This window comes from Leucobacter sp. MMO-125 (assembly GCF_037148395.1).
In the GTDB taxonomy this organism is placed as follows: domain Bacteria; phylum Actinomycetota; class Actinomycetes; order Actinomycetales; family Microbacteriaceae; genus Leucobacter.
Window position 1 is genome coordinate 1 of sequence record NZ_JBBCTL010000001.1, and the last position, 114,207, is coordinate 114,207.

General features: G+C 66.8%; 107 protein-coding genes and 3 tRNA genes (1 of these 110 only partly in view). 91 read left to right on the forward strand and 19 right to left on the reverse strand.

The window, feature by feature from the left end; all coding sequences use genetic code 11:
* The first annotated feature begins 301 nt into the window (after positions 1–301).
* Genes WFI54_RS00005 through mnhG form a run of 6 tightly spaced genes read left to right on the forward strand, consistent with a single transcriptional unit; the run spans position 302 to position 6,673 of the window.
* Complete coding sequence (locus WFI54_RS00005; RefSeq protein ID WP_442918446.1) at positions 302–3,196, forward strand: Na+/H+ antiporter subunit A; 2,895 nt, start codon at positions 302–304, stop codon at positions 3,194–3,196.
* Entirely contained in the window at positions 3,193–3,762 is a 570-nt protein-coding gene (locus tag WFI54_RS00010) for a Na(+)/H(+) antiporter subunit C (protein WP_336650767.1), read from the forward strand. The genes WFI54_RS00005 and WFI54_RS00010 overlap by 4 nt, the downstream gene beginning before the upstream one ends.
* On the forward strand, positions 3,762–5,420 hold the full coding sequence (locus WFI54_RS00015; RefSeq protein ID WP_336651621.1) for a Na+/H+ antiporter subunit D: 1,659 nt from the start codon (positions 3,762–3,764) through the stop codon (positions 5,418–5,420). The genes WFI54_RS00010 and WFI54_RS00015 overlap by 1 nt, the downstream gene beginning before the upstream one ends.
* Positions 5,417–5,983, forward strand: coding sequence for a Na+/H+ antiporter subunit E (locus tag WFI54_RS00020; protein ID WP_336650768.1), 567 nt, complete (start codon positions 5,417–5,419; stop codon positions 5,981–5,983). Before WFI54_RS00015 ends, WFI54_RS00020 begins: the two co-directional genes overlap by 4 nt.
* Complete coding sequence (locus WFI54_RS00025) at positions 5,980–6,294, forward strand: monovalent cation/H+ antiporter complex subunit F (RefSeq protein ID WP_336650769.1); 315 nt, start codon at positions 5,980–5,982, stop codon at positions 6,292–6,294. Before WFI54_RS00020 ends, WFI54_RS00025 begins: the two co-directional genes overlap by 4 nt.
* Entirely contained in the window at positions 6,287–6,673 is a 387-nt protein-coding gene (gene mnhG / locus WFI54_RS00030) for a monovalent cation/H(+) antiporter subunit G (protein WP_336650770.1), read from the forward strand. The genes WFI54_RS00025 and mnhG overlap by 8 nt, the downstream gene beginning before the upstream one ends.
* Positions 6,674–6,736: 63 nt before the next feature.
* On the opposite strand, the gene aceB is transcribed toward mnhG, so the two are convergent.
* Entirely contained in the window at positions 6,737–8,386 is a 1,650-nt protein-coding gene (aceB, locus tag WFI54_RS00035) for a malate synthase A (RefSeq protein ID WP_336650771.1), read from the reverse strand.
* Positions 8,387–8,533: 147 nt separating this feature from the next.
* Between aceB and WFI54_RS00040 the strand changes: the two genes are divergently transcribed.
* The 4 genes from WFI54_RS00040 (at position 8,534) to WFI54_RS00055 (ending at position 12,100) form a co-directional block, all read left to right on the forward strand.
* Positions 8,534–10,066, forward strand: coding sequence for a helix-turn-helix domain-containing protein (locus WFI54_RS00040; RefSeq protein WP_336650772.1), 1,533 nt, complete (start codon positions 8,534–8,536; stop codon positions 10,064–10,066).
* 98 nt (positions 10,067–10,164) lie between these two features.
* Entirely contained in the window at positions 10,165–10,629 is a 465-nt protein-coding gene (locus tag WFI54_RS00045; protein WP_336650773.1) for an FHA domain-containing protein, read from the forward strand.
* 1 nt (position 10,630) lies between these two features.
* Positions 10,631–11,311: a transcriptional regulator FtsR gene (ftsR, locus tag WFI54_RS00050; RefSeq protein ID WP_336650774.1), complete on the forward strand. Its 681-nt coding sequence runs from the start codon at positions 10,631–10,633 to the stop codon at positions 11,309–11,311.
* A 156-nt stretch (positions 11,312–11,467) separates the two neighbouring features.
* Positions 11,468–12,100: a MerR family transcriptional regulator gene (locus WFI54_RS00055; protein WP_336650775.1), complete on the forward strand. Its 633-nt coding sequence runs from the start codon at positions 11,468–11,470 to the stop codon at positions 12,098–12,100.
* 71 nt (positions 12,101–12,171) lie between these two features.
* On the opposite strand, the gene WFI54_RS00060 is transcribed toward WFI54_RS00055, so the two are convergent.
* Positions 12,172–13,017 carry a ParA family protein gene (locus tag WFI54_RS00060; protein WP_336650776.1) on the reverse strand — a complete coding sequence of 282 codons (846 nt, stop codon included), beginning with the start codon at positions 13,015–13,017 and terminating at the stop codon, positions 12,172–12,174.
* Positions 13,018–13,217: 200 nt separating this feature from the next.
* Here WFI54_RS00060 and WFI54_RS00065 point away from each other — a divergent pair, with 200 nt between their 5' ends.
* Complete coding sequence (locus WFI54_RS00065; RefSeq protein ID WP_336650777.1) at positions 13,218–16,616, forward strand: pyruvate carboxylase; 3,399 nt, start codon at positions 13,218–13,220, stop codon at positions 16,614–16,616.
* Between the two features lie 132 nt (positions 16,617–16,748).
* Entirely contained in the window at positions 16,749–17,240 is a 492-nt protein-coding gene (gene def, locus WFI54_RS00070) for a peptide deformylase (RefSeq protein WP_336650778.1), read from the forward strand.
* A gap of 113 nt (positions 17,241–17,353) precedes the next feature.
* Here def and WFI54_RS00075 read toward each other — a convergent pair whose 3' ends face one another.
* Positions 17,354–19,204, reverse strand: coding sequence for an AMP-dependent synthetase/ligase (locus tag WFI54_RS00075; protein ID WP_336650779.1), 1,851 nt, complete (start codon positions 19,202–19,204; stop codon positions 17,354–17,356).
* Positions 19,205–19,320: 116 nt separating this feature from the next.
* Here WFI54_RS00075 and WFI54_RS00080 point away from each other — a divergent pair, with 116 nt between their 5' ends.
* Together WFI54_RS00080 and WFI54_RS00085 are read left to right on the forward strand one after the other, a co-directional pair.
* Entirely contained in the window at positions 19,321–19,992 is a 672-nt protein-coding gene (locus WFI54_RS00080; RefSeq protein ID WP_336650780.1) for a lysophospholipid acyltransferase family protein, read from the forward strand.
* A 95-nt stretch (positions 19,993–20,087) separates the two neighbouring features.
* Positions 20,088–21,449, forward strand: coding sequence for a class II 3-deoxy-7-phosphoheptulonate synthase (locus WFI54_RS00085; protein WP_336650781.1), 1,362 nt, complete (start codon positions 20,088–20,090; stop codon positions 21,447–21,449).
* A gap of 159 nt (positions 21,450–21,608) precedes the next feature.
* On the opposite strand, the gene pknB is transcribed toward WFI54_RS00085, so the two are convergent.
* Positions 21,609–23,462, reverse strand: coding sequence for a Stk1 family PASTA domain-containing Ser/Thr kinase (gene pknB, locus WFI54_RS00090; protein WP_442918939.1), 1,854 nt, complete (start codon positions 23,460–23,462; stop codon positions 21,609–21,611).
* Between the two features lie 178 nt (positions 23,463–23,640).
* Here pknB and WFI54_RS00095 point away from each other — a divergent pair, with 178 nt between their 5' ends.
* On the forward strand, positions 23,641–23,988 hold the full coding sequence (locus tag WFI54_RS00095) for an Rv2175c family DNA-binding protein (RefSeq protein ID WP_336650783.1): 348 nt from the start codon (positions 23,641–23,643) through the stop codon (positions 23,986–23,988).
* A 59-nt stretch (positions 23,989–24,047) separates the two neighbouring features.
* Here WFI54_RS00095 and WFI54_RS00100 read toward each other — a convergent pair whose 3' ends face one another.
* Positions 24,048–25,148 (reverse strand): polyprenyl synthetase family protein, encoded by a 1,101-nt coding sequence (locus WFI54_RS00100; RefSeq protein WP_336650784.1) that lies wholly within the window; start codon positions 25,146–25,148, stop codon positions 24,048–24,050.
* Positions 25,149–25,221: 73 nt separating this feature from the next.
* Between WFI54_RS00100 and WFI54_RS00105 the strand changes: the two genes are divergently transcribed.
* From WFI54_RS00105 to WFI54_RS00205, 21 genes are all read left to right on the forward strand, one after another.
* Positions 25,222–25,611, forward strand: a complete 390-nt coding sequence (locus tag WFI54_RS00105; RefSeq protein WP_336650785.1) for a DUF3040 domain-containing protein — start codon at positions 25,222–25,224, stop codon at positions 25,609–25,611.
* A gap of 369 nt (positions 25,612–25,980) precedes the next feature.
* Complete coding sequence (gene mraZ / locus WFI54_RS00110) at positions 25,981–26,412, forward strand: division/cell wall cluster transcriptional repressor MraZ (protein ID WP_336650786.1); 432 nt, start codon at positions 25,981–25,983, stop codon at positions 26,410–26,412.
* A gap of 12 nt (positions 26,413–26,424) precedes the next feature.
* A complete protein-coding gene (gene rsmH, locus WFI54_RS00115; protein ID WP_336650787.1) occupies positions 26,425–27,420 on the forward strand; it encodes a 16S rRNA (cytosine(1402)-N(4))-methyltransferase RsmH in 996 nt (331 codons plus the stop codon).
* Complete coding sequence (locus WFI54_RS00120; protein WP_336650788.1) at positions 27,417–28,043, forward strand: hypothetical protein; 627 nt, start codon at positions 27,417–27,419, stop codon at positions 28,041–28,043. The genes rsmH and WFI54_RS00120 overlap by 4 nt, the downstream gene beginning before the upstream one ends.
* A 39-nt stretch (positions 28,044–28,082) precedes the next feature.
* Entirely contained in the window at positions 28,083–29,882 is a 1,800-nt protein-coding gene (locus WFI54_RS00125) for a peptidoglycan D,D-transpeptidase FtsI family protein (protein WP_336650789.1), read from the forward strand.
* A 44-nt stretch (positions 29,883–29,926) separates the two neighbouring features.
* Positions 29,927–31,465, forward strand: a complete 1,539-nt coding sequence (locus WFI54_RS00130; protein ID WP_336650790.1) for a Mur ligase family protein — start codon at positions 29,927–29,929, stop codon at positions 31,463–31,465.
* Complete coding sequence (locus tag WFI54_RS00135) at positions 31,462–32,880, forward strand: UDP-N-acetylmuramoyl-tripeptide--D-alanyl-D-alanine ligase (protein WP_336650791.1); 1,419 nt, start codon at positions 31,462–31,464, stop codon at positions 32,878–32,880. The genes WFI54_RS00130 and WFI54_RS00135 overlap by 4 nt, the downstream gene beginning before the upstream one ends.
* Complete coding sequence (gene mraY / locus WFI54_RS00140; protein WP_336650792.1) at positions 32,877–33,962, forward strand: phospho-N-acetylmuramoyl-pentapeptide-transferase; 1,086 nt, start codon at positions 32,877–32,879, stop codon at positions 33,960–33,962. Before WFI54_RS00135 ends, mraY begins: the two co-directional genes overlap by 4 nt.
* A gap of 11 nt (positions 33,963–33,973) precedes the next feature.
* On the forward strand, positions 33,974–35,506 hold the full coding sequence (gene murD / locus WFI54_RS00145; protein ID WP_336651622.1) for a UDP-N-acetylmuramoyl-L-alanine--D-glutamate ligase: 1,533 nt from the start codon (positions 33,974–33,976) through the stop codon (positions 35,504–35,506).
* Entirely contained in the window at positions 35,503–36,738 is a 1,236-nt protein-coding gene (ftsW, locus tag WFI54_RS00150) for a putative lipid II flippase FtsW (RefSeq protein WP_442918442.1), read from the forward strand. Before murD ends, ftsW begins: the two co-directional genes overlap by 4 nt.
* Positions 36,735–37,811, forward strand: coding sequence for a UDP-N-acetylglucosamine--N-acetylmuramyl-(pentapeptide) pyrophosphoryl-undecaprenol N-acetylglucosamine transferase (locus tag WFI54_RS00155; RefSeq protein WP_336650794.1), 1,077 nt, complete (start codon positions 36,735–36,737; stop codon positions 37,809–37,811). The genes ftsW and WFI54_RS00155 overlap by 4 nt, the downstream gene beginning before the upstream one ends.
* Before the next feature lie 18 nt (positions 37,812–37,829).
* A complete protein-coding gene (locus tag WFI54_RS00160; protein ID WP_336650795.1) occupies positions 37,830–39,032 on the forward strand; it encodes an MFS transporter in 1,203 nt (400 codons plus the stop codon).
* Between the two features lie 120 nt (positions 39,033–39,152).
* Entirely contained in the window at positions 39,153–40,592 is a 1,440-nt protein-coding gene (gene murC, locus WFI54_RS00165; protein WP_336650796.1) for a UDP-N-acetylmuramate--L-alanine ligase, read from the forward strand.
* A gap of 31 nt (positions 40,593–40,623) precedes the next feature.
* On the forward strand, positions 40,624–41,811 hold the full coding sequence (locus tag WFI54_RS00170) for an FtsQ-type POTRA domain-containing protein (protein ID WP_336650797.1): 1,188 nt from the start codon (positions 40,624–40,626) through the stop codon (positions 41,809–41,811).
* 139 nt (positions 41,812–41,950) lie between these two features.
* Positions 41,951–43,195: a cell division protein FtsZ gene (gene ftsZ, locus WFI54_RS00175; protein WP_336650798.1), complete on the forward strand. Its 1,245-nt coding sequence runs from the start codon at positions 41,951–41,953 to the stop codon at positions 43,193–43,195.
* A gap of 5 nt (positions 43,196–43,200) precedes the next feature.
* Positions 43,201–43,908, forward strand: coding sequence for a YggS family pyridoxal phosphate-dependent enzyme (locus WFI54_RS00180; RefSeq protein WP_336650799.1), 708 nt, complete (start codon positions 43,201–43,203; stop codon positions 43,906–43,908).
* Between the two features lie 32 nt (positions 43,909–43,940).
* Complete coding sequence (locus WFI54_RS00185) at positions 43,941–44,444, forward strand: cell division protein SepF (RefSeq protein ID WP_336650800.1); 504 nt, start codon at positions 43,941–43,943, stop codon at positions 44,442–44,444.
* 3 nt (positions 44,445–44,447) lie between these two features.
* Complete coding sequence (locus WFI54_RS00190) at positions 44,448–44,741, forward strand: YggT family protein (protein ID WP_336650801.1); 294 nt, start codon at positions 44,448–44,450, stop codon at positions 44,739–44,741.
* A gap of 86 nt (positions 44,742–44,827) precedes the next feature.
* Positions 44,828–45,502 (forward strand): DivIVA domain-containing protein, encoded by a 675-nt coding sequence (locus WFI54_RS00195; RefSeq protein WP_336650802.1) that lies wholly within the window; start codon positions 44,828–44,830, stop codon positions 45,500–45,502.
* Positions 45,503–45,510: 8 nt separating this feature from the next.
* Positions 45,511–46,209 (forward strand): signal peptidase II, encoded by a 699-nt coding sequence (gene lspA / locus WFI54_RS00200; RefSeq protein ID WP_336650803.1) that lies wholly within the window; start codon positions 45,511–45,513, stop codon positions 46,207–46,209.
* Positions 46,196–47,113, forward strand: a complete 918-nt coding sequence (locus WFI54_RS00205; protein ID WP_336650804.1) for an RluA family pseudouridine synthase — start codon at positions 46,196–46,198, stop codon at positions 47,111–47,113. The genes lspA and WFI54_RS00205 overlap by 14 nt, the downstream gene beginning before the upstream one ends.
* Positions 47,114–47,155: 42 nt before the next feature.
* Here the strand turns inward: WFI54_RS00205 and WFI54_RS00210 are convergent, their stop codons facing one another.
* Positions 47,156–48,679, reverse strand: a complete 1,524-nt coding sequence (locus WFI54_RS00210; protein ID WP_336650805.1) for a glycosyltransferase family 2 protein — start codon at positions 48,677–48,679, stop codon at positions 47,156–47,158.
* 163 nt (positions 48,680–48,842) lie between these two features.
* Here WFI54_RS00210 and WFI54_RS00215 point away from each other — a divergent pair, with 163 nt between their 5' ends.
* The 4 genes from WFI54_RS00215 to msrA all read left to right on the forward strand — a co-directional run bounded on the left by WFI54_RS00215 (position 48,843) and on the right by msrA (position 54,915).
* The gene (locus tag WFI54_RS00215) at positions 48,843–49,892 is read left to right on the forward strand and encodes an acyltransferase (RefSeq protein ID WP_336650806.1); all 1,050 of its coding nucleotides are present in this window, start codon (positions 48,843–48,845) and stop codon (positions 49,890–49,892) included.
* Positions 49,893–50,009: 117 nt separating this feature from the next.
* Positions 50,010–53,519, forward strand: coding sequence for a DNA polymerase III subunit alpha (gene dnaE / locus WFI54_RS00220; RefSeq protein ID WP_442918465.1), 3,510 nt, complete (start codon positions 50,010–50,012; stop codon positions 53,517–53,519).
* A 23-nt stretch (positions 53,520–53,542) separates the two neighbouring features.
* Complete coding sequence (gene nadE / locus WFI54_RS00225; RefSeq protein ID WP_336650808.1) at positions 53,543–54,388, forward strand: ammonia-dependent NAD(+) synthetase; 846 nt, start codon at positions 53,543–53,545, stop codon at positions 54,386–54,388.
* Positions 54,388–54,915: a peptide-methionine (S)-S-oxide reductase MsrA gene (gene msrA / locus WFI54_RS00230; RefSeq protein WP_336650809.1), complete on the forward strand. Its 528-nt coding sequence runs from the start codon at positions 54,388–54,390 to the stop codon at positions 54,913–54,915. The genes nadE and msrA overlap by 1 nt, the downstream gene beginning before the upstream one ends.
* 32 nt (positions 54,916–54,947) lie before the next feature.
* Here the strand turns inward: msrA and ssb are convergent, their stop codons facing one another.
* Positions 54,948–55,514, reverse strand: coding sequence for a single-stranded DNA-binding protein (gene ssb, locus WFI54_RS00235; protein ID WP_336650810.1), 567 nt, complete (start codon positions 55,512–55,514; stop codon positions 54,948–54,950).
* Between the two features lie 254 nt (positions 55,515–55,768).
* Here ssb and WFI54_RS00240 point away from each other — a divergent pair, with 254 nt between their 5' ends.
* From WFI54_RS00240 to WFI54_RS00250, 3 genes are all read left to right on the forward strand, one after another.
* Positions 55,769–56,272, forward strand: coding sequence for a DUF6993 domain-containing protein (locus tag WFI54_RS00240; protein WP_336650811.1), 504 nt, complete (start codon positions 55,769–55,771; stop codon positions 56,270–56,272).
* A 97-nt stretch (positions 56,273–56,369) separates the two neighbouring features.
* Positions 56,370–58,052, forward strand: coding sequence for an energy-dependent translational throttle protein EttA (ettA, locus tag WFI54_RS00245; protein ID WP_336650812.1), 1,683 nt, complete (start codon positions 56,370–56,372; stop codon positions 58,050–58,052).
* Between the two features lie 86 nt (positions 58,053–58,138).
* Complete coding sequence (locus WFI54_RS00250; RefSeq protein ID WP_336650813.1) at positions 58,139–58,606, forward strand: acyl-CoA thioesterase; 468 nt, start codon at positions 58,139–58,141, stop codon at positions 58,604–58,606.
* A 140-nt stretch (positions 58,607–58,746) separates the two neighbouring features.
* Here the strand turns inward: WFI54_RS00250 and WFI54_RS00255 are convergent, their stop codons facing one another.
* The gene (locus WFI54_RS00255) at positions 58,747–59,616 is read right to left on the reverse strand and encodes an acyl-CoA thioesterase (RefSeq protein WP_336650814.1); all 870 of its coding nucleotides are present in this window, start codon (positions 59,614–59,616) and stop codon (positions 58,747–58,749) included.
* Positions 59,617–59,805: 189 nt separating this feature from the next.
* On the opposite strand from WFI54_RS00255, the gene WFI54_RS00260 reads away from it, so the two are divergent.
* The 22 genes from WFI54_RS00260 (at position 59,806) to WFI54_RS00365 (ending at position 80,473) form a co-directional block, all read left to right on the forward strand.
* Positions 59,806–60,453, forward strand: coding sequence for a hypothetical protein (locus WFI54_RS00260; protein WP_336650815.1), 648 nt, complete (start codon positions 59,806–59,808; stop codon positions 60,451–60,453).
* Between the two features lie 81 nt (positions 60,454–60,534).
* Positions 60,535–60,885, forward strand: a complete 351-nt coding sequence (gene rpoZ / locus WFI54_RS00265) for a DNA-directed RNA polymerase subunit omega (RefSeq protein ID WP_336650816.1) — start codon at positions 60,535–60,537, stop codon at positions 60,883–60,885.
* Positions 60,886–60,975: 90 nt separating this feature from the next.
* The gene (gene metK / locus WFI54_RS00270; protein WP_336650817.1) at positions 60,976–62,223 is read left to right on the forward strand and encodes a methionine adenosyltransferase; all 1,248 of its coding nucleotides are present in this window, start codon (positions 60,976–60,978) and stop codon (positions 62,221–62,223) included.
* A gap of 6 nt (positions 62,224–62,229) precedes the next feature.
* A complete protein-coding gene (locus tag WFI54_RS00275) occupies positions 62,230–64,290 on the forward strand; it encodes a hypothetical protein (RefSeq protein WP_336650818.1) in 2,061 nt (686 codons plus the stop codon).
* A gap of 99 nt (positions 64,291–64,389) precedes the next feature.
* Entirely contained in the window at positions 64,390–65,307 is a 918-nt protein-coding gene (locus tag WFI54_RS00280; protein ID WP_336650819.1) for a methionyl-tRNA formyltransferase, read from the forward strand.
* Positions 65,304–66,824, forward strand: coding sequence for a transcription antitermination factor NusB (locus WFI54_RS00285; RefSeq protein WP_336650820.1), 1,521 nt, complete (start codon positions 65,304–65,306; stop codon positions 66,822–66,824). The genes WFI54_RS00280 and WFI54_RS00285 overlap by 4 nt, the downstream gene beginning before the upstream one ends.
* 66 nt (positions 66,825–66,890) lie before the next feature.
* Positions 66,891–68,339 (forward strand): MFS transporter, encoded by a 1,449-nt coding sequence (locus WFI54_RS00290; protein WP_336650821.1) that lies wholly within the window; start codon positions 66,891–66,893, stop codon positions 68,337–68,339.
* A gap of 9 nt (positions 68,340–68,348) precedes the next feature.
* Positions 68,349–69,011: a ribulose-phosphate 3-epimerase gene (gene rpe, locus WFI54_RS00295; RefSeq protein WP_336650822.1), complete on the forward strand. Its 663-nt coding sequence runs from the start codon at positions 68,349–68,351 to the stop codon at positions 69,009–69,011.
* 42 nt (positions 69,012–69,053) lie between these two features.
* Entirely contained in the window at positions 69,054–69,317 is a 264-nt protein-coding gene (locus WFI54_RS00300) for a phosphoribosyl-ATP diphosphatase (RefSeq protein ID WP_336650823.1), read from the forward strand.
* 80 nt (positions 69,318–69,397) lie between these two features.
* Positions 69,398–70,240 carry an ATP phosphoribosyltransferase gene (gene hisG / locus WFI54_RS00305; protein WP_336650824.1) on the forward strand — a complete coding sequence of 281 codons (843 nt, stop codon included), beginning with the start codon at positions 69,398–69,400 and terminating at the stop codon, positions 70,238–70,240.
* 10 nt (positions 70,241–70,250) lie between these two features.
* On the forward strand, positions 70,251–71,012 hold the full coding sequence (hisF, locus tag WFI54_RS00310; protein WP_336650825.1) for an imidazole glycerol phosphate synthase subunit HisF: 762 nt from the start codon (positions 70,251–70,253) through the stop codon (positions 71,010–71,012).
* Between the two features lie 68 nt (positions 71,013–71,080).
* Positions 71,081–71,449, forward strand: a complete 369-nt coding sequence (gene hisI, locus WFI54_RS00315; protein WP_336650826.1) for a phosphoribosyl-AMP cyclohydrolase — start codon at positions 71,081–71,083, stop codon at positions 71,447–71,449.
* 77 nt (positions 71,450–71,526) lie between these two features.
* Positions 71,527–73,119, forward strand: coding sequence for an anthranilate synthase component I (locus tag WFI54_RS00320; protein WP_336650827.1), 1,593 nt, complete (start codon positions 71,527–71,529; stop codon positions 73,117–73,119).
* Positions 73,109–73,678, forward strand: coding sequence for a Trp biosynthesis-associated membrane protein (locus WFI54_RS00325; protein WP_336650828.1), 570 nt, complete (start codon positions 73,109–73,111; stop codon positions 73,676–73,678). The genes WFI54_RS00320 and WFI54_RS00325 overlap by 11 nt, the downstream gene beginning before the upstream one ends.
* Positions 73,679–73,850: 172 nt before the next feature.
* Positions 73,851–74,084: a DUF6704 family protein gene (locus tag WFI54_RS00330; protein ID WP_336650829.1), complete on the forward strand. Its 234-nt coding sequence runs from the start codon at positions 73,851–73,853 to the stop codon at positions 74,082–74,084.
* A 1-nt stretch (position 74,085) separates the two neighbouring features.
* A complete protein-coding gene (gene trpC, locus WFI54_RS00335) occupies positions 74,086–74,856 on the forward strand; it encodes an indole-3-glycerol phosphate synthase TrpC (protein ID WP_336650830.1) in 771 nt (256 codons plus the stop codon).
* 92 nt (positions 74,857–74,948) lie between these two features.
* The gene (trpB, locus tag WFI54_RS00340; protein WP_336650831.1) at positions 74,949–76,187 is read left to right on the forward strand and encodes a tryptophan synthase subunit beta; all 1,239 of its coding nucleotides are present in this window, start codon (positions 74,949–74,951) and stop codon (positions 76,185–76,187) included.
* Entirely contained in the window at positions 76,184–77,011 is an 828-nt protein-coding gene (gene trpA, locus WFI54_RS00345) for a tryptophan synthase subunit alpha (protein WP_336650832.1), read from the forward strand. Before trpB ends, trpA begins: the two co-directional genes overlap by 4 nt.
* 111 nt (positions 77,012–77,122) lie before the next feature.
* Entirely contained in the window at positions 77,123–78,121 is a 999-nt protein-coding gene (gene lgt, locus WFI54_RS00350; protein ID WP_336650833.1) for a prolipoprotein diacylglyceryl transferase, read from the forward strand.
* 33 nt (positions 78,122–78,154) lie between these two features.
* Positions 78,155–79,630, forward strand: coding sequence for a pyruvate kinase (pyk, locus tag WFI54_RS00355; RefSeq protein WP_336650834.1), 1,476 nt, complete (start codon positions 78,155–78,157; stop codon positions 79,628–79,630).
* Positions 79,631–79,709: 79 nt separating this feature from the next.
* Positions 79,710–79,791 (forward strand) — tRNA-Leu (locus tag WFI54_RS00360).
* A gap of 79 nt (positions 79,792–79,870) precedes the next feature.
* Positions 79,871–80,473 (forward strand): ANTAR domain-containing response regulator, encoded by a 603-nt coding sequence (locus WFI54_RS00365; protein WP_024355737.1) that lies wholly within the window; start codon positions 79,871–79,873, stop codon positions 80,471–80,473.
* A 65-nt stretch (positions 80,474–80,538) separates the two neighbouring features.
* Here WFI54_RS00365 and WFI54_RS00370 read toward each other — a convergent pair whose 3' ends face one another.
* Positions 80,539–80,940: a hotdog fold thioesterase gene (locus tag WFI54_RS00370; RefSeq protein ID WP_442918464.1), complete on the reverse strand. Its 402-nt coding sequence runs from the start codon at positions 80,938–80,940 to the stop codon at positions 80,539–80,541.
* A gap of 122 nt (positions 80,941–81,062) precedes the next feature.
* On the opposite strand from WFI54_RS00370, the gene polA reads away from it, so the two are divergent.
* From polA to rpsA, 3 genes are all read left to right on the forward strand, one after another.
* A complete protein-coding gene (polA, locus tag WFI54_RS00375) occupies positions 81,063–83,681 on the forward strand; it encodes a DNA polymerase I (protein WP_336651623.1) in 2,619 nt (872 codons plus the stop codon).
* A 162-nt stretch (positions 83,682–83,843) separates the two neighbouring features.
* On the forward strand, positions 83,844–84,896 hold the full coding sequence (locus WFI54_RS00380; protein WP_336650836.1) for a helix-turn-helix domain-containing protein: 1,053 nt from the start codon (positions 83,844–83,846) through the stop codon (positions 84,894–84,896).
* A 240-nt stretch (positions 84,897–85,136) separates the two neighbouring features.
* A complete protein-coding gene (gene rpsA, locus WFI54_RS00385; protein ID WP_024355741.1) occupies positions 85,137–86,582 on the forward strand; it encodes a 30S ribosomal protein S1 in 1,446 nt (481 codons plus the stop codon).
* Between the two features lie 106 nt (positions 86,583–86,688).
* Here the strand turns inward: rpsA and WFI54_RS00390 are convergent, their stop codons facing one another.
* The gene (locus WFI54_RS00390) at positions 86,689–87,306 is read right to left on the reverse strand and encodes a DUF4126 domain-containing protein (protein WP_336650837.1); all 618 of its coding nucleotides are present in this window, start codon (positions 87,304–87,306) and stop codon (positions 86,689–86,691) included.
* 50 nt (positions 87,307–87,356) lie between these two features.
* On the opposite strand from WFI54_RS00390, the gene coaE reads away from it, so the two are divergent.
* The gene (gene coaE, locus WFI54_RS00395; protein WP_336650838.1) at positions 87,357–87,962 is read left to right on the forward strand and encodes a dephospho-CoA kinase; all 606 of its coding nucleotides are present in this window, start codon (positions 87,357–87,359) and stop codon (positions 87,960–87,962) included.
* Between the two features lie 21 nt (positions 87,963–87,983).
* On the opposite strand, the gene WFI54_RS00400 is transcribed toward coaE, so the two are convergent.
* Complete coding sequence (locus WFI54_RS00400; RefSeq protein WP_336650839.1) at positions 87,984–88,592, reverse strand: vitamin K epoxide reductase family protein; 609 nt, start codon at positions 88,590–88,592, stop codon at positions 87,984–87,986.
* 272 nt (positions 88,593–88,864) lie between these two features.
* Between WFI54_RS00400 and WFI54_RS00405 the strand changes: the two genes are divergently transcribed.
* The 14 genes from WFI54_RS00405 (at position 88,865) to WFI54_RS00470 (ending at position 100,775) form a co-directional block, all read left to right on the forward strand.
* A complete protein-coding gene (locus tag WFI54_RS00405; RefSeq protein WP_336650840.1) occupies positions 88,865–91,294 on the forward strand; it encodes an Rne/Rng family ribonuclease in 2,430 nt (809 codons plus the stop codon).
* Positions 91,295–91,441: 147 nt separating this feature from the next.
* Entirely contained in the window at positions 91,442–91,750 is a 309-nt protein-coding gene (gene rplU, locus WFI54_RS00410; RefSeq protein WP_024355746.1) for a 50S ribosomal protein L21, read from the forward strand.
* Positions 91,751–91,782: 32 nt separating this feature from the next.
* On the forward strand, positions 91,783–92,037 hold the full coding sequence (gene rpmA, locus WFI54_RS00415) for a 50S ribosomal protein L27 (RefSeq protein WP_017884564.1): 255 nt from the start codon (positions 91,783–91,785) through the stop codon (positions 92,035–92,037).
* 160 nt (positions 92,038–92,197) lie between these two features.
* Positions 92,198–93,703: a GTPase ObgE gene (gene obgE, locus WFI54_RS00420; RefSeq protein WP_336650841.1), complete on the forward strand. Its 1,506-nt coding sequence runs from the start codon at positions 92,198–92,200 to the stop codon at positions 93,701–93,703.
* Positions 93,700–94,506, forward strand: a complete 807-nt coding sequence (proB, locus tag WFI54_RS00425) for a glutamate 5-kinase (RefSeq protein WP_336650842.1) — start codon at positions 93,700–93,702, stop codon at positions 94,504–94,506. Before obgE ends, proB begins: the two co-directional genes overlap by 4 nt.
* A gap of 5 nt (positions 94,507–94,511) precedes the next feature.
* Positions 94,512–95,765 (forward strand): glutamate-5-semialdehyde dehydrogenase, encoded by a 1,254-nt coding sequence (locus WFI54_RS00430; RefSeq protein WP_336650843.1) that lies wholly within the window; start codon positions 94,512–94,514, stop codon positions 95,763–95,765.
* Positions 95,766–95,822: 57 nt separating this feature from the next.
* Positions 95,823–96,035 (forward strand): hypothetical protein, encoded by a 213-nt coding sequence (locus WFI54_RS00435; protein WP_336650844.1) that lies wholly within the window; start codon positions 95,823–95,825, stop codon positions 96,033–96,035.
* Between the two features lie 13 nt (positions 96,036–96,048).
* Positions 96,049–96,651, forward strand: a complete 603-nt coding sequence (gene nadD / locus WFI54_RS00440; protein ID WP_336650845.1) for a nicotinate-nucleotide adenylyltransferase — start codon at positions 96,049–96,051, stop codon at positions 96,649–96,651.
* Positions 96,644–98,245, forward strand: coding sequence for a hypothetical protein (locus WFI54_RS00445; protein ID WP_336650846.1), 1,602 nt, complete (start codon positions 96,644–96,646; stop codon positions 98,243–98,245). Before nadD ends, WFI54_RS00445 begins: the two co-directional genes overlap by 8 nt.
* A gap of 65 nt (positions 98,246–98,310) precedes the next feature.
* The gene (gene rsfS / locus WFI54_RS00450; RefSeq protein WP_336650847.1) at positions 98,311–98,700 is read left to right on the forward strand and encodes a ribosome silencing factor; all 390 of its coding nucleotides are present in this window, start codon (positions 98,311–98,313) and stop codon (positions 98,698–98,700) included.
* 106 nt (positions 98,701–98,806) lie between these two features.
* Positions 98,807–98,882, forward strand: a tRNA-Ala gene (locus WFI54_RS00455).
* A gap of 180 nt (positions 98,883–99,062) precedes the next feature.
* Positions 99,063–99,740 (forward strand): cyclase family protein, encoded by a 678-nt coding sequence (locus tag WFI54_RS00460; RefSeq protein WP_336650848.1) that lies wholly within the window; start codon positions 99,063–99,065, stop codon positions 99,738–99,740.
* Positions 99,741–99,948: 208 nt separating this feature from the next.
* Positions 99,949–100,413 carry a fluoride efflux transporter FluC gene (locus WFI54_RS00465; protein ID WP_336650849.1) on the forward strand — a complete coding sequence of 155 codons (465 nt, stop codon included), beginning with the start codon at positions 99,949–99,951 and terminating at the stop codon, positions 100,411–100,413.
* Positions 100,410–100,775: a fluoride efflux transporter FluC gene (locus WFI54_RS00470; RefSeq protein WP_336650850.1), complete on the forward strand. Its 366-nt coding sequence runs from the start codon at positions 100,410–100,412 to the stop codon at positions 100,773–100,775. The genes WFI54_RS00465 and WFI54_RS00470 overlap by 4 nt, the downstream gene beginning before the upstream one ends.
* Positions 100,776–100,923: 148 nt before the next feature.
* Here the strand turns inward: WFI54_RS00470 and pdxY are convergent, their stop codons facing one another.
* Positions 100,924–101,793, reverse strand: a complete 870-nt coding sequence (pdxY, locus tag WFI54_RS00475; protein WP_336650851.1) for a pyridoxal kinase PdxY — start codon at positions 101,791–101,793, stop codon at positions 100,924–100,926.
* 104 nt (positions 101,794–101,897) lie between these two features.
* Positions 101,898–103,244 carry an FAD-binding oxidoreductase gene (locus WFI54_RS00480; protein WP_336650852.1) on the reverse strand — a complete coding sequence of 449 codons (1,347 nt, stop codon included), beginning with the start codon at positions 103,242–103,244 and terminating at the stop codon, positions 101,898–101,900.
* A gap of 186 nt (positions 103,245–103,430) precedes the next feature.
* Here WFI54_RS00480 and gluQRS point away from each other — a divergent pair, with 186 nt between their 5' ends.
* Positions 103,431–104,375 (forward strand): tRNA glutamyl-Q(34) synthetase GluQRS, encoded by a 945-nt coding sequence (gluQRS, locus tag WFI54_RS00485; protein ID WP_336651624.1) that lies wholly within the window; start codon positions 103,431–103,433, stop codon positions 104,373–104,375.
* Positions 104,376–104,383: 8 nt separating this feature from the next.
* On the opposite strand, the gene WFI54_RS00490 is transcribed toward gluQRS, so the two are convergent.
* Both WFI54_RS00490 and WFI54_RS00495 read right to left on the reverse strand, forming a co-directional pair.
* The gene (locus WFI54_RS00490) at positions 104,384–104,725 is read right to left on the reverse strand and encodes a spore germination protein GerW family protein (protein WP_336650853.1); all 342 of its coding nucleotides are present in this window, start codon (positions 104,723–104,725) and stop codon (positions 104,384–104,386) included.
* 50 nt (positions 104,726–104,775) lie between these two features.
* Positions 104,776–105,609, reverse strand: a complete 834-nt coding sequence (locus WFI54_RS00495; protein WP_336650854.1) for an SGNH/GDSL hydrolase family protein — start codon at positions 105,607–105,609, stop codon at positions 104,776–104,778.
* A gap of 71 nt (positions 105,610–105,680) precedes the next feature.
* Between WFI54_RS00495 and WFI54_RS00500 the strand changes: the two genes are divergently transcribed.
* The 4 genes from WFI54_RS00500 (at position 105,681) to WFI54_RS00515 (ending at position 108,989) form a co-directional block, all read left to right on the forward strand.
* Positions 105,681–107,489 (forward strand): DEAD/DEAH box helicase, encoded by a 1,809-nt coding sequence (locus tag WFI54_RS00500; RefSeq protein WP_336650855.1) that lies wholly within the window; start codon positions 105,681–105,683, stop codon positions 107,487–107,489.
* 51 nt (positions 107,490–107,540) lie between these two features.
* The gene (gene ybaK, locus WFI54_RS00505) at positions 107,541–108,035 is read left to right on the forward strand and encodes a Cys-tRNA(Pro) deacylase (protein ID WP_336650856.1); all 495 of its coding nucleotides are present in this window, start codon (positions 107,541–107,543) and stop codon (positions 108,033–108,035) included.
* A 217-nt stretch (positions 108,036–108,252) separates the two neighbouring features.
* Positions 108,253–108,338: transfer RNA gene (locus WFI54_RS00510), tRNA-Leu, on the forward strand.
* Between the two features lie 132 nt (positions 108,339–108,470).
* Positions 108,471–108,989, forward strand: a complete 519-nt coding sequence (locus tag WFI54_RS00515) for a hypothetical protein (RefSeq protein WP_336650857.1) — start codon at positions 108,471–108,473, stop codon at positions 108,987–108,989.
* Positions 108,990–108,998: 9 nt separating this feature from the next.
* On the opposite strand, the gene WFI54_RS00520 is transcribed toward WFI54_RS00515, so the two are convergent.
* Positions 108,999–109,313: a DUF7882 family protein gene (locus WFI54_RS00520; RefSeq protein ID WP_336650858.1), complete on the reverse strand. Its 315-nt coding sequence runs from the start codon at positions 109,311–109,313 to the stop codon at positions 108,999–109,001.
* A gap of 252 nt (positions 109,314–109,565) precedes the next feature.
* On the opposite strand from WFI54_RS00520, the gene WFI54_RS00525 reads away from it, so the two are divergent.
* Both WFI54_RS00525 and WFI54_RS00530 read left to right on the forward strand, forming a co-directional pair.
* On the forward strand, positions 109,566–110,243 hold the full coding sequence (locus tag WFI54_RS00525; protein ID WP_336650859.1) for a helix-turn-helix transcriptional regulator: 678 nt from the start codon (positions 109,566–109,568) through the stop codon (positions 110,241–110,243).
* Positions 110,244–110,436: 193 nt separating this feature from the next.
* Positions 110,437–110,823 carry an SHOCT domain-containing protein gene (locus WFI54_RS00530; protein ID WP_336650860.1) on the forward strand — a complete coding sequence of 129 codons (387 nt, stop codon included), beginning with the start codon at positions 110,437–110,439 and terminating at the stop codon, positions 110,821–110,823.
* Positions 110,824–110,899: 76 nt separating this feature from the next.
* Here WFI54_RS00530 and WFI54_RS00535 read toward each other — a convergent pair whose 3' ends face one another.
* Genes WFI54_RS00535 through WFI54_RS00545 form a run of 3 tightly spaced genes read right to left on the reverse strand, consistent with a single transcriptional unit; the run spans position 110,900 to position 113,507 of the window.
* Positions 110,900–111,772, reverse strand: a complete 873-nt coding sequence (locus tag WFI54_RS00535; RefSeq protein ID WP_336650861.1) for a metal ABC transporter permease — start codon at positions 111,770–111,772, stop codon at positions 110,900–110,902.
* On the reverse strand, positions 111,769–112,560 hold the full coding sequence (locus WFI54_RS00540) for a metal ABC transporter ATP-binding protein (protein ID WP_336650862.1): 792 nt from the start codon (positions 112,558–112,560) through the stop codon (positions 111,769–111,771). The genes WFI54_RS00535 and WFI54_RS00540 overlap by 4 nt, the downstream gene beginning before the upstream one ends.
* Positions 112,557–113,507, reverse strand: coding sequence for a metal ABC transporter substrate-binding protein (locus WFI54_RS00545; protein ID WP_336650863.1), 951 nt, complete (start codon positions 113,505–113,507; stop codon positions 112,557–112,559). The genes WFI54_RS00540 and WFI54_RS00545 overlap by 4 nt, the downstream gene beginning before the upstream one ends.
* A 247-nt stretch (positions 113,508–113,754) precedes the next feature.
* On the opposite strand from WFI54_RS00545, the gene WFI54_RS00550 reads away from it, so the two are divergent.
* Positions 113,755–114,207, forward strand: the start of a protein-coding gene (locus WFI54_RS00550) for a BCCT family transporter (protein ID WP_336650864.1). It continues 1,509 nt past the right edge of the window; 453 of the gene's 1,962 nt are visible here — the first part of the coding sequence; its start codon is at positions 113,755–113,757; its stop codon lies beyond the right edge, outside the window.

Sequence of the window (114,207 nt, forward strand, 5' to 3'; positions counted from 1 at the left end):
CGAGGGGGACCTCGTGGGAGAGTAGGACACCGCCGGACACCTTTTACAGAGGGTCGTACCGTGAACACCACAGAAGGTGCTCACCGTGCGACCCTCTACCCATTTAAAGACAGGAGAGCCCTGATGAACTTGCCGGAAACGGCGAGTTCATCAGGGCTTTTCTTGTTTGTGCACCCGGTGTAGGTCGCCTGGCAGCCGTATGCGAGGGTGGTGCCCGGCACTGCTTCCACCCAGTTCCGGGCGTTCGCGTCCGGTAGAATAGGTACACAAGACGACCGAACACGATGGAAGCGGGCCGCCTATGGGAGCGATGTCGAGCATACTGCTCCTCCTCGCTCTCAGCGCCCTCGTTACACACCCGCTCGTTCGTCGTTTCGGGCGACGCATCTTCGTGGGCCTTTCCTTACTGGTCGCCGGCGTCTTCGTGGCGCTGCTGCTGATCGCACAGCCCGTCTTCGCAGGCGGTGCAATCGTCGAGACGATCGAGTGGGTGCCGCAGCTCGATTTGAGCGTGACACTGCGGCTTGACGCGGTATCCGCCCTCTTCGCGCTGCTCGTCACCGGTGCCGGCGCGCTCGTGCTGCTCTATTGTGCAAGCTACTTCGAAGACGGCGAGCAAGGGCTCGCGCGCTTCGCCGCGGTCTTCATGGGCTTCGCCACCTCGATGCTCGGCCTCGTGCTCGCCGACGACATCTACCTCCTTTTCATCTTCTGGGAGGGCACCACAGTGTTCTCCTTCCTGCTGATCGGCCATGTGACCCGCCTGCGTACCGCGAACTCCGCGGCCCTGCAGGCCCTCATGGTGACCACTCTTGGCGGGCTCGCCATGCTTGTCGGCTTTGTGCTGCTCGCCCAGCAGGCGGGCACGTCGCTGCTCTCCGAGATCGTGGCCGATCCGCCACAGGGGCCCGTGGCCACAACCGCGGTGTATCTGCTGCTTGCCGGCGCACTTTCGAAGTCAGCGATCTTCCCATTCCACTTCTGGCTCCCCGGTGCCATGGCTGCACCCACCCCCGTCAGCGCGTACCTGCACGCCGCCGCGATGGTGAAAGCAGGTATCTACCTGATCGCCAGGATCGGCCCGGGGTTCAGCGATGTGCCTGGCTATCACGAAACCCTCGTGATTCTCGGCGCGATCACGATGCTCAACGGCGGTATTCGCGCGCTCAAGCAGTTCGACATCAAGCTCATTGTCGCCCACGGCACCGTCAGCCAGCTCGGGCTGCTCGTGATGGTGTTCGGCATCGGTGATCCGCGCACCTCTTACGCAGGCTTCGCACTGCTCTTCGCTCACGCCGTCGCCAAGGCGCCGCTCTTCCTCGCAGTGGGCATCATCGACCACTCTACGGGCACGCGCGATCTGCGAAAGCTCTGCGGGCTGGGCCGTCGCCTGCCGATCCTCACGGCCATCACCGTTGTCGCCGCCGCCTCGATGGCGGGCGTGCCACCATTCATCGGATTCGTGGCGAAAGAGTCGGCGTTCGCAGAACTGCTGAGCATCGGTGCCGCAGAGCCGCTGGCGATGTTCGCATTCGGAGTCGCCGCCGTTGGCAGCGTGCTCACGGTGGCCTACATGGGGCGCTTCCTGTGGGGAGCCTTCGCCGACAAAGCCGGTACCCGTGAATGCACCATCGTGCACCGCCCGGCCGGGGAACTCTTCATCGCCCCCGCGATCTTCGCACTGCTGTCCCTCGCGGGCGGGCTGCTCGCGCCCCTCATTGATCCGCTGCTGCTGGCGATGGTGCCGCACACCGCAGCTGACGCACCCGAGCACCTGGCGCTGTGGCACGGCTTCACCACTCCGCTCGCAGTCTCGGCTGCGGTGCTGCTGCTCGGCGGGGTGCTCGCGGCGCTGCTCTCGCGCACTCGTGCGGTGATCCCGGCGCTACCCGAGCGGTTCTCTGCATCGCACGCCTACTGGGTCATGACGCACTGGCTCGACACACTTGCGCTGCGCCTCACCTCGCTCACCCAGCGCGGATCGCTGCCGTTCTACCTCGCAGTGATTCTCATCGTGCTCGTCGGCGCCCTGGGCGGCACGCTGCTCGTCACAGGGGAGTGGCCGGCTGAAATCGAACTGATGAGCTCGCCAGTGCAGCTGCCCATCGCCGTCATCATGAGCGTGGCCGCGATCTTCTCGCTGCGGGCCCGCACCCGCTTCCAATCGGTGGTGCTGGTGGGCGTCACGGGCTACGGCATGGCCGCAATCTTCGCCATGCACGGCGCCCCCGACCTCGCCCTCACCCAGGCGCTCGTCGAAACCGTCACCCTCATCGCCTTCGTGCTGGTGATCCGACGCCTCCCGCAGCGCATGGGCGCGGCGGCCAGCCGTCGCGTGCGCTGGGCGCGCGTCGCCATCGGTGTCTCCGTCGGTCTCGTGCTCGGCGCGGTCGCCGTGGTGGCGCTCGGCTCCCGCATCGACGACCCCATCTCGCTGCAGATCCCCGAGCTCGCTGCCGCGGGCGGCCACGGCTACAACGCGGTGAACGTGATGCTCGTCGACATTCGCGGCTGGGACACCATGGGGGAGCTCTCTGTGATCCTCGCCGCGGCAACCGGTGTCGCGTCGCTTGTGTTCCTGCGCACCCGCGCAGATCTCAGGCCCAAGCTGACCCGTCGTGCAGCGCGCTCCGAGGTGCGCGCTCACCTCATGCACGTCGCGGATCCGGATCACCCGGCGCAGCGGGTGTCCTGGCTGCTTGCGGGCCGTCATCTCGACCCAGCTCACCGTTCGATTCTGCTCGAGGTGGTGGTGCGACTTCTTTTCCACGGACTCATCATCCTGTCGATCTACCTGCTGCTCACCGGGCACAACACCCCCGGTGGCGGTTTCGCAGGCGGGCTCGTGGCAGGCCTCGCACTAGTCGCCCGTTACCTCGCCGGCGGCCGCTACGAACTCGGTGCGACCGTGCCGCTCGACGCCGGCCGGATTCTCGGCACCGGTCTCGCTCTCGCCGTGTCCATGGCGATCCTGCCGATGTTCTTCGGCCAGTCAGCGCTCGCCTCCGCGTGGATCGACGTCGACCTTGGACCCTTCGGCGTGCTGCCGCTGGTGACATCGACACTTTTCGACATCGGCGTCTACCTCGTAGTGTTCGGCCTGATTCTCGACGTGCTGCGCAGCCTCGGCGCCGAGATCGACGAGCACGAAGAAGCAGAGACCGCCGCCTTCGAAGAGGAGGTGAGCCGCTGGTGACCATGCCACTCGTGCTCGTCGCCGTGATGGTGGTGCTCTACGCCTGCGGCGTCTACTTGATGCTCGACCGCACCCTCACCAGGCTGCTGCTCGGCTTCCTGCTCGTGGGAAACGCGACCAATCTCCTCATTTTCTTGATGTCTGGATCCTTCGGGGCTGCTCCCATCGGCGGCGGGCCGGCCGAGGGAATGAGCGATCCGCTGCCGCAGGCGTTCATTCTCACCGCGATCGTGATCACCTTCGGGGTGAGCGCCTTCCTACTTGCCCTGATCTACCGCTCCTGGCGCCTCGCCCAGGACATGGACGACAGAGTGCAAGACGACGAGGCCGACCTCGAACTCGCGACCACCGAGGCGCTCACCACCGACGAGGTCACCGACGAAGATCTCGCCGAGGCCCCGGAGTTTTCAGACGATGACGACGACGAATCGCCGCAGCAGGACCCGGATCCGCACCCTGCTGCGCATGATGCGCCGCCCGCCGCCCGCGACGCAGCAGACGCCGCCCCGCATCACGACACGAAGTCACGCAGCAGCGCTGCCGCACGAGAGGGGGAGACGCAATGATGACAGTGCTCGTACCCCTCGTGGTGCTCGTGCCGCTGGCGAGCGCAGCCTTCGCGCTTGCGGTGCCCGGCCACCGCAAGCTGCAGCAGGGCATCACCCTGTTCTCCCTGACGGCCGTGCTCGCGCTGAGCGGCACGCTAATGTGGCTCGTCGATGCGCACGGCACCCTGGTGATGGAGGTGGGCGGCTGGGCCGCGCCCTTCGGCATCGCGCTCGTGGTCGACCGTGTCTCGGCTCTCATGCTTGTTGTCTCCTCCGTGGTGCTGCTCGGGGTGTTCGTGTTCTCCATCGGCCAGGGCCTCGCCGACGGCGACGAAGACACCCCGGTCTCGATTTACTACCCCACGTACCTCGTGCTGGGGGCGGGCGTGTTCAACGCCTTCATCGCGGGCGACCTCTTCAACCTCTACGTCGGCTTTGAAATTCTGCTCGTCTCGAGCTACGTGCTCATCACCCTTGGCGGCACCGCGCAGCGCATTCGGGCAGGCGTCACCTACGTCATCGTGTCGCTCGTTTCCTCAGTTCTGTTTCTCGCCACCATCGGTCTGATCTACGGCGCAACCGGCACCGTGAACATGGCGCAGCTGACGGTGCGTATCGCCGAACTGCCGAGCGAAGTGCAGCTGCTGCTCAACCTGGCGCTGCTCATCGCATTCGGGATCAAGGCCGCCGTGTTCCCGCTCTCCTTCTGGCTTCCCGACTCCTACCCCACGGCACCGGCGCCGGTCACTGCAGTGTTCGCAGGCCTGCTGACGAAAGTGGGCGTCTACGCGATCATCCGCAGCCAGACACTGCTCTTTCCGCAGTCGAGCGTTGACACGCTGCTCATGGTGGTCGCCGGCCTCACGCTGATCGTGGGAATCCTCGGCGCCGTATCGCAGCTCGACATCAAACGCTTGCTGTCATTCACGCTCATCAGCCACATCGGCTACATGATCTTCGGCATCGGCATGGCGAACGCCGCGGGCTTCGCGGCGACGATCTACTACATCGCCCACCACATCATCGTGCAGACCACACTCTTCCTCGCAGTGGGACTGATCGAACGCCAGGGCGGCACGACCTCCCTCGCAGGTCTCGGTGGACTGCTGCGCGCAGCTCCCGTGATCGCCGTGCTGTTCTTCATTCCGATGCTGAACCTCGGCGGCATTCCGCCGTTCTCCGGCTTCATCGGCAAGCTCGGTCTCTTCACGGTCGCAGCAGAACTCGCCACACCGGAGGCGTACTGGTTGATCGGCATCGGTGCGCTCGTATCGCTGCTCACGCTGTATGCGCTGGCGCGGGCATGGGTGCTCGCCTTTTGGCGACCTAAGAAGCGCGCCGAGGCCGAGGCACGAAGCCTCAAATCTCCGACCACCGAAACGCTCATACTGCGCGAGCGTGAGGAGGCGCTGCTGGAGCGCTTGCAGGATGCGCCCGGGGCGACTCCGAATCAGGAGAAGAAAGAGATCCCGCGTCTCATGTTCGCGGCCACCGCTGGCATGGTGGCTGTGAGCATCGCCCTCACCATTTTCGCTGGCCCGCTCTATGCCTACGCCGCGAGGGCCGGGCAAGACATGGCGGCCCCGGGCGAGATGGTGCAGCTCGTGCTCGGCGACACCCCGGGCAGTCTCGGCGGCGGCAGCGGAGACACCCGGCCTGGGGAGGACACGCGATGAGCGACACCGGATTCTCGGCCCCGCGCGCGGCACGGCGCGCTGAGTGGGGTGTGCGCCTGCACGAACTGCCCCTGCTGGTGGGGCTCGTGCTCCTGTGGACGATGCTGTGGCACGAGATCTCATTGCTGTCGGTGGTGAGCGGGATTGTGGTCGCCATCGTGGTGATGCGCGTGTTCTATCTGCCGCCCGTCGAGCTCGCGGGGCGCTTCAATGCCTGGTACGCACTGCGTTACCTGGGCTACTTCCTCTGGCACCTCGCGCTCGCATCGTGGCAGGTGGCGTGGCTCGCGGTGCGGCCAGGGCCGCCACCGCCGTGCTCGGTCATCGCGGTGCGACTGCGCACTCGATCCGATTTCATTCTCACGATGGTGGGGCTTACGACCTCGCTCATTCCGGGCTCGCTCGTCGCTGAGGTGGATCGCTTCGAGTCGATCCTCTATCTCCATGTGCTGAACACGCCGACGCAGAAGGAGATCACCGCGATGCGCCGCGAAGCCCGCCGTATCGAGCGCCTGCTCGTGATGACCCTCGGGTCGCGGGAAGAGATGAGGGAGTTGCGATGAGTGCCGCGATGCAGCTCCTCACCTTCCTCGCGGGGGCCGGGCTCACCTTTACCGCGCTTGCCGCAATCGTGCGTATTGTGCGCGGTCCCACGATCCTCGACCGCATGGTCGCCTCCGATGTACTGCTGACCACGCTCATGCTTGCCGTCGGCGCCGACATGGTGGTGCGCGGGCACACTGACACGATCCCACTCATGACGGTCATCGCCGCAACCGCAACGTTCGCGACCATCGTGGTGGCGCGCTACGTGAAGCGCCGGGCCGAGTCGCCACGGCCGCCAGAGCCGCGGAAGGGGGCCGGCCATGTTTAGCCTCGAACTCGTCGAGCAGCTCATGGATTTCGCCGCGGTGGTGTGCGTGCTGCTCGCCGCGGTGCTGTCGGTTGCCGCAGGCATTGGCCTGGTGCGCTTCCCGGACGCGCTCAGCCGACTGCACGCGGCGACGAAGCCGCAGATCTTCGGCCTGCTGCTCGTCATTGCGGCCATTGCGCTCGATCAGCGCTCCTTCGCGACGCTGTTGGCGCTGATCCCCGTGTTCGTGTTCCAGTCGCTCACCGCGCCGATTGCAGCGCACATGGTGGGCCGTGCCGCCTACCGCACCGGCCAACTCGACGACGACACTCTCGTCATCGACGAGCTCGGCCCGGCGATCGAGCAGGCTGCGCAGCGGGAAGAAGACTCAGGCCGATAGTGGCCCCGCATACACCAGGGGACCCCGGGCCGTAGCCCGGGGTCCCCTGCACCGCCTTCCGAATTATGCGTCCACGAGGTAGCGGCTGTACGCCGGCACCGTGAGGAAGGTGGGGAAGTCATCCCCGAGTGCGACGTCTTCGAACAGCTCGGCTGCGTCGTCGTAGCGGTCGCCCTCGAAGCGGGTGAAACCGGCGACGGCCTCTCGCACCAGCTCGGCAACCCAATCGCGAGTGATGCGGGTGCCCTCGGCGGTGGACTGATCCTGGTGGATCCACTGCCAGATCTGCGAGCGGCTGATCTCGGCGGTGGCGGCATCCTCCATGAGGTTGTCGATTGCGACAGCGCCGAGGCCGCGCAGCCAGGCCTCGATGTAGCGGATGCCGATCGAGACGTTCTCGCGCACACCGGCTTCGGTGATGTCGCGACCGATGTGCACGTCGAGCAGCTGCGCAGCGGTTACCTCGACGTCGTCGCGCTGGCGGTCGACCTGGTTGGGACGGTCGCCGAGCACGGCATCGAACTCGGCCCGGGCCACGGGGATGAGGTCGGGGTGGGCCACCCAGGTGCCGTCGAAGCCGTCAGTGGCTTCGCGCTGCTTGTCGGCGCGCACCTTCTCCTCGGCGCGGCGGGTGACCTCGGGGTCGCGGCGGTTGGGGATGAACGCGCTCATACCCCCGATGGCGTGGGCGCCGCGCTTGTGGCAGGTCTTCACGAGCAGTTCGGTGTAGGCGCGCATGAAGGGCACCGTCATGGTGACCTCGCTGCGGTCGGGGAGCACGAAGCGTGCGCCGCGGCCGCGGTAGTTCTTGATGATCGAGAAGATGTAGTCCCAGCGGCCGGCGTTGAGGCCTGCGATGTGGTCGCGCATCACGTAGAGGATCTCTTCCATCTCGAATGCGGCGGGGAGCGTCTCGATGAGCACAGTCGCGCGGATCGTGCCGTGGTCGAGGCCAAGCGCCTGTTCGGTGTAGGTGAAGATGTCGTCCCACAGCTTCGCCTCCTCGCTCGATTCGAGCTTGGCGATGTAGAAGTAGGGGCCGCGGCCGCGTGCGACGAGCTCGCGCGCATTGTGGAATGCGTAGAGGCCGAAGTCGACAAGGCTGCCGGAGGCTGCGCCCGACTGGCCCTGCGCATCGACGAAGCGCATGTGCTTCTCGACGAGGTGCCAGCCTCGGGGGCGCATCACGATGGTGGGGGTGCGTTCGGCGGTGACGCGATACTCCTTGCCTTCGGGGCTGGTGTATTCGAGCTGTTCGCGGATCGCGTCGAAGAGCGACAGCTGGCCGCCGATGACATTCTTCCAGGTGGGGCTGGTGGCATCCTCCTGGTCGGCAAGCCAGACACGGGCGCCCGAGTTCATCGCGTTGATGGTCATCTTCGGGTCGGTGGGGCCGGTGATCTCGACCCGGCGGTCCTCCAGGCCGGGGCCGGGGCCTGCGACGCGCCAGCTCGTATCTTCGCGGATCGCGCGGGTGTCGTCGCGGAACTTCGGATCGCGGCCGTTGCCGATCTCGTAGCGGCGGCGCTGCCGATCTGCGAGACGCTCGTGACGGGTGCTCGCGAAACGGTGGTGCAGTTCGGTGAGGAACTGCAGAGCCTCGGCGGTGAGGATCTCGTCGCTGCGGTCGAAGGGGCGGCCGGTGACCTCGATGCGCGGGCCGGCGGTGGAGGTGGCGGTCTGCTGCTGCGGGGCCGCCTGGGTGGTGATCATGATCGTATCCTTCGTGGTGTCCGTGAAGCGGATTGCGGTGTAGTTCCATCCTGAGGGGCGGATCGCGGGTCGATCTGCCCATTAGAGAGGTGAAGATTTGCGATTCTTCTGCTTGTCGGAAAAATGCTTGTCTGGCAGCATGGAGGCATGACCCTTCTCGACCGTGCTGATCCGCACCGCACAGATGCGCTCCGCAGCTCCCGCCTGCTCCGCAGCGATGAGGCTCGTGGTGCGGCCGCCCAGTCCGAGGCGGAAGAGGGCGGCGACGCCCTCACCCTCGGACGACGCATTCGTGAGCGCCGCACCGAGCTGGGGCTCACCCTCGAACAGCTCGCGGCCGCCGTCGACCGGGCACCGTCGCAGCTTTCCGCAATCGAGAATGGCAAGCGCGAGCCGCGGCTGCCACTGCTGCGCGCTATCGCCGCCGAGCTCGGGTCAACCGTCGACGAACTCCTCGTCGACGAGGCCCCGAGCGAGCGCGCCGCCCTCGAGATCGCGGTGGAGCGCGCGCAACGGGGCTCGGTCTTTCAGTCGCTCGGGCTGCAGCCGATCCGCGTGTCGAAAGCGACGAGCGACGAAACACTGCGCGCGCTTCTCGGCCTGCACCAAGAAGTCGAGCGGCTCAACCGCGAACGCGCCGCAACCCCCGAGGAGGCGCGTCGCGCAAACACTGAGCTGCGCGCCGAGATGCGCGTCGCCGGCAACTACTTCCCGGAGCTTGAACGGGCCGCGTCGCAGCTGCTCGACAGCGTGGGCTACGGGGGAGGGCCCGTGTCGCAGCAGGCCATTTCGACAGTGGCTGAGCGCTTGGGCTTCAGCCTGCACTACGTATCCGACATGCCGCACTCGACGCGCTCGGTGATCGATCGCCGCAACGGCCGCATCTACCTCAGCAGCAACCTGCCGTCGCGCGACGCCCGCGCACCCATCCTGCGCGCACTTGCGAGCTTGGTGTGCGGCCACGAAGAACCACGTAACTACGGCGACTTTTTGCGCCAGCGGGTCGAGGCGAACTATCTCGCCGGGGCGGTGTTGCTGCCGGAATCGTCAGCGGTGGAGCTGCTCGCTGAGGCGAAGCGGCAGCGGCAGATTTCGATGGAGGATCTGCGCGATGCCTTCGGCGTCTCCTACGAAATGGCGGCGCACCGTTTCACGAACCTCGCAACCGAACGGCTTGGCTTGCAGGTGCACTTCATGAAGGCGCACGAATCGGGCACCCTCATCAAGGCCTACGAGAACGACGGGGTGCGCTTCCCTTCTGACGCGCTCGGCAATCTTGAGGGGGCAACAGTGTGTCGAAACTGGACCGCCCGCACCATCTTCGGCCAGCCCGATCGCTTCAATCCCTGGTACCAGTACACCGACATGGCTGCGGGCGGCACCTACTGGTGCACCTCGCGGGTGGAGAAGGCCAAAGAGGGCCTCTACTCGGTGAGCGTGGGGGTGCGCTTCGAAGACGTGAAGTGGTTTCGAGGGCGCGAGACCTCGCACCGCTCGCAATCATTCTGCCCCGACGACCGCTGCTGCCGCCGGGCGTCGAGCGAACTGACGCGCAAGTGGGAAGCCGCGGCCTGGCCCGAGGCCGCAACGCCGACGAGTCTGCTCGCCGCACTCCCTGTCGGCACCTTCCCCGGCGTGGATACCAACGAAGTCTATGAGTTTCTCGACTCGCACGAGTGAATGGCGCTGGCGGGATGCGCGGGTGCCCGGGGCTGCGATAGCGTAGAGGGATCAAGCCGGACGACCGCTTGCGGTATCGAGATGAAATTGGGGGAGACATGACCGCTCAGAATCATGCCCGTCGCGCCGATCACACCGAGGCGCGCTCCACCCAGCAGTTCCGCGAAGACCTGGGGGCGCTGATCCACGCTCGTGCAACCGATCTCACGATCGATGAGCGCGAGGCCGTGGAGGCGCTGCCCTCGGGTGCTGCGCTGCTCGTCGTTCGTCGAGGCCCCGACCTCGGAGCGCGCTTCCTGCTCGACCAGGATGTCACCGTTGCCGGCCGGCACCCCGCCGTCGACATCTTCCTCGACGATGTCACTGTCTCGCGGCGGCACGCCGAGTTCCATCGCAAGGGCACGAATTTCTCGGTTGTCGATCTCGGTTCGCTCAACGGCACCTTCTGCGACGGCTCCCGCATCGACGGCGAAGTGCCGCTCGCAGACGGGGCAGAGGTGCAGGTGGGCAAGTTCCGCTTCACCTTCTTCGCCTCGCGTTTCGACCTCGGCGAGGTTGCCTGACATGGCGGCCGCCGCGGCAGCCCCATCGCAGGCAGGAAGCCTCCTCAGCATCGGGCAGGTGCTTGCCTGCCTGCAAGATGACTTCTCGGATCTCACCCCTTCGAAGCTGCGCTTCCTGGAAGAGCAGGGGCTCATCACCCCCGAGCGCACCAAGTCGGGCTACCGCAAGTTTTCGCAGCGGCACATCGAGCGCCTGCGGCTGATCCTCACACTGCAGCGCGATCACTATCTGCCATTGAAGGTGATCGCGGAGGTGCTTGACGAGATCGATGCCGGCCGCGATCCGATTATTCCCGGAGCTTCGCAGCGCAGTGCGTCGATGATCCTCGCGCCGCAGCGGGTGCTCAGCAGTGAAGAGCTGCGCCGTGCTACGGGTGCGAGCACTCGTTTCCTTGGCGAGGCGATCGCTGCGGGTCTGCTCCCTGCCGCAGAGGTGTTTCCGCATGACGCGGTGGCGCAGGTGGCGGCGCTGCTGAAGCTCGCCGAGCGCGGTATCACGCCGCGGCATCTGCGTTCGCTGCGAGTGTCGGCGGAGCGCGAAGCTGAACTCATCGCGCGAGCGGTCTCGACGCGCGGGGTGAAGGGCGGCACACCGCTCGGCACAGAAGATTCGCTCGAGCTGGCCGGCCATCTCGACACGGTGCGCTCCGGCGTGTTGCGGCGGCGTTTCGGAGGCGTCTGATCGGCGTCAGATCGGCGTGATTTCAACCTTCAACTTCTAGTCGAGGTCGACACTCCGAAATTGACCATCGACGGTCGTTGCACGGTGCCTGGCATCTGGGTACCGTTAGGGGAGTTCGGTGCCCCGCGCCGTTCGATCCGTGAAGAAAGGAAGACGATGGAGAACACTCAGCAGCCGTCTGGCGAGACGGCTTCTCCGTCGCCGGCCGACGCCCCCGAGAGCGCAGAGAGCACTCCCATCAGCGGAGCAGAGCCCCTCACGATCGATCCCGATCTGCTCTTCGACGACGGGCTGCCGAAGCCCAACCAGGAGGGCGGGTTCAAGGGTGCCACCGCCGCCCGCGCCGCGGGCATCACCTACCGCCAGCTCGACTACTGGGCCCGCACCGGCCTCGTCGAACCCACCGTGCGCAGCGCACAGGGCTCCGGCTCGCAGCGCCTCTACGGATTCCGAGACATCCTCGTGCTGAAGCTTGTGAAGCGCCTGCTCGACACGGGTATCTCACTGCAGCAGATCCGCACCGCCGTCGCGCAGCTCCACGAAGCTGGCGTGCACGACCTCTCTCGCACCACGCTCATGAGCGACGGCGCCAGCGTCTACCTCTGCACCTCGAACGACGAGGTCATCGACCTCGTCAGTCGTGGCCAGGGCGTTTTCGGTATCGCCGTCGGTAAGGTGCTGCGCGAGGTCGAGACCTCGCTCGTCGACATGGACGAGCATCGCGAGCAGGCCGATACCGCCGTAGATGAACTCGCCGTACGTCGCCAGGTGCGCAAGAAGATCTCCTGAATCTTACCGGGCGCCCTCGGTGCCCCGCATATGTAAAAAGCCCGGCGCAAGCCGGGCTTTTTGCGTACGCGCTAGTCTTCCACGACAGTGGCGGTGCGGCCAGGCCGCGACTTCGCCTCGCGCGCCGCATCCATCCCCGCGGAGCGCAGCACCCTGTCGAGCACCATGTCGAAGTTGCCGGCCATCTCCTGCGATGCCTCGCCCGGCCACATGTGCACAGGCTTCGCTGCACCCTGCGCCTGCTGCAACGAGGTGCGCTCCGGCAGCTGGGGGTTGAGCACCAGCGGGCCGAACATCTCGCGCAGCTCGCGGATGCGGAACTGATGCTCCATCGACTGCGGCTGCGTGCGGTTGATGAGAATGCCGAGCGGCTGCAAACGCGGGCTCACACCGCGGCGGATCTCCTCGATCGCACGCAGTGCGCGGTCGGTTGCGGCGACGGCGAACAGGCTCGGCTCCGCAACCACCAGCACCCGGTCGCTTGCGGCCCACGCCGTGCGGGTGAGAGCGTTGAGCGACGGCGCGCAGTCGATGAGCACGAGATCGTACTCCGACTCGACGACGGCAAGCGCTTCTTCGAGCTTCCAGATGTCGCGGGTCGAGGGGTGCGGGCCATCGAAGTTGATCGCCGAAGGGCTGCCGACCAGCAGGTCGATCGAACCGCCCTCGTGATATTCGTTCCAGCCGCTGCTTGCGATCGCAGCACGAACGGTCTTCTCTTTGGGATTCTCGAGAATGTCGGCAACCGTCGCGTAGCCGTCGGGGTTGACCGCGAGACCGGTGGAGACATCGGACTGCGGATCGAAGTCGACGACGAGCGTGCGCAGGCCCCGGGAGAAGGCGGCCGAGGCCAGGCCGAGCGTCACGGTCGTCTTGCCGACGCCGCCTTTGAGGGAACTCACACTCAAAACATGCACGTGGCAAGTTTAGTCGATACCGCACTGTGATCATCCAGAGTATTGCGAGAGACAATCGCCCGAATCCGTATTTTCACCCTCGAAAGCACCCTCGGCGGGGCGGTGAAGAGGCGAACGTGTATCTTGATATCGAACGACTTTTCGGCCTGGGCGACCGACGTTGCTTGATGCAGACGCTTGATACAGAGGGGTACTTCCGCATGTTCACAAAAGTTCTGGTTGCCAATCGAGGTGAGATCGCGATCCGCGCTTTCCGGGCCGCGCACGAGCTCGGCGCCTCCACCGTGGCAGTCTTCCCCTACGAGGATCGCAACTCGCTGCACCGACTGAAAGCCGATGAGGCCTACCTGATCGGAGAGGTCGGGCATCCCGTGCGCGCCTACCTCGACGTCGCAGAGATCGTGCGTGTCGCCCAAGAATCCGGCGCCGACGCGATTTACCCCGGCTACGGATTCCTCTCTGAGAACCCGGATCTCGCAGCAGCCGCCGAGGCTGCCGGGATACGATTCATCGGCCCGGGGCGGCAAGCACTCGAGATGGCGGGCAACAAGGTCGCCGCGAAAGAGCACGCGATCGCGGCCGGCGTGCCCGTGCTCGCGTCGACCCCGCCGTCGACAGACATCGACGCGCTGATCGCAGGCGCGCGCGACATCGGCTTCCCCGTCTTCGCGAAGGCCGTAGCCGGCGGTGGCGGGCGCGGTATGCGAAGGGTCGAACGCGAAGAAGATCTGCGTGACGCGCTTGAGGCCGCCATGCGCGAAGCAGAGTCGGCTTTCGGTGATCCGACGATGTTTATCGAACAGGCCGTGCTGCGCCCTCGTCACATCGAAGTGCAGGTGCTCGCCGATAAGACGGGCGCGACGGTGCACCTCTATGAGCGCGATTGCTCGGTGCAGCGCCGCCACCAGAAGGTCGTGGAGATCGCGCCGGCACCGAACCTCGATCCCGCGATTCGCGATGCGTTGACCCGCGACGCAATCGCCTTCGCGAAGTCGATCGGCTACGAGAACGCTGGCACCGTCGAGTTCTTGCTCGACACCGAGGGGGATCGTGCCGGGAAGCACGTCTTCATCGAGATGAACCCCCGCATCCAGGTCGAGCACACCGTAACCGAGGAGGTCACCGACGTCGATCTCGTGCGCGCACAGATGCGGATCGCGGCGGGCGAGACGCTCGAACAGCTCGAACTTCGCCAGGAGGACATCAAGCTGCGCGGTGCCGCGCTGCAGTGTCGCATCACCACTGAAGACCCGGCCAACGGGTTCCGCCCGGACCTCGGCCGAATCACCGCCTACCGCTCGCCGGGCGGCGGCGGCGTGCGCCTCGACGGCGGCACGATCAACGCCGGCGCGCAGATCAGCCCGCACTTCGACTCCATGCTCGCGAAGCTCACCTGCCGTGGGCGCACCTTCGACGATGCTGTGGTGCGTGCTCGCCGCGCGCTTGCCGAGTTCCGCATCCGCGGGGTCGCCACCAACATTCCCTTCCTCCAGGCCGTGCTCGCCGACCCTGCCTTCAAGGCGGGCGACATCGCGACCTCGTTCATCGAGGAACGGCCCGAGCTGCTGCAAATGAACAAGCCGAAGGATCGCGCCACCCGTCTGCTGCAGCACGTTGCCAACGTTACTGTCAACCAACCGAACGGCCCCCGTCCCGGAGCGTTCGACCCGGCGGCGAAGGTGCCAACCGCCGATCTGAGCCGCCCGGCGCCTGCCGGGTACCGCCAGCGGCTCCTCGAACTCGGCCCTGAGGGCTACGCGAAGAGCCTGCGAGAGCAGACCGCGCTCGCGGTCACCGAGACCACCTTCCGTGATGCACACCAGTCGCTACTGGCGACGCGGGTGCGCACGCGCGATCTCGTGCGCATCGCCCCCTACGTTGCACGGCTCACTCCCGAACTGTGGTCGGTCGAAGCCTGGGGCGGTGCCACCTACGACGTGGCGCTGCGATTCTTGGGAGAAGACCCCTGGGAGCGACTCGCGGCGCTGCGCGAAGCACTGCCGAACGTGCCCATCCAGATGCTGCTGCGCGGCCAGAACACTGTGGGCTACACGCCCTACCCGAAGCAGGTGGCCCAAGCGTTCGTGCGCGAAGCTGCTGCCACCGGCGTCGACGTATTCCGCATCTTCGACGCGCTCAACGACGTGAATCAAATGCGAATCGCCATCGACGCCGTGCGCGAATCCGGCACCGCCGTCGCCGAGGTGGCTATGGCCTACACGGGCAATCTGCTCGATCCCGCCGAGAACAAATACACCCTCGACTACTACCTCCGCCTCGCCGAAGAGATTGTCGAGGCCGGCGCGCACGTGCTCGCTATCAAGGACATGGCCGGTCTGTTGCGGCCCGCCGCCGCTGCGAAGCTGGTGCGGGCACTGCGAGAGCGCTTCGCGCTGCCCGTGCACCTGCATACGCACGACACCCCCGGTGGGCAGCTCGCCACGCTGCTGGCAGCCTCCGATGCCGGTGTCGACGCTGTCGATGCGGCATCGGCACCGATGTCGGGCACCACGAGCCAACCATCGCTGTCAGCGCTCGTCGCAGCGCTCGCGAACACCGAGCGCGATACCGGGCTCGACGCCGAAGCGGTCTTCGGGCTCGAGCCATACTGGGATGCGGTGCGTAGCCTCTACAAGCCCTTCGAATCAGGCCTGCCCTCACCTACAGGGCGGGTGTACACCCACGAGATCCCAGGCGGGCAACTCTCGAACCTGCGGCAGCAGGCCATCGCCCTCGGTCTTGCCGAGAACTTCGAGAAGATCGAAGACATGTATGCGGCGGCAGATCGTATCCTCGGTCGCATTCCCAAGGTGACGCCCTCCTCGAAGGTCGTCGGCGACCTCGCCCTGCACCTTGCAGCTGTCGACGCCGATCCCGCCGACTTCGAACAGAATCCCGCGAGCTACGATGTTCCCGACTCGGTCGTGGGCTTCCTCGCGGGCGAACTGGGGGAGATTCCCGGAGGTTGGCCCGAGCCATTCCGTTCAAAGGTGCTTGCGGGACGCCGCATCGACATCGGGCAGGCCCCGATCAGTGCTGAGGATCAAGCACTGCTCACGGGCACCAGCGCCGAGCGCCGCGCCACCCTCAACAGGCTGCTCTTCCCTGCGCCGACTCGCCAGTACGAGGCCGCGCGTGATCAGTTCGGCGACCTCTCGGTGCTCGATACCCCCGAATATCTGTATGGGCTCGAAGCCGGAGAGGAGCGCGCAATCGACCTTGCCAAGGGCGTGCGTCTCTACGTGGGACTCGAAGCCATCGGAGAGGCTGACGACCGGGGCGTGCGCACCGTCATGGTGCGGGTGAATGGCCAGCTGCGGCAGGTCTTCGTTAAGGACGAGAGCGTTGCCGTCGATGCGCCTCTGGCCGAGAAAGCCGACCGTACGGTGCCGGGCCATGTCGCTGCACCCTTCTCGGGCACCGTGACCGTCAAAGTCACCCCCGGTGAGAGTGTGGAGGCCGGTCAGCCCGTCGCCACGATCGAGGCGATGAAGATGGAGGCCGCGATCACCGCTTCCGTTGCAGGCACGGTCGAGCGGGTCGTCTTCACGGGCACCCGCGCGCTCGAGGCCGGAGATCTCATCGTCGTTATCGGCTGAGTGGACGGGCGCTCACCATCTGGCTGCTCGCGCGCGTGGAGGCCCGGGAATGCGGGGTGCGGGTGCGCGGGCGGCTGGCACGGTCGAGGCTGCGCGGTGCGCACCGGGCGGCCTCGGCTAAGCTGGATCACTATGGCGATTCGAGAGATCAGACTGTTCGGCGACCCTGTGCTGCGCACCGTGTGCGAGCCGATCACTGAGATCGACGACGGTGTACGGCAGCTGGTCGTGGACCTTTGCGAGACCGTCGAGATGGACGGCAGGGCCGGTCTCGCGGCCACCCAGATCGGCCACACGCAGCGGGCGTTCAGCCTGCACATCGACGGGAAGGTCAGCTACGTGCTCAACCCGGAGATCGTGGCGCTCGAGGGTGAGCCGGTGCCCACGGGGGAGGGCTGTCTCTCGGTTCCCGACCTCTGGTTCGAGGTGGTGCGCTACCCGCGTGCCACGGTGCGGGGGATTGACCTCGACGGTGCGGAGATCGTGATCTCGGGCGAAGGGCTGCTTGCACAGGCGTTGCAGCACGAGTGCGACCACCTCGACGGCAAGCTCTACATCAACAGGCTCGACCGTGAGGCGCGCGGCGAAGCGATGCGTCAGATCCGCACCTCTGCCTGGTTCTGACCCGTCGCTCCTCGGCCCGCTGCAGCGCTGCTGCGCACCGCTGACAGATACGACTTCGCCCCGCCCCGCCCATGAACTCGGGTGCGGGGCGGGGCGAAACCTTGCCAGGCGACTCAGCGCGGGGTGCTCAGCGCCTCGGTCTGCGGGTTGTCGCCGTAGAGCTTCGCGATCTCGCCCGCGAAGTCGCGCAGAATGTTGTCGCGCTTGATGCTCATCTTCGGGGTGAGGTGGCCGTTCGCCTCGATGAATTCGGTGGGCAGGATCACGAACTTGCGGATCGACTCGGCCCGCGAGACGTGCTGGTTGCCGCGATCGATGGCGCTCTGCACCTCGGCGAGCACCTTGGGATGCCGGGCTGCCTCCTCGAGGGTCATGTTCGGATCTTCGCCGTTGTTGTTCAGCCAGGCGGGCAGCATTTCAGGATCGAGCGTGACGAGTGCCGAGATGAAGGGCTTCTGATCGCCGACCACCACCACCTGCCCGATGATCGTGTTGGACCGGATCGGATCTTCAAGCACGGCGGGGGCGACATTCTTGCCGCCGGCGGTGACGATGATCTCCTTCTTGCGGCCGGTGATCGACAAATAGCCGTCGCTGTCGAGCGAGCCCAGATCGCCGGTGCGGAAAAATCCGTCCGCGGTGAAGACCTCGCGAGTTGCCTCGGGGTTGTTCCAGTACTCCTTGAACACGTCGATGCCCTTGACCTCGATCTCGCCGTCTTCGGCGATGCGCACGGTGTGGCCGGGGAGCGCCGGGCCCACGGTGCCGATCTTGAACTTGTCAGGCAGGTTCACGGTGACGGGTGCTGTGGTCTCGGTGAGTCCGTACCCCTCGAGGATCTTCACGCCGAGGCTGCGGTAGAAATGCCCGAGGTAGTGGCTGAGCGGGGCCGAACCTGAGATCGCGTACTTAACGCGACCGCCGAGGCGCTCCCGCAGCTTCGCGTAGACGAGTTTGTCGAACAGCTTGAACTTGAGCCCCAGCATGAAGGGCACCGATCCTGCGTCGAGCGCTTCCGAGTGCTCGACCGCAACCTTCGCGGCTGCGCGGAAGATCTTGCCCTTGCCCTCGGCCTCGGTCTTCTGCTCGGCCGAGTTGTACACCTTCTCGAAGACGCGGGGCACTGCGAGGAGGAAGGTGGGCTGAAACGATCCGAGCGCGGGTAGCAGCTGAGTGGTGTCGGCCTGGTGGCCCACGCGCACACCGGCGTGCACCGCGAGCACCGAGATGAAGCGGGCGAAGACGTGCGCAAGGGTGACGAAGAGCAGCGTCGACGCACCCGGCTGCTGCACCACCTCTGAGAGCGCCGCAGCGGAGTTGCGCGAGAGGTCGACGAAGTTCGCGTGCGTGAGCACGCAACCCTTCGGGCGGCCGGTCGAACCCGAGGTGTAGATGAGGGTGGCCATATCGGCACCCACCGCGAGGTTGCGGCGGCGCTCGATTTCTGCGTCTTCGACAGCGGCGCCGCTGCGCGGCAGCGTCTCAAGGGCACCCTCGTCGAAGCGCCAGTGCAGCTCGACGCCGGGTGCCTCGGAGCTGATCTCCTCGAAGCGCTCCGCTAGCTCGGTCGTGGCGGAGATCATGGCGCGTGCGCCTGAATCCTCGAGAATCCAGTGGATCTGCAGCGGCGACGAGGTCTCGTAGATCGGCACCATCACCGCGCCTGCGTAGTGGATCGCGAAGTCGACGAGCGACCACTCGTAGCTCGTCTTGCACATAAACGCGATACGGTCGCCCGGCTCGATGCCTGCTGCGACGAGGCCCTTCGCGAGTGCGATTACCTCAGCGCGGAACTCGGCCGCGGAGATATCGCGCCAGCCCTCGCCCTGAGGAACGGCGAAGATCGGCCGATCGGGTGTGGCCTCAACCCGCTGCTCGAGCAGGTCGGTGATGTTGTCATCCGGAACGGGCGGGATGAGAATGGGGGTCTCGGACAGATTCACGGCAGCTCCCTTGACACTCATGCATCGGTCTCTGCGATGCGGGCGTTCCGCATCTGCTCGTGTTTCACCCTATATGCATACCCCCGCGCCGCTCCGGCTCGGCTATTGTGTTCAACGTCGAGAGAAAGCTGCGGGTTGTGCTGTATTGGATCTTTAAAAACCTGATCATCGGGCCGTTCCTGAAAACGGTGTACCGCCCGTGGGTAGAGGGTGCCGAGAATATTCCGGCGTCGGGGCCTGTAATTATTGTGGGAAACCACCTGTCGGTCATCGATTCCTTCTTCATGCCACTCATGATCGATCGGCGGGTCTACTTCCTCGCTAAGAGCGACTACTTCACCGGAAAAGGTCTGAAGGGCTGGCTCGTTAAGAACTTCATGCTCGGTGTGGGACAGCTCCCCATCGATCGCTCCGGCGGGAAAGCCTCCGAAGCCTCGCTCAACACCGGTCTAGCCGTGCTCGATCGAGGCGACGTGCTCGGCATCTACCCCGAGGGCACGCGCAGCCCTGACGCGCGCCTTTACCGGGGTCGCACCGGGGTGGCCCGCCTCGTGCTGGAATCGGGTGCGCTTGTCGTGCCCGCAGTGATGATCGACACCGAGAAGGCGATGCCGATCGGCGCGAAGTTCCCGAAGATCCGCCGCATCGGTACGGTGATCGGCAAACCCCTCGACTTCAGCCGCTTCTCGGGCATGAGCGCCGACCGCTTCGTGCTGCGCAGCGTCACCGACGAGATCATGCTCGAAATTCAGCGCCTCAGCGGTCAGCAGTACGTCGACGTCTACGCCTCCAGCGTACGCAAGCCCTGAACGGCCAGATCCGCCCCTCCGCGCTAGTAGGCTGAGAGTGCTGCAGCCACCAGCTGCCGCGCAAGCATACCCGTTTGTCGACCGAGGGATCGAAGATGACGAGCCACACCACCGATACTGCCGCCCGCGCCTTCGCGGAGCTCGACGCGTATCGCGCGCTCGAGGCGAAGCAGCAGCCCACCTGGCCGGATCCCGCCGCCGTGCAGGCAGCCTCAGAAGAACTCGCCGCTCAGCCCCCGCTCGTCTTCGCAGGCGAAGCCGATCAGCTGCGCGCCCGTCTCGCAGCCGCAGCGCGCGGCGAAGCCTTCCTGCTGCAGGGAGGCGACTGCGCCGAAACGTTCGTCGCGGCCACCGCAGACAAGATCCGCGACCGGGTCAAGACCCTGCTGCAAATGGCAGTCGTGCTCACCTACGGCGCTTCGATGCCCGTCATCAAGGTGGGACGCATGGCAGGCCAGTTCGCGAAGCCCCGATCGAGCGACTCCGAAACCCGCGGTGACGTCACGCTGCCCGCCTTCCGCGGCGACCTCGTCAACGGCTACGAGTTCACCCCCGAATCGCGCACCGCAGACCCGTCGCGGCTCGTGCAGGGCTACCACGTCTCCGCGTCGACACTCAACCTGATCCGCGCCTTCACACAGGGGGGCTTCGCCGACCTGCGCCAGGTGCACGCCTGGAACCAGGGCTTCGTCTCGAACCCTGCCAACCAGCGCTACGAATCGCTCGCCGCCGAAATCGACCGCGCCGTACGCTTCATGGATGCCTGCGGCGTCGACCACAGCGAACTCAAGCAGACCGAGTTCTACGTCAGCCATGAGGCGCTGCTGCTCGACTACGAGCGCCCCCTCACCCGCGTCGACTCGCGTACCGGAGAGCTCTACGACACCTCCGGCCACATGCTCTGGATCGGGGAGCGCACCCGCGATCTCGACGGTGCCCACGTCGAATTCCTGTCGCACGTGCGCAACCCGATCGGAGTGAAGCTCGGCCCGACGGCCACCGTCGACGACGCGCTGCGCCTCATCGACAAGCTCGACCCCGAGCGCGAGCCCGGCCGACTCACCTTCATCACCCGCATGGGCGCCGGCAAGATCCGCGACGTGCTGCCCGGCCTGCTCGCCGGGGTGCGCGACGCAGGCGCGACCCCACTGTGGATTACCGACCCGATGCACGGCAACGGCATCACCTCCTCGACGGGGTACAAGACCCGCCGCTTCGATGACGTCATGGACGAGCTGCGCGGGTTCTTCGAAGCCCACCGCGAGGTCGGCACCTTCCCCGGCGGCATCCACGTCGAGCTCACCGGCGACGACGTGACCGAGTGCCTCGGCGGCTCCGAGAACATCGACGAGGAAGCACTGGCCACCCGCTACGAGTCGGTTTGTGATCCGCGCCTCAACCACCGCCAGTCGCTCGAACTCGCCTTCCAAGTGGCTGAAGAATTGAAGCAGCTCTGATCTGACCGCACCGCAACTTCGGCTGCGTATTGAGAACCCGGGGGCCGCATGGCCCCCGGGTTCTTCGTGTTGGGGGCGCTGCGCACCCGCAACGCATCGAGACATGCGGATCCGCCATCTGCCGCATCCCTGCCGTTGAGGCCGCGGCCCTGGCCCGGCTCAGAGCGAGATTGTGCTTTTGACGCGGATCTCCGTGCCGGCAGGCACCCGATCACCCGCCGCCGGATCAGTGCCGGTGGCCTTTGCGAAGCCGCGCAGGGCGTCTGGAACAAGCGTTGTAGGTGAGAAACCTGCCGCGGCAAGAGCGTCCATCGCCTCCTGCAGGCCCATGCCCGAAACATCTGGGATATCGAACAGCTCCGGGCCGAGCGACACCGTCAGGCCGACCGAGTCGCCCGGGCGCACCGGATCAGTGGTGGGGAGCATCGCTATGACACGCCCCTTTTCGATGTCTGCGTGGTGCTCCTCGGCGTTCAGTGAGGTGTCGACCGTGAGCCCGCTCGCACGCAGCGCGCGCGAGGCCTGCTCGATCGAGAGGCCGGCGACATCGGGGATAGCGCCAGCCGAAACGACAAGGTCGACCCGGCCGCGCTCGGGGTACGTCTCTGCGAGCGGCTCACCATCTTCGCCGAGCGCTGCGAGCACCGTGTCAGCGGCAGCCGCATCGAAACGCTTTTCACGCACCTCACCAAAGGTGAAACCCGCGCCCTTGATCGCCTGCTGCGCCTGTTCAAGAGGCAATCCCGCGATCGCCGGCACTGGCAACTGCTTCGGCCCGCTCGACTGACACAGACGCACCGTGCTGCCCCTGTCGAGACGCGAGCCCGACTCCGGGTCGGTGCTCGCCGCCAAACCGGCAGGCACGTCAAGGCTGGAGCATTCGATGATCTCCACCAGCAGCGAGCGATCTTCCAGTGCCCCCTGGGCCTCGGCGATCTCCTGCCCGGCAACATCGGGAACCGTGACCCGCGACCCGGGGCCCTGACCGAACCACCAGCCCGTGCCGCCCGCCAGTGCGATGAGCGGCACCAGCAGCGCTGCGGCGATTCGTCCCTTCCGCGTGCGCTTGGCGGCGGCAGACGCCGCACGGTCGATCGGCGAAGCCGGCGTCGACGGTGAGCCAGTGCTGCCGGTTTCGGCGTCGTCGAGGCCAGCCGCGAGCGCCTGCCGTTGCGCCCCGTCGAGCACTGTAGTGGAGGGCGTCGGCGTGCCCCCGGAGAGATCTGCGGGCAGCACCCTGGTCGCACCCGACGGAGCATGCCCCGACGTGAGCCCAGACATGAACGCGAGCGCTTCCGAAGCGTCGCGCGGGCGATCCTCCGGGTCGCGCTGCGTGGTCCACCGCACCAGCTCGTCAAGCTCTGGCGATGCCTCGCTCGATTTCAGCGAGGGGGCCGGCACCTCGGAGTGCGCGTGCTGATACGCGATCTGCATCGGCTGCTCGCCGGTGAACGGCTGCGACCCGGTGAGCATCTCGTACAGCATGATGCCGAAGGCGTACAGATCGCTGCGGGCATCGGCAATGCCGCGGGTGACCAGCTCGGGGGAGAGATACGCGATCGTGCCGAGCAGCGCCTGGCCGGTCGTGGTGTTCGCACTGACCGCGCGCGCAAGGCCGAAATCACCCAGCTTGATACGACCGTCATCGGCGAGCAGCACATTCTCGGGCTTGAGGTCACGGTGCACGATTCCGGCCTGGTGCGCTGCCGCGAGACCCGAGAGCACAGCGCCGCCGATCTCAAGCGACTGCTCCGCCGTGAGTCGCTTCTGCTGCTTCAGTAGCTCGCGCAGCGTAATGCTCGGCAAATACTCCATCACGAGATACGTGCGACCGAGATCGTGCCCCTGATCGAAGACGTTCACCAGATTCGGATGGGAAAGACCCGCGGCGCTGCGCGCCTCCTGCTCGAAGCGTCGCGTGAAGTTCTCGTCTTCGGCGAGATGCTCGTGCATGACCTTCACCGCGACCCGGCGCTCAAGCCGCAGATCGTTCGCGAGGTACACCATTGCCATTCCACCGCGGGCGATGCGCGAGCGGATCACGTATCGTCCGTCGAGCGTTTGCCCGATCAGCGGGTCGACAGGCACAGAGGTCACGTCGAAATTCTACGGAAGAAGGATGCGCGCTCGTGGGATGCGCGCCGCGCGGCCGCGGATTGCGATCCGCTGAGGACGCTGGCAGAGTTGCAGTGTGGCCCAGAACATTGCACCAGAAACGCCGTTCCTGACGATGCCGGATCTCGTCGAGATCTTCAACCTCGCACCAGGCAAGATCCACCGACTCATCGAAGATCACTACCTCGCCGCCGTGCGCGTCGACGGTGTGCTGAGCGTGCCAGCGGAGTTCGTGCAAGACGGGGCCCCGCTGCCTCCGCTGCGCGGCACGATCCTGGTGCTGCTCGACGCGGGCTTCTCGAACGAGGAAATGGTGGCGTGGCTGCTCTCGCCCAATGAGGAGTTGGGGGAGCGGCCGATCGACTCGCTGCGCGCCGGACGCAAGAGTGCGGTGCGTCGCGCAACACAGTCGCTCGCCTTCTAGCCCTGCAACCGGCCTGTCGGCCGAGCTGAGCCCCGCAGCCGGGGGAAGCGAGTCGCGCGTTAGAACGCTCGGCGGGCGGCGCGTTCCGACAGGCTGAGCAGCAACTGCGCCGCATCCGGCCTGATCCGCGCGCGCTGCAGCGCTGTCGTGGCGCGGTCGAGGTTGAGTGTGATCATCTCCTCGATCTGCTCGATAGCCCCGCTCTCGCGAATCGTGCGCTGCAGCATGGCAACCTGCAGGCTGTCGAGCTCGCTGCCGAGCATGTCGTCGAAGATGCGTCGCTGCGTGGTCGGCAGCTTTTCGCGAGCGAGCGTGACGAGCACGGTGCGCTTGCCCTCGCTGAGGTCATCGCCGATGGGTTTGCCTGTCAGCTCTTCATCGCCGAACACGCCGAGCAGATCATCCCGCAGCTGGAAGGCCACGCCCACCGGCAGACCGAAGTCAGACAGTGCCTGCTCATGCTGCTCGCTCGCCCCGGCGAGCGCCGCCCCGATGAGCAGCGGAGCCTCGACGCTGTACTTCGCCGACTTGTAAACGAGCACCCGTGTGGAACGCTCGAGCTGTTCCTCGTGCGCGGCGAACTCGGCATGCTGCTCCTCGAGGACGTCGAGATACTGCCCCGTGGCGACCTCGCTGCGCATCCGGTCGAAGTGCCTGCGCGCCCGCTGTGCGGCATCGCGGTCGGGCAGCGCGTCGCCCGCGGCCTGCATGAGTTCGTCGGCCCAAGACTGCAGCAGATCGCCGAGCAGGATCGCGCCCGCGAGGCCGAAGTGCTCGGCCGAGCCGCGCCATCCGCGCTGCTGATGCATCGCCGCGAACAGGCGGTGCGTTGCGGGGCGGCCGCGGCGCGTGTCCGAGCGATCGATGACATCGTCGTGGATCAGGGCCGCCGCATGGAAGAGCTCGAGGGCGCACGCCGCGTCGAGCACGGCCCCAAACTCGGTGTCGACTTCTGAAGATAGTTCGAGGGGGCGGATCGCGCGGTAGCCGAGCACCGCGAACTGGGCGCGGAAGCGCTTCCCGCCAGAGAGAAAACCGAAGGCTTCGTCGAGCAGGGGTTCAGCGTCAGCCCCGAGGGGTTCGAGAGCGGTGCGATGGCGGGCCAGCGTGTCGTTGATCCGCTCCTGAATAAGCCCTGCGAGTCGTGTCGTTTCTTGCACGCGACTAGCCTAGCCGCGCACCGAAGACAGTAGACTGTGCACAACGGATCATTCAAGTGCGGGAGGGATCGTCATGGCGCTGTCAGAACATGAACAGCGGCTGCTCGACGAGATGGAGCGCAGCTTCTATCAGAGCGAAGCCGACGTGCTGCAGACCGTTCCCGGAGCGCGCCGCCGCTTGAACTACCGGTCCCTCGTGCTCGGCATCGTCGTGGTGCTCGTCGGCTTGGGCGTGTTGGTCGGGGGAGTCGCTGCGCAGCAGCTTTGGCTCGGCCTCATCGGCTTTGCTGCAATGCTCGGCGGTGTGATGCTCATGTTCGCTCGCGGTTCCTCCGCTGATGCGAACGACGGGGCCTCGCTCGGCAAGCCAGGTGATGCCTCGGGTGCCCGGGCGTCATCGCGCGAGTCGTTCAGTGAGCGCATGGAGCGACGCTGGGATGAGCGCATGGAAGGCGAACGCTAAAGCGCATCTCGCATCGTCACAGGCCGCGGTTTCGACCGCGGCCTTTTGCATGCCCGCACTCGGCGTGCTGCGGTAGCGCTGTAGTGCTGCGCTGCCTGCTGACTGCTGCCTCGCGCACTCGCCTCCACTTTGCTCCACTTCTGCCTGAGTGGGCAGGGATTTGGCGCTGCTGAGCTCTGTCTTCGGCGGTTTGGGTGGGTGCAGGGGTAGCGTCTCCGCGCTTAGGGGTGTCGGCATAACCGCCGGAATATCAACGGAGTTGAGCGTCCGGAGGAGAGTGTGCGGGTCAAGTGGAGAGAAAGAGCAGTGAAGTGGAGGAAAGTGGAGTAGTGTGGGATTCCACAGTCGAGATGGTGAAAGGGGGCGTCCGTGTTCCTCGGTACCTTCACGCCCCGCCTCGACGAGAAGGGCCGCCTGATCCTGCCCGCCAAGTTCCGCGATGAGCTCGCCGACGGGCTGGTCATCACCCGCGGTCAGGAGCGCTGCCTCTATGTCTTCAGCGAGGGCGAGTTCACCGAGATGCACGAACGCATCCGCCAGGCCCCCGTTACCTCGAAGCAGGCGCGGGACTACCTGCGCGTATTTCTCTCGGGTGCCCACCCCGAGACCCCTGACAAGCAGAGCCGTGTCACGATTCCGCAGGCCCTGCGCGAATATGCAGGCCTCGACCGCGAGCTTGCGGTGATCGGAGCCGGCAGTCGTGCCGAGATCTGGGATGCCGACGCCTGGCAGCGCTACCTGACCGAGCAGGAGTCGGCGTTCTCCGATATCGAGGAGGAGGTGATCCCGGGCATGTTCTAGCCCGGACGCATCATGATCCAACATCACACTCCCGAGCGCGACGCCAGCGACGAGCGCGATGCCAGCGAACTGCACGTACCCGTGCTGCTCGAGCGCTGCCTCCAGCTGCTCGCGCCCGCTCTCGACAAGCCTGGCGCAGTAGCCGTCGACGCGACCCTCGGCATGGGCGGCCACACCGAAGCCATGCTGGAGGCTCACCCGGGCCTCACCGTCATCGGACTCGACCGCGACACCGAAGCCCTCGGGCTCGCCGGTCGCAGGCTCGAACGATTTGGCGATCGCATCGTGCGCGTGCACGCCGTCTACGACGAGATCGGGCAGGCCGTGCGCGACGCAGGATACGACCGCATCGACGGCGTGCTCTTCGATCTCGGCGTCTCCTCGCTGCAACTCGATGAGGCTGACCGCGGCTTCGCCTATGCGCAGGACGCCCCGCTTGACATGCGTATGGACCAGAGTCGCGGCGAGACCGCCGCCGAAGTGCTCGCCACCGCCCCCGAAGGGCGTCTGCGGGCAATCTTCGAACGCTACGGCGAAGAGCCGCTTGCCGCCCGCTACGCCCGTGCGATCATCGCCGCACGGGCCGAGGCGCCTATCGAGCGCAGCGGCCAGCTCGTCGACGTGCTGCAACAGGCCACGCCTGCTGCGGTGCGGGATCAGCGGCACCCGGCCAAGCGCGTCTTCCAAGCGTTGCGCATCGAGGTGAACGGCGAACTTGCGGTGCTCGAACGCGCGATCCCCGCAGCCCTCGACCTCATCGCTCTGGGTGGGCGTGCAGTGGTCATGTCCTACCAGTCGCTCGAAGACCGCCTCGTGAAGCGCGAACTCACGAAGCGCAGCAAGTCGACGGCCCCACCGGGGTTGCCCGTCGAACTGCCCGAGCACCGGCCCGAGTTCCGCCTCCTCACCCGCGGTGCGGAAGTTGCCGACGACGCAGAACGCGCCCGCAACCCGCGGGCCATTCCGGTACGGCTGCGAGCCGCCGAGCGCACGAGGGAGGTGCGATGAACAGCACGGTTCCGATCCGATTCGACACCGCTCCCGCAGGCGGTGACCTGGCAGGCGGTGCCCTGCGGGCCGGTGCTCCGGCGACCGCCCCGGCTCGGCCGGGCACCGGCGAACGCCATCTGCGCATCGCCGAAGCCCCGCAGTCGGCCCGGCGGCGTGCCGCGAGCCCGCTCATCGGCGGCCTGGTCGCGGTCGGCGTGATCCTCGTGATCCTCGCAACACAGTTGGGTCTGAGCATCGCGATCTCCCAGGGTGCCTACGAGGCGCGGGCGCTCGAAATCGAGCAGCGGGATCTCTCCCGGGTGGAGCGGGTGCTCTCCCAGAACGTCGACAAGCTCTCCTCGCCGCAGAACCTTGCCGAGAACGCTGCTGCGCTCGGCATGGTGCAGAACGCGAGGCCCGCCACCCTGCGACTCAGCGACGGTGCCGTGCTCGGTGCGCTCGACTCACCCACGTCTGAGGTGCGGGGCAATCTCGTGCCCAACTCCACACTCGAATCCATGCCCGTCGTCGACGCCGAGGGCTTGCTCGTGCCGCGCGACGCCGTCGGTGGCGCACAGGAGCAATCCATGGAGCCGCCGGTACGTTGGAAGGGCAAGCTGCCCGCTCCGGAGACCCGCTGAGCGGGCTCCCGGAGCACTGCGCACGAGAGGTGACGGAACATGCGACCACTCCGCACAGCCGCGCTGCGGCGCACCATCGCACTCGCGATCGTCGTGATCGCGGCCCTCATCTTCCTCGTGCGTCTCGTCGACGTGCAGATGGTGTCGGCCGCTGCCTTGAACGAGGACGCCCGGGACAAACGAGCGGTGCCCGTGAAGATCTCGAGCGTGCGTGGCGACATCGTCGATCGCAACGGCGAGGTGCTCGCCACGACCGATGAGCGCTATGACGTGCAGCTTTCTCCGAAGAACACCACGCTCAACGGCGGCAAGTTTCCGAGGCCCGATTTCGAGCGCGGTATCGGCACCGTTACGGTGACGGCGAAAGAGGCCTTCGCCGAGATCGGGGCGCTCACCGGGCAGTCGGCGGAGGAGATCCAGAAGATCGTCGACGATGCGCTCGCGGAGAACCCCAAATCCGACTTCGCCTACGTGAAGCGCGGCGTCGACCTGCCGACGCTGAACAAGCTCAAGAAGCTGCAGATACCCTGGCTCACCTTTGACCAGCACCACACTCGCGATTACCCGAACGGTGCCGTCGCCGGCAACCTGATCGGATTCAACGGCTTCGAGGGTGTGCCGCTCTCGGGCGTCGAGCTCTCGCAGAACGAGTGCCTCACCGGAGTCGACGGCCAGGAGACCTATGAGCGCGGAGCCGACGGTGTCGCGCTGCCGGGCAGCGTCGTCGTCACCGAGAAGGCAGTCGACGGCGGCACAGTCGACCTCTCCATCGACCTCGACCTGCAGTGGGAGGCGCAGCAGGCCATCAACGCTCAGGTGCAGCGCACCGCGTCTGCGTGGGGAATGCTCGTGGTCATGGACGTCAAAACCGGTGAGCTGGTGGCCGTCGCCGAGGACGGTTCCGTCGACCCGAACGACGTGGACGCCTCTGACCCCGCCAAACGCGAGGCCCGATCCTTCACCTCGCCCTTCGAACCCGGTTCGACCTTCAAGACCATCACGGCTTCGGCGCTCATCGACCAGGGCGTCGCGACGCCGGCGACCCGCAACCTCACCCCCGATTATCTGGAGCCCGAGCCTGGTGTGCGATTCGGCGACTCCTTCCGGCACGAGCCGAAGCAGTGGACGCTCACTGGCATTCTGACCCAGTCGTCGAACGTGGGCACTGCGACCCTCGGTAATCTGCTGCCCGCCGAGACTCGCTACGACTACCTGCAGCGCTTTGGCATTGGGGTCGGCACCCATGCTGGGATGCCCGTTGAGGATTCCGGTCTTCTGTACCCACCAGATGAGTGGGATCGCCAAACTTCCTATAACACCTCGTTCGGGCAGGCGCTGTCGGCCACGATCGTGCAGACCGCGGGCGTGTATCAGACGATCGCGAACGGTGGGGTGCGCATTCCGCCGGGCTTGGTGCGCGGCTGCACCGATGCCGCAGGCAAGCGCACCGAACTCGACCATGGCGAGCCACAGCGGGCCGTCTCTGAGGAGACGTCGGATCAGGTCATGCAGATGCTCGAGACCGTCGTGACGCAGGGCTGGTACAAGAACATCATCGACATCCCCGGCTACCGGATCGCGGGCAAGACCGGCACTGCGGAGCAGGTGGACCCGGAGACCGGCCGATACCGCAGCGGCAGCTACGTGAACTCCTTCGCCGGCATCTTCCCCGCCGACGATCCTCGCTACGTCGCGGTAGCATCGATAGCATTCCCGACGGCGGGTGACGGCGGCACCGCTGCCGTCACTGCGTTCCGGGAGGTGGCAGAGGCGACGATCCGCACCTTCCGTATCCCGCCCTCCACAGGAACGTTCGAACCGCTCCCCACGGAGTACTGACCAGACCCCCGCAGGAGGCCAACGCAGTGAGTACCGGAGATGCCATGAGCATCCGACCGCAGCATCCCGCACCCGTCCGGCTCGGCGAGCTGGCGGTGCGCTTCGCTCTCGAAATCGCAGGCGACACCGCCGGCCTCGCCGTTACCGGTGTCACCCTCGACTCGAGGGACGTGCGGCCTGGCGACCTCTACGCGGCTCTGCCCGGGGCCCGCAGGCACGGTGCCGAGTTCGCGACGCAGGCCGAAGCCGCGGGTGCGGTGGCTCTGCTCACCGATGCGGAGGGGGCGCGGATTGCCGGCGAGGCCGGCTCGACACTGCCGATCCTCATCGCAGAGCAGAATCCGCGTGAGATCCTCGGGGAGGTTGCTGCGAGCGTGTACGGCACCGCCGATTTCGCTGCGAAGGTCTTCGGGATCACTGGCACCAACGGCAAGACGAGCGTGGTCTACCTGCTCGCCGAGCTATTGCGCGCGGCAGGTTTCACCCCGGGCCTCAGCTCGACTGCAGAGCGTCGCATCGGCGACGAGGTGATTGTTTCAGATCTCACCAGCCCAGAGGCACCCGAGCTGCACGCCCTGCTGGCCCGGATGGGCGAGCGCGGCGTTGACGGCGTTGCACTTGAGGTGTCGGCGCACGCTGTGGAGCGGCACCGCATCGACGGTGTGCGTTTCGACGCTGTGGCGTTCAACAACTTCTCGCAGGATCATCTCGATGATTTCGGCGATATGGAGAGCTATTTCGCTGCGAAGCTCGCACTGTTCGCACCCGAGCATGCTGAGCGCGGTGTGGTGGTGGTCGACTCGCCGCATGGGCAGCGGATCGCGCGCGAGTCGCGCATCCCGGTCACCAGGCTCGCCACCGAGTACGGTCAGGACGCCGACTGGCATCTCGCGATCACCAGGCAGACCATCGACGGGGTCTCTTTCGTGCTTCAGGGCCCGGAGGGCGCGCATTTCCGGGGCAGTGTGCCCTTGTTCGGCAGGTTCATGGCCGAGAACGCGGCGCTGGCGCTGATCATGCTGCACGAGGCCGGTGTGCCGCTCGCGCAGGTCGAGGCCGGCCTGAACGGCGGTCGGATTCCCGTCTATATTCCCGGCAGACTCGAGCTGATGTCAGCCGAAGGTGCCGGCGGCCCTCGCTTTTACGTCGACTATGGGCACACTCCTGGGGCGTTCGAAGCGATGCTCGACGCGCTCGGCGAGGTTGCGCCTGGCAAGATCATCTTCCTGTTCGGTGCTGATGGCGATCGAGATACCACCAAGCGCGAGGAGATGGGTCGGATCGCGGCGGCAGGATCAGACACCGTGATCGTCTGCGACTACCACCCCCGTTCCGAGCCGCCGGAGGCGATCCGCGCGCAACTCATCGCGGGGGCCCGCTCAGCGAACCACGCCGAGATCATCGAGGAGGGCGACCCCCGCGCCGCGATCCGGCTCGCCATTTCGCTCGCCGGAGCCGGTGACGTTATCCTGTATGCCGGTCCCGGACACGAGGACTACCAGGAAGTCGCCGGTCAGCATCTGCCGTACTCGGCGCGTGATGAGGTACGCGGTGCGCTCCGCGAGGCAGGATTGCTTCCGTGATTGAACTGACGCTTGACGAGGTTGCGCGAGCGACGGCTGGGCGGCTCGTTGCAAACGGGGCCGACCCGCTGACTGTGGTGACGGGAGAATCGCAGACTGACTCGCGAGAGGTGCGCCCCGGGCAGATCTTCTTCGCTCGTCGCGGCGAGGAGACCGACGGACACCTCTTCGCGGGAAAGGCCGTTGCCGCCGGCGCCGCGCTGCTGGTGGTGGAGCGGCAGCTCGACGAGCCGGTGCCGCAGATCGTGGTCGCCGACGCGACTGACGCGCTCGGTGCGCTCGCGACCGAGGTGGTGCGTCGGGTGCGCGAGCGCGGTGATCTCACCATCGTGGGGATCACCGGATCCAACGGCAAGACCACGACCAAGAACCTCGTCGCCGAGATGGCGAAGCGGCTTGGGCCGACTGTGGCTTCGGAGAAATCGTTCAACAACGAGGTCGGCGGGCCGCTCACGATGCTGCGCGTCGACGACACCACCCGCACGCTGGTCGCCGAGATGGGCGCAAGCGCCGAGGGCGAGATCGCCAGGCTGACGGCGATGGCCCCGCCGCACATCGGTGTGGTGCTCTCGGTGGGTCTCGCGCACGCAGGCGAGTTCGGCGGCATCGAAACCACCTTCCGCACGAAGAGCGAGATGGTGCGCGATCTGCCCGACACCGCGGTTGCGGTGCTCAACCGAGACGATCCCCGGGTCGCGAAGATGGCAGACCTCACCCGTGCCCGGGTGCGGTGGTTCGGTCTGCACCCGGAGGCCGATGTGCGCGCGAGCGACGTCGACTCCTCAGCCGAGGGCACCCGCTTCACGCTGCACGCGACGCTCCCGAGTGGTGAGTCAGCGCAGTCGCCGGTGCACTTCCGAGTGCTCGGCGAGCACCACGTCATGAACGCTCTTGCTGCGGCGGCTGTGGGCCTTGAGCTGGGTCTGCCGCTTGTCGACATTGTCGAGACGCTGGAGGCCGCGACCCTGGCCGCGCCCGGCCGGATGCAGGTGCTCGGCGGTCGCGACGGCATCACGATCGTCAACGATGCCTACAACGCCAGCCCGGATTCCATGAGCGCCGCGCTGCGCACTCTCGCCCAGATCCGCAAGCCGGACGGGCGTTCGGTCGCCGTGCTCGGGGCGATGAGCGAACTCGGCGAGTATTCGATCGAGGAGCACATCCGCATCGGCCTGCAGGCTGTGCGGCTGCGTATCTCCGAGCTTGTGGTGGTGGGTGCGGAGGCGCGTCACCTCCACATCAGTGCGATCAATGAGGGTTCGTGGGATGGCGAGAGCGTGTTCTTCGAGACCCAGGATGAGGCCTACGACTACCTGGAGCGCACGCTTCAGCCGGGCGACACCGTGCTCGTGAAGTCGTCGAACTCGGCGGGGCTGCAAAGCCTCGGCGACCGCCTGGGGGAGGCCCACGCATGATTGCGCTGCTGATCGCGGGCGGTTTCTCGCTGCTGTACTCGCTGCTGCTCACACCGCTGTTCGTGCGCGGCTTCAACCGTTTGCGCTGGGGTCAGCCCATCCGGGTCGACGGGCCGAAGGAACACGAGGTGAAGCGCGGCACGCCCACCATGGGCGGCCTCATCTTCCTGTCCGGCTCCGTGATCGCCTACTTCGTGGGCAAGTTCGTGATGGGGGAGACGCCGTCGCCCTCTGCCTTGCTGGTGATTCTGATGGCTGTCGGAGCCGGCCTCGTGGGCTTCATCGACGACTTCATGAAGGCCCGTTTGCAGCACTCGGCCGGATTGAACGGTTGGGCGAAGATCGCAGGTCAGGTCGCCATCGCGATCGCGTTCGCCCTGTTGGGGTTGCAGTTCGCGAACGACGCCGGTGTGACACCGATTTCGACCCACATTTCGCTGTTCCGCGATACCTCATTCGATTTCCTGATGTTCGGTGCGGTTGCAGGCACGGTGCTGTTCATCATCTGGATCATGGTGATCGTCACCGCCACCACCAATGCGGTCAATGTCACCGACGGGCTCGACGGGCTCGCCGCTGGAGCGGCGATCTTCGCCTTCGGCGCCTACCTCGTGATCGGGTTCTGGCAGGGCGCGCAGGGCTGCGCGGCGACAGGCGGAGAGCTTGGCTGCTACGGCACCAGGGATCCGATGGACCTTGCGGTGATCGCGGCGGCGTTCCTGGGCGGTCTCGCGGGCTTCCTGTGGTGGAACACGAACCCCGCGAAGGTGTTCATGGGCGACACGGGTTCGATGGCCATCGGCGGTGCGATCGCGGCTCTCGCGATCCTCACCCGCACTGAGCTGCTGCTCGTGCTCGTGGGCGGCCTGTTCATCATTGAAACAGGCTCGGTGATTCTGCAGCGCCTCTACTTCAAGGTGACGAAGGGACGGCGCATCTTCCTGATGAGTCCGATCCACCATCACTTCGAGTTGAAGGGCTGGGCCGAGGTGACCGTTGTGGTGCGCTTCTGGATCGTTGCTGGCCTGTTCGCGGTGTCGGCCGTCGGCGCGTTCTACGGCGAATGGTTGCTGCAGCAGTGACCGGGAACGGCATGACGGAGACGGCGGGGGATCAGGTGAACCAGACCGAGTGGACCACTGAGCGGGTGCTCGCGCTCGCGAGCTGGCACGACGACTGGGCTGGCCTGCGGGTTGCCGTGCTGGGGCTCGGGGTGACCGGATTCTCGGTCGCAGACACGCTTGTGGAGCTGGGGTCGCGGGTGCGGGTGATCTATGGGGCTCCGGATCCGGATCGCGAGCGCCTGCTCGATGTGATCGGCTCGGAGCGTTTCCGCGCCGACACCAACCCTGAGCAGCTGGGCGATCTTGCCGCGTTCGGGCCTGATCTCGTGGTGGTGTCGCCGGGTTATCGGCCTGACCATCCGCTCACGTCGTGGGCGACGCAGCAGGGCATCCCGGTGTGGGGCGATATCGAGCTCGGCTGGCGGCTACGCGACAAGACCGCGCGAGTTGCCGACTGGATCTGCATCACGGGCACCAACGGCAAGACCACTACTACGCAACTCACCGCGCACATGCTGGTGGCTGGTGGCTTACGGGCCACCCCTGCCGGCAATATCGGCACACCGATTCTCGACGCGTTGCGCGATCCGCAGGGTTACGACGTGATCGTGGTCGAACTTTCTAGCTTCCAGCTCGCCCGGTTGGGCGAGATCTCGCCTTATGCGAGCGCGTGCCTCAACTTCGCCGACGACCACCTCGATTGGCACGGCAGCGTCGAGGGCTACTGGGCTGCGAAGGCGAAGGTGTATGAGCACACGCAGGTCGCCTGCGTCTACAACCGCGCCGATGCCGAGACCGAGCGCATGGTCGAAGAAGCCGATGTCATCGAGGGGGCGCGCGCGGTGAGCTTCGGTCTCGACTCGCCTCCGCCGAGCGGCTTCGGGGTGGTCGAGGGGATTCTCATCGATCGCGGTTTCCACGCGGAGCGGCGCAGCGAGGCCTATGAGTTGGTGACGGTCGCCGAGCTTACCGAGCGCGGCATCGCCGCACCCCACATGGTGCAGAACGTGCTCGCCGCGAGCGCGCTCGCGCGGGCACGGGGCGTGGAGCCCGCTGATATCGCGCGAGCGATTCTCGGCTTCGTGCCTGACGCTCACCGTGCGCAGCAGCTCGGGGAGGTGGCGGGTGTCGCCTGGGTCGACGATTCGAAGGCCACCAACGCGCACGCGGCCGATGCGTCGCTGCGGGCCCTGCAGCGGGTGGTATGGATCGTGGGCGGCCTGCTGAAGGGCGTCGATATCGCTGAACTGGTTGCGGCCCACGCGCACCGTCTGCGGGGTGTCGTGGTCATCGGGGCCGAACGGGCCGAGGTGCTCGCCGCACTCGAAGCGCACGCGCCCGAGGTGCCGCGCATCGAGATCGTGCCGGAGATCGCGCAGCGAGAGATGGTGGCTGAGGGCTCTGCCGGCGAGGTGATGACGCGCGCCGTGGAGGCCGCGGCTTCGCTCGCGAGCGAGGGCGACACCGTGCTGTTGGCCCCTGCGGCCGCGTCGATGGATCAGTTCACGGACTACCCGGATCGGGGCCGCCAGTTCCAGGCGGCCGTGCGCGAACTGGAGTGAGTGGCGTGGCGTCCGAATCGGAGGGGATCGGGGGGAGCGCGCCCGGCCAGGCCCGCATCAGCCTGGGGGCGATGCTGCGCACCGGATCCGACTCGACGGTCGCCGCCCTCTACACCATCACGCTGCTGCTCGTGGGCTTCGGCCTCATCATGGTGCTCTCGGCTTCGTCGATCACTTCATACCTCGACGATCAGGGGTTCTTCGGCGGGTTCTGGCGTCAGGCCTCGTTCGCACTGATCGGTATCCCGCTGATGCTCATCGCTGCGGCGATGCCGGTGTCGTTCTGGAAGCGGTGGGCATGGGTGCTGCTCGCGGTGGGTATTGCGCTGCAGCTGCTGGTGTTCACCCCGCTCGGTATCGAGGTGTACGGCAATCGCAACTGGATTCAGATCGGCGGTCTTGGCGCGCAGCCCTCGGAGGCGTTGAAGTTGGCGCTCGTGGTCTGGGTGGGAGCGGTGCTGCAGCGCAAAGAGCCGTTGCTGGGTCAGATGCGGCACGAGATCATTCCGATCATCCTGCCCGGAGCGGTGATCGCTCTGGGCGTGGTGCTGCTGGGGCGCGACCTCGGCACGGTGCTGATCATGGCGGCCATGGTGTTCGGCGCGATGTACTTCGGTGGGATCAGTTGGAAGACGCTCGGGGTCACGGCTGGCGGAGGCCTGCTCGCGGTGGTGTTCTTCGTGTTGACCAGCCAGAACCGTATGGCGCGTCTGCTCAGCCACGCCGGTGGCACCGATGACTACAGCGGGCTCGACTGGCAGTCGACGCACGGCAAGTGGGCGCTCGCCAGCGGCGGCCTGTTCGGTGTGGGGCTCGGCAATTCTAAGGCGAAATGGTCGTGGCTGCCCGCGGCCGACAACGACTACATCTTCGCCATCATCGGCGAGGAGCTCGGGCTGATCGGCGCGCTGCTCGTCATCGTGTTGTTCATCGTGCTGATGGTGGTGATGCTGCGGGTGATCACCCGCGCCCGCGACAGGTTCGGTCGCGCGGTTGTGGGCGGCATCATGGTCTGGATCGTCGGTCAGGCGTTTGTGAACATCGGCGTTGTGATCGGCGTGTTCCCGGTGCTGGGGGTGCCGTTGCCGCTCATCAGCGCCGGCGGCACCGCACTCATCGCGTGCCTCGCCGCCATCGGTGTGGTCATTTCGATCGCGCGCGACGGCGCACAGTACCGGGCGGAGCTCGAAGCTACCGCCTCCACAGGAAGAAGGAGCCGAGGCATCCGATGACACGCTACCTGCTCGCCGGCGGCGGCACTGCCGGCCACGTCAACCCGTTGCTCGCGCTCGCCGACCTCATCCGGGCCGAGGAACCCGACGCTGAGATCGTGGTGCTCGGCACCCGGGAGGGGCTGGAGTCGAGGCTCGTGCCTGAGCGGGGCTATGAACTCGTGCACATCGAACGGCTGCCGTTCCCCAGGCGGCCGAACCTCGCGGCACTGCGTTTTCCCGCCCGGTTCGCACGAGCGGTGCGCGAGACGCGCGCACTCATTCGAGAGCGTTCCATCGACGTCGTGGTCGGGTTCGGCGGCTATGCCTCGGCACCCGCCTATCGTGCGGGCGCGCAGGAAGGCGTGCCCGTGGTGATCCACGAAGCCAATGCCAAGCCCGGTATGGCGAACAAGCTGGGGGCTCGCCGCACCTCTTATGTGGGCGTGACCTTTGCGGGAACGCCCATTCCGGGCGCCCGCGTCACCGGGATGCCGCTGCGTCCTGAGATCACTCATCTCGATCGCGTGGGGCTGCGTGCATCGGCGCGCGAGCACTTCGGGCTCGACCCTGCCAAGCGCACCCTGCTGGTGACCGGGGGGTCCCTCGGCGCTCGGGCGATCAACAGGGGCATCTCGGGGTCGGCGGCTGCACTCACAGCCGCGGGCATCCAGGTGCTGCATATCTGGGGTGGGCTCACCGATGTCGAGGATCCGGCGGTGCCCGGCTACACCGTGATCCCGTACTGCGACCGCATGGATCTTGCGCTCGCTGCTTGTGATCTCGCCGTGTCGCGTGCGGGTTCGACAACGGTGAGCGAGCTCTCCGGGCTCGGAATCCCGGCGGTGTTCGTGCCGTACAGTTACGGCAACGGCGAGCAGCGCTTCAACGCTGCCGGTGTCGTCGCTGCCGGTGGCGCGATGCTCGTCGAAGACGATGATCTGACCCCGGAGTGGGTGCGCGGGGTGCTCATTCCGCTGGTGCGCGACGATGCGCGCCTCGCAGACATGGCGGATCGCGCCAGGGGCGCCGGCACGCTCGACGGCACCGAGCATTTGCTCGCGCTCGTGCGAGAAGCGCTCGCGGCCCGCTGAGCTGCGGCCGGATCCCGTATGCACCTGCCCGTCACCCGGCAGCCGATCCCGCTTCGGCTGTGGGTCATGCTCGCCGCAATGGTCGTGGCGCAGGCTGCCACCACCGTCGTCTCTGCGGCTCCGGCGTTCCTGATTCCGCACATGCTTGAGCGGGAGGGGATGAGCCTCGCCGCCGCCGGCCTGCTCGCCGGAGCCCCGAACCTCGGTCTGGTGCTGTCGCTCGTGGCCTGGGGTGCGGCGACCGACCGCTTCGGGGAGCGGCGTGTACTCCTCGTCGGCCTGGCGCTGACCGTTGCCGTTGTCGCCGCCTCGACGGCGGTGCACGGTTTCGCCGCGCTCGGTATCGCCTTCGTGGTGAGCGGCGCGGTTTCGGCGTGCACGAACAGTGCCAGCGGTCGGCTCATCACCGGCTGGTTCCCGCCTGATCGGCGAGGGCTCGCGATGGGGATCCGGCAGACCTGCCAGCCGCTCGGCATTGCGGCGGCTGCGCTGGGAGTGCCCCCGCTCGCCGCTGCCGGGGGGGTCGGCCCGGCCCTCGCACTCGGTGGCGCGCTGAGCGCGCTCAGTCTCATCTTGTGCGCCTTCGCCGTGCGCGACCCGCAACGTGCAGCGAAACCGGGTGCCGTCGCCCTCGGTAGCCCCTACCGGGCCTCGTCGACTCTCGTGCGCATCCATGCGGTGTCGATGCTGCTCGTGGTGCCGCAGTTCGCCCTGTCGACCTTCGGGCTCGTGTGGTTCACGGTCGGTTTCGGCTGGAGCGCCTTCGCTGCGGGTGCGCTCGTCGCAGCCTCCCAGTTCGCCGGCGCGGCATGCCGGATTGTGGTGGGAGCCTGGAGTGACCGGGCGATGTCGCGGCTCGGGCCGCTGCGACTCGTCGCGATCGCCGGGATCGCCGCGCTGCTTGCTACCGCAGGGTTCGGCTGGGCCGGGTGGGCGGGTGCAGCTGCGGTCGCCTACCTGGTAGCGAGCTGCGTGAGCGTGGCCGACAACGGGCTCGCATTCACGGCCGTCGCTGAGATCGCGGGGCCCGCCTGGGCGGGGCGCGCGCTCGGGATCCAGAACACCGGGCAGTTCCTCGTCGCCGCCGCTGTCGGGCCGGTGGTGGGAGCCCTCATCGGCGTGCTCGGCGTGCCCGCGGCGCTCGCGCTCACCGCCGTGACACCGCTGCTCGCCGTGCCGCTCGTGCCGAAGCCCGCGGCAGAACACGCACTCCGGGAGTGATGCGAATCCGCACCCGCGTCTCCATCGGACACGTGCATCGCCAGCGCGCCAGCCAGCCGCGATCTCAGTGAGTCGGCCTGCGAAGGCGGTACGCTGGAGTGTCAATCCTTGGGAGGCCAGATGATCTACCCCGATCTCGAGATGGAGATCCCCGACACGCTCGGACGCGTGCACTTCGTCGGCATCGGCGGCTCGGGCATGAGCGGCATCGCCCGCATGATGCACCAGGCCGGTGTGCGGGTGACGGGATCCGATCGCAGCGCCAACTACTCGACGGAGGCGCTCGAACAGCTCGGCATTCCGGTGAGCATCGGCCACGATGCCGCGAACGTTGGCGACGCCGACACGCTCGTGGTGACCGGAGCCCTCTGGCAAGACAATCCTGAGTATCAGCTTGCGCTGTCGCGGGGCCTCCCCGTGCTGCACCGTTCACAGGCGCTGGCCTGGCTCGCCCGCAGCAAGCGGGTGGTGTCGGTCGCCGGCGCCCACGGCAAGACCACCTCCACGGGCATGGTCGTCACCGGTCTGCTCGGCCTCGGCACAGACCCCTCTTTCGTGAACGGCGGCATCATCGAGTCACTGGGTGTGAGCTCGGCGCCGGGCCGCGATGAGCTGTTCGTGATCGAAGCCGACGAGAGCGACAAGTCCTTCCTGCTGTACGACACCGCCGTCGCGCTCATCACGAACGTCGACCCCGAGCACCTCGACTTCTACGGCTCGCGCGAGGCCTTCATGCAGGCCTTCGTCGACTTCGCGCTGGGGGCCCGCGAGCAGGTGGTGATCTCTGCCGATGACCCGGGCGCCATTGAGGTGCTCGAAGCTGTGCGCGCCGCGGGCTCTGCGGCCCCGATTCGCACCTTCGGCGAGCACGCCGACGCCGATGTACGCATCGTCTCGATCGATGCCTCCGGCCCGGTGCGTTTCGTGGTCGAGCTTGCAGGTGTCGACGGCGCCGTTGAACGGCACGAGGCGCAGCTTTCGGTGTATGGCCGCCACAATGCTGTCAACGCGGTGGGCGCTCTCGCGGTGCTCACCGGGCTCGGGTTCGAGGCGGGGCCGGCGCTCGCCGCGATCGCCGAGTTCGGGGGAACCAAGCGTCGCTTCGAGCTCCATGCTGAGGTCGGCGGGGTGCGGGTCTACGACGACTACGCCCACCACCACACCGAGGTCGCCGCGCTGCTCGACTCGGCGCGGGCCGTCGTCGGCGAGGAGGGGCGGCTCATCGCGATCCACCAGCCTCATCTGTACAGCCGCACGCAGCTGTTCCACCGCGAGTTCGCTGAGGTACTCGAAGCCGGTGCCGATCACACCGTCGTGATCGCCGTCGATGGTGCGCGCGAAGATCCTGTGGAGGGCGTCACCGGTGCACTGGTCGCTGACGACTTCGCCGATCAGAGTCGGGTTGCGTATCGCCCTGACTGGCAGGATGCGGCCGACTACCTCGCCGAGATCGCACGGCCGGGAGATGTGATGGTGACGATGAGCTGCGGCTCGGTTTACCGCATGATCCCGCAGGTGGTCGCAGCGCTGCGCGACCGCTTCGAGCCCACCGGCGCGTAGGGGGAGGCGCGGTGACGAGGGGGTCGGGTCGATGAAGCGGCCGAGCGGGTTCGACAGTTCCCCGGAGCCGGGTCTGCCCGATGCCGATGCGCCGCAGGCGTTGACCCCCGCTTCCGGTGACGGGGTGGAGGAGACGCCGCGCCCGTCGTTGCTTCGCCGTCGCATTGCGGCGCTCGCAGATGCTGCTGGGTCGAATCAGCGCGCGGACGAACCGCGTGGTGGTGTCGCCGACCCCTCACTCGCGCCCACTGTTGATCTCAGTGAGGTGCGCGAGGCGAGGGAGGCTGCGGAGCTCCGCGGAGAGGCCGAGGTGGATCCGGTCGCCGAGCCGGGTGGCGTTGAGCCCGCGGCCCGAGACATCGACGGTGCGGATCGATTCGATCTCGTGTCAGCCGAAGCTGCGCCGCGATTCTCGCTCGCCCGCCTGCGCGCGTCGCAGGAGAGCGATCCGGTGCGCGCGGCTGAGCGCCGTCTGCGGCAGGCCGAGCGGCAGCATCGCGCCCAGTTGCGCTCAGAAAGCCGCCGCTTCTCGGCGGAGAGCCGTCGGCGTCGCCGCAACTGGCTGATCGCCCTCGCCGCTGTCGGAGCGCTTGCGCTGTTCGTCGTGGCGGGGGCGTTCACGCCGATCATGGCGGTGCGCGAGGTGCAGGTTGTGGGCACGGTAAATGTGAATCCCGCGGATGTGCAGCAGGCGCTGGCCCGCTTCGACGGCCGGCCGCTGGCGCTCGTCGATGATGCGGAGGTGCATCGCGCGCTCGAACCGTTTCCGATGATTCAGCATTACGCCGTGGAGCGGGTGCCGCCGCATACGCTGCTGGTGCGGATCGAGGAGCGGGTGCCGGTAATCTCGGTGCAGGGCGATGCCGGGTTCGCGGTGTTCGACTCTGCTGGGGTGCTGTTGGCGTCGGCTGAAACTCCGCCGGCTGGTGCGCCGGTGGGTGTGGGGGCTGTCACCGATTTCTCGTCGGAAGCGTTCCGCTCGGCTGGTCGCGCGCTGCGCGACATGCCCGATGAGCTGCGTGCGCAGGTGGTGTCGGTGACGGCGTCGAGCGGTCAGGATGTCTCCTTCACGCTGTCGAACGGGATCGAGGTGCTGTGGGGCGATGCGGATCGCACGCGGTACAAGGCTGAGGTGCTGGCCCGGATGCTTGTCGCTCTTGCGGATCGCGGGGTCGAATACATCGATGTCTCGTCTGCGGATGCGCCGGTGTTCCGTTGATGCGAGCGAATTGCTCTGCTTCGTGCGGCGTGTCTGCGACGCGGAGAGCGCTGCGCCCCATACGGTTGTGCGCAGTAAATGTATACGCCAATACTAACTTTTAACTTCAGCTAGAGGTTGAAGGTTGGAGGGGATCCTCGTGTCAGGCAACCAGAACTACCTCGCCGTGATCAAGGTCGTCGGTGTCGGCGGCGGCGGCGTCAATGCCGTCAACCGCATGATCGAGCTCGGCCTGCGCGGCGTCGAGTTCATCGCTGTCAACACCGACGCTCAGGCGCTGCTGCTCAGCGATGCCGACGTCAAGCTCGACATCGGCCGCGAGCTCACCCGCGGCCTCGGCGCCGGCGCCGACCCCGAGGTGGGTCGACGCGCAGCGGAAGACCACGCAGAGGAGATCGAGGAAGCGCTCGCCGGTGCCGACATGGTCTTCGTCACCGCTGGCGAGGGCGGCGGCACCGGCACCGGGGCAGCCCCGGTCGTAGCGCGGATCGCAAAGTCGATCGGCGCCCTCACTATTGGCGTGGTCACCCGCCCCTTCAGCTTCGAAGGCAAGCGCCGTGCGGCGCAGGCCGACGCCGGCGTGCACACCCTGCGTGAGGCCGTCGACACCCTGATCGTGGTGCCCAACGACCGCCTGCTCGACATCAGCGAGCCCGGCATCAGCATGATCGAAGCTTTCGCGGCAGCCGACCAGGTGCTGCTCGCGGGTGTCTCCGGGATCACCGACCTCATCACCACGCCCGGTCTCATCAACCTCGACTTCGCCGACGTCAAATCGGTGATGCAGGGAGCCGGCGCAGCGCTTATGGGCATCGGATCCGCCCGCGGCGCCGATCGCGCCATCAAGGCCGCCGAACTCGCCGTAGCCTCGCCGCTGCTTGAAGCCTCTGTCGAGGGCGCCCACGGTGTGCTGCTCTCGATCCAGGGCTCGTCGAACCTCGCCCTCAGCGAAATCTACGAGGCCTCCACCCTCGTGCAGGATGTCGTGCACCCCGAAGCCAATATCATCTTCGGCACGGTCATCGACGACACCCTCGGCGACGAAGTGCGCGTCACCGTGATCGCGGCCGGCTTCGACGCCGAGCCCTCGCCCCAGGTGCAGTCCTCAGAGCTGCGCGGTCGTCGAGGCAGCCACATCGAGAGCATCAACGACGTGCCCGCCCCCGTCAGCGGAACCGCTGCCGCCGTCGCCAACGGCGAAGCCACTGGCCTCGGCTTCAAGGGCTTCAATGCCGCAGGGGAGCGCGCTGCCGAGCCGCAGAACCCGCCCACGGGTCAGTTCGGCGAGGTGCTGTCGAACCCGCCCGTCGAAGCCCAGCTGCCCGACCCCGCCTTCGACGGCGATGATGACGACGACCTCGACATCCCCGAGTTCCTGAGGTAACCGGCGTGGTCGACGTCGACTTCGCAGCGTATCCCGGGCTCGACGAGCGGCTGGCCTCGGTGCGGGAGGGGATCGCAGATGCCTGCCGATCCGCCTCCCGCGAAGCTGACGAGGTCACGCTCATCGTCGTGACGAAGTTCCACCCCGCCTCTCTCGTCGCAGCACTCGCGCAACTGGGCGTGCGCGATGTCGGTGAGAACCGCCACCAAGAGGCGCAGGCGAAGGCCGACGAGCTTGCCGAACTCGGCCTCCGCTGGCACTTCATCGGTCAGTTGCAGACGAAGAAGGCCAGGCAGGCCGCCCGCTACGCGAACGCGATCCACTCCATCGACCGCGAACGGCTCGTCGATGCGCTCGCCACGGTCGAGGCACCGCAGCCCATCGAAGCCTTCGTGCAGGTCAACCTCACCGACGACCCAGGTCGCGGCGGGGCAGCGCCCGAGGAGCTCGAACGCATCGCCGAGCGCGTGCTCGACACTCCGACACTGCGCCTGAGAGGCATCATGGCCGTCGCGCCGCTGCCGGAAGAAGAAGCGCCAGCCTCCGCCTTCGCGCGGCTGCGCAAATACTCAGAACGACTGCGATTGCTCGCGCCGGAGGCGACAGCCATCTCGGCAGGCATGACGCACGACTACCGCGAGGCGATCGACGCCGGGGCGACACACCTGCGAATCGGCAGCGCAATCACCGGAAAACGCCCGGACCCCAGGTAGCCTCGAAGCACCGCACCGCGTTGGGAGAAATGATGAGCAACCCGCTGAAGAAGACCATGGTGTTCCTGGGCCTCGCCGAGGAGGACCTCGAAGAGCAGCACGCCGCGTCGCAGCAGGCTGCGGCTCCCCGCGCGAGCGCGAAGGAGTCGCCGGCAGCTGCGAAGCCGGAACCGGCTCGGCCCGCACCCCAGCGCGCCTCCGTGACGCCGCTGCGTCGGGTCACCCCCACCAAGCAGCCGGCGCAGCAGCCGATGAACGAGATCCTCACGGTGCACCCCACCGAGTACAAGGACGCGAAGGTCATCGCTGAGAACTTCCGCGAGGGCCTGCCCGTCATCATCAACCTCTCCCGAATGAATGAGGCCGACGCGAAGCGTCTCATCGACTTCACCAGTGGGCTCACCATGGGCCTGCACGGGCGCATTGAGCGCGTCACCAGCAAGGTGTTCCTGCTCTCACCCGAGCACATCGAGGTGGGCAGCGACGACTCGCGTCAGCATGACAGCGGCTCGTTCTTCGTGGCCCCCTCGGCGTAAGCGGTGGAGGTCGTCTTCGCGATCGGGTCGGTGCTCAAAGTAGCGCTCCGCATCTACATCTTCGTGCTCTGGGCGCGTTTCGTGCTCGACTGGATTGTGGTGCTCAACCGCAATTTCCGCCCTCGCGGCGTGTTCGCAGTGCTCGTCGAACTGGTGTACACGGTCACCGATCCGCCCATCAGGATGTTCCGCAGGCTGCTGCCGCCGATCCGCCTCGGGCAGATCGCCCTCGACCTGGGCTGGATGCTGACACTGCTGTCGTGCTGGATTCTCCTGGCCATCATCCCGGGTTGGTAGCGCCGCTTCGTGCGCGAACCGGACATTATTTGCTAGCGTTGTTCCATAACCACGCAAGTGGTCCCGAACCGAAAGAGACGTAGACGATGGCCCTGACTCCTGAAGATGTCGTGAACCAGAAGTTCACGATCACCAAGTTCCGCGACGGATACGATCTCGATCAGGTCGACGATTTCCTCGACACCATCGTCGAGGAGCTGCGTCAGCACGAGCAGGAGAAGGCCGAGCTGAACGCCCGGATCGAAGAGCTCACCACGAAACTCGCCGAGTGCGAAGCTCACGAGGGCAGCGACTCCGACGACTCGACCGATGCCTCCGAGCAGACGATCGTGGTTGACGCGCCCAAGCCCGCTGCGGCACCGGCACCCGTGGTCGAGACGCCCGCTCCCGCCACAAACGCGCAGCCAGACGCCGTCAAGTCGAGTGCGATGCTGCAGCTCGCGCTCGAACTGCACGACAAGCACGTGCAGGAGGGTGAGAGCACCCGCGACCGCCTCATCAGCGAGGCCGAGCAGAAGCGCGACCAGATGATCGAAGACGCCGAGCGCACCGCAAAGCACCTCGTCGAAGAAGCGCAGAAGCAGCGCGCCGAAGAGCTGCGCGTGCTCGGCGAAGAGCGCGGCGACCTGCAGTTCAAGATCAAGGAGCTGCGCCAGTTCGAGTCGGAGTACCGCTCCACGCTGCGCTCCTACATCCAGTCGCAGCTGCGCGGCCTCGACGGCTCGCCCGAGCCCGCAGGTGCGCCTGACGGTCTGCAGTAGCAGGGAGCGTGAACGACGCCTCCAAGGTGACGGCGAATGCCGTCACACCTTCGTCATCGCGACGCCGACTGGTGCCCGTGCTCCTGCTCGGCGTCGCGATCGTCGTGTTCGCCGTAGACCAGCTCGCTAAGAACTGGGTCGTCGAACATCTCCCCGAGGGGCGCACCGTGCCCGTGCTCGGGGAGTTCCTGCAGTGGCACTTCGTGCGGAACCCCGGTGCTGCCTTCTCGATGGCGAGCGGTTCGACGTGGATCTTCACGATCCTCGCAACCGTGGTCGTCGTCGTGATCCTGTGGCAGCTGCGCCGCCTGCGCTCCCTCTCCTGGGGGATCTTCCTTGGCCTGCTGCTCGGCGGTGTGCTCGGAAACCTCACGGATCGCCTCACCCGCGAGCCAGGGTTTCCCGAGGGGCACGTCATCGACTTCATCCTCACGCCGTGGATGTGGCTCGGTTTCAACCCCGCCATCTACAACATTGCCGACATCGCGATTGTCAGCAGCATGCTGCTGTTCGTGGTGATCAGCCTGCTGGGACTGCCGATCGACGGCTCGCCCCGAGTGCGGCGAGGCACGGATCGCGACACCGATGCACACGGTCAGAGCGACGACGCGACCGCAGCCGATCCCGCAGCTGACGCCGCTGAACCCCGCAGCGACGATACCGGGCAGCGCGAACCACGAGAGGGCCGCGACGATGGAACAGCGTAGCCTGCCCGTGCCCGATGGGCTCGCAGGGGAACGCGTCGATGCCGCCCTCGCGAAGATGCTCGGGTTCTCACGAAGCTTCGCGGCCGAGGTCGCCCAGAGCGGCGGCGTCGCCCTCGACGGTCGGCAGCTCGGCAAATCCGACCGACTCGCCGCCGGTGGCTGGCTCGAAGTCTCCTGGCAGGAAAAGCGCGGCCCCGAGGTGGTGCCCGTGCACCTGCCCGAGCTCGGCATCGTGCACGATGACGACGATATCGTCGTCATCGACAAGCCAGCAGGGGTTGCCGCCCATCCCTCGCTCGGTTGGGAAGGCCCCACCGTGCTCGGTGCCCTCGCGGGCGCGGGCTACCGCATCGCGACCTCTGGGCCGGCTGAACGCCAGGGCATCGTGCACCGCCTCGACGCAGGCACGAGCGGCCTCATGGTCGTGGCGAAGAGCGAGCGAGCCTATAGCGAGCTTAAACGCGCCTTCAAAGAACGCGAGGTCGACAAGATCTACCACGCCGTTGTGCAGGGCCACCCCGACCCCTTCTCAGGCACCATCGAGGGCCCTATTGGTCGGCACCCGGGACACGAGTGGAAGTTCGCAGTCACCCGAGACGGCAAGCCCTCGGTGACGCACTACGAAACCCTCGAAGCCTTCCCCTACGCAACCCTGCTCGAAATCGAGCTCGAAACCGGCCGCACGCACCAGATCCGCGTGCACATGGCCGCGCAGCGGCACCCCTGCGTTGGCGACGGCATGTACGGAGCCGACCCGACCCTGTCCGAGCGGCTCGGCCTCACCCGGCAGTGGCTGCACGCGATGCGGCTCGGCTTTCGTCACCCCGGTAGCGGCGAAGCGGTGCTGTTCGAAAGCAGCTACCCCGCAGACCTGCAGCACGCGCTCGACGTGCTCGCGGCGTAGCCGCCACGAGCACGACTGCCACGAGCACGATCGGCGCAGCTTCTAGGAGCGGGCGATCCTGCGGATCGTCGCGTTGCCCTGCGTGGTCGCGTACACCTCGACCCCCGGAGCGATCTTGGTGCCCGATTTCCGCACCACCCCTGCCGACACGCGCGCAGAGCCACCGCTCAGACCGTCGACCTCGGCCACGGTCCACAGATCCACGCGGTCCTTGCCGAAGCGCTGCAGCAGATCTTCGGGCAGCACGAAGCGGTAGCGCAGCGCCCCCGCGGCGTCGTAACTCGCGATCCGGCCGGGAACCGACACCCGTCGCCCGGCCTTACGACCGGAAATCAACAGCTGCACCCTCGGAGCGCCCGACACGACAAGATCCGCAACACGCCGACTGGCGCCACGCACCAGACGCGACCCCATCGCCGGGCGCAGCAGCCGGTGCAGACGATCCGCTGCGCGCAGCCGCCAGTCAGCAATCCGAGCATCCGCGAGCCAAGATCCGCCCTCGGGCCGTGGCTCTGCCGGGGTGATCGTCACAGTCAGCTCGGCGGCGCGCGAGAGCGGCACCAGCTTGCTCACGCGGGAGTCGTGCTCCAACGCTGCAGCTGCGCTGATCAGCCGATCCAGACCGGCCACGTCGCCCGCCCGGATGAGACGGGTCTTCAGAAGATCGGTGGGGTGTGAGGTGCGCGCCTCAACCTCGGTAGGCACGAACTCCTCGAGAAACTGCCGATGCAGCTCCACCCATTCGCGTTTTCGGGCATCGTCCATGCGCAGCCACCGCTTCGGAGCGTAGAAACGCAGCCCCTTGCGGCCGAAGAACTGGAGCACGAGCTGATCGGCCTGCTTGCGGTCGGGTACGCCGTCGAGCAGGATGCGGGCGATACGGCGGCAGGAGGACACATAGTTCTCCGGGTCGATGCCTTGCGCGGAGATATTGCCGCCGTCGTCGCGCAGCGCGATGAAGTAGAGCGGTTTGCGCCCGCAGAACGCGATCTCACGCGCGAGCACGTACGCCCGGGTGACGAAGATGCCGTCTTCGAGGCGCACGTGTTCTTCAGGGAAGCGCAGACCGTCGCGCTCGATGAGATCGCGTCGAAACAGCTTCTGCGGTGACAGCGTCTCCATCGCGCGCGCGATGCTGATGGGCCCGTGCGGGTGGAGCTGGAAGAGCTGCTGCACGCCCCGCCCCGCTACACCCTGCATGCGCGGGATCACCACCTCTGCGTTTCGCGTTTGGGCCATCTCGACCATTGCGCTCAGCGCATGCGGGGCGAGCGTGTCGTCAGAATCCATGAAGAACACGAACTCGCCGGTGGCGCGCTCGATGCCGCGGTTGCGGGGTGCTCCCGGCCAGCCGCTGTTCGGCTGGTGGATCACCGTGAGACGGTCGTCGCGCGCCGCGAAACAATCGAGTTCTTCGCCCGAGCCGTCATTGGATCCGTCATCGACCGCGATCACCTCAAGACCAGCGACGTCCTGTGCCAGCACCGATTCCAGGGTCGCGGTGAGATAGGGCATGGAGTTGTACACAGGCATCACAACGCTCACCAGCGGGATGGAATCGGTCACGGCAGCTCTCCTTGTTCAGCCTCGGGTATGCGCCGTGAGGCGCGCCGCTAGTCACTGTATCGCCCGCACCCAGCGGAGCGCTGGGTGCGGCAGGCTCGGGCAGCGGCACGCTCGCCGTCGTGCTCGTTCTGGCCGCCGATCCGCGCCCGCTAACATGGGGCGGATGAGAGGCGCGAACGACGGATCCGGGCGCATCCGCTACCTCGAAATGCTGCGGGCCTTCGCTATCGTGGCGGTCGTAGCCCTGCACGCAGCCATCACCGAATGGCACGAGCTGCCACCGCAGGGCGCCCGCTGGGAGACACTCGCCTGGATCAACAGTGCGCTGCGCTTCTGCGTGCCCGTATTCTTCATGATCTCGGGAGCCCTGCTGCTCGACCCGGCCCGCCCCCTGACCCTGCGCAGCCTGTGGCGGCGGCGCATTCCACGCCTGCTCGTCGCGTTCGCAAGCTGGTCACTGCTGTACGCCATCGTTGAAGTGTACGGGCCTGGCGGCAGCGGCGACCCCGCCGAACTGTTGCGACGATTCTTCACCGGTCACTTCCACCTGTGGTTCCTGCTCGCCTTGACGGGCCTCTACATGGTGCTGCCGCTGCTGCGCGCGATCGTGCGTGAGACCACGACGGCGTGGTACTTCGTGGCACTCGCAGGGGCGTTCACCTTCGTGTTTCCGATGCTCGAACGGCTGCCAGTGGCGGGGGAGGTGCTCAGCGAAGTGCTCGGCACGGTGCGCGTCGAGCTCGTGCTCGGATACTCGGTCTACTTCGTGCTCGGGTACTTGCTGAGCCGTGTCGAGCTACGGCGCGCCCAGCTGGGGTGGATCGCCATGGCCGGCGCGCTCGGGCTGCTCGCCACCGGAGTAGGCACCTCACTCGTGTCGCGGGCCGAAGGCGGATCGGACGAGGCCTTTTTCGGCTTCCTCACTCCCGGTGTCGGGCTTGTCTCGGTGGCCATCTTCTGCCTCGCGCGGGCACATTGGGGTGAAGCCGGGGGAGCAATGCCACGCCTCGCGGCGGTGCTCGCCGCGAACTCGCTCGGCATCTACCTCGTGCACCCGCTGTTTCAACGGCTCTATCGAGAGCTCGGCCTCACCACGGAGCTCGCGCCGCCGCTGCTGTCGGTGCCGGTACTCGCCGTGCTCGTGCTCATTCCCAGCCTTGCTGTGGCGGCACTGCTGCGGCGGATCCCGCGGGCCGGGCGCTACCTGGCATAGCGGCCGCGGTGCTACAGGCCGGCGGTGCGGGGTACCCTGGAAGAATCGGCGAAAGGGGCTCCATCGGTGTCTGAGAAGGACGGTTTCGTACACCTGCACGTGCACAGCGAGTACTCCATGCTCGATGGCGCGGCTCGCGTCGGGCCGTTGATGGACGCTGCTCTCGCGCAGGGCATGCCCGCGATCGCGGTCACCGATCACGGCAATACCTTCGGCGCCTTCGATTTCTGGAAGCAGGCGAAGGATCGCGGAATCAACCCGATCATTGGCATCGAGGCCTACCTCACGCCGGGCACTCATCGTTCCGATCGCACCCGTGTGCGCTGGGGCGACGGCGCGGGCGATGACGTCTCGGGTGCCGGCGCGTACACCCACATGACGATGCTCTCCGAATCCACGGAGGGCATGCACAACCTCTTCCGATTGTCGTCGCTGGCATCGATGGAGGGCTACTACTTCAAGCCCCGTATGGATAGGGAGCTGCTGCAGACCTATGGCAAGGGGCTCATCACCACGACGGGGTGCCCCTCGGGTGAGGTGCAGACTCGTCTCCGCCTCGGCCAGTACGACGAAGCCGTGAAGGCCGCCGCCGAGTTCCAGGACATCTTCGGCAAAGAGAACTTCTTCTGCGAGCTCATGGATCACGGCCTCGATATCGAGCGCCAGGTACAGTCTGACCTCATCAAGATCGCCCGCGACCTGAAGATTCCGCTTGTCGCCACGAACGACCTGCACTACGTGCACGAGGCCGACGCCGAAGCGCACTCGGCGCTGCTGTGCGTGCAGTCAGGCTCGCGGCTTGACGACCCCAACCGGTTCCAGTTCAACGGCTCCGGCTACTACCTGAAGAGCGCCGCAGAGATGCGGCACATTTTCCGCGACTACCCGGAAGCCTGCGACAACACGCTGCTCATCGCCGAGCGCTGCAGTGTCGAGTTCAATACCTCGGCCAACTACATGCCCCGGTACCCGGTGCCCGACGGCGAGACCGAGGACAGTTGGTTCGTGAAGGAGGTCGAACGCGGCCTGCACTACCGATACCCGAACGGCATCCCCGATGAAGTGCGCAAGCAGGCCGAATATGAGATCGGCGTCATCACCCAGATGGGCTTCCCCGGCTACTTCCTCGTGGTCGCCGACTTCATCAACTGGTCCAAAGACAATGGCATCCGTGTGGGCCCCGGCCGAGGCTCCGGTGCGGGCTCCATGGTCGCCTACGCGATGAGGATCACCGACCTCGATCCGCTGCAGCACGGCCTCATCTTCGAGCGCTTCCTCAACCCCGACCGCGTCTCCATGCCCGACTTCGACGTCGACTTCGATGATCGCCGTCGCGGTGAGGTCATCAAGTACGTCACCGAGAAGTACGGCGACGAACGCGTGGCGCAGATCGTCACCTACGGCACCATCAAATCAAAGCAGGCGCTGAAAGACGCCTCGCGCGTACTCGGCTTCCCTTTCGGCATGGGTGAAAAACTCACGAAGGCCATGCCTCCCGCCGTGATGGCGAAAGACATTCCGCTCTCGGGCATCACGGATCCTGACCACCCCCGCTATAAAGAGGCAGCGGAGTTCCGTTCCGTGCTGCAGGAAGATCCCGACGCGAAGAAGGTCTACGAGACCGCGCTCGGGCTCGAAGGGCTGAAGCGTCAGTGGGGTGTGCACGCCGCCGGTGTGATCATGTCGAGCGATCCGCTGATCGACATTATCCCGCTGCAGAAGCGCGAGCAGGATGGCCAGATCGTCACGCAGTTCGACTACCCGACCTGCGAGGGTCTTGGCCTCATCAAGATGGACTTCCTGGGGTTGCGCAACCTCACCATCATCTCTGACGCCCTGGAAAACATCAGGCTCAACCGCGGCGAAGAACTCGACCTCGAACGGCTCGAACTCGACGACCCCGCCTCCTACGAACTGCTCGCCCGCGGCGACACCCTCGGCGTCTTCCAGCTCGACGGCGGCCCGATGCGAGGCCTGCTGCGCCTCATGAAGCCCGACAACTTCGAAGACATCTCCGCAGTCCTCGCGCTCTACCGACCGGGCCCCATGGGCGCCGACTCGCACACCAACTACGCGCTGCGCAAAAACGGGCTGCAGCCGATCACGCCCATCCACCCCGAGCTCGAAGAGCCGCTGAAAGACATCCTCGACACCACATACGGCCTCATCATCTACCAGGAGCAGGTGATGTCGATCGCGCAGCGGGTCGCAGGGTTCTCGCTCGGCCAAGCCGACATTCTGCGGCGTGCGATGGGCAAGAAGAAGAAGTCAGAGCTCGACAAGCAGTATGCGGGATTCTCCGGCGGTATGAAGGAGCGCGGCTTCTCCGACGCCGCCGTGAAGGCGCTGTGGGACATCCTGCTGCCGTTCTCCGACTACGCTTTCAACAAGGCGCACTCCGCCGCCTACGGTGTGGTGAGTTACTGGACCGCCTACCTGAAAGAGCACTACCCCGGTGAGTACATGGCCGCGCTGCTCACCAGCGTGGGCGACTCGAAAGACAAGCTCGCCATCTACCTCAACGAGTGCCGCCGCATGGGTATCAAGGTGCTGCCGCCCGCCGTGAACGAATCATTCGCCAACTTCTCGGCGGTCGGTGAGGATATCCGCTTCGGCCTCGGCGCGATCCGCAACGTCGGCACGCACGTGGTGGAGGGGATTCGCGAGGCGCGCGAGCAGAAGGGTCGCTTCGAGAGCTTCCACGACTTCTTGAAGAAGGTGCCACTTTCGGTGCTGAACAAGCGCACCGTCGAGTCGCTCATCAAAGCGGGCGCATTCGACGGGCTTGGGGGCACGCGCCGGGCGCTCGTCGAGATTCACGAACCGTCCATCGAGAGCGCCGTGAAAGAAAAGCGCGACGCGGAGAACGGCAACGTAGGCTTCGACTTCGACAGCCTCTTCGCCGAGGCTGCCGAAGCCTCGGGTGACGCGGCCGAAGCCGCATCGCAGGTGCCCGACAGGCCCGAATGGACGAAGAAAGACAAACTCTCATTCGAGCGCGAAATGCTCGGTCTTTACGTCTCCGATCACCCGCTGCGCGGCCTCGATGTCGCCCTCGCCAAGGAGGCGAGTGTGACGGTGCAGCAGATCACCAACCCCGAGAACACCTCTACCTACGACGGCGAGATCGTCACGGTTGCCGGTCTTCTCACGAGCGTGCAGCACCGCACCGCCAAATCGGGCAACCTCTATGGCATGGTCACCATCGAAGACTTCACCGGCGAGGTGCAGGCCCTCTTCATGGGTAAGTCGTATCAGGAGTTCGGCAGTATGCTGCAGCCGGACAGCATCGTGGCGCTGCGCGGCAAACTGAACGCCCGCGACGATGGCATGTCTATGCACGCCTACGGTGTGAAGCCGATCGACGCCGGTGTGCAGGAAGATGCGACGTCGCTCGCACTCACCCTCTCGGAGTCGCGCGCGACCGAACCGCTGATGGAGGAGCTGAAGTCGACCCTGAAGCGGCACCCCGGGGAGAGCGAGGTGCGACTCAGCTTGATCACGCCCCACGCGGTGCGGGTGTTCGAACTGCGCGAGCAGGTGCGGATCACCTCCGACCTCTTCGGTGAGCTGAAGGGGTTGCTCGGCCCGCGCTGCCTCTTGCCTGTGGAGGAAGTCGTCTCGTAACACCCGCGGAGTAGGGTGGGGGCATGAGCGAGATGCAGCAGCGGATCATTCGTGAACTCGGGGTTGCGGCCGAGATCGATGCGACGGCAGAGATCGAGCGCCGCGTTGCGTTCCTCGCCGATTACGCCCGTGCGGTGCCCGGCTGCCGGGGTTTCGTGCTGGGGATATCAGGCGGGCAGGACTCATCGCTCGCGGGTCGCCTCGCGCAGCTCGCCGTTGAGCGTCTGCGCTCGGAAGGACGCGAGGCAGAGTTCATCGCGGTGCGCCTGCCCTACGGTGTGCAGCGAGATGAAGACGACGCGCAGCTCGCGCTGCAGTTCATCAGGCCCGACCGCGCCATCGCCGTCGATATTGCCCCGGGCGTCGACGGGCTGACATCCGCGGTGTCTGCGGGCGCAGGCAGTGAGGTCAGCGACTTCACGAAGGGCAATGTGAAGGCGCGGATGCGTATGGTTGCGCAGTACGCGATCGCCGGTGACCGGGGCTTGTTGGTGATCGGCACCGATCACGCCGCAGAGGCCATCACGGGGTTCTTCACGAAGTTCGGCGATGGCGCGGCCGATGTGGTGCCGCTCACGGGGCTCACCAAGGGGCAGGGGGCCGCGATGCTGCAGTTGCTCGGAGCCCCGGATCGGCTCTGGCAGAAAGTGCCGACCGCCGACCTGCTCGACGAGGTGCCCGGTCAGTCGGACGAGTCGAGTCTCGGCGTGAGCTATCCCGAGATCGATGCCTACCTGCGCGGCGAAGAGGTGCCGTCGCGGGTTGCCGAGAACCTGGAACGCCGCTATCGCGGCACCGAGCACAAGCGGCGGCTCCCGGTGGCGCCGCAGCACAGCTGGTGGAACGCCACCGAGAGGAGTGCGGACTGATGAGCACCACGACCTTCGTTCTGGCTGGAGGCTGCTTCTGGTGCCTCGACGCGGCCTATCGCGCGCTGCGTGGTGTCACCGAGGTGGTGTCGTGCTACACCGGCGGCTCGACCGCGCACCCAACGTACGAGCAGGTGTGCACTGGCACCACCGGCCACGCTGAAGCCGTCGCCGTGACCTTCGACGAGAGTGTGATCCCTGCCGAGGTGATTCTCGATGCGTTCTTCACGATGCACGACCCCACCCAGTTGAACCGCCAGGGTGCCGACGTCGGCACGCAGTACCGCTCGGCGATGTTTCCCGCCGACGACGAGCAGCGGGCGCTGTTCGAGGACGCCCGCCGCCGCGCCGCCGCGCTCTGGCCCGGCGAAATCGTTACCACCATCGAGCCGCTCGGCGAAGTTATTCCCGCAGAGGAGTACCACCAGGACTTCTTCGCGAAGAACCCCACCCAGGGATACTGCCTCGCGGTAGCGGTGCCCAAGGTCAACAAGGTGCGGGCAGGCTTCGCGGAGTACCTGCGCTGACACATACCTGATGGGTCGCCCCGGGCCCGGGCTCAAGCCGCGAGCGGTGGCATGAATCCGTCACCGAGGATGGATTCGGTGGGCTCCGCGGAGTCTGACCCCGGCGTGAGCGGCCCAGGGTCGACGGGCGCACCGGGATCCTCGAACGGTTCGCCGTGCGCATCAGCGCCGGCGAGGTGATCGGGCGGGGGAGCGTCGAAGTCGCTCGATGCCGCGGTCGGTGAGGTGGGCGTCTCGCCCGAGCGGCTCTGCTTCTCGAAGCGCGAGGTGCCCCAGCGCAGGTCGTGCCCGAGGCCGTCAGCCTCGATCTCGACTGAGGTGCCTGACTTCTGATCTTTGCTCCACGAGCGGATGCGCAATCGCCCGTTGACGAGCACGCGGTCGCCCTTGCGGAAGGAACGATCTGCGTTTTCGGCGAGCGATCGAAACGCGTTGACGGTGAACCAGTTCGTCTCGCCGTCGACCCACTGGTTCTGCTCGCGGTCGAAACGCCGTTCGTTGCTCGCGATGCGGAAGGTGCAGAAGACGACGCCCGCAGATGTGGTGATGAGCCGAGGCGCAGTGGCAATCGTGCCGACGACGCTGACGTGAGTGGACATGTGAAACTCCGTTCGAGACAGGCAGGCCACCTGGCGCGGTGCCCTGCCGAGGGTCATGGGGGGAGTAGACGAACCGGATCGTGCGGGTCCGATCCGCCTGCTCGTGTTCCAGCCTGCTCCACCGCTGCGACCCGCGGGGGTCCATCACGGGATCTGTGGACAAACCGCCCGAACTCACGAAATCTGCTGCCTTGTGAGCGAAGTGTGAAAACGGGCCTGCGCTTGCGCGGGCCGATCCGCAATAGACTGCACTGGTGCCCCTCCCACTGCATCTTTCTGCTTATTCGGCCTCGGCTCGACCCGCAGCCGTGCTCACCGCGATCGCCCTGACCGCCGGCCTGCTGACGGGCTGCTCGCTGCTCGAAGGGCCGGTGCCCGAAACCCCCGAGCGCGTCGAACCGCCCACGCCCGAAGCCCCACCCGTCTTCTTCCCAGAGGGCAGCGCTGCCGACAATCTGCCCTACTTCACCGAGGTGCTGCGCACCTTCTCGACAGGCCAGCAACCGGTGCAGGGCGTGCCCGTAGTCGACGCGCTCGCCGCAGCAGGCTTCGACAAAGCTGCCATGCAGGTGAGCTTCGACGAGTCGAAGACCGGGCTCGCGGCCGACAACATCTTCGTCTCGGTGCGGATCGGAGCCGACTGCCTGATCGGGCAGGTGGTCGCTGAGGACCGCAGCTTTGTCGCCGAAGCGAAGCCCGCCATCGGGCCCGCGCAGGATGTCTGCCTCATCGGGAGCACCCGAGCCATCGACTGGTAAACGGCCACTGTGTCGGGGGTGACGGGTAGAGTAGGGGCGATCCGTTTCATCCTCAGGACGCAAGGAGTTCGGGGCGCCATCGCGCCCGAGAAAGCATATGGCTGAGTACATTTACCAGATGGTGCGCGCGCGCAAGGCGCACGGCGACAAGGTGATCCTCGACGACGTGACCATGGCGTTCCTGCCTGGCGCGAAGATCGGTGTCGTCGGCCCCAACGGCGCCGGCAAGTCGACGATCCTCAAGATCATGGCGGGGCTCGATACCCCCTCGAACGGCGAGGCCATCCTCACCCCCGGCTACTCCGTGGGCATCCTCATGCAGGAGCCCGAGCTCGACGAAGACCTCACCGTGCTCGAAAACGTGCAGCAGGGCGTCGCTGACATCAAGGGCAAGCTCGACCGCTTCAACGAGATCTCCGCCGAGATGGCGAACCCCGACGCCGACTACGACAAGCTGCTGCCCGAAATGGGTGAGCTGCAGGAAGCCATCGACGCCGTCGACGGCTGGGATCTCGACAATCAGCTCGAACAGGCGATGGACGCGCTGCGCTGCCCGCCCTCCGACGCGATCGTCAAGAACCTCTCGGGCGGTGAGAAGCGCCGCGTCGCGCTCTGCAAGCTCCTCCTCGAAAAGCCGGACCTGCTGCTGCTCGACGAGCCCACGAACCACCTCGACGCCGAGAGCGTGCTCTGGCTCGAGCAGCACCTCGCGAAATACCCGGGCGCCGTCATGGCCGTCACCCACGATCGCTACTTCCTCGACCACGTCGCCACGTGGATCTGCGAGGTCGACCGCGGCCGCCTCTACCCCTACGAGGGCAACTACTCGACCTACCTCGAGCAGAAGGCCGCGCGCCTCGAAGTGCAGGGCAAGAAAGATCAAAAGCTCCAGAAGCGCCTCAAAGAAGAACTCGAGTGGGTGCGCTCGAACACCAAGGGTCGCCAGGCGAAGTCGAAGGCTCGTCTCGCCCGATACGAGGAAATGGCAGCTGAAGCCGAGCGCACGCGCAAGCTCGACTTCGAAGAGATTCAGATCCCCGCCGGCCCGCGCCTGGGCAACCTCGTGCTCGAAGCGAAGAACCTGAACAAGGGCTTCGATGGGCGTACGCTCATCGACGGCCTCTCGTTCTCGCTGCCGCGCAACGGCATCGTCGGCATCATCGGCCCGAACGGCGTCGGCAAAACCACGCTGTTCAAGACGATCGTCGGCATCGAGCCGCTCGACGGCGGCGAGCTGAAGATCGGCGAGACCGTGCAGCTCAGCTACGTCGATCAGACCCGCGGCGGCATCGACCCGAAGAAGACCGTGTGGGAAGTTGTCTCCGATGGCCTCGACTACATCCAGGTCGGCAAGACCGAGATCCCGTCGCGCGCCTACGTCTCGACCTTCGGCTTCAAGGGACCGGATCAGCAGAAGCCCTCGGGCGTGCTGTCGGGCGGTGAGCGCAACCGTCTGAACCTCGCGCTCACGCTCAAGCAGGGCGGCAACCTGCTGCTCCTCGACGAGCCGACGAACGACCTCGACGTCGAAACGCTCACGAGCCTCGAGAACGCGCTGCTCGAATTCCCCGGCTGCGCGGTGGTGATCACGCACGATCGCTGGTTCCTCGACCGCATCGCGACCCACATCCTCGCCTACGAGGGCACTGAGGAGAACCCTTCGAACTGGTACTGGTTCGAGGGCAACTTCGAGGCATACGAGGCAAACAAGATCGAGCGTCTCGGCGCCGACGCCGCAAAGCCGTCGCGCGTCACCTACCGCAAGCTCACCCGCGACTAGCAGGCGCTTCGAGAGGCGGATTTCGCACCTTCGACCCCGGGGTCGACTGCGAAATCCGCCTCTCGGCGTCTCACAGAGGAGATCACATGGCACGCGCACACGTCGACCTCGAATTGCGCTGGGGCGACCAGGATGCCTACGGTCACATCAACAACGTCGCCTACGCCCGCTACCTGGAGGAGGCGCGCGTGCGTGTGTTCTTCACCGGGGCGGCGCGAGAGCAGACGGGCATGGAAGGGTACTTCCGCGGTGACACCCCCGGCGGGCCGAAGATGCTCGTCGCCAGTCAGCAGATCGAGTTCCTCGCCGTGCTCGAATACACCTCGCACCCCATCATCGTGGAACTGTGGATCGGGAAGCTCGGCGGGTCGAGCCTCGAACTCCACTACGAAGTGTTCGACGGCGCCGCCGCCGAGCACCGCATCGTGGCCCGCGCTATCACCACGGTGGTGATCGTCGACGGCGCCACCATGCGCCCCATCAGGCTCTCAGAGGAGGGACGCGCCGCAGTCGAGCCGTGGACTGACGAGCCGCTGCAGCTGCGCCGCGGCTGAGTGTGTGAGCCCACTAAAGGGTTTCGCGGGATCCGCCGAATCCCGCTGAGCCAGCCGAAGCACCCGGGCTCACTGAATCAGAAAAGCTCTCGGAACCAGCCGCACCCGCCGCCCGCTGCGTGCGGGGCTTGCCGCCGCTGTCAGCCGGCTTCGGGCAGGCGGATCATGCTTTCTTGCGACACGCTGGCCACGAGCCGCCCGTTGCGGTCGTAGAACCTGCCGTGCGCGAGCCCGCGACCGCCCTGCGAGGTCGGAGAGTCGAGCTCGTACAGCAGCCATTCGTCGACCCGGAACGGCCGGTGGAACCACATGGCGTGGTCGAGGCTCGCGGCGCGCATGCCCGGCGTGGCCCAGGGGATGCCGTGCTGCCGGGCGATCGGTTCGAGCAGTAGATAGTCGCTTGCGAAGGCGAGGGCGGCGCATTGCAGCAGCTGCGGTGCGTCGAATGAGTCGCGGCTGCGCATCCAGACTCGCTGGCGATTGACCCGCTCGGCGACATCGAGCACGACATCGGATTCGAGGTACCTGAAATCGAAGGGGCGTCCCAGGATCCACGATGCGCGGCCGCTGCCGCTCAGGTGCCCGTACTTCTCCCACACGCTCGGCAGTGACTCGGGTTCTGGCAGGCCCTCGAGGTGCACTGGTTCTTGGTGCTCGAGCCCCGGATCCTCCTCCTGGAAGGAGGAGATCATCGACATCAGCACTTCGCCGTCCTGGTAAGCCTGCACGCGCCGCGTTGAGAAGGAGCGGCCATCGTGCAGCCGAGCCACCTCGAAGGTCATGCGCTCCTCGCTTGCCCCGGGGCGCAGGAAATAGCCGTGCATGGAGTGCAGCAGCCGATCCTCGGCGACGGTGGTGCCGGCTGCGGCGATTGCCTGGCCGAGCACCTGCCCGCCGAAGGAGCGGCCGTGCGGGGTGGGGAAGGCCGGGCCGGTGAGGATGTCCTCTCGCGTGCGTGCCCCTGAGTCGAGCACCGACAGCATGGTGAGCAGGTCTGGGAAGGCGGTCATGGTTCCTCCTGTCGGCGGCTCCGTTGCAGAACGGATCCAGCCTATCGGTCTCGGTGTCCTTCGCCGTCGATATGGAATCTGCCGATGATATGGCGTCTGTTGCGCGGGCGACCAGAGCAACGGCAGATCCCATATCGACGGTTGATGGATGATGCACCCGAGCGTCGGTGGGCGGCTAGGCTGGAAGAGATGGGTGACACTCTTTTGCTTGCGGATCACGCGAGCCGCGACGACCTTCGGATCTACCTCGAGAGACTGCTGCGTGCGGGGCAGGCAGAGGTGCGGATCACGAGCCGAGGAAAAGCACTCGCGGTGTACGGCTGCACGCAGGCACCCCGCGGCATCACCGATCCGGTGCCCGTGGTGCTCGTGATGCGTGCCTTCGCGCTTGCCGAGGCCCCGGCCGATCCCGTCGACGCAACGGTGCAGGCGCGTGCGCTGCTCGATCGCATCGCGAGGCTCGGAATCGTGGGCCTTGCGCTCGATGTGCCCGATGTCACCGCGATGGCGGCTTGGGCCGGAGTTCTGCCGCCCGCGACCGGCTGGGAGGCCGTGGGAGTGCTCGACGCGGCTTCGCTGCGCTCGGTGGCCGAAGAAGGAATTGCTCGAGTGGGGGCCGCGCTGCCGCAAGACCCAGGTGAGGCCGTGGTGCAGCGAGTGCGCTCCTCTGTGTGGGGCGCAGAGATCGCACCTGGCATCCCGGCGGCGGCGGCGTTCGCGGCCGAGGTGATGGGGTTCTTGCGCGGTGAGGATCGGCTGCGGATCTCGCGCTCGCTCACGTGGACGCGGCTCACAGCGGATCGCGGTCACGTGCTGGTGCGCTCGCTGCTCGGCTGAGGCTACTGCACGCGGGCCGGCCGCCCAGCAGAAACAGCGATCCTCGGCTAAGATAGACAGGTCTACTAGAGGAGTGTGTACATGGCCAACCCCAACGGCATCATCGATCCGCCTATCGACGATCTGCTCGACAAGGTGGATTCGAAGTATGCTCTGGTGATCTTCGCCTCGCAGCGCGCCCGCCAGATCAACGACTACTACACGGATCTGCACGACGGCAACCTGTTCGACAACGTGGGTCCACTCGTCGACTCGTCGGTCGACGACAAGCCGCTGTCGATCGCTCTGCACGAGATCGTCGAGGGCAAGATCGTCATGAACCGGCAGGCTGAGAGCGCCACTGAGGTGCTCGAAGAGGCTTCGGCCTCAGCTGCCGCTTCGGCCGAGCAGGCCATCGAGACGATCGACCCGGCAGACTCCGCGACCGAGTAAGCCAGATCGTAACCGGGCGACATGCCCGGGTCGATGTCAGTGGCGTCGGATAGCCTCAGCGCAGCCGCCTGAGCATCCGACGCCACTGGCATGTTCGGCGATTACACCACTCAGTCAGTCACGAGAAGGAGGCCCACCTTGAGCCTGCGCCAGTTCACCTCCGAGTCCGTTACCGAGGGGCACCCAGACAAGATCTGCGACCGCATCTCCGACTCGATCCTCGATGCGATGCTCGAACAAGATCCGGCCGCTCGCGTGGCCGTGGAGACCCTCGTCACCACAGGCCTCGTGCACGTCGCTGGTGAGGTCTCCACCAGCGGGTACGTCGAGATTCCGCAGATCGTGCGCGATACCGTGCGTGAGATCGGCTACACCAGTTCCGAGATGGGCTTCGACGCGGCTTCGTGCGGTGTTTCGGTGTCGATCGGTCAGCAGTCGCCCGACATCGCGGGCGGTGTCGACGCCTCGCTCGAGGTGCGCAGCGGCGAGGTCGCCGGCGATGGCGACGAACTGAGCCGACAGGGCGCCGGCGACCAGGGCATCATGTTCGGCTTTGCCACCGATGAGACCCCCGAGCTCCATCCGCTGCCCAGCTGGATCGCGCACCGCATGGCCGAGCGACTCACCGAGGTGCGCAAGAACGGCGAATTGCCCGAGCTGCGCCCTGACGGCAAGACCCAGGTCACCATCGGCTACGACGGGGATCGCGCCGCCAGCGTCGAGGCCGTTGTGGTCTCCACGCAGCATCACGCCGATATTTCGCAGGAGGCCCTGCGCGATGCCGTCGAGCGCCTCGTGATCCGCCCGGTGCTCGAACGCGTCGACCTTGCGAGCGGAGACGCGCAGCTGTTCATCAACCCCGCCGGCCCCTTCGTGACCGGCGGCCCGATGGGCGATGCCGGCCTCACCGGCCGCAAGATCATCATCGACACCTATGGTGGTGCGAGCCGACACGGCGGCGGTGCCTTCAGCGGTAAGGATCCCTCGAAGGTCGACCGTTCCGCCGCGTATGCGATGCGCTGGGTGGCGAAGCACGTGGTGCGGGCCGGTCTCGCCAAGCGGGCGGAGCTGCAGGTCGCCTACGCCATCGGACGGGCCCACCCTGTCGGCCTCTACGTCGAGACGTTCGGCACTGAGAGTGTGCCGCGTGAGCGGATCGAGGCCGCGGTGCGTGAGGTGTTCGACCTGCGCCCGCTCGCGATCATCCGCGATCTCGCGCTGCTGCGGCCGATCTACGCGCGCACCAGCGCCTACGGCCACTTCGGGCGCGAGCTGCCCGAGTTCACCTGGGAGACGACCCCCCGCATCGCCGAGCTGCGGGCCGCCGCCGGTCTGTAGGGCACTGTGGGCGCGGTCGACGGTGACGAGGGGGCTGTCGCGCCTGAGCGGCGGGGCGCGGCCTTCGCGCGCGCCGAGGGCTCGAACGGCCGCCCCGTGGCCCGAGTGTTGCTCGACTCTGCACTGCCGCAGCTTGATCACCTCTTCGACTACGCCGTGCCGGCCGAACTCGCTGACGATCTGCGCGTGGGGCAGCGCGTGCGGGTGCCGTTCAGGTCAAGGGATCGCCGCAGTTTTGGCTACCTGATCGAGTTTGCTGAGCGCAGCGATTTCGGCGGGGAGCTCTCGCCGATCGCCGACATCGTCTCCCTGGTGCCGCAGTTGACACCTGAGGTGTGGCGGCTTGCGCGAGCGGTCGCCGATCGTGCGGGCGGTTCTGCAGGTGACATTCTGCGTCTCGCGATCCCGAACCGCCAAGTGCGCGTCGAGAAGAAGCACCTGGCGGCCCCTGCATCTGAAGACTCCGCGCAGGCGACGGCGAACGCGATCCCCGATGCCTCGCCTGAGTATCAGATTGCCGATGAGCTGGTTGCGGGCGCCCGCCTAGCGCTCACCTCCTCGCACGGGCCGGAGCGCCTGCACACCGGCGAGTGGGTGGGAAGCTGGGCGGCTCAGCTGGCGCGGCTCGCGATCGCCGTTCACGCTTTCGGCCGCAGCGCGATCCTCGTCGCTCCCGATTATCGCGACCTCGACCAGCTGCGCGACGCCCTTGCCGCTCTCGGCCACCCCGAGATCGTGCGCGTCGACTCGCGGCAGTCGAACGCCGAACGCTACGCCAGCTTCCTGCGGGCCCTCGACCCTGAGCCGTGCATCGTGCTGGGCAACCGCTCCGCCGTCTACGCCCCAGCCCATGAGCTCGGCGCGATCATCATGTGGGATGACGGCGACCCTGTGCTCGCCGAACCGCTCACCCCCTACGTGCACGCCCGCGACGCCGCTCTGGTGCGGGCGGGGCAGTCCGGCGCGGGGCTCTTCTTCGCGTCCCACGCCCGCAGTTCCGAGGTGCAGCGGCTTGTCGAGCTGGGCTATGTGCGGGCGCAGCGGAATCCGCCGCGCCGCGCACGCATTGTGCACGCCGACGCTTCGATGGCCCCTGACGCCTTCGCCGGCCGCGTGCCGGAGTTCGCGGCGCGCACGATCCGCGAGGGCCTGCGCAGCGGCCCCGTGCTCGTGCAGGTCGCCACCCCCGGCTATGCGCCGGTGGCCGTGTGCGGCGATTGCGGCGACCTCGCCAGATGCGGCGCCTGCGGCGGGCCCGTCGGGTTTCGCGTCGTGGGGCGGGCCTCGTGTCGCTGGTGCGGCGAGCACGCCGAGGCTTGGCGTTGCCCCTCCTGCGATGGTCGCCGCCTCGAACAGCGGGGCATGGGATCGGCGCGCACGGTCGAGCAGTTCGAACGGCAGTTCGAGGGGGCTCGAGTGATCTTGAGCGACGGTGAGCATCCGCGCGAAAGCGTCGACGCTCGGCCCGCGCTCGTGGTGGCGACGCGAGGCGCGGAGCCGCTTGCGGCGGGCGGGTATCGGGCTGTGGTGCTGCTCGATGCCGAGCGGCTGCTGAGCATCGAAACATTGCGCGCCGGGGAAGACTGCCTCCGCTGGTGGGAGAACGCTGCCGCGCTCACCGCCCCGGATGGGATCTGCCTGATGGCGTCTGGCGGCGGCCCTGTGGTGCGCGCGTTCGTGACGGGCCGCACGGAGGAGTGGCTGCACGGTGAGCTGCGGGATCGCCACGCGCTGCGCTACCCGCCAGCGGTGCGCGTGGCGAGTGTAAGCGGTGGCCCTGAGGAGGTGGATCGGGCCCTGCAGCAGCTTGCGGGCCTGCCCGGGGTTGATCATCTCGGGCCGACGCCAATTCCGCCTGGCGGCCCGGCGAAGACCCCGGCGGGTCTGGTGCGTGCGATTGTGCGCTTCGACTACGGCCAGGGGGCTGAGGTCGCGAGTCGGCTGCGAGGTGCGCTGGTCGCCGACGCTGCGGGATCTTCATCGCGCACGCGGGGGCGTGCGCCTGGCCGTGTGAGGCCGGATGCACTGCGGCTGCGTTTCGATGACAGGGGCGTCTTCGACGGTTAGTGTGTTGCGCCGCTGGGCTGCCCTGCTGCTCGGCGGCGGGCGCACCCGCGCTGGGCGGGGGCGCTCCGCGGCGGCTCCGGCGGGTGAGAGAATAGCGGGATGCGGATCGTCTTTGCAGGAACCCCCGAGTTCGCCGTGCCCAGTCTGCGCGCCATCGCCAGCGCGGGGCACGAGCTTGTCGGCGTCATCACCCGAGAGGACGCACCGCTCGGACGCAAGCGGGTGCTCACCCCCTCGCCGGTCGCGGATGCGGCCGAGGAGCTCGGCGTTCCCACGCTCAAGGCCAACCGGCTCGATGACGCCGCGACCGAGTGGGTGCGCGGGCTCGACGCTGAACTGGGCGTGATCGTCGCCTACGGCGGACTCGTGCGGGAGCCGCTGCTCAGCCTGCCCGAGCACGGCTGGATCAACCTGCACTTCTCGGAGTTGCCTCGTTGGCGGGGAGCCGCGCCGGTGCAGCGCGCGCTTCAGTCGGGAGAGCAGCGACTCGGGATCACCGTGTTCCGCCTGGTGGCGGCGCTCGACGCCGGCGACGTGCTCAGCCGTGATTCCCGCGAGTTCGCGGCGGGCACCCCGGCGGGCGACGCGCTTACCGAGCTCGCCGACTTCGGCACCGGTGCGCTGCTCGACGCCGTCGCGATTCTCGGCGATGACCCGTCTGCGGGGGAGCCGCAGGAGGGGGAGGCGAGCTACGCTCACAAGCTTTCGCGCGACGACGGCCGCCTCGATCTGTCGGCCCCGACCGCGCGCGTGCTCGCGCACTGGGCGGGCGTCACCCCTGAACCGGGCGCGTTCGCGCTGCACGAGAATCAGCCACTGAAGCTGCACGCAGTGCAGCGGGTCGAGGGCCTTGCCGCTCCGGGAGCCGCGGGCGGTGTCGAGCTTGTCGACGGCCGCGCAATCCTGCGACTCGCCGACGGCGCGCTCGCGCTCGACCGAGTGCAGCCCGCCGGCAAGCCGGCTATGGATGGCGCCGCCTGGTTGCGCGGCCGCGGCGGCAAGGCGGAGCTGGCATGAACCGCGGCGCATCTCAGGGGCGCGGATCCCGCTCCGGTCGGCAGCGACGCGACGATCGACCGCGCGAGCAGCGGCACCGCGAGGTCGAGCGCACGCAGCGTGCGCGCATCAGCCCGGCCCGACTCGTCGCCTACGACGTGTTGCGCGACGTCGAGGATCGGGACGCCTACGCGAATCTCGCGCTGCCGGCCCGGATCCGCGAGGCGCGCCTCGACGGCCGTGATGCTGCGCTCGCCACCGAGATGGTCTCTGGGGCGCTGCGCTGGCGGGGCCGCTATGACCGCATCATTGAGTTGGCCGCCGACCGTGAGGCCGCCCGGATCGACGCGCGCACCCTCAACGTGTTGCGCCTCGGCGCGCATCAGCTGCTTGCGATGCGCACGGCGGATCATGCCGCTGTGAATGAGAGCGTGGAGTTGCAGCGCCGGGTCGCGAATCCGGCGGCGGCCGGGTTCGTGAACGGTGTGCTGCGGGCGGTGGGGCGTGCCTCGAACGAGGAGTGGGATGCGCGGATCGCCGACTCCGCCGGAAGCCCCGACGCCGCGCTCGCGGCCCAGGCCTCCCACCCGGCGTGGGTGCTGCGGGCGCTGCGCGACGCGCTGCGCTTGGAGGGCCGCGAGGCGGAGCTCGGCGAACTACTCGCCGCCGATAACGCGTCGCCGCGGGTGAGCCTGGCATTGCTGCCGGGCGCTGATGTTGATGTCGAGACTGCGGAGGCGCTGAGCATCGACCCGGATCGCGAGGTGGCCGCGCTTACCGCGAATGGTCCGTCGCCGATCGGTCTGGAACTCGCCGGCGGCGATCCTGCGCGGGCGATCGCGGCTCTCGATCTTCCTGCTGGGGTGGTGCGGGTGCAGGATCAGGGTTCGCAGCTCGCGGCCCTTGCGCTGAGTCGCGCGCGCGAGCCTCGGGCGGGGGAGCGTTGGCTCGATCTGTGCGCCGGCCCCGGCGGCAAGACAGCTGTGCTTGCGGCTGAGGCCGCACTTGCCGGATCGGAGCTGCGCGCGAATGAGGTGTCGGAGCATCGGGCAGATCTGGTGCGGCGCTCGGTCGAGGCCCACGCCGACGAGGTCGACGTGGTGAGCCACGACGGACGCGACGACGCGGCCTACGGCGGCGATGAGGCGCGCTTCGACCGCATTCTCGTCGATGCGCCGTGTTCGGGGCTCGGTGCGCTGCGCCGGCGGCCGGAGGCGCGTTGGCGGAAGCAGCCTGCAGATTTGCCCGGACTGACGACGCTGCAGGGAGAACTGCTCGATGCTGCTGTGGCGCATCTTGCGCCGGGCGGGCTGCTCGCCTACGTGACGTGCTCGCCGCACCTCGCCGAGACGCGGGTCGCGGTCGACCGGCTGCTACGTCGCAGCCCGGAGCTGCGCGAACTCGACGCGCGCGAGGTGCTGAGCCGAGTCGCCCGCACGCCGCTCGACCTTGCCGGTGAGCGCCTCAGCGCCCAGCTCTGGCCCCATCGGCACGGCACCGATGCGATGTTCATCGCGCTCTTCGAACGCGTTGCCTGAGCGGCGGGTACGGCCGTGGTGCCGGACCCCTTCGCAGATGTCGGTGGTTGCCCGTACCCTGATTCGATGACCCACGCGCAGCCCCCGTCCGCGCCGGCCGGTGCCCCCGCGCAGGCCTCCGGCATGCGCGTGTTCCTGCATTTACTGGTGAACACGGCCATCGCGAACCTCACCACCAATTTCCTGTGGTTCGCGCTGGTGTTCTGGGTGTTCATCGAGACGCGTAGCATCCTCGCCACCGGCGTGCTGGGCGGTGCGTACATGCTTATCATCGCGCTGAGCTCGATGTACTTCGGCAGCCTCGTCGACAGGTTTCGCAAGCTGCGCGTGATGCGGCTCTCGGCGTGGATCTCGATGATCGCGTTCCTCATCGCCTGCGGTATGTTCTTCGCGATCGGCGAGCGGCCGCTGCTCGACCTCGGCGCGCCCTGGTTCTGGGTGTTCGCCGTGGTAGTGCTGGTCGGCTGCGTGGTGGAGCTGCTGCGCAACCTTGCGCTCGCGACCACGGTGACCCTGCTGGTGCCCACCGAGCGCCATGCGAACGCGAACGGGCTCGTGGGCACGGTGCAGGGGCTCGCCTTCATCGCGACGAGCGTGTTCAGCGGTCTGTCGGTGGGGTTGCTCGGCATGGGGCCTACGATGCTCATCTCGGCGGTGTGCACGGCCGTGCCGCTCGTGCACCTGCACCTGATCCGCGTCGCTGAGCCTGAGATCGTGCACGACCCGGAGCGCCGGGCCATCGACTTCCGGGGCGGCTTCCTGTCGGTGCTCGCCGTGCCGGGGCTGCTCGCCCTCATCATCTTCACCACCTTCAACAACCTCACCGGGGGCGTCTTCATGGCGCTGCTCGACCCCTACGGCCTGACGCTCTTCCCCGTCGAGATGTGGGGCATCTGGTTCGGCGTTGCCTCCACCGGTTTCGTGGTCGGCGGGGCGATCGTCGCGAAGCGGGGGCTCGGCAAGAACCCCATTCGCACGATGCTCATTCTTGTGGCGTGCACCGGTGTGCTCGGGGCTCTCTTCACCGTGCGCGAGTGGGGGTGGCTCTTTGTCGCAGGCATCTGGCTCTTCATGGCGGTGATGCCCGCGATCGAGGCGGCGGAGCAGACGGTGATCCAGCGCGTCGTGCCCTTCGAGAAGCAGGGCCGCGTCTTCGGTTTCGCCATGACCTTCGAGGCCGCCACCGCGCCCATCACGTCCTTCCTCATCGCGCCCATCGCCGAGTTCTGGGTGGTGCCCTACATGGAGACCGCCGACGGGCGGGAGACGTGGGGCTGGCTGCTCGGTGATGGCGAGGCGCGAGGGATCGCACTGATCTTCATCTTCGCAGGGTTGGTGTCGATCCTGCTCGCCGCGGGTGCCGCGCTCACGCGCTCCTACCGGCTGCTCTCGCGCAGCTACGCCGAGGCGCCCGAGTCGGGTCCGATCGTCGGTGAGGCATCCGGGTCGGGGCCGGTCGTCGGGGAAGTATCCGAATCGGGTCCGGTCATCGGCGAGGCGCGCAGCGAGCGCTAGGATCGAGGAGTGACCGCGCAGCGCATCAATCCGAGCATCCTGTCCGCCGACTTCGTCAACCTGCAGGCCGAACTCGAGGCCATCGCCACCGCCGATCTCGTGCACGTCGACGTGATGGACAACCACTTCGTGCCCAACCTCACCATGGGCCCGCCCATCGTCGAGCGCATCCAGGCGGTCTCGCCGATTCCGCTCGACATGCACCTCATGATCTCCGACGCCGACCGCTGGGCTCCCGGCTACGCCGAACTCGGCGCCTACTCCGTCACCTTCCACGCCGAGGCCACCGAAGACCCGGTGCGCCTCGCCCGCCGCATCCGCGAGATCGGCGCGCGTGCAGGCATCGCGCTCAAGCCCGGCACCGACTCCGAGCCCTACCTCGAACTGCTGCCTGAGTTCGACCAGGTGCTCGTGATGACTGTCGAGCCGGGGTTCGGCGGCCAGTCCTTCATGGCCGACATGATGCCGAAGCTGCGCCGCTTCGCTGAGGCGAAGCGGCAGTCAGGCCTCGACGTGTGGCTGCAGGTCGATGGCGGCATCTCGAAGGACACCATCGGGATCGCGGCCGAGGCCGGCGCCGACACCTTCGTGGCAGGCTCAGCGGTGTACGGCGGGGTGCCTGAGGAGCGAATCGCAGAGCTTCGCTCGGCTGCGGCGGCGCACCGCCACTGATCGCAGCGCGTCAGCACATCGCGCGCAGGGTAGTGTAGTTACGTGAAATCGTTCGATGACCTCTTCGCCGAGTTGACCGAGAAGGCCGAGAACCGGCCGGAGGGAAGCGGCACCGTTCAGCAGCTCGACGCCGGAGTGCACGCAATCGGCAAGAAGATCGTCGAGGAGGCGGCCGAGGTGTGGATGTCGGCCGAGTACGAGAGCGACGAGGCTTGCGCTGAGGAGATCAGCCAGCTGCTTTACCATCTGCAGGTGCTGATGCTCGCGAAGGGCCTCACCCTCGAAGACATCTACAAGCACCTCTGATCCGCTCTCCGGGCTCCGCGCCTGTGGAACGCACCGCACCTCCCGATCCGCCACGTTCGCACGACACACGAAGGAACCCCATGCTGCGCATCGCCGTTCCCAATAAGGGATCGCTCTCCGAGATCGCCGCCGACATGCTCGCCGAAGCGGGCTACTCGGGCCGCCGCGACAGCCGCAAGCTCGTGCATACCGACAGCCGCAACGGCGTCGAGTTCTTCTACCTGCGGCCGCGTGACATCGCAACCTACGTCGGGTCTGGCGCGCTGCACGTGGGCATCACCGGCCGCGATCTGCTGCTCGACTCAGGATCCGCCGCCTCGGAGATCGACGCCCTCGATTTCGGCGACTCCACCTTCCGCTTCGCAGCACCCGCCGACGGTGAGATCACCGAACTCGAACACCTCGCCGGACGACGGGTCGCGACCAGCTACCCGAAGCTCGTCGATGACTTCCTGCGCGAACGCGGCATCGTATCCGAACTCGTCAAGCTCGACGGTGCCGTGGAATCCGCGGTGCAATTGGGCGTCGCCGACGCTGTTGCCGATGTCGTCTCGACAGGGGCGACGCTGCGCGCCGCCGGCCTCGAGATCTTCGGCCCTGTGATCCTGGAATCGACAGCGGTGCTCATCGGCGGCCCCACCGAGCACGCCGGAATCGAACGCCTGCTGCGCCGTCTGCGCGGGGTGCTCGTCGCGCGCCGCTACGTGATCATGGACTACGACCTGCCCGTCGACCAGCTGGAAGCCGCAACCGAGGTCGCCGCCGGTATTGAGTCGCCCACGGTCTCCCCGCTGAAGGATGACCGCTGGGTGGCGGTGCGCGTCATGGTGCGCGCAGACGAAGCCAACCACGTCATGGACAGGCTCTACGAACTCGGCGCGCGCGCAATCCTGGTGACCGCGATCCACGCCGCTCGCCTCTAGGAACCCCCCCATGAGTGTTGCTACGCGCGTCATTCCGTGCCTCGATGTGGCTGCAGGCCGGGTCGTCAAAGGCGTCAACTTCATGAATCTGCGAGATGCCGGCGACCCCGTCGAACTCGCAGCGAAGTACGCCGAACAGGGCGCTGACGAACTCACCTTCCTCGACGTGACCGCCACCGTCGACGACCGCTCCACCACCTACGACGTGGTGCAGCGCACCGCCGAACAGGTCTTCATCCCCCTCACCGTCGGGGGCGGCGTGCGCGAGGTCGACGACGTGGCCCGTCTGCTGGGTGTCGGCGCCGACAAAGTCGGCATCAACAGCGGCGCGATTGCGAGGCCCGAAGTGATCGGCGAGATCGCCGACCGCTTCGGCTCGCAGGTGCTCGTGCTCTCGCTCGATGTGAAGCGCTCACCGCGCACCCCCAGTGGTTTCGTGGTCACCACACACGGCGGCAAACGCGAAACCGAGCTCGACGCCCTCGCCTGGTGCCGTGAAGCCCTCGACAGGGGAGCCGGCGAACTACTCGTCAATTCGATGGACGCCGACGGCACCCTCGCAGGCTTCGACCTCGAACTCACCAGCAAGGTGCGCGAACTCTCGAGCGTGCCGGTGATCGCCTCGGGCGGAGCCGGGCGGCTCGAACACTTCGCGCCCGCCGTCGAGGCCGGAGCCGACGCCGTGCTCGCGGCATCGGTGTTCCATGACGGTTCCTTCACGATCGGTGAAGTGAAGCGAGTGCTTGCCGAAGCCGGAGTGACCGTCCGATAACCCACGATCAGGAGCGCCGCCGCGAGCGTCCCTGACCGTGCCGAACCCCAGCGAAAGCCGCCCACACCATGACTCACCCCGATCCCGTCCCGAGCGACCTCGTCTTCAACGGCGACGGCCTGCTGCCCGCCGTCATTCAGGACGACGAGAGCGGTGACGTGCTCATGCTCGCCTGGATGGATCGCGAGGCCGTGCGACGCACCCTCACCAGCGGTCGAGTCACCTTCTGGTCGCGGTCGCGGCAGGAGTACTGGCGCAAAGGCGACACCTCGGGCCACCGCCAATACGTGCGATCCGTTGCGATGGACTGCGACGGCGACACTCTGCTCGTGCGGGTGATCCAGATCGGTGCAGCCTGCCACACGGGCACCCGCAGCTGCTTCACCGGCCGCGACATCCCCGCGCTCGTCGGCGACGCCGACCACACCGAGATCTGACGACTGAAGCCGGGCAAGCCCTCCGCGCGATCGCCTGCCTGCGACGCGGGCGCAGGCGGGCGCGGTAGTCTGGGACAGTGACACTGACGACCACGCGCGCCGCATTCGACGCCGCACGCGCCTCCCACGCTGTGATCCCCGTCTGCCGTGAGATCTTCGCGGATGCCGACACGCCCGTCAGCATCTACCGCAAGGTCGCGGCTTCTCGCCCCGGCACCTTCTTGCTGGAGTCTGCGGAGCAAGGCGGCGTGTGGACCAGGTTCAGCTTCGTCGGCGCCGGCAGCTTCGGCGTGCTCGGCGAGCGCGGCGGCCGCGCCCACTGGGCCCCCGCTGCAGACGCATCGGGCGCCGAGCTCGACGAGCAGCGTCTCCTGCCGGGCGGGGTGGCCGCACATGCCCCAGTGGAAGCGCTGCGCGCCGTCTACGAGCGCTGGCGAGCACCTCAGGTGCCCGGCCTGCCACCTCTCGCGAGCGGCTTCGTCGGCTACCTCGGCTGGGAGACCGTGCGCCAGTTCGAACGTCTCGAACACGGCCCGAGCGAAGGCCCCGGTATCCCGACCCAGGGCCTCAGCTTCGTCTCGGAGCTCGTGGTGATCGACCACCGCGAAGGTAGCGTCGTGCTGCTGGCCAACGTGCTCAACGACGCCGCGCTCGGCGATCCTTCACCCGAAACAGCCGATGCGCAGTGGGCCGACGCCCAATCGCGACTCGACGGCCTGCAGCGCGCCCTTGCAGCCCCCGCGCCCTCACCGCTCGGCACACTCGACCACGATGCCATGCCCGACCCTGTCAGGCTCACCAGCAGCGCCGAGTTCATGGCCTCCGTCGAGCGCGCCAAACGGCACATCGTCGACGGCGACATCTTCCAGGTGGTGCCGTCGCAGCGCTTCGACCAGCGCTGCGACGCCGACCCCCTCGACGTCTACAGGGTGCTCCGCCACCTCAACCCCAGCCCCTACCTGTACCTGCTGCAGCTCACCGACAGCAACGGCGCACCCTTCGCCGTCGTCGGATCAAGCCCCGAAGCCCTCGTCACCGTGCAAGAAAGCGGGCACGTGATGACGCACCCCATCGCAGGGTCACGCCCCCGCGGCGCCACAGTCGACGAAGACCAGCAGCACGAACGCGATCTTCTCGCCGACGAAAAAGAGCGGGCCGAGCACCTCATGCTCGTCGACCTCGCCCGCAACGACCTGCTGCGGGTGTGCCAGCCCGCAAGCGTCGAAGTGACCGAGTTCATGCGCGTCGAACGATTCAGCCACATTATGCACATCGTCTCAACCGTTGAGGGGCGCACCCGTGACGGTCAGAACCCCGTCGATGTATTCCGCGCCACCTTCCCGGCAGGCACGCTCAGCGGCGCTCCCAAGCCGCGCGCGCTCGAGATCATCGACGAACTCGAACCGGTCCAGCGGGGGGTCTACGGCGGTGTGGTCGGCTACTTCGGCCTCGGGGGAGCGGCGGATCTCGCGATCGCGATCCGCACCGCCACGATCATGGGCGACACAGCGAGCGTGCAGGCAGGTGCCGGGATTGTCGCAGACTCCGTGCCCGCAACCGAGGATGCCGAATGCAGCAGCAAAGCGGCCGCCCCGCTACGGGCCATCGCAATCGCGAACACCCTGCATGAGCTTCGTAACGACGTGACGGAGGGTTCTGATGCGTGCTAAACCGATATCGCTCGCAGGCATCGCCCTCGCCGGTGGCCTCGCCCTGCTTGCCGGCTCGCAAACCTGGATTTCCTTCATGCTCGACAGCGCGCACGCCGTCGAAACAGTCACCGGCCATGAAGTGAACGCCGCGCTGTCGCCGGTCTCGATCGCGATCGTCGCATCAGCACTTGCCCTCACCATCGCCGGCCCCATCTTCAGGCGAGTGCTCGGTGGGCTCGTGGCGCTGCTCGGCATTGGCCTCGTCGCCCTCACCTCAACCGCGCTGCTGTCACCCGCCGGCGCGATCAGCGGCCGCGTCACAGAGCTCACCGGCATCGCAGGCGGCGACGGAGGAGCCGTTATCTGGAGCAGCCTCTCGGGATGGGCGTGGGCGTGCGCAGCCGCCGGAATTCTCGCCGCAGGGCTCGGGATCGCGGTCGTCGTCACCGGTGGGCGCTGGATCGCCGCTGGACGCAAATACGACGCTGCGCAGTCAACGCCCACCGCTGGGAAAACAGACCGCATCTCCGACTGGGACTCGCTGTCCGAAGGCGGTGACCCGACTTCGTCGGATTGAGTCATCCTGAACCGCTCGCGGGGCGCTCCTTCCGAAGCGCACACCAGCCGAGTGGGGAAAATCCCGGTCACATGAGACGAAACGGCCGAAAAACCCTCCACTCGGCGAGGCGCCGACTCCAGCTGAGATTTCAGGTAGGCTGGAATCCTTCACGTCTGTTCAGAGGAGATTCATGAGTACCCAGCACGGAGACCCTGGTCACGGTGACTCGCCCGCCGCATGGACGGCGGTCGTGGTGATGCTGCTCGGCATCGCAGCCGGAACCGTTTTCTTCTTCCTGCACAATGCGACGATGGTGTGGGTGTGCGCCGGTGTGGTTGCATTCGGCTGGATCCTCGGCTGGATTCTCTCCAAGGCCGGATTCGGCGTGAACGGCCCGCGGTTCAGCCCCAAGTCGCACGACTGACGTGCTCGAGAACCTGCTTGCGGGCGCCCTCGAAGACGCATACAGCCGTCGCGAGGTGCGCCCCTATGCGCAGCTCGAAGCCGCGGCGCTCGAACGGCCAGCGGCCCTCGACGCACTGGTAGCGCTGGCACCCGCCGATCACATGAAGGTGATCGCCGAGGTCAAGCGCGCAAGCCCGTCACGAGGCCACCTCGCCGAGATCCCCGAACCGCAGGCACTTGCCGCGCAGTACGAGGCAGGCGGGGCGAGCGCGGTCAGTGTGCTCACCGAAGAACGCAAGTTCAAGGGATCACTCTCTGACCTCGAAGCCGTGCGTAAGGCCGTGAGTATCCCGGTGCTCCGCAAGGACTTCATCGGTGACGAGTATCAGGTGCTCGAAGCCCGTGCCGCCGGAGCCGATCTGGTGCTGCTCATCGTCGCAGCACTGCCGCAGGACCGTCTTGAGCGGCTGCACGCAATGATCCGCGAACTCGGCATGACGCCGCTCGTCGAAGCGCACTCGGCTGACGAGGTCGCACGCGCCGTCGACCTCGGCTCCCAGCTGATCGGCGTCAATGCCCGAGACCTCCGCACCTTCGAGCTCGACCGAGACCTGTTCGGGCGCGTCGCCGACCAGATCCCTGCCGGCGTCGTGCGCGTCGCAGAGTCGGCGGTGCTCGACGTCGCCGATGTGCAGCGCTACCGCGAAGCCGGGGCAGATGCCGTGCTCGTGGGCGAAGCGCTCGTCACCGGTGACCCCATCGCCACGCTGCAGGCGTACCTGAGCGTCTGAGCGGCCGCGATGGGGAGTAGCGCCGCACCACGCGGGCGGCCCCCATCCGATCACAAGCTCGGCACTCCGGGCACCCCAACTGAGAGGTCGACATGACAGAGCAGGCGGGCGGAGTTACGAGTCTCCGCGACCAGCACGGACCCTTCTTCGGCGACTACGGCGGGCGCTACATGCCCGAATCGCTTATCGCTGCGATCGACGAGCTCACCGAAGCCTACGAGTCGGCGAAGCGCGACCCGGCGTTCCAGGCTGAGTTGCTCGAACTCCTTGCGTCCTACGCGGGCCGGCCCTCGCCGATCACCGAGGTGCCCCGCTTCGCGGAGCACGCCGGCGGTGCACGCATCTTCCTCAAGCGAGAAGATCTCAACCACACGGGTTCGCACAAGATCAACAATGTGCTCGGCCAGGCGCTGCTCACCAAGCGCCTCGGCAAAACCCGCGTAATCGCTGAAACCGGTGCGGGCCAGCACGGTGTCGCCACCGCCACCGCGGCAGCCCTCTTCGGGCTCGAATGCACCATCTACATGGGCGAGGTCGACACCGAACGCCAGGCCCTCAATGTTGCCCGTATGCGGCTGCTCGGTGCCGAGGTGGTGCCCGTGACGGCAGGCTCGCGCACCCTTAAGGACGCAATCAACGAGGCCTACCGTGACTGGGTGGCGAGCGTCGATCGCACCAACTACATCTTCGGCACGGCAGCCGGCCCGCACCCCTTCCCCGCAATGGTGCGCGACTTCCAGAAGATCATCTCCGAGGAGGCGCGCGCGCAGCTGCTCGAGCGCACCGGCAGGCTTCCCGACGTCGTCGTCGCGTGCGTCGGCGGCGGCTCGAACGCCATCGGCATGTTTGATGCCTTCCTCGACGACGAGAACGTGAAGATCTACGGCGTCGAAGCCGCAGGCGAGGGCGTTGACACGGTGCGTCAGGCCGCTTCGATCGCCCGCGGCCGCCCCGGTGTGCTGCACGGCGCAAAGACCTACGTGCTGCAGGACGAAGACGGCCAGACCATCGAATCGCATTCGATCTCTGCTGGTCTCGACTACCCCGGCGTCGGCCCCGAACATGCCTGGCTCGCCGACATCGGTCGTGTGGAGTACATCCCCGCAACCGACGACGAGGCGATGCAGGCGTTGCGACTGCTTAGCCGCACGGAGGGCATCATCCCCGCCATCGAGTCGGCGCACGCGCTCGCCGGGGCGATCCGCATTGGCCGCGAACTCGGCCCTGAAGCGATCATTGCCGTGAGTCTATCCGGCCGCGGCGACAAAGACATGGCAACAGCCGGCCGCTACTTCGGCCTGCTCGACGGTGAAACGGAGCTCGAGGCATGAGCGCGCATGCATCACAGGTGGCCGCCGCGATCCGCGCCGCGAAACAGGAGCGTGCAGGCGCGCTCGTGGGCTACCTTCCCGTCGGCTTCCCCGACCTCGACACCAGTGTTGAGGCCGCCATCGCGATGGCTCGCAACGGCGTCGATGTGCTTGAACTCGGGTTGCCCTACTCCGACCCGGTGATGGACGGGGCCGTGATCCAGGAGGCCACGCAGACCGCGCTCGCGCAGGGGTTCCGTGTCTCTGACGTCTTTGAAGCCGTGCGCCGCGTGCGCGAAGCCGTCGATGTGCCCGTGCTCGTGATGACCTACTGGAACCCGGTGCTGCAGTATGGCGTCGAGCGGTTCGCGACGCAGCTCGTCGAAGCGGGCGGTGCCGGGCTGATCACGCCCGACATCACCCCCGAAGCTGCGCCCGAGTGGATTGAGACGAGCGACAGGCTCGGCCTCGATCGCGTGTTCCTCGCCGCGCCCAGCTCGAGCGATGCGCGACTGCGCCTCGTGGTCGAGCAGTCGCGCGGCTTCGTCTACACGGTTTCCACGATGGGCATCACCGGTGAGCGGGCGCAGCTCGACGCCGCTGCTCGCGCGCTCACCGCTCGTCTGCGCGAGCAGCGCGTCGACCTGGCCTGCGTCGGTATCGGTCTGTCGACCGCTCAGCAAGTGGCCGACGCGCTCGGCTACGCCGATGGCGCAATCGTTGGCACGGCGTTCGTGCGTGCGCTGCGTGACGGCGGCGTTGAACGGCTGGCTGAGGTGGTGCGCGACATCGCTGCCGGAGCTCAGCGCTCCGGTGACGCGGTCGCCGAGGTCCCCTCGCTGTAGGATTGACTCGATCGCCGTGAGGATTCCATCCGCGCGGCTCCCCAACGACAGTTTCCGCGGCAGCACGTCGCGAGCGATCACCGGCACGTGCCGGAGGCGAAAGAGGAGTGGATGATTCTCCCGTTCAGTATCCCGAGCCCCGAGATGCAGTTCTTCCAGATCGGGCCGCTGCGCATCTACATTTACGCGCTGTGCATCATCGTCGGCATCATCCTTGCCGCAATCTGGACGGGCCGCCGCCTCAGCAGCCGCGGCGGTGAGCGCGGAGCGGTCTTCGACTTCCTCGTGTGGGCGCTGGTGCTCGGCATCGTGGGCGCGCGTCTGTACCATGTGGTCACTCACTGGGGCGACTATTTTGGGGCGGATCGCAACCCGCTCGACGCCCTCGCCTTCTGGCAGGGGGGTATCGCCATCTTCGGTGCGCTGCTCGGCGGGGCCGTGGGCGTGCTCATCGCTTCGCGCATCACCGGGATTCGTTTCTGGTCGTTTGCCGATGCGCTCGTGCCTGGCCTGCTGCTCGCACAGGCTGTTGGGCGTCTGGGCAACTGGTTCAACCATGAGCTGTTCGGTGGCCCGACCACCCTCCCGTGGGGGCTTGAGATCGAGTCTTCCAACCCGGCGTTCCCGATCGGGCTGCCTGAGGGCACGCTGTTCCACCCGACCTTCCTCTACGAGGCTGTCTGGAACCTGCTCGGCATCGTGGTGCTGCTCGCCATCGAGCGCAAGTGGCGCCCGCGTTGGGGCACGTTCTTCGCGCTCTACCTCGTGTGGTACGGCATCGGCCGCACCTTTACCGAATCGCTGCGAGTCGATCCGAGCCTGCTGTTCCTGGGGATCCGCACCAATGTGCTGGCGGCCTTCCTCGCTGTGGTGGTGGGTGTCATCATCTTCATCGTGCAGCGTCGCCGTCACGTCGGCATCGAATCGTCGGTGTACCTCCCGGGCCGTCGCAACCCGAGCGACTCGGTGCTCGCAGACACCGCGAACCCCGACGAGTTCTTCCACGTCCTGCCGCACGGCGACGCCCCGGCGGTGCCATTCAGAGACGGACAGGCGGCAGAGGCACCCGCGGTGTCCGACGGCGCTGCAGAGCCCGCTCGTACCGTCTAGCCTCCGCACAGGACCAAGCAGCAAGGAGCCGACATGCGTCACGCCAAGATCGTCGCCACCTGGGGACCCGCGGTCTCCAGCTACGACCACACTCTCGATCTGATCCGGGCGGGCGTCAATGTCGCACGGCTCAACATGTCCCACGGCACCTACAACGTGCACGAGGGCATCTACCGCAATATCCGCCGCGCCGAGACGGAGGTCGGCCGACCGATCGCGGTGCTCGCCGACCTGCAAGGACCGAAGATCCGCCTCGGCAAGTTCGAGGGTGGCCCGTACCACCTCGAGGTCGGCGACGAGTTCGCGATCACCACGCGCGATATCGTGGGCGATCGCACTATCTGCAGCACCACCCACAAAGGCTTGCCCGGTGATGTGAATCCCGGCGATCCGTTGCTCATCGATGACGGCAAAGTGGCGCTGCGCGCCGAGCGCGTCACCGAAGATACCGTCTACACGACAGTGGTGGTTCCGGGGGCGGTGTCGAACAACAAGGGCATCAACCTGCCTGGCGTCGCCGTCAACGTGCCCGCGCTCTCCGAGAAGGATGAGCAGGATCTGCGCTGGGCCCTGCAGCTCGGCGTCGACTACATCGCGCTGTCATTCGTGCGGGACGCGGCCGACATCACCCGTGTGCACGAGATCATGGACGAGGAGGGGATCCGCCTCCCGGTGATCGCCAAGATCGAGAAGCCGCAGGCTGTCGATCACCTTGAAGAGATCGTCATCGCGTTTGACGGCATCATGGTTGCGCGAGGTGATCTGGGTGTCGAACTGCCGCTGGAGCGCGTGCCGCTCGTGCAGACCGAGGCGATTGCGCTGGCGCGACGCAACGCGAAGCCCGTGATCGTGGCGACGCAGGTGCTCGAATCCATGATCGAGAACCCGCGCCCCACCCGTGCCGAAGCATCTGACTGCGCCAACGCGATTCTCGACGGCGCTGACGCCGTGATGCTCTCGGGCGAGACCAGCGTGGGGGCGTACCCGGTGCAGGCCGTCGAGACGATGGCGCGCATCATCACCGCCACCGAGGATCACGCCCTCGATCGCATCGAACCGCTCGGCTCGGCACCCCGCACCCAGGGTGGTGCGCTCACCCTCGCGGCCTCCGACGTCGCAGACTTCGTGGGTGCGCGCTACATTTGCGTGTTCACCGAGTCCGGTGACACCGTGCGTCGCATGTCGCGTCTGCGTCGTCCGATCCCGATCATCGGCTTCACCCCCGAGGCCGATACGCGACGCCGCATGGAACTCACCTGGGGTGCTCGAAGCTACGAGGTGCCGCGGGTGGGCAGCACCGATGAGATGTTCGCGCAAGTCGACGATGTGCTGCTCGATCACTCTCGTGCGGAGATCGGAGACAAGGTTGTGATTATTGCCGGATCGCCTCCCGGTGTGGTGGGCACCACGAATACGCTGCGCATCCACAGGATCGGAGAGGCCACCGGTCAGCTCCCGGAGGCGGGGCCGCGCAAACACGCCCTGGGTCGCGGCAGTATCCCCGTGTGATCCGATAGACTGGGTTGCTGGCCCAGTCAGGCTTCGCGAGTGCATCCCACCAGATACACTCATCTGCGGAGCCACACATGCCGGATTGGTGGAATTGGCAGACACGGCGCACTCAAAATGCGCTGCCGAAAGGTGTGCGGGTTCGAGTCCCGCATCCGGCACCCGCGGTGCGGGATCGTGAGTATCGATCCCGCACCGGACACCCCGTTATCCCTCGATCGCAGGAGTACACTTCTCAGCATGACTGAACAGAGCACCGCACCCGCGCGACGCGTCGTCGTAGCGGAAGACGAGTCCCTGATCCGCCTCGACATCGTCGAGACGCTTCGCGATAACGGCTATGACGTTGTCGGTGAGGCTGGTGACGGCGAGGAAGCAGTGCGCCTCGTCGAGGAGCTGCGCCCCGATCTGGTGGTCATGGATGTGAAGATGCCCAAGCTCGACGGCATCTCGGCGGCCGAGCAGATCAACAAAGATCACATCGCCCCCGTGGTGCTGCTTACGGCGTTCAGCCAGCGCGAGCTCGTGGAACGGGCCACCGAGGCGGGTGCGCTCGCCTACGTGGTGAAGCCGTTCACCCCCGCAGACCTCATTCCCGCGATCGAAATCGCACTTTCGCGTTTCCAGCAGATCGTGGCACTCGAGAGCGAGGTCGCCGACCTCGCCGAGCGCTTCGAGACCCGCAAGCTCGTTGACCGTGCCAAGGGCATCCTCAATGACAAGATGGGGCTCAGCGAGCCCGAGGCGTTCCGCTGGATCCAGAAGGCCTCCATGGACCGTCGACTCACGATGCAGGATGTCGCGAAGACGATCATCGACCAGCTCGGTCCGAAGAAGGACTAACCTCCGCACGCAGCAGCGCCCCCGGCCGAATGGTCGGGGGCGCTGCTGCGTGTGCGGGCCGAGCGTTAGCGGAGCTGCTTGTAGAAGTTGGTGATGCGCACGGTCGAACAGCGACGGCCCTGTTCGTCACTCACCACGATCTCGTGCACGGTGATGGAACGCCCCAGCTTGATGGGGGTGCAGACTCCGGTGACGAGACCCGATGTGGCCGAACCGGTGTGGGTTGCATTGATGTCGACACCCACGGCGACGTGTCCCTCGGGGGCTACGAAGTTTGCGTGCATCGACCCGAGCGTTTCGCCGAGCACCACGTAGGCGCCGCCGTGCAGCAGCATGACCGGTTGCGTGTTGCCTGCTACGGGCATGGTGGCGACGGCGCGGTCGCGCCCGAACTCGATGACCTCGATGCCCATGCGGTCTGCGAGGGCGCCGAGGCCGCGCGCGCGAATGTACTCGAGCCCCGGCATGGACGCATCCTGCGCGGGTGCCTGCGGTGCGGTGGTCTCGGGGGATTCGGTCATCGTGCTGCTGTGTCCTTGTCAGTGGTGGCTTGTAGGCTGTTCACGTGTCGAATTCTCAGCCTACCCTCATGATCATCGACGGCCACTCGCTGGCCTTTCGGGCGTTCTACGCCCTGCCGGTCGACAGTTTCCAGACCCAGACGGGCCAGCATACGAACGCCATCCACGGCTTCATCTCGATGCTCATCAATCTGCTCGGCAATGAGAACCCCGATGCACTCGCGATCGCCTTCGATATTTCGAGGCATTCCTTCCGCACCGAGGAGTACCCCGAATACAAGGGCACCCGCGGCGAGACCCCGCCGGAGTTCAAGGGCCAAGTGCCGCTGCTGCAGGAGGCGCTGCACGCAATGGGGATCCGCACCCTCGAGAAAGAGAACTACGAGGCCGACGATATCCTCGCGACCCTCGCAACGCGCGGCGCAGATGCCGGCTACCGAGTGCTCGTAGTCAGCGGCGACCGCGACACGATTCAGCTCGTCGACGACCGCATTACGCTGCTCTACCCCTCGAAGCAGGGAGTGAGCGAACTCACCCGCTACGACACCGAGAAGGTGATGGAGCGGTACGGGGTGCGCCCCGAGCAGTACCCGGAGATCGCGGCGCTGGTCGGCGAGACGAGCGACAACCTGCCGGGTGTGCCGCGCGTCGGCGAGAAGACTGCTGTGAAGTGGATCAACCAGTTCGGTTCGCTCGAGGAGATTTTGCGCAGGCAGGATGAGATCGGCGGCAAGGTGGGCGAAAGCCTGCGCGAGAACGCGCACCTCGCTGAACGCAATAGGCGCCTCAACCGCTTGGTGCGCGATGTTGAGCTCGATGTCACGCTCGATGAGCTGAAACGCGGCGAGATCGACATGGCTGCAGTGCAGCAGGTGTTCTCGCGGCTGGAGTTTCGCACGCTGTTGCAGAGGGTGGGCAAGCTCGCTGGCGCTGAGGTGCCTGCGGGGGGTGCGACAGCGGTGTCGCTCGTGCCCGAGCAGCCGCAGGCGAAGAACCTCATCGATGAGGAGCTTGCCGACTGGCTGGCGAAGGTTGAACGTCCCGCGGTGCTGATGCAGCTGAGCGGCGACGGCGTCGAGGTGGGCGTCGCCACGGCTGATGCTTCGGTGCTGTTCCACTGGTTGCCTGGCGGGCGCGACTACGCCCTGTTCGAGCAGTGGCTCGCCTCCGATGCGCCCAAGGTATTCTTCGACGCCAAGCAGCAGATCGCGGTGGCGGCGAGCGTTAATGCGGTGATCGGTGGAATCGATGGCGATCTGCTGATTGCATCGTGGTTGCTGCGGCCGCAGACCCCTGAGAAGTCGCTTTCCGAGGCGGTGTTCCGGTTCTTGGGGGAGCAGATTCCCGAGGGCGACCCGAATCAGCTCGTGCCCGATGAGGGCTCCGTTGCCGATTCGGCTGCGCTGGCTTGGTACATTGCTCGCGCTCACGAGTCCGCGGTGTCGCGATTCGAGTCGCGCACCGGGGAGATCTACCGCGATATTGAGCTGCCGCTGGTGCCGGTGCTCGCGGCGCTCGAACATCGCGGTGTGCAGATCGACCTGCCGCTGCTTGAGGCGCACGACGCCGAACTGACCGCGCGAGTGGCCGAACTGCAGCAGCAGGCGTTCGATGCGATTGGTCGCGAGGTGAACCTCTCCTCGCCGAAGCAGCTGCAGGAGGTGCTCTTCGAGCAGCTTGAGATGCCGAAGACCCGCAAGACGAAGAGTGGATACACCACCGATGCGGCGGCGCTCGCCGAACTGCAGCTGAAGAATCCGCACCCCTTCCTCGACGCGCTGCTTGCGCACCGTGACGCCAATAAGTTGCGGCAGATGGTCGAGACGCTTATCAAGGCGGTGCAGCAGGACGGTCGCATCCGCACCACCTTCGTGCAGGTCGGGTCGAGCACTGGTCGTCTCGCCTCTACCGACCCGAATTTGCAGAACATTCCGGTGCGTTCAGAGGAGGGTCGTCGCATTCGCGAGGGCTTCATCCATGCCCCTGAGTTCGAGACCCTTATGACCGCCGACTACTCGCAGATCGAGATGCGGATCATGGCGCACCTCTCGGGCGACGAGGGGCTGATCGAGGCGTTCTTGCAGGGAGAAGATCTGCACCGCTTCGTGGGCTCCCGCATTTTCGGTGTGCCGCCCGAGGAGGTCACCAGCGATATGCGCTCGAAGGTGAAGGCCATGTCATACGGCCTCGCCTACGGCCTGTCGGCTTTCGGACTTTCGAAGCAGTTGAATATCTCGGCGGCCGAGGCCAAGCAGCTGATGGAAGACTATTTCGAGCGCTTCGGCGGGGTGCGAGACTATCTGCGTTCGGTGGTGGATCAGGCCAAGCGTGACAGCTTCACGGAGACGATCTTCGGTCGCCGTCGTCCCTTCCCTGATCTCGCGAGCCCGAACCGCATCCTGCGCGAGAATGCGGAGCGCGCGGCGCTTAATGCCCCCATCCAGGGCTCGGCGGCAGACATCATCAAGCGCGCCATGATCAAGGTCGAAGATCGCATGGTTGCTGCCGGTATGCAGTCGCGAATGCTGCTGCAGATCCATGACGAACTCATGTTCGAGGTTGCCGAGGGGGAGTGGGACGCGCTCGAGGAAATCGTGCGCGCCGAGATGGCCGGCGCTGCCGAGCTGTCGGTGCCGCTCGAGGTGCAGGTGGGTCGCGGCGCGAACTGGAATGCCGCCGCGCACTAGCCCGGGATCAGCAAGCGGGGTCTCCGGTGCGGCGTGTGATCGCGCGGGAGCCTCGCGGGTAATGGGCGACTTCCGCGTGATTCCGCGACTGGCCGAACGGTCGAGTCGCGGAATCACGCGTTTTGGGGCTGCGTGCGCGCACCCGCTGCTTGGATCGAGAACATGAACATGGACATCACCAAACAAGACTTCGGACGCTTCGTCACGGAACGTCGCCGCGCCGCCGGCCTCACCCAGCGCCAGCTCGCCGAGCGGCTGCACGTCACTGAATCGGCGGTCTCAAAATGGGAGCGCGGGCTCTCGTACCCAGACATCACCCTGGTGCAGGCGATCGCCTCCGAGCTCGGCGTCAGCGGGCAAGAACTCATCAGTGCGAGCGAAGATCACGAGGGCCGAGCCGACAAACGCGACGCCCGCAGCTACCGCGGCTGGCGCAACGCGATCCTGTGGTCCACGCTGTTTGCCTGGGCCGCAGCCGTCATCACCTGCTTCATCGTCAACCTGTCGGTGCAGCACACCCTGAGCTGGTTCTGGGTGGTGCTGCCCGCAGTGGGTCTCGCGTTCTCACTCACCACGCTGCCCCTGCTGCCGGTGCCACGGCCAGGCTGGCTGGCCCTTGCCGGTGCCACGATCTGCCTGATGGCGCTGCTGCTCGTGGTCTGGATGCAGTTCGCCGCCGGATCGTGGCTCGCGATCACGGTTTCGGGGGTGTTGTTCGGGCTGCTGCTCGTCTTCGCGCCGATTTGGTTGGCGCTGCTGGAACTGCCTGCCGGGCTTGCGCGCCATCGCACCCTGCTCACCCTGGTGATCGACACCGTGGCACTGATCGTGTTCCTGCTCATCGTGTTCGTGGCCCTCGGATACCCTGAGCTGTGGGTGTGGCCCGTGCTGCCGATTCTGGCCATCGGGGCGACGCCGATCTGGGTGACGGCGCTCGCGATCCGCTATCTGCCGTTGTCCGGGCTCGCGATCGCAGCGATTGTTACCGCGTTTCTCGGTGCCTGCGCTCCGGTGCTCAACCGTGCGATCGAGGCGGTGCTCGGCACCGGTGAGCCGTGGACACTCGATCTCTCCACTTGGAACGCAGCCACGATGGATGCGAACATTCAGTTCTTGATCTTCATCGCCTGCATGGGTGCGGCGCTGCTGCTCGGTCTGGCGGCGGTCGTGCGCGCCGTTTCGGGCCGCCGTGCGGGCATCGCCGAGGCCCAGTGAGCCCTGCGCGCAGTGCTCGTCGACATCCTGCAGGCACGGCGTGCGATCTCGGCTGCGCGCCGCGAAACGCGGGCGGCTCTCTACTTGATCCCGCGCGTGTCCGCGGGATAAGATCGAGTGTCACAGTTCTGTGGCGAATCAACCATGTCCACATGCGTGAACGCCTCGCGGATCATCCCGATCCGACCGGCCCTCGGTGCGATCCCGCCTGATTCCATGTCCATTCTGGAGACCAATTTCATGACGAACGCAACGACCGAGAGCAAGCAGGTCGCAGTTAACGACATCGGCTCAGCCGAAGACTTCCTTGCAGCGGTCGAATCGACCCTGAAGTTCTTCAACGACGGCGACCTCATCGAGGGCACCGTGGTGAAGATCGACCGCGACGAGGTGCTCCTCGACGTCGGTTACAAGACCGAGGGTGTCATCCCCTCGCGCGAGCTGTCCATCAAGCACGATGTGAACCCCGATGAGGTTGTTCAGGTCGGCGATCCCGTCGAGGCACTCGTGCTCCAGAAGGAGGACAAGGAAGGTCGCCTCATCCTGTCCAAGAAGCGTGCTCAGTACGAGCGCGCCTGGGGCGACGTGGAGAAGATCAAGGAGAACGAGGGTGTCGTCACCGGCACCGTCATCGAGGTCGTCAAGGGCGGCCTGATCGTTGACATCGGGCTCCGTGGCTTCCTCCCCGCCTCGCTGATCGAGCTGCGCCGCGTGCGCGACCTGACCCCTTACCTGGGCCAGGAGATCGAGGCGAAGATCCTCGAGCTCGACAAGAACCGCAACAACGTGGTGCTGTCGCGTCGTGCGCTCCTCGAGGAGACGCAGTCGGCTACTCGCTCCTCGTTCCTCGCCGAGCTCAAGCCCGGCCAGGTGCGCAAGGGCGTTATCTCGTCGATCGTCAACTTCGGTGCGTTCGTCGACCTGGGCGGCGTTGACGGCCTCGTGCACGTCTCTGAGCTGTCGTGGAAGCACATCGAGCACGCCTCCGACGTTGTCGAGGTCGGCCAGGAAGTCACCGTCGAGGTGCTCTCCGTCGAGCTCGATCGCGAGCGCGTCTCGCTGTCGCTCAAGGCAACCCAGGAAGATCCGTGGCAGGTCTTCGCTCGCACGCACGCGATCGGCCAGATCGCCCCGGGCGTCGTCACCAAGCTCGTTCCCTTCGGTGCCTTTGTGCGCGTTGCAGACGGCATCGAGGGCCTCGTGCACATCTCGGAGCTGTCGGGTCAGCACGTTGAGCTCGCCGAGCAGGTCGTGTCGGCCGGCCAAGAGGTCTTCGTCAAGATCATCGACATCGATCTCGAGCGTCGCCGCATCTCGCTCAGCCTCAAGCAGGCCAACGAGGGCGTCGATCCCGAGGGCACCGAGTTCGATCCGGCTCTGTACGGTATGACCACCGAGTACGACGAGAACGGCGAGTACAAGTACCCCGAGGGCTTCGATCCCGAGACTCAGGAGTGGAAGGAAGGCTTCGAGTCGCAGCGCGAGAAGTGGGAGCAGGAGTACGCTGCTGCCCAGGAGCGCTGGGAGGCTCACAAGAAGCAGGTCGCCGCTTCGCTCGTCGAGGCTGCCGCTGCTCCCGCCGCCGATTCCTCCGCTTCGAGCTTCTCGAGCGAGTCGTCGTCGACCGGTGCGCTCGCTGACGACGCGGCTCTTGCCGCTCTGAAGGCGCAGCTCGAGGGCAACTAAGAGTCGCCCGCTGAGCTTTTCGCTCGGTGATGAGTGCACGAAGGCCCGGTCCCCGTTTGGGGGCCGGGCCTTCGGCGTATATGGGCTCGGGGAGCAGCCGAGGTGGTCAGAGGGTGCCGGGCGCCGCGACGCCGGAGGCTTGTTCGTGGCGTCGCCGCTGCAGCCGTTGCAATCGACGCACGAGCGTGACGATCACGATGACCAGCAGCGCGAATGCGAGCAACGGCACGATGACTGCGAGGAGCGTGAGCAGCACAGCGCCGACATCCTCGAGGAAACTCGTCACCGCGGCACCCGCGCCGGCAGTCAGCGTGTTGATGACGGGGCGCGCGATCGCTTTCAGCAGGTGCGGCACGAGCGCAATGACCACGCCCAGCACGAACGGCCAGAACGCGGCGGAGGAGACGAAGGAGGCGGGGTCGGTGACGGCGATGGTCTGGCTCGACGCTCCGGCGCTGAAGACCATGCCGCCCGACGCCGGGCGCACCACCGTCTGCAACACATCGTTGGCGGTATCGAGCACCGGGAACTTGTCGACGAGCACCTCCACGACAAGCAGCACCCCGAGGATGCCGAGGCTCCACTCGTTTTCGAGCCACGCCCACGCGGGCGGTAGCTGCACGATCTCGGTGAAGCGCGAGAGTAGACCGAGACCGAGCAGCGGAATATAGGCGTTGAGCCCTGCGGATGCGGCCAGGGTGATCCCGGTGACGACTTCGAGCATGCCGCCAGCATAGACCCGCCCGCCGTGCGGCTGCCGGTATCGTGACAGTCATGACAGTGATCGCACTCACAGGGGGTATTGCCTCGGGCAAGTCGACGATCGGACGGCGTCTCGCCGAACTGGGGGCGGTGCGCATCGACGCCGACGAGCTGGCGCGTGAGGCGGTCGCGCCGGGCTCACCCGGTCTCACTCGGGTGGTGCAGCGTTTCGGCAGTGACATGATCGGGGCGAACGGTGAGCTTGACCGGGCAGCGCTCGGTGCTGTCGTGTTCAGTGATCCTGCGGCTCTCGCAGAGCTCAATGCGATTGTGCATCCCGAGGTGCGGCGGATCGCGGCGGATCGGATCGCCGCCGCAGAGGCGGCCAACCCTGACGCTGTCGTGGTCTATGAGATCCCGCTGCTCGTGGAGACAGGCTCGGCGCGCGATGGCGACTGGGATCTGGTTTTGGTCGCAGATGCGCCGGCGGAACAGCGGATTGAGCGCATGGTTGAGTTGCGGGGTATGGCGGCTGCTGAGGCGCGCGCACGCATCGCTCATCAGGCGAGTGACTCTGAGCGGCTCGCGGTGGCAGACGCGGTGATCGACACTTCGCGTAGCGAGGCAGAGACCCTGGCGCAGGTGGATGCGCTGTGGGCTGAGCTGCGTGGGCGCTGAGAGCGGATCGCCGAAGCCGGATCAGGCTCTGGCGAACTCCGAGAGCCAGTCGAGGCGCATCTGCGCGAGGAAAGCGAGCACCACGTAGCAGAGCAGAATGATAACCCAGGTCCACGAGTACAGGCGCGAGAAGAGCCGCTGTGTGTTGGCGACGAGGGGGATGTCGCCCACTGCATAGGGGCGGAATGCGGTGGTCCACCACAGGGGAATCGTGACCGACCACACCACCATGCACCACGGACAGAGGGTGCCGAGCACGAAGACGCTCTGCGAAAACAGCCAGCAGATGAACACGAATCCGCCCAGCAGGCCGAGTTGGTAGAGCCGCCAGAACCAGGCCGAGAAGCGGGCCCCTGCGAGCAGAGCCACCCCTACCGCGATCGGGGCGATGAAGGCGGAGACGCCGATGATCGTGTTGCTGAATCCGAAGAGCGACCCTTGCCAGGATCCCATGTTGGGGCCGCAGGTGACGAGTACGCTCACGGTGCAGTTGGGTACGTAGTCGGGATTCGCGAGCGTCTTCATGTACTCGGTGAGCAGTTCGAAGGAGGCGAACCAGCCGATCGCTCCGGCAATGATCGAGAAGACGGCGAAGGCGACGGGGCGCGTGGCTCTGGGCTCCTGGCTCATGCGCCGATCCTATCCCTCGGATCCTGCGAAGACGCGGGTCGAATGGCAATCCGGCGACGGTGGCGACTCCGTGACATAATGGAGTGCGGTGCGAGATGCTGAGAAGGCGGATCGCACGCACAGTCTTTTGGCGGCCGAGAGGCGGTCACCGGTCGAAGACCGACCGAGCGCGAGTGCGCGGCATTCGCGGAGAACAGGATTTGCGGATCACACCGCACGAATAGGGTTTCCGGCGAGAGCGAGACGCTCCCCGGGTAGAGGAGACACCAGGAATGGTGAACAGCACAACAGAAGACCACCGCGACGAGACTGCGGGCGAGCAGCCCGTGCAGTTCGAAGATGCGAAGCTGCAGGGCGAGGAGGCCACTGCGGCCGATGCGCCCGAGGGCGCGATCGAGGCGGGTGAGGGCGGCACCGCCGAACCCGACACGAAGCCTGAGGCACCCAAGCTGCTGCTGCCGCTCGCCGAGATGACTCCCGAGGAGCGCTTCCGAGCGACCACGCGACTCATCTTTCTCGCGCCGGACGTGCCGCCGGTGCAGCCGCGCCCGCGTCGCCTCGAATGGCGTCAGAGCGACGCGTTCCAGCGTCATGAGGAGCCTCGCCAGGGTGAGCTGAGCCAGCTTGACGACCTGCTCGATCAGCGCTTCCAGCGCGATGACGAAGCCTCCGACCGCGATGGCGGCTCGTCTTCGCGCCGCACCCGCCGTCGTTCGGCCGGGGGAGACGCGAACGGTTCGGAAGACGAGCCGCGCCGCCGCGAGCGCCAGGCCCCGGTGATCACCGAGCCCCAGAAGGTCAAGGGATCCACCCGGCTGGAAGCGAAGAAGCAGCGCCGCCGCGACGGTCGCGATGCCGGTCGTCGCCGCATGGTGATCACCGAGTCCGAGTTTCTTGCGCGCCGTGAGGCCGTGGACCGTGAGATGATCGTGCGCACCACCGCGGATCGCGTGCAGATCGGCGTGCTCGAAGACAAGGTGCTCGTTGAGCACTACGTGGCACGGTCGAGCGAGTCTTCGCTGATCGGCAACGTTTATCTGGGCCGCGTGCAGAATGTGCTGCCGAGCATGGAAGCCGCATTCGTCGATATCGGCCGCGGCCGCAACGCCGTGCTGTACTCGGGCGAGGTTGATTGGTCGGAGTTCGAGGGTGGCAATACCGCCCGTCGTATAGAGAATGCCCTGAAGCCTGGCGACCAGGTGCTCGTGCAGGTCACGAAGGATCCGGTGGGGCATAAGGGTGCCCGCCTGACGAGTCAGATCTCGCTGCCGGGTCGCTTCCTCGTGTACGTTCCGGGCGGTGCCATGAACGGCATCTCGCGTAAGCTCCCTGATACCGAGCGCGCGCGCCTGAAGAAGATCCTCAAAGAAGTGCTGCCGAGCGGCGCGGGTGTGATTGTGCGTACCGCCGCCGAGGGCGCTAGCGAGGATCAGCTCACGCACGATGTGCAGCGGCTCACCCGCCAGTGGGAGTCGATTCAGAAGCGCGTTGAGAAGGGTGGCGGGCCGGTGCTGCTGCACTCGGAGCCCGACATGCTCATCAAGATCGTGCGCGACGTGTTCAACGAAGACTTCCACCGGATGCGCATCTCCGGCGACGAAACTTACGAGACGATCGAGCGCTACCTCTCGCAGGTGGCTCCTGATCTGATGCAGCGTGTCGAGCGCTACAGCGGTGAGCGTGACATCTTCGACGAGTACCGGGTGACTGAGCAGATCGCGAAGGCGCTTGATCGCAAGGTGTGGCTGCCTTCGGGCGGGTCGCTCGTGATTGACCGCACCGAGGCGATGACCGTTGTCGACGTCAACACCGGCAAGTTCGTCGGCTCGGGCGGCAACCTCGAGGAAACCGTCACGAAGAACAACCTGGAGGCGGCCGAGGAGATCGTGCGTCAGCTGCGGTTGCGCGATATCGGCGGCATTATCGTGATCGACTTCATCGACATGGTGCTTGAATCGAACCGTGACCTTGTGCTGCGTCGTCTGGTCGAGTGCCTGAGCCGTGATCGTACGAAGCATCAGGTTGCAGAGGTGACCTCGCTCGGTCTGGTGCAGATGACGCGTAAAAAGCTGGGGCTCGGTCTGCTGGAGTCGTTCAGCGAGCCCTGCGAGGTCTGCGCCGGGCGCGGGGTCATCGTGCACCACGAACCCGTTGCCAAGCACCGCAGCGAAAGCCAGCCGCGCAACTCCAAGCGCAGCAAGGGCGGGCAGCCTCACCAGCAGGAAGCCAAGACCCAGAATCAGACGCACGCCATTACCGACGGCGCGAAGAATATGCTTGCGCAGGTGGCTGCATCCACTCTGCAGGCCGCAAAGGCTGATGATCGCCCCGCTGGTGAGACGCCAGCGGCGGCGGAGTCGGCAGCACCTGCTGCGGCAGTGTCCCCGCGCACCGATACTGAGGTGAAGGTGAGCGGCAAGGTCTCCTCGCGTCCCGCACGCGAGTCGGCTGCGCCGCGCACGCGAGTCGCGGCCGAGGCTCCCGCCAGCGGAGGCTTGCTTGATTCGGTGCTCGACGCATTGCCGGAGGCACCGAGCGCCGGCACCGGCCGTGCCCGCAATCGGCGCGTCTCGACGGCACCGATAACAGGTGGTGCTGAACGGCCCGTCGTCGCGGAGAGCGACGATGCGAAGTCGGCTCAGCAGGCGCTTGCGGAGGCGCTCGATGCGACGGCCCGCCGAAAGGGCGCCGGTCGGGAGTGACACGCGGGGTGGCCTATTTGACCGCATCCGGTGATTCACGGTATTATTGAGCGTTGGTGTCACCCGATAGGCGACGGCACCTCAGACTTCGAAGGCGGCACGGCCGCACTTCGACACGGAAGAAGATCCTCAAGAAAAGGGTGACAAGTGGTTTACGCAGTAGTGCGCACAAGCGGCCGTCAGGAGAAGGTCGAGGTCGGCTCGATCATCACCGTCAATCGTGTGGCGGGCGACGCCAAGGGCAAGCTTCAGCTTCCCGCGGTACTCCTCGTTGATGGCGACAAGGTGACGACCGACGCCGCGGCTCTTGCCAAGGTGAAGGTGACCGCAGAGGTGCTCAACGACCTCCGTGGTCCGAAGATCGTCATCCAGCGTTACAAGAACAAGACCGGTTACAAGAGCCGCCAGGGTCACCGTCAGGATCTGACCCGCATCAAGGTCACCGGCATCAAGTAATCGCCTCGGCATCACTGAAGGAGTAGAGACTCATGGCACATAAGAAGGGCGCAAGCTCGACCCGTAACGGTCGCGACTCGAACCCCCAGTACCTCGGCGTGAAGCGCTTCGGCGGCCAGCAGGTCGGCGCGGGCGAGATCCTCGTCCGCCAGCGCGGCACCAAGTTCCACCCGGGTGCGAACGTCGGTCGCGGTGGCGACGACACCCTCTTCGCACTTGCGGCCGGCGAGGTCGAGTTCGGTGTGAAGGGCGGCCGCAAGGTCGTCAACATCGTGGCTGCTGCCTAACCACAGGCATTCGACGGCGAGTCGGCCCCTCGATCAGCTCGAGGACCGGCTCGCCGTTTGCCGTATTCAGAGATAGTGGTCATCCCGCAGCCCGAAACGGCAGGGCCGGGATGATTCCCTGCAGTTCGATGCAGGGAGACGCAGGGCGGGAGACGCAGTTATGGTGACCTTCGTGGATCGGGTGCAGGTGCACCTTCAGGCGGGACGCGGCGGAAATGGCTGCGTGTCGGTTCGGCGCGAAAAATTCAAGCCCCTCGCGGGCCCCGACGGCGGGGCCGGGGGTCACGGCGGCGACGTCGTACTCGTTGCCGATCCGCAGGTCACCACCCTGCTTGAATACCACCGCCGCCCCCACCGCACCGCCGAAAACGGCGGCTACGGTGCCGGCGGCTACCGTGAAGGCACCCACGGTGCCGAGATGGTGCTGCCCGTGCCCGTCGGCACCGTCGTGAAGGACGAAGCGGGGGAGACCCTTATCGACCTCACCGAGCCGGGAACCCGCTATATCGCTGCGAAGGGCGGCATCGGTGGCCTCGGCAACAACCAGCTCGCCAGCACCAAACGCAAAGCCCCCGGCTTCGCCCTGCTCGGCACCGAGGGTGCCCAGTGCACAGTGACCCTCGAACTCAAGACCATCGCCGACGTGGCATTCGTGGGCTACCCCTCGGCCGGCAAATCGAGCCTCATCGCCGCGATGAGCGCGGCGAAGCCGAAGATCGCCGACTACCCGTTCACCACCCTGCACCCCAACCTGGGCGTCGTGCAGGCCGGCGACCACCGCTACACCGTCGCCGACGTTCCCGGTCTCATCGAAGGTGCCAGCGAGGGGCGCGGCTTGGGCCTCGACTTTCTGCGCCACGTCGAGCGCTGCAGCGCGCTGCTACACGTGCTCGACTGCGCCACCCTCGAACCGGGCCGCGATCCGCTCTCAGACCTCGAAGTGATCCGCGGCGAGCTCGCCGCCTACCCCGTGCCCGAAGGCCAGGTGCCGCTGCTCGAACGGCCGCAGCTCGTCGCGCTCAACAAGATCGACGTGCCCGAAGCCCGCGAACTCGCAGACTTCGTGCGCCCCGAGCTTGAATCGCAGGGCTACCGCGTCTTCGAGATCTCCACGGTCTCGCACGAGGGCCTGCGCGAGCTCAGCTTCGCGCTCGCAGAACTCGTCGAGCAGTCGCGCGAACGCGAACTCGCTGAGGCCGCCCACCAGCCGCGCATCGTGCTGCAGCCGAAGGCCGTCGACGACAGCGGCTTCCGTGTGGTGCCCGAGGGTGGCAGCTACGGCACCATCTACCGCATTCTCGGCACGAAGCCGCAGCGCTGGGTCGAGCAGACCGACTTCAAGAACGACGAAGCCGTGGGCTACCTCGCCGACCGACTGCAGAAGATCGGCATCGAAGACGCCCTCGTCAAGGCCGGTGCCACCGCGGGCTCCACTGTGGTCATCGGGCCGGGCGCCGGCGTCGTCTTCGACTGGGAGCCGACCGTCACCAGCGCCGCCGAAGTACAAATGGGCTCCCGCGGCTCCGATCTGCGCGTCGACCAGAATCAGAGACGCACCAACAAGGAACGCCGCGTCGAATACCACGAGATGATGGACGCGAAGGCTGAGGCCCGCGCCGAACTCGAACGCGAGCGCAAGTCTGGCATGTGGGAGAGCGAATCGTGACTCCCGGATCGCTCACCACCGGCGAGGAGCTGCTCGGCGCCCGCCGCGTGGTGGTGAAAGTCGGTTCGTCGTCGGTCAGCGGTGACAACGCGGGTCAGATCCCCCATCTCGTTTCCTGCCTCGCACGCATGTATCGGGCCGGTGCCCAGGTGATCCTGGTCTCCAGCGGCGCAATCGCCACGGGTGTGCCCTTCCTGCGCCTGGACGAGCGGCCCGATGATCTCGCAACGCAGCAGGCCGCAGCCGCCGTGGGGCAGAATATTCTCGTCAACCGCTACCAGCGGGCGCTCACAGCGCACGAGATCATCGCGGGTCAGGTGCTACTCACCGCGCACGACATGGAGAATCCCACGCACCGAGGCAACGCCAGGCGCTCGATCGAGCGGCTGCTGCAGCTCGGGATCCTCCCCATCATCAACGAGAACGACACCGTCGCGACCCACGAGATTCGCTTCGGCGATAACGACCGTCTCGCCGCGCTTGTGGCGCGACTGGTGGGGGCCGACAGGCTGGTGCTGCTCTCCGATGTCGACGCCCTCTACACCGCGCCCCCTGCAATGGCCGGCGCGGAGCGCATTGAGTTCGTGCCCTACGGTGATCCGCTCGACGGCATCGAGATCGGTGAGTCGCAATCTGGTTGGGGCACCGGCGGCGCAGCCACGAAGGTGCAGGCCGCGAGGCTCGCCGCCGACGCGGGCACCGCAGTGCTGCTCACGGAGACAAAGCTGCTGGCTCCCCTGCTCGACGGCGAACGCCACGGCACTTCCTTCGAAGCGAAGCGCGGCGGCGAATCGGTAGGCTAGGGGTCATGACCCAGGCTGATCCCTTCCTCGTCAAGCTCGAACGCGCGCGCGCCGCATCCAAGCGGCTCGCCACCGTCACCACCACGCAGAAGAACGCGGCGCTCGAAGCCATTGCGGCAGAACTCGAGAACAGCGTCGATGAGGTTGTCGCAGCAAACGCCCTCGATCTCGCCCGCGGTGTGGAGAACGGCATCGGGCAGGGGCTGCTGGATCGCCTGCGCCTCGATGCCGAACGCCTGCGCGGCCTGGCCGCAGCCGTGCGCGAGGTCATCGCGCTGCCCGACCCCGTGGGGCAGGTGGTGCGCGGCAGCACCCTCGCCAACGGGGTCGCCATCAGCCAGGTTCGTGTGCCCTTCGGCGTGGTCGGTGCCATCTATGAGGCGCGACCCAATGTGACCATCGATATCGCCGCCCTCGCGCTGAAGAGCGGCAACGGTGCGGTGCTGCGCGGCGGCAGCGCGGCTGAGCACTCGAATCGGGTGCTCGTGGCGCTGATTCAGCGCGCCATCGATCGTGCGGGTCTCGACGGTGACGCCGTGCAGACCATCGACGAGTTCGGTCGAGAGGGAGCCTCCCGCCTGATGCGCGCGCGCGGCTACGTCGATGTGCTCATCCCACGCGGCAGCGCAGGGCTCATCTCGACAGTGGTGAACGAGTCGACCGTGCCGGTGATCGAGACAGGCTCGGGTATCGTGCACGTCTTCGTCGACGCGAGCGCCGACGAAGAGATGGCCGTCTCCGTGGTCAAGAACGCGAAGACCCACCGCCCGAGCGTGTGCAACGCTGCTGAAACGCTGCTCGTGCATCGCGACGCCGCCGAACGGCTGCTGCCGAGGCTCGCGAGCGAACTCATCGGTGCCGGCGTGGAGCTGAGCGGCGACGAGGCCGCTCGGGGCGTGGCTGAGGGAGTGCTTGCGGCGAACGATGAGACCTGGGCCACCGAGCATCTCGCGCTTGAGATGGGTGTGCGGGTTGTCGACTCGCTCGACGAGGCGCTGGCGCACATCGAGCGCTACTCGACCCGTCACACCGACGCGATCGTCACTCAGGATTACGCCAATGCCGAGCGCTTCCTCGCCGAGGTCGACTCGGCTGTGGTGATGGTGAACGCATCCACCCGATTCACTGACGGCGGCGAGTTCGGCTTTGGTGCTGAGGTGGGAATCTCGACGCAGAAGCTGCACGCCCGAGGCCCCATGGGCCTTCCCGAGCTCACGAGCACGAAGTGGCTTGTGCGGGGCGCCGGTCAGATCCGCTGATCAAACCCGATACACTGAATGTATCTTCCTTTATCCGTCATGAATGCAGGGGTCTCAATGTCACTTGTCGCCACGATCGCCGTCGCCGCCGAAGAGGGGCACCACATCGTCAACGAGCTGCCCTTCCCGGCCCCTGTTTTCGGTGCCATCGCCTTCGTCGCCTTCACCGCGCTCGCGCTGGTGACGTTCTCGTTCCGCGACGTCGCGAACCGCCACGCTGAGAAGGCTGAGGCCTACGCTCGCGAGCACGGCGCCGCACAGCACCACTGAGCATCGGCACTCCGTGGCAACACGACGCCGCATCGGGGTGATGGGCGGCACCTTCGATCCGATCCATCACGGGCACCTGGTCGCGGCAAGTGAGGTCGCGCAGAGCTTCGACCTTGACGAAGTAATTTTCGTCCCAACTGGCCGACCCTGGCAGAAGCAGCATGTCTCGCCCAGTGAACACCGGTATCTGATGACGGTCATTGCGACCGCATCGAACCCCAGGTTCACGGTCAGCAGAGTAGATGTGGATCGCGCCGGCCCCACCTACACCGTTGATACGCTGCGTGATCTTCGCGCTCAGTACCCTGATGACGACCTCTTCTTCATCTCAGGGGCTGACGCCGTCGAGCAGATCCTTGGCTGGAAGGACATCGACAGGCTCTGGGATCTCGCCCATTTTATCGCCGTGTCGCGCCCCGGGCACGAGCTCTCGCTTTCGGGTTTGTCGGGTGACCACGTAAGCTTGTTAGAAGTCCCCGCTCTGGCAATCTCATCTACGGACTGCCGGGAGCGGGTGGCGCGGGGGTATCCGGTGTGGTACCTGGTGCCTGACGGTGTAGTGCAATACATCGCGAAGCACGGTTTGTACACCGAGGAAGCGACAGAGAATGAGTGAGCAGGACGAACAGCGACCGCTGAGCCGCCGTGAGCGGCGGTTGCGGGAGATGGCGGAGACCGGCGCGCTGGATCTCTCCGAGATCTCAGAGATGGTGGCTGAGCCGAAGCCGGTGAGCCAGCCAAAGATCGACAACGAGATCGAAATCTCGCCGTTCCACGAAGATGGCACGCCGCGCAGCCGTCGCGAGATGCGCGAACTCCGCGAGCGGGCACTTGCTGAGCGAGCGCAAGCGGACCCGGAAGCTGCTGACGGCGCCGATGTTGAGGCGTCGGACCCTGCTGAGTCGACGACCGATGCTGCATCTGAGACCTCCGAGATCGATGACGTGGCTGCTGAAGATGCACCCGCAGAGGCGGCTCAGGCAGAGCGGGCCTCCGTTGAGGAGGTGCCGGTCGAGCCTGCAGGCGAGTCGATTCCCGAGCCCGTACCCGCGGTACGTCCCGCTCCCACCCAGCCGTGGTCGTCGGCTCCTGAGGCCGACGCTGCAGTCGCATCCGCGGATGATGCGCCTGAGGCTGTTGGGGTTGATGGTGACACCTCTGAGGCTGACACCGCTGAGCAGCTGGGGCACGATCCCGCGCCCGGCGATCAGACCGGTGCGATCGACTTCGATACGTTGATTGCCCCGCCGACCGAGCCGTTTACCGTGGCAGAGTTGCAGGAGGCGGAAGCCGCTGCAGCCGATGACCTCGACGAGGAAGACGAGCCGGCGGGGGCCAGCGCAGACGAGCCCGCGCCCGTTGAGGCGGCGCCCGCTGAGAAGCCGAAGCGTCGCTTCCCCTGGCAGCGCAAGACCACCGCTGACGACGTTGCGGATGCCTCCCCGTCGGATGAGGCAAGCGCGGAAGGCGCTGCTGAACAGTCTCAGGCAGGCGACGCCGAGAGCGATTCGGTGTCCACGACTGACGAAGTGCCCGAGGCTGCGACAGAAGCTGTCGCCGTCGAGGATGTCGTCGTTGTTGAGGAGACCGTGGCCATCGCTGAGGTGGCGGAGCCCGAAGCAGAACCCACGCCCGAAGAGGCGAGCCCTGAGCAGAAGGCCAGCTACTCCTTCCCGGATATCGCCCCGCCCGAGGAGTGGCGGTCGGTGTTCGATGACCCCACCTCCCGTAAGGTGCCCGATCAGGGTGGTCAGGGCGGCGACTTCGACGATCTCATCTCCCGGGCGGTCGCTCAGGAGGGCACGTCGACCACGGCGGGCACCTCGGCGCTGATCCTGCCGTCCATGCCGGAAGACACCGGTGGTCTCACCGGCCCGATCGGCGCCACCGGAGAGTTGTATGTGACCGGCTCCCTGCAGCTGCCGAAGTCGCTCGGTGAAACCGGGGGACACTCGGCGCTCCATGACTCGATCGAGATCGATCCCATCACGGGCGAAGAGTCCGCTGATCTCCATATGACCGGCGAGGGCCCCGCGCCTGTTTCGGCTCGGCACGCCGTGAGTGCGCGTGCTGCGTCGGGTCTTCCGATGGCGAAGCCCGTGACGGATCGCAGCAAGCTGCCGCTCGTGCTGTCGCTCACCGGCGGTGGCCTGCTCGTGGTCATCGTTGCGCTGGGCGTCTGGGGCGCAAGCAACGGGATGTTTGGGTAGCTCCGAGCGAGTTCTCTCCTGCGGGCGTGTGCCCGCCGAACGAAGGAAACACACTGAAGACTGAAGTGAATCAGGCCAACGACGTGCTGTCCGATCTGCGGATCGCGGTTCGTGCGGCCGACGACAAGGGCGCAACTGCTCCTGTGGCGCTGCAGGTGACGGAGCAGTTCGGCCTCGCCGACGCGTTCTTGATCGTGACCGGCGCGGTGGAGCGCAATGTGCAGGCGATCTCAGACGCCATCGAAGACGCTCTTAACGAGGCTGGTGTGCGCACCGTGCGTCGTGAGGGGCGCGAGACGGGTCGATGGGTGCTGCTCGATTTCGGCGACCTCATCGTGCACATCTTCCATCAGGAGGAGCGCGACTTCTACCAGCTTGAGCGTCTCTGGCAGGACTGCCCGGTGATTGAGGTGGCGCCTATGCTCGAGACCGCCGAAGACAGCAGCCAGGCGTAGCCGTGACAAGAGGTGCGACGCGCCCGGGAACGCCCGATTTGCGCGCTGCACCCCCTTCCGGTGTAAAGTAGAGGAGTTGTCGGGGGAGCATTTCTCCGACTTCCACGGGTCTGTGGCGCAGCTGGTAGCGCACCTGCATGGCATGCAGGGGGTCAGGGGTTCGAGTCCCCTCAGATCCACCATTCCTTGAGAAGCCCCGCTCCGGCGGGGCTTTTTCGTTTTGAGAATGGGGTCGCGTGCTGTATTCGGGGCTGCTCTGGCCTGCCGGGAAGTGCTGGCAGAAACGTCGGTACAGTCTGCCGGGGGAGTGCATCGACAACGCCACTCGGCCGCGATCCACCACGCCCCGATACACTGCGGACATGATCGACCTGAGCCACCCCATCTTCACAGGCATGACCGTCTACCCTGGCGACCCCGAGGTGCGCGTGCGCGAAGCCTTGAGCGTCGCCGCCGACGGTGTCGCGGTCTCAGAACTGCACCTCGGCTCCCACGCCGGCACCCACATCGACGCCCCTTCGCACACGATCTCGGGCGGCCGCACCATCGACCAGGTGCCGCTCGACGCACTCTCGGGCGACGCCCTGATTCTGCACCTCGCCGATCGAGTCACAGCAGGGGCCGGCATCGACTCCGCCATGCTCGGCCTTGACGCCTTCGAGTCGGTGCCCGCGATTGTCGCGATCTGCACAGGATGGGATCGGCACTTCGGCGATGACCTCGCGCTGCAGCATCCCTTCATGACCGTCGAAGCAGCTGAACGGCTATGGCAGCTCGGCATGCGGGTGCTCGCCGTCGACACGCTCAGCCCGGATCGCACCGCAATTGGTGAGAGCACCGATGGGGGAGACACGGCTGGCGATCCCGATCCGCTGCCCGTGCACAGCGTGGTGCTGGGGCGAGGAGGCACGATCGTGGAGAACGTGCGCGGGCTCGATGCGCTCGGTGAGCGGGCCCGGATTGGCATCTTCCCGCTGCCGCTCCGGGGTGCCGACGGCGCGCCTGCCCGAGTCGTGGCGTGGACGGATGCGGATCGCTGATCCCGGGCGTTCCCCGCGCCCGCGAGGGGTTGCGATCGCGCCCGGCCACTCGGGCTTGGTGTGCATCGCCCAGGGGCACTGCGGCTGAGGCTTGAGACGGAGCCGCGCGCACGGCGGTAAACTGCTGCGGTACCCGGCGGCAGGGCTCACCGGAACCAAGCCTGTCTCGGCAGGGCAACGATCTCGGGCGCGGAAGTGAGGGGCGAACGTGGGGGACGAAGGGGTACGGTCGCTGGGCTACGCACGACCGGGTTTCGCGGCACTGCTGCCCGATCTTGCGGTGGTCGCACTTGGCGGATCCATCGGCTCGCTCGCACGCTATCTGCTCTCGACCTGGATCGCACCCAGCGGCGACTTTCCGCTCGCGGTCTTCTCAGTCAACATCGTAGGTGCGTTCCTGCTCGGGCTGCTTGTCGAGGTCATCACTCGGGCCGGGGGAGACGGCGGGCGCTGGCGCACGATGCGCCTGCTGCTCGGCACCGGCCTGCTCGGCGGATTCACCACCTACAGTCTGCTCGCAGCCGACCTTGCGGAGCTGCTGCTCGCCGGCGCTTTCGGAGTTGCGGCGCTGTATGCGCTGCTCACGCTTGTGCTCGGCGGCGCGGCGAGCTGGTGCGGGGTGCTGGCTGGGCGGATCCCGAGCCGTCTGCGAGCGCGGGGGGCGGCACAGTGAGCGGCGTGGCGGTCGCGATTGGTATCGCGCTCGCGGGTGGTCTCGGCGCTGCAGTGCGCCACCTCGTCGACACCAGCCTGCCTGATCGCGTGCGCGCTCGGTTCCCGTGGGGGGTCATGCTCATCAATCTGAGCGGATCATTCGCGCTGGGGTTGCTCGTCGGCCTCGCGCTCGATCATCCGATCGCAAGCATGCTGTCGGTTGGATTCCTCGGCGGGTACACCACCTTCAGCACTGCGAGCCTCGACAGTGTGCGTCTGCTTGCTGCGCGGCGCTACGGCGCGGCCCTGTGGAACGGCCCGGGCATGCTGATTTTCGCCACAGCGCTCGCCGTGCTCGGCATCTTGCTGACGCGATCCTGATCCCTGATCTGCGCAGCGGCCGCCCCGCACTCGCGCCGCACCCGCCCGGCCCGGTTTGCCGCCCGTGCCTCCGGCACACACCTCATCGGAGTCACCCCAGTGGCCGTTTCACCAACGCTCATACGACCACACGGGTGACCTCGATTGCTCAGCGCACTCGCCGGGCTTCGAAGGTGTGCGCCGGGTTCACGTATGCCTCCTGCGACTCGACGAGCTGCAGTTCGCGGCTGCCGGCCGCGAGGGTGCGCTCCAGCAGTTCGAAGACGCTCGCTGCGGTGCGCGACAGCGCCGCCGCCGCGTCTCCCGTGCGCCGCAGGTGCGCGGTGAAGAGGGCCGCGGTGACATCGCCAGAACCGTTGCGCTTGAGGGGGAGGCGCGGCGTCTCGAGCAGCCAGGCGCCGTCGCCGGTGACGGCGAGCATCTCGATCGTGGCCGGTTCGCCGTCGGCGGTGACGGGGCGATCGGGGCGCAGCAGGCTTGTCACGAGCACGGTGCCCGGGCCGAGTTCGCGGGCGCGATCGACAGCGTCGAGGGTTGATTCGAGGGTGTCGGGCGAGGTGCCCGTGATGAAGCCCAGCTCGAACTGATTCGGGGTGATGAGGTCGGCCTGCGGCACGACGCGGTCGCGGATCAGCTCTTGCACTTCGGGGGCAACGTGACAGCCCGAGACTGCATTGCCGAGCACGGGGTCGCAGGCGTAGATGGCATCGGGGCTGTGCTGCTTCACACGCGCCACGGCGTCGAGGATCGCGTCGCCGATGCTGCTGCCGCCCTGGTAGCCGGAGAGCACGGCGTCGACGTTCTCGAGGCCGCCGCGTTCCTCGATGCCGGTCACGATCTCGCGCACGTCATCGCCGCTCAGCATCGGGCCGCGCCAGGATCCGTAGCCCGTGTGGTTCGAGAAGCACACCGTCGAGACAGGCATCACCTCGACCCCGATGCGCTGCAACGGAAACACTGCCGCGGAGTTGCCAACGTGACCGTAGGAAACAGAGGACTGGATCGAGAGAATGCGCATGCATCGATCTTCGCACTGGTCTATTTCGTGGACCAATGACGCAGCGTGGCAGTAGACCACGGGTCGGCGAGCCTCGCCCCAGCCAGCTTGGTGAATGGGTGGGGTTAGATCCCCCGTCCCGGCGTGAGGATGTTGTGCGGATCGAGTGCGGTCTTAATCGCCTGCTGCACGTCGAGCGCCACAGGGTCGAGCTGCCAGGGCAGCTCGTGCCGCTTCACCGACCCGATGCCGTGCTCGCCCGAGATCGTGCCGCCGAGGGAGAGTGCGAGACGGGTGATGTCGTCGATCACGCGGTCTGCGAGGGCGATGCCCTCTGCCGTATCGGGGGCTTCAACGGTGCTGTGCAGATTGCCGTCGCCCGCGTGCGCGACGGTCGAGACTCGCCTCCCGTGGTGCTCGGAGATCTCGGCGATGCCTTGGAAGACCTCGGCAAGTGCCGCCACAGGCACCCCTACGTCGCAGGAGATCTTGAGGCCGCGGGCGTTGAGCGCCGGGTTCGAGAGGCGACGCGCCTCGAGCAGCGCATCTGATTCGGACACCCCCGAGTCGGTCGCGCCGTGCTCAACGCACAGAGCGGTGATCGCGGCGGCCTTCTCGGCCGCGTCGAGCCCCACAGTCTGACCCACCAGCATCGCGCCGCGCGGAACCGTGAGACCGCTTGGATGGAACGACTCGATGATCTCGACGCTGAGCGCGTCCATGAGCTCGAGCACCTCCGGCTGCACCGAGCCGCCCACAATCGCGGTGACGGCGCGCCCGGCGTCTTCGAGCGTATCGAAGCTGGCGCGGAAGGTGCGCGGTGTGCCCGGCGGCACGGGCTTCAGCCGAACGGTCGCCTCGGTGATGACGCCAAGTGTGCCTTCCGATCCCACGAACAGGCTGGTGAGGTCGTAGCCGACGACATTCTTGCGGGTGCGTGCGCCCACGCGCAGCACGCGCCCGTCGGCGAGCACCACCTCGAGTGCGGCGACCGAGTCGGTCGTCACCCCGTGCGAGACGCAGCGCAGCCCGCCCGCGTTGGTGGCGATGTTGCCCCCGACGGTGCAGCTGCGTGCGCTGGCCGGATCCGGCGGGAAGAACAGGCCCTGTTCGCGGCAGAGGGCATCCAGCTCTGCGGTGATGACGCCGGGCTGCACCACCGCAAGCCTATTGGGGGCGTCGATGTCGAGCACGCGGTTCATGCGCTCCAGCGACACGATGAGCCCGCCGTCATAGCCCATTGCGCCCCCGGTGAGGCCCGTGCCGGCACCGCGCACGCTCACCGGCACGCGGTGCTCGTGAGCCCAGGCAAGCGCAGCGGATACCTCAGCGGTCGATTCGGCGAGCACGAGTGCGAGCGGGGTGCCGTCTGGCACTGCCCGTGACGTGTCGATGGCGTAGGGCGCGATGAGGGCGGGGTCGCGCACCAGCCGTTCACCGAATACCCGCTGCAACTGCTGAAAAGATCCCACTCGGACTCCTTGATCGACGACGCTGTGCTGCAATCCACGCTAGCGCACGCCACGGGCACCGGGCCCGTGGCCGGCTGCGGCCTCGGCGGCCTGCAGTCCCGGTGGTGGGCGGCCGCGGTGGCGCACGGCCTCGCGTGGCAGGATGAGGGGGTGGATCAGCAGACGAGCGCGCAGACATCTTCCGGCGTGCATGCGCCGAACGGCGTCGGAGCCGGACGCTATGCCCCGAGCCCCTCAGGCGATCTGCACCTCGGTAATCTGCGCACGGCCCTGCTGGCGTGGTTGTTCGCGCGATCGAGTGGACGGCGCTTCCTCATGCGTGTCGAAGACCTCGATCGCGCACGCGACGCGGGCGCGGGGGAGCGGCAGCTCGATGATCTCGCCGCTCTCGGCATTGACTGGGATGGCCCGGCGGTGCTGCAGACGATGCGGGGGGCGGATCATGACGCTGCGATCAGCGCCCTCGCCGCCAGGGGTCTCGTCTACGAATGCAGCTGCACGCGCCGCGACATTCTCGCCGCGCCGAGCGCCCCTCATGCCCCGCCGGGGGCATACCCCGGCACCTGCCGCGACCGCACGGAGGAGGAGCGGGCGGCGGTGCGGGCCGCGATCCTGCCCCGGAAACCGGCCCTGCGGCTGCGCGCGCCGGAGGGAGTGCACGCGCTCGAGTTCGACGACCTCGTGCTGGGGCGCACCCGCGGCGATATCGACGACTTCGTGCTGCGGCGTGGCGATGGCACCGTCGCCTACAACCTCGCCGTGGTCGTCGACGATGCTGCGATGGGGGTGAACCAGGTGGTGCGCGGTGACGATCTGGCGTCGTCGACGCCGCGTCAGATGCTGCTGCAGCGCATGCTGGGGCTGCCGTCGCCGCCGGCTTTGGAATACGCGCATGTGCCCCTGGTGCTGGGCCCGAGCGGTGCGCGTCTCGCGAAGCGCGACGGTGCGGTCACCCTCTTACAGCTGCGCGACAGCGGTGTCACGAACGGAATGGTGCTCAGCGCCATCGCGGCATCGCTCGGGCTGGCATCACCGGGGGAGCCGGTGACCACCTCGCAGCTGCTCGATCGTTTCGACCCGGCAGCGCTGCCCCGCGAGCCGTGGCTATGGCGCGACGGCACCGCTCAGTAGCGCGGTGCCTACTTCTTGAGCGCCCGGATAATGCGGGCCAGGGCGCGCCCTGCCACCCACACGAACGGCACGCTGACGGCGAGCAGCGCGATCACGTTCGGCTCGAAGCGGGTGTAGCCGTCGCGTGTCACATAGGCACCGACGGGCACCGACATGCCGCCCCCGCCGCCGCCGGAGCCTTCGCCCTGAGCGTCTTCGAGGTCGCCGCCTCCCTCGCCGCCACCGAAACCGTAAGAGGTGCACGCGACGGGGATGATCGTGGTGCCGTCGACCTCGATGGGCTCGCCATACGCGGAGTGGACGCCCACCTGAGTGACCGTGTCTGCAAGCTGCTGGGTGAGTGATGCCATGCCCTCACCCTACCCGCTCGACCGCGATTGCGGGACGAGTCTCAGGCAGCTCACACCGGCGGCTGCGTCTCGCCCGCGGCGTCGCTGGAGCGCCCGCGCCGGGCGGGCTCGGGCTGGGGCCGCTTCGCCTGGATGCCGTCGCCCGAGGAGACATGCTTGATGCGGCGGATCACCCACGGCACCAGGTGCTCGCGCGCCCACACCACGTCTTCCTTGCGGGCCTGGCGCCAGGTGCGCAGAGGCAGGGGTGGCGGATCCATCGGTGCGAGCTCGTGCGGCACGTTCAGGGCGTCGAGCGCTGCGCGCGCGATCGTGTGGTGGCCGAGCGCGTTAAGGTGCAGGCGGTCGCCGGCCCAGTAGCGGCTGTCTTGCAGCTCTTCGAGCGCCCACTGATCCACCACCACGCAGTCGTGCCGCTTCGCGACCTTGCGCACATTCTCATTGAAGATTGCCACCTTGCCGCGGATCGTGCGAAACACGGGCTGAAAATTGGTGTCCACTCCCGTGAACAGGAGGATCGTGGCACCGCTCGCACTGAGGCGCGCAATGAGGCGGTCGAGCTTCGCAGCCACCTCGTCAGGGTCGCTGCCAGGGCGAATGACATCGTTGCCACCGGCGCACACGCTGATGAGGTCAGGGCGCAGATCCAGCGCCGCCTCCACCTGCTCATCGGCGATCTGCTGGATCAGCCTGCCGCGCACCGCCAGATTCGCGTACGCGAACTCGCCGTCGAAGGCGCTCAGCACCTCCGCGAAGCGATCCGCCCACCCACGCAACCCACCAGGGCTATCAGCATCCGGATCTCCCACGCCCTCCGTGAAGGAGTCGCCGAGGGCCACGAAACGCGACCAGGGAAGCTCGATTCCCGTCTGTTCCTCTGTCACTGACAACCCCTGTTCGTTGAGCGGCGCCCGTCTGAGAACGCTCGCGATCTACACCGCTAGTCTAGAACGCTGTGACAGATTCGGATCCAGCCCTCCATCTCCCGGGAACGAGCGCCGCCGAACACCTGCCCCCCGCCTACCCCGAGCGCGCCGCCCACGGCACGGCCCCGCGGCTGCGCGCCTGGCAGGAGGAGGCGATCAAGCAGTACCTCGAGCAGGCCCCCCGCGACTTCCTAGCCTCGGCGACGCCGGGCGCCGGCAAGACGACGTTCGCGCTGCGCCTCGCCTCAATCCTGCGCGCCAACCACACCGTCAGCCAGATCGTGGTCGTCGCCCCCACTGAGCACCTGAAAACCCAGTGGGCCGACGCGGCCGCCCGCGCGGGCATCCGCCTCAACCCGCACTACTCCAACAGCGACGGGCTCGGCTACGGCCGCCACTTCCACGGCGTCGCCGTCACCTACGCGCAGGTCGCCATGAAACCGGTGCAGCACCGCTTGCTCACGGAAAACGCCGACACGCTCGTGATCCTCGACGAGGTGCACCACGGCGGCGACGCACTCAGCTGGGGCGACGCGATCCGCGAAGCCTACGGCAGCGCGAAGCGGCGCCTCTCGCTCACAGGAACCCCGTTCCGCTCAGACGATGCGCCGATCCCGTTCGTGCAGTACGCCCCCCAGGGTGACGGGTCGCGCCTCTCGCTCACCGACTACGACTACGGATACGGGCGCGCGCTCGCCGACGGCATCGTGCGCCCGGTCATCTTCATGGTCTACGCCGGCAAGATGCGCTGGCAGACCTCGGCAGGCGAAGAGATGGAAGCCGCGCTCGGTGAGGGCAACACGAAAGACATCACCTCACAGGCGTGGCGCACCGCGCTCGACCCCTCAGGCGACTGGATCGCGAAGGTGCTGCGCGCAGCCGACCGCCGCCTAAGCGAGGTGCGGCAGCAGATCCCCGACGCCGGCGGGCTCGTGATCGCCACCGATCACGCCGCCGCGAAGTCGTATGCGCGGCAGCTGCGCGAGATCACCGGCGAAGAGGTGGCGCTGATCCTGTCGGATGATGCGGGTGCCTCGGAACACATCGACTCGTTTTCGGCGGGGGATTCGCGCTGGATGGTCGCGGTGCGCATGGTGTCGGAGGGCGTTGACGTGCCCCGTCTTGCTGTCGGCGTGTACGCCACGAGCTCGTCGACGCCGTTGTTCTTCGCGCAGGCCATCGGTCGCTTCGTGCGTTCGCGGCGCCGCGGCGAGGTCGCTTCGGTGTTCATTCCGAACGTGCCCGCGCTCATGCAGCTCGCCGCCGAGCTCGAGAAGGAGCGCAACCACGTGCTCGAGGGCCCCAAGAGCGCGGAGGAGATGTGGGACGCCGAGGCCGCGCTCATGGCGGAGGCGGAGCGCGAGGACCGCGCCTCTTCGGAGCTTGAAGAGGCCGAGTTCAAGTATCAGGCGCTCGGATCTGATGCGCACTTCGACAGGGCGGTGTTCGACGGGGCCGAGTTCGGTGGCTACGCCGAGGTGGAGAGCGAGGAGGAGCTTGATTTTCTTGGCTTCCCCGGGCTGCTTGAACCGCAGGAGGTGAAGGCGCTGCTGCAGCAGCGGCAGGCGCGGCAGGCGCGCCGCTCGGCGAACCGTCAGGGGCTGCTCGAACACGCGCCGGAGCGAGCGGAGGCTCCCGAGGCGCTGCACCGCACCCTTGGCGAGCAGCGCAAGCTGCTGTCGAGCCTCGTGGGCATGTACGCGAAGGTGTCGGGAGAGCCGCACAAGGATATTCACACCGAGCTGCGACGGGTCTGCGGTGGTCCGGCAGTGGCGCAGGCCTCGGTGACCCAGCTGCAGAAGCGGATCGAGTTGCTGCGGCGGCGACTGCGCCCGTAGCGGGTCGGGGCAGGATCAGGCGCAGTGCGTGGAGCTTCGTAGGATGGGCCTGTGGGAAAGAAACGCGCAGCAGCCTCGACTCCGGCAACACTCGCGCTCGTGGCGGCGGGCATCCCCTTCGAGTTGCGGGCCTATGAGCATGATCCCGGGGTGAGCGATTTTGGGGGAGAGGCCGCAGCTGCGCTCGGCGTCGTGCCCGAGCGCGTATTCAAGACGCTGCTTGCCGAAGTTGACGGTGCGCTCGCCGTCGGCATTGTGCCGGTTTCGGGTCGTCTCGATGTGAAGGCGCTTGCCGCCGTGCTTGGCGGCCGGCGGGCGGTGATGGCGGATCCCGTGCTTGCGGAGCGCAAGACCGGTTACGTGGTGGGTGGCATCAGCCCGGTCGGGCAGCGCACGCGTTTGCGCACGGTGCTCGATGAGTCGGCACTGGATCACGGCACGGTGCTCGTGTCGGGTGGTCGCCGTGGCCTCGATATCGAACTCGCGCCGCAGGATCTGGTGCGCGTGACGGGCGCGGTGGTGGCGTCGATCGGGCGTGCGGCGTGAGGTGCGGCGTGAGCTTGGACCTGGGGTGCGGTGCGAAGTGCGGTGCGCGGGTCGCAGCGGATCGGGTGCGGATCGGCGTGGCCGTGTGGCGCTCAGCAACCGGGCGCGGCACCGGTCCAACCGGCGCGACGCGCCCGGCCGGTCCCGCCGGATTCGTACCGCGCCGGGATCCGTGCTAAATTACTATCTGTTCGGCCGATGAAGGTCCGGATCGTTCGCGCGGGTGGCGGAATTGGCAGACGCGCTAGCTTGAGGTGCTAGTGCCCGTATTAGGGCGTGGGGGTTCAAGTCCCCCCTCGCGCACGTGAATGAGGACAACCCCCGGCAGGTCATTGCGACCGGCCGGGGGTTGTTTGCATAGGGGCAGGGGTGATGCCCACGGTGGCTGCCGTGTTTCAGCGTGAGCAGCAGGGCATGGCTCGCTAAGCTCGAGCCATGACCTTTGAGAGCATCCTCCAGCGCTTCGACAAGCTCGCGGGTGGCAGGCAAGCCGGCGTCGCGATCTCCGATGAGCTGCGCAGCCATCCGAAGACTCGTCGCGCCTTCACCTGGATCATGTGGTTGCTGCTCGCTGAGCTGTTGCTCGGGGTTGCGGCCGTTGTGATCGCCGTTGCGATCGCTGCGGGCGGCGAGGCAGTGCCGTTCGCGGTGTGGATGCGCACGCTCGTGGTGTTCGGCATGACCGTCACCCTGTTCTACTTCGCGTGGCGGGCATCGCTCGGCTGGCGTTGGGCGTATCTGCGCTTGCGGCTCTTCTCGCAGATCTTCCCCGTCATTACCCTGGTGCTTGCGGCGATCCCCGGGCTGTATCCCGCGTGGATGGTCACCGAGCAGATCATCTTCAGCCTCATCATGATCGGCATCGCCGACTTCCTGACGAGCGATCACATGCGCGCGGCATTCAAGGCGCCCGAAGCGCCGTCGAAGCTGGACAACTCGACGCCGGCTGACTGAGGGGGCGGATCACCGGCCTGCGCGATCCGCTGCGTGCTCCGGGGTGAGCACGAGCCCCCGGGGTGAGTACGACGACTGCGTGAGCCGCTGCAGCCACTCCCGCGAAAGCTGCGGGCGCTCACGCTCCGAGAAGTGGAAGACGATCGGCACACCGGCCGAGATCCAGAGCGTGGTGGTGATCGCACGCTGCTGAGTGTCAGCGGTCCAGGTGAGAAAGAATGACTCGTTTCTTCGCATCCTGTTGACGATCACCACTCGCAGATGTTCCAGGGTTCGGTCGTCGAAGCGATACTCCTGGTTCCTACCGTAAATGAGTGTTCCCACTGCTGCCTTCGTCTCCGGGCCTGAGCGACTCCTTGAGGCGGGGTGCCGGTTCCGGCGGATGGCTCGTCCGGCACGGTGGAGTTGGGGGAAGAGGTGTCTCCCCGGGCAACTGTAGCCACGCAGGCCTCACCCGCAGGGGTGTATTCTCGTGGGCGCACACCCGGTAAGGAGCACCCCTCCGGGCTATCGTTCAGGGGCGCAGGCAGGCGCGTTCGCGGCGAATCCCACCGCCGCATTGCCTATACTCATCGTGTGCAAACTGAGCCGCTGAGTCTTCGTCTCCTCAACGACTACGAGGTTGTCGTGGCAGGGCTGCGCACCATGCTCGAACCCTTCGGCGAGCGGGTGCGCGTGGTCGAGGAAGATGTGCAGGAAGTTTCCGGGCGGCGCGTGGACCTCACCCTCTATGACACCTTCGGGCGTGCGCTTGCGGCGCAGCAAGACCTCGACGAACTTGCCGCCGATCCGCTGACAGGCACCGTCGTGGTGTACGCATGGAACACCGACGAGGCGGAGAAAAGCGCGGCGGGACTCGCCGCAATCGACAAGGCACTTCCCGCGCATCAACTCGTCGCCGAGCTCGAGCGGATCGCGGGCCGTGCACCCGCACGCAGCACCACCGCTCAGCGCGCCGCATTGCCCGCAGCGACCCTCTCGGAGCGTGCCGCGCAGCCCGCACGTCTGACCGAGCCAGAAAGCTCGTGGCCGGGCCGTGAGCACGGCCTCAGCGTGCGCGAAGCCGAGGTCGTCGCCCTCATCACTCAGGGGCACACGAACGACGAAATCGCAGCCACGCTGTTTCTCAGCCCCAACTCGCTCAAGTCCTACATTCGGGCCGCCTACCGCAAGATGGGCGTTGAACGTCGCTCACAAGCAGTGCGGTGGGGCATTGAGCACGGCATGCTGCCTGAGCGGGCCCAACGCCGCTGAACTTCCGCAAACGCACCAGGAGCCAGGCCCGCTGGGGGATTGCCCTTGGCGCCACCCTCGCTGTGCTCGCTGCGGGCCCACCCGGTGGGATAGGATTCGGCTCGTCGAGTGGCAATAGCGATCACCGCAGGCCACTCGACGCACGGTAGACGGCAGGGATCCGCCTATTTCAGCCTCAATAAAGGAGTTCACCGTGTCTTTCTGGACATCATTCTGGGACATCATCGTCTGGTTCTTCTGGGTCTTCGTGTTCGTCGCCTACCTCATGGCGCTGTTCTCGATCATCGGCGACCTGTTCCGCGACCGCACCACCAAGGGATGGGTGAAGGCCATCTGGGTTGTCTTCCTGATCTTCGTGCCCTTCCTCACCGCGCTCGTCTACCTCATCGCGAGGGGCGAGGGCATGGGCCGCCGGGCCGCGGCAGCCGCCGATGAGCAGCAGCGCGCCGCCGAAGACTACATCCGCACCGTTGCCGGCGACAGCCCGGCCCAGCAGATCGAGCGCGCGCACCAACTGCTGACCGCAGGCGCGATCACCGAAGAAGAGTTCGCGACGCTCAAGCGCCAGGCGCTCGCCTGATTGGCGCGCACCACCAACTGACGGCCCCGTCGGTGCTTCGGCACCAGGCGGGGCCGTCAGGCGTTTCAGCCGAGCATCAGGCCGAGCTGGCCTGCCGCGTACGTCGCCGCGCCAGCACCCGCGTGGCGATGACGCCCTGACGTGGCGCGAACAGGTAGGCCAGCGCGAACGCGGTGCCCTGCGCGAGCACGATCATGGGCCCAGAAGCGGTGTCGAGGTAGTAGCTCGTGTAGAGGCCCACAACAGCGCAGCCCGCAGCGATCGCGGGGGCGATCCAGAGCATGCGGCCGAAACGGTCCGTGAGCAGGTAGGAGGTTGCGCCGGGAATGATGAGCATCGCGACCACCAGCACCACACCCACCGCCTGCAGCGCGACCACCGAGGTCATGGCGAGCAGCCCCAGCAGTATCGCGCCGAGCACGCGCGGGCGCAGGCCGATGGCGTGCGCGTGCGTGGGATCGAAGGCGAACAGGGTGAAATCGCGCCGCTTCACGATCAGCACCACGATGACGAGTGCGGCAAGCACCACGATCTGCAGCAGATCGGCGGTCGATACGCCGAGCAGGTTGCCGAAGATGATGTGGGTGAGATCGGTCTGCGACGGCACGACCGAGATGATCACCAGCCCGAGCGCGAACAGCGTGGTGAAGATGATGCCGATGGCGGCGTCCTCTTTCACCCGGCTCGAGTCGCGAACGGCACCGATGAGGGCGACCGCGAGCACACCGAACACCACCGCCCCCAGCGCGAAGGGCGCACCTACGATGTAGGCGAGAGCAACCCCCGGCAGCACCGCATGCGAGACGGCGTCACCCATCAGCGACCAGCCGATCAGCACGAGCCAGCAGGAGAGCAGCGCGCAGATCACCGAGGCGATCAGGGCCGTTGCGAGGGCGCGGGTCATGAAATCGTAGCTGAGCGGGTCGAGCAGCAAGTCGAGCGGGTTCATGCCTCGTCTCCTCGGTCGGGAAGGTCGCCGTCGCGGTGCAGCACATCGAGCCCGAAGGCGAGGGCCAGCGCGTCCGGTTGCAGCACCGCCTCGGGAGCGCCCTGCATGAGTACGCGGCGCATGAGCAGCACGGCTTCGTCGGCGAGGGCGGGGAGCGCGTGCAGATCGTGGGTGGAGACGAGGATCGTGTGCCCGTCGTTCGCGAGTTCTTTCAGGAGCCTGGTGATGGTGGCTTCTGAGCGTTTGTCGACGCCGGCGAATGGCTCGTCGAGCAGCAGCGTGGTGGCACCCTGCGCGATGCCGCGGGCCACGAAGGCCCGCTTGCGCTGGCCGCCTGAGAGCCGCCCGATCTGCCGGTCGGCGTAGTCGCTCAGCTCGACGCGTTCAAGCGCGCGATCGACGGCCTCCCGATCGGCCCGCCGGGGTCGGCGCGAGATGCCGAGGTGCCCGTAGCGCCCCATCATTACGACATCGCGCACCGAGACGGGAAACGCCCAGTCGACGTCTTCGCTCTGCGGCACATAGCCGATCCGCCCGTCTCCGCGGGCCCGCGCCGGCGGGTCGCCGTCGATGAGCACGGCACCGGCATCGGGGCGGATCATGCCCATGATCGCCTTGAACAGAGTCGATTTGCCTGATCCGTTCATGCCGACGAGGCCGCAGACGCGGCCCCGCGCGAGGGCGAAGCTTGCGGAGTCGAGGGCGAGCACTTCGCCGTAGCGCACGGTGAGGTTGCGGACCTCGAGCGCGGGAGCGGGGGAGGCGGCGGTGTGGTCTGGGATGCTCATGGGGTGCTCCCGGTGAGGGCTTCGGCGATGAGGCTGGCATCGTGGCGGATCAGCGCAAGGTAGCTCGGCACGGGGCCGCCGGCTTCTGACAGGGAGTCGACGTAGAGCACGCCCCCGAAGACGGCGTCTGTCGATTCGACGACCTGACGCATCGGCTTGTCTGACACGGTCGACTCGCAGAACACCGCTGGCACATTGTTGTCGCGCACGAAGTCGATGGTGCCCGCGATCTGGCGCGGTGTTGCCTGCTGTTCGGCGTTGACGGCCCAGATATAGCGCTCGGTGAGTCCGGTGTCGCGGGCGAGGTAGGAGAAGGCCCCTTCGCAGGTGACGAGGGCGCGCTGCTGCTCGGGCAGTTCGGCGAGTTGCGCGGTGAGTTCGTCGTGCACGCTCTGCAGTTCGGTTTGGTAGGCCTGGCCGTTGGCGGCGTAGTCGTCGGCGTGCTGCGGATCGAGGGCGCTGAAGGCGGTCACGATGTTGTCGATGTAGAGCTGCGCGCTGCGTGGGCTCATCCAGGCGTGCGGGTTTGGCAGGCCGTGGTGGGCGTCGCCGGCGATGGGGATCGCTTCGATGCCGTCGCTGACGACGGCGCGGGGAACGTCGAGATCGGCCACGAACTGTTCGAACCAGGCTTCGAGACCGAGGCCGTTGTTGAGGATCAGTTCGGCGTCTGCCGCGCGGCGCACGTCGCTCGGTGTGGGTTCGTAGCCGTGAATTTCTGCACCGGGCTTGGTGATCGATTCGACGCGCAGGTGGTCGCCGGCCACGTTGCGCGCCATATCGGCGAGCACGGTGAATGTGGTGAGCACGACGGGGCGGCCGCCGTCGGGTGAGGCTTCGTCTGCCGAAGTGGCCGATCCGCATCCCAGCAGGGTGCTTGCGGCGAGCGCGAGTGCGGCGAGGGTGAGGCCGCCGTGTGCGGCGGCGCGGTGGGTGCGGCGGGGCATGGGGCTCCTGTGCGGTTTCGGTGGGGGTTGGTGCGGATCGACGAAGAGGTTCGGTGATGTCCATCCTAAAGTTCGTCATGCCGAACTTTCAAGTCTGTTGTGTCGATGTTGCTTGGTGCAGTGATGCAACCGGCCCTCGCAGGCCGCAGCGGATCGCGATCCGCGAGCGGGCTCGGCTTGCAATGCCTTGTCTGGGCCGCAAAGGTATAAGAGCTGGAATGGTTCAGCTGATAGGGGCGGAGGGGCTATGAGTTCACAGGATCAGCAGGATGATGGGGCGGGGCAGGACAGGCACGACCCATCGCATCGGGCTGCCCACGGCGACGATGCGGCCGTGCCGGATCACGCCGCCACTGCGGGAATCGCATCAGAGGCTGAACTCGCCGCGCAGCTGAACCGGGTTGCTGCCGCGATCCCCTCCGATCCCGAACTGCCGGTCACCGTGCATCTGCCGCAGTCGGTGCAGATCGCCGAAGACGATTCCGATGCCCGCATCACCGAGAAGCTTCGGCGTCACGGGGTGCGTATCGGGAAAGGCATGATCTCGCCCCGAGTGTTCTGGCCCGCGCTCATCGTGATCCTCCTCGTCTCGCTGTTCGCGATTGTCGCTCCCGCGCTCGCAGATAACGTCTTCACCGCGGTGCAGAGCTGGATCGTTGAGAACCTCGGCTGGTACTACATGATCATCGTGGCGGTGTTC

What these genes read in the sequence shown, in the direction of transcription:
- WFI54_RS00005 (WP_442918446.1), top strand. Translation starts at nt 302, where the DNA reads ATGGGAGCGATGTCGAGCATACTGCTCCTCCTCGCTCTCAGCGCCCTC.
- WFI54_RS00015 (WP_336651621.1), top strand. Translation starts at nt 3,762, where the DNA reads ATGACAGTGCTCGTACCCCTCGTGGTGCTCGTGCCGCTGGCGAGCGCA.
- WFI54_RS00020 (WP_336650768.1), top strand. Translation starts at nt 5,417, where the DNA reads ATGAGCGACACCGGATTCTCGGCCCCGCGCGCGGCACGGCGCGCTGAG.
- WFI54_RS00025 (WP_336650769.1), top strand. Translation starts at nt 5,980, where the DNA reads ATGAGTGCCGCGATGCAGCTCCTCACCTTCCTCGCGGGGGCCGGGCTC.
- mnhG (WP_336650770.1), top strand. Translation starts at nt 6,287, where the DNA reads ATGTTTAGCCTCGAACTCGTCGAGCAGCTCATGGATTTCGCCGCGGTG.
- aceB (WP_336650771.1), bottom strand. Translation starts at nt 8,386, where the DNA reads ATGATCACCACCCAGGCGGCCCCGCAGCAGCAGACCGCCACCTCCACC.
- WFI54_RS00040 (WP_336650772.1), top strand. Translation starts at nt 8,534, where the DNA reads ATGACCCTTCTCGACCGTGCTGATCCGCACCGCACAGATGCGCTCCGC.
- WFI54_RS00045 (WP_336650773.1), top strand. Translation starts at nt 10,165, where the DNA reads ATGACCGCTCAGAATCATGCCCGTCGCGCCGATCACACCGAGGCGCGC.
- ftsR (WP_336650774.1), top strand. Translation starts at nt 10,631, where the DNA reads ATGGCGGCCGCCGCGGCAGCCCCATCGCAGGCAGGAAGCCTCCTCAGC.
- WFI54_RS00055 (WP_336650775.1), top strand. Translation starts at nt 11,468, where the DNA reads ATGGAGAACACTCAGCAGCCGTCTGGCGAGACGGCTTCTCCGTCGCCG.
- WFI54_RS00065 (WP_336650777.1), top strand. Translation starts at nt 13,218, where the DNA reads ATGTTCACAAAAGTTCTGGTTGCCAATCGAGGTGAGATCGCGATCCGC.
- def (WP_336650778.1), top strand. Translation starts at nt 16,749, where the DNA reads ATGGCGATTCGAGAGATCAGACTGTTCGGCGACCCTGTGCTGCGCACC.
- WFI54_RS00075 (WP_336650779.1), bottom strand. Translation starts at nt 19,204, where the DNA reads ATGAGTGTCAAGGGAGCTGCCGTGAATCTGTCCGAGACCCCCATTCTC.
- WFI54_RS00085 (WP_336650781.1), top strand. Translation starts at nt 20,088, where the DNA reads ATGACGAGCCACACCACCGATACTGCCGCCCGCGCCTTCGCGGAGCTC.
- pknB (WP_442918939.1), bottom strand. Translation starts at nt 23,462, where the DNA reads ATGGCAATGGTGTACCTCGCGAACGATCTGCGGCTTGAGCGCCGGGTC.
- WFI54_RS00105 (WP_336650785.1), top strand. Translation starts at nt 25,222, where the DNA reads ATGGCGCTGTCAGAACATGAACAGCGGCTGCTCGACGAGATGGAGCGC.
- rsmH (WP_336650787.1), top strand. Translation starts at nt 26,425, where the DNA reads ATGATCCAACATCACACTCCCGAGCGCGACGCCAGCGACGAGCGCGAT.
- WFI54_RS00120 (WP_336650788.1), top strand. Translation starts at nt 27,417, where the DNA reads ATGAACAGCACGGTTCCGATCCGATTCGACACCGCTCCCGCAGGCGGT.
- WFI54_RS00125 (WP_336650789.1), top strand. Translation starts at nt 28,083, where the DNA reads ATGCGACCACTCCGCACAGCCGCGCTGCGGCGCACCATCGCACTCGCG.
- WFI54_RS00130 (WP_336650790.1), top strand. Translation starts at nt 29,927, where the DNA reads ATGAGCATCCGACCGCAGCATCCCGCACCCGTCCGGCTCGGCGAGCTG.
- mraY (WP_336650792.1), top strand. Translation starts at nt 32,877, where the DNA reads ATGATTGCGCTGCTGATCGCGGGCGGTTTCTCGCTGCTGTACTCGCTG.
- murD (WP_336651622.1), top strand. Translation starts at nt 33,974, where the DNA reads ATGACGGAGACGGCGGGGGATCAGGTGAACCAGACCGAGTGGACCACT.
- WFI54_RS00155 (WP_336650794.1), top strand. Translation starts at nt 36,735, where the DNA reads ATGACACGCTACCTGCTCGCCGGCGGCGGCACTGCCGGCCACGTCAAC.
- WFI54_RS00160 (WP_336650795.1), top strand. Translation starts at nt 37,830, where the DNA reads ATGCACCTGCCCGTCACCCGGCAGCCGATCCCGCTTCGGCTGTGGGTC.
- murC (WP_336650796.1), top strand. Translation starts at nt 39,153, where the DNA reads ATGATCTACCCCGATCTCGAGATGGAGATCCCCGACACGCTCGGACGC.
- WFI54_RS00170 (WP_336650797.1), top strand. Translation starts at nt 40,624, where the DNA reads ATGAAGCGGCCGAGCGGGTTCGACAGTTCCCCGGAGCCGGGTCTGCCC.
- WFI54_RS00185 (WP_336650800.1), top strand. Translation starts at nt 43,941, where the DNA reads ATGAGCAACCCGCTGAAGAAGACCATGGTGTTCCTGGGCCTCGCCGAG.
- WFI54_RS00195 (WP_336650802.1), top strand. Translation starts at nt 44,828, where the DNA reads ATGGCCCTGACTCCTGAAGATGTCGTGAACCAGAAGTTCACGATCACC.
- WFI54_RS00205 (WP_336650804.1), top strand. Translation starts at nt 46,196, where the DNA reads ATGGAACAGCGTAGCCTGCCCGTGCCCGATGGGCTCGCAGGGGAACGC.
- WFI54_RS00215 (WP_336650806.1), top strand. Translation starts at nt 48,843, where the DNA reads ATGAGAGGCGCGAACGACGGATCCGGGCGCATCCGCTACCTCGAAATG.
- dnaE (WP_442918465.1), top strand. Translation starts at nt 50,010, where the DNA reads ATGCTCGATGGCGCGGCTCGCGTCGGGCCGTTGATGGACGCTGCTCTC.
- nadE (WP_336650808.1), top strand. Translation starts at nt 53,543, where the DNA reads ATGAGCGAGATGCAGCAGCGGATCATTCGTGAACTCGGGGTTGCGGCC.
- msrA (WP_336650809.1), top strand. Translation starts at nt 54,388, where the DNA reads ATGAGCACCACGACCTTCGTTCTGGCTGGAGGCTGCTTCTGGTGCCTC.
- ssb (WP_336650810.1), bottom strand. Translation starts at nt 55,514, where the DNA reads ATGTCCACTCACGTCAGCGTCGTCGGCACGATTGCCACTGCGCCTCGG.
- ettA (WP_336650812.1), top strand. Translation starts at nt 56,370, where the DNA reads ATGGCTGAGTACATTTACCAGATGGTGCGCGCGCGCAAGGCGCACGGC.
- WFI54_RS00250 (WP_336650813.1), top strand. Translation starts at nt 58,139, where the DNA reads ATGGCACGCGCACACGTCGACCTCGAATTGCGCTGGGGCGACCAGGAT.
- WFI54_RS00255 (WP_336650814.1), bottom strand. Translation starts at nt 59,616, where the DNA reads ATGACCGCCTTCCCAGACCTGCTCACCATGCTGTCGGTGCTCGACTCA.
- WFI54_RS00260 (WP_336650815.1), top strand. Translation starts at nt 59,806, where the DNA reads ATGGGTGACACTCTTTTGCTTGCGGATCACGCGAGCCGCGACGACCTT.
- rpoZ (WP_336650816.1), top strand. Translation starts at nt 60,535, where the DNA reads ATGGCCAACCCCAACGGCATCATCGATCCGCCTATCGACGATCTGCTC.
- metK (WP_336650817.1), top strand. Translation starts at nt 60,976, where the DNA reads ATGTTCGGCGATTACACCACTCAGTCAGTCACGAGAAGGAGGCCCACC.
- WFI54_RS00280 (WP_336650819.1), top strand. Translation starts at nt 64,390, where the DNA reads ATGCGGATCGTCTTTGCAGGAACCCCCGAGTTCGCCGTGCCCAGTCTG.
- WFI54_RS00285 (WP_336650820.1), top strand. Translation starts at nt 65,304, where the DNA reads ATGAACCGCGGCGCATCTCAGGGGCGCGGATCCCGCTCCGGTCGGCAG.
- WFI54_RS00290 (WP_336650821.1), top strand. Translation starts at nt 66,891, where the DNA reads ATGACCCACGCGCAGCCCCCGTCCGCGCCGGCCGGTGCCCCCGCGCAG.
- hisG (WP_336650824.1), top strand. Translation starts at nt 69,398, where the DNA reads ATGCTGCGCATCGCCGTTCCCAATAAGGGATCGCTCTCCGAGATCGCC.
- hisF (WP_336650825.1), top strand. Translation starts at nt 70,251, where the DNA reads ATGAGTGTTGCTACGCGCGTCATTCCGTGCCTCGATGTGGCTGCAGGC.
- hisI (WP_336650826.1), top strand. Translation starts at nt 71,081, where the DNA reads ATGACTCACCCCGATCCCGTCCCGAGCGACCTCGTCTTCAACGGCGAC.
- WFI54_RS00325 (WP_336650828.1), top strand. Translation starts at nt 73,109, where the DNA reads ATGCGTGCTAAACCGATATCGCTCGCAGGCATCGCCCTCGCCGGTGGC.
- WFI54_RS00330 (WP_336650829.1), top strand. Translation starts at nt 73,851, where the DNA reads ATGAGTACCCAGCACGGAGACCCTGGTCACGGTGACTCGCCCGCCGCA.
- trpB (WP_336650831.1), top strand. Translation starts at nt 74,949, where the DNA reads ATGACAGAGCAGGCGGGCGGAGTTACGAGTCTCCGCGACCAGCACGGA.
- trpA (WP_336650832.1), top strand. Translation starts at nt 76,184, where the DNA reads ATGAGCGCGCATGCATCACAGGTGGCCGCCGCGATCCGCGCCGCGAAA.
- lgt (WP_336650833.1), top strand. Translation starts at nt 77,123, where the DNA reads ATGATTCTCCCGTTCAGTATCCCGAGCCCCGAGATGCAGTTCTTCCAG.
- pyk (WP_336650834.1), top strand. Translation starts at nt 78,155, where the DNA reads ATGCGTCACGCCAAGATCGTCGCCACCTGGGGACCCGCGGTCTCCAGC.
- WFI54_RS00365 (WP_024355737.1), top strand. Translation starts at nt 79,871, where the DNA reads ATGACTGAACAGAGCACCGCACCCGCGCGACGCGTCGTCGTAGCGGAA.
- WFI54_RS00370 (WP_442918464.1), bottom strand. Translation starts at nt 80,940, where the DNA reads ATGCCGGGGCTCGAGTACATTCGCGCGCGCGGCCTCGGCGCCCTCGCA.
- polA (WP_336651623.1), top strand. Translation starts at nt 81,063, where the DNA reads ATGATCATCGACGGCCACTCGCTGGCCTTTCGGGCGTTCTACGCCCTG.
- WFI54_RS00380 (WP_336650836.1), top strand. Translation starts at nt 83,844, where the DNA reads ATGAACATGGACATCACCAAACAAGACTTCGGACGCTTCGTCACGGAA.
- rpsA (WP_024355741.1), top strand. Translation starts at nt 85,137, where the DNA reads ATGACGAACGCAACGACCGAGAGCAAGCAGGTCGCAGTTAACGACATC.
- WFI54_RS00390 (WP_336650837.1), bottom strand. Translation starts at nt 87,306, where the DNA reads ATGCTCGAAGTCGTCACCGGGATCACCCTGGCCGCATCCGCAGGGCTC.
- coaE (WP_336650838.1), top strand. Translation starts at nt 87,357, where the DNA reads ATGACAGTGATCGCACTCACAGGGGGTATTGCCTCGGGCAAGTCGACG.
- WFI54_RS00400 (WP_336650839.1), bottom strand. Translation starts at nt 88,592, where the DNA reads ATGAGCCAGGAGCCCAGAGCCACGCGCCCCGTCGCCTTCGCCGTCTTC.
- WFI54_RS00405 (WP_336650840.1), top strand. Translation starts at nt 88,865, where the DNA reads ATGGTGAACAGCACAACAGAAGACCACCGCGACGAGACTGCGGGCGAG.
- rpmA (WP_017884564.1), top strand. Translation starts at nt 91,783, where the DNA reads ATGGCACATAAGAAGGGCGCAAGCTCGACCCGTAACGGTCGCGACTCG.
- obgE (WP_336650841.1), top strand. Translation starts at nt 92,198, where the DNA reads ATGGTGACCTTCGTGGATCGGGTGCAGGTGCACCTTCAGGCGGGACGC.
- WFI54_RS00430 (WP_336650843.1), top strand. Translation starts at nt 94,512, where the DNA reads ATGACCCAGGCTGATCCCTTCCTCGTCAAGCTCGAACGCGCGCGCGCC.
- WFI54_RS00435 (WP_336650844.1), top strand. Translation starts at nt 95,823, where the DNA reads ATGTCACTTGTCGCCACGATCGCCGTCGCCGCCGAAGAGGGGCACCAC.
- WFI54_RS00445 (WP_336650846.1), top strand. Translation starts at nt 96,644, where the DNA reads ATGAGTGAGCAGGACGAACAGCGACCGCTGAGCCGCCGTGAGCGGCGG.
- WFI54_RS00460 (WP_336650848.1), top strand. Translation starts at nt 99,063, where the DNA reads ATGATCGACCTGAGCCACCCCATCTTCACAGGCATGACCGTCTACCCT.
- pdxY (WP_336650851.1), bottom strand. Translation starts at nt 101,793, where the DNA reads ATGCGCATTCTCTCGATCCAGTCCTCTGTTTCCTACGGTCACGTTGGC.
- WFI54_RS00490 (WP_336650853.1), bottom strand. Translation starts at nt 104,725, where the DNA reads ATGGCATCACTCACCCAGCAGCTTGCAGACACGGTCACTCAGGTGGGC.
- WFI54_RS00515 (WP_336650857.1), top strand. Translation starts at nt 108,471, where the DNA reads ATGACCTTTGAGAGCATCCTCCAGCGCTTCGACAAGCTCGCGGGTGGC.
- WFI54_RS00535 (WP_336650861.1), bottom strand. Translation starts at nt 111,772, where the DNA reads ATGAACCCGCTCGACTTGCTGCTCGACCCGCTCAGCTACGATTTCATG.
- WFI54_RS00540 (WP_336650862.1), bottom strand. Translation starts at nt 112,560, where the DNA reads ATGAGCATCCCAGACCACACCGCCGCCTCCCCCGCTCCCGCGCTCGAG.
- WFI54_RS00545 (WP_336650863.1), bottom strand. Translation starts at nt 113,507, where the DNA reads ATGCCCCGCCGCACCCACCGCGCCGCCGCACACGGCGGCCTCACCCTC.